The 115,343-nt window shown below is 54.6% G+C and carries 110 protein-coding genes and 3 pseudogenes (1 of these 113 running past the window's edge); 78 read left to right on the top strand and 35 right to left on the bottom strand.

Annotated elements, in window-relative coordinates; translation table 11 throughout:
* The 13 genes and pseudogenes from mutS to glnA form a co-directional block, all read left to right on the top strand.
* Positions 1 to 1,073, top strand: the end of a protein-coding gene (mutS, locus tag ABC336_RS00565; protein WP_413236800.1) for a DNA mismatch repair protein MutS. The gene continues 1,684 nt to the left of window position 1, outside the view; the window shows 1,073 of its 2,757 coding nt (coding positions 1,685-2,757); its start codon lies beyond the left edge, outside the window; its stop codon occupies positions 1,071 to 1,073.
* A gap of 37 nt (positions 1,074 to 1,110) precedes the next feature.
* The gene (gene mutL / locus ABC336_RS00560; RefSeq protein WP_413236799.1) at positions 1,111 to 3,252 is read left to right on the top strand and encodes a DNA mismatch repair endonuclease MutL; all 2,142 of its coding nucleotides are present in this window, start codon (positions 1,111 to 1,113) and stop codon (positions 3,250 to 3,252) included.
* Positions 3,249 to 4,019 carry a class I SAM-dependent methyltransferase gene (locus ABC336_RS00555; protein ID WP_413236798.1) on the top strand — a complete coding sequence of 257 codons (771 nt, stop codon included), beginning with the start codon at positions 3,249 to 3,251 and terminating at the stop codon, positions 4,017 to 4,019. Before mutL ends, ABC336_RS00555 begins: the two co-directional genes overlap by 4 nt.
* Positions 4,016 to 5,014 (top strand): tRNA (adenosine(37)-N6)-dimethylallyltransferase MiaA, encoded by a 999-nt coding sequence (miaA, locus tag ABC336_RS00550; protein WP_413236797.1) that lies wholly within the window; start codon positions 4,016 to 4,018, stop codon positions 5,012 to 5,014. Before ABC336_RS00555 ends, miaA begins: the two co-directional genes overlap by 4 nt.
* Positions 5,011 to 5,256 carry an RNA chaperone Hfq gene (hfq, locus tag ABC336_RS00545; RefSeq protein ID WP_020616334.1) on the top strand — a complete coding sequence of 82 codons (246 nt, stop codon included), beginning with the start codon at positions 5,011 to 5,013 and terminating at the stop codon, positions 5,254 to 5,256. Before miaA ends, hfq begins: the two co-directional genes overlap by 4 nt.
* A gap of 428 nt (positions 5,257 to 5,684) precedes the next feature.
* The gene (locus tag ABC336_RS00540) at positions 5,685 to 8,444 is read left to right on the top strand and encodes a transglycosylase domain-containing protein (RefSeq protein WP_413236796.1); all 2,760 of its coding nucleotides are present in this window, start codon (positions 5,685 to 5,687) and stop codon (positions 8,442 to 8,444) included.
* A 358-nt stretch (positions 8,445 to 8,802) separates the two neighbouring features.
* Positions 8,803 to 9,360 (top strand): ribonuclease FAU-1 family protein, encoded by a 558-nt coding sequence (locus tag ABC336_RS00535; RefSeq protein ID WP_413236795.1) that lies wholly within the window; start codon positions 8,803 to 8,805, stop codon positions 9,358 to 9,360.
* On the top strand, positions 9,357 to 10,181 hold the full coding sequence (locus tag ABC336_RS00530; protein WP_413236794.1) for a YdcF family protein: 825 nt from the start codon (positions 9,357 to 9,359) through the stop codon (positions 10,179 to 10,181). The genes ABC336_RS00535 and ABC336_RS00530 overlap by 4 nt, the downstream gene beginning before the upstream one ends.
* A gap of 189 nt (positions 10,182 to 10,370) precedes the next feature.
* On the top strand, positions 10,371 to 11,363 hold the full coding sequence (locus tag ABC336_RS00525; protein ID WP_413236793.1) for an AAA family ATPase: 993 nt from the start codon (positions 10,371 to 10,373) through the stop codon (positions 11,361 to 11,363).
* A gap of 152 nt (positions 11,364 to 11,515) precedes the next feature.
* A pseudogene (gene hflX, locus ABC336_RS00520) lies at positions 11,516 to 12,816 on the top strand (GTPase HflX).
* A 9-nt stretch (positions 12,817 to 12,825) separates the two neighbouring features.
* Positions 12,826 to 14,082 carry a methionine gamma-lyase family protein gene (locus ABC336_RS00515; RefSeq protein WP_413236792.1) on the top strand — a complete coding sequence of 419 codons (1,257 nt, stop codon included), beginning with the start codon at positions 12,826 to 12,828 and terminating at the stop codon, positions 14,080 to 14,082.
* Between the two features lie 79 nt (positions 14,083 to 14,161).
* Positions 14,162 to 14,575: a MerR family transcriptional regulator gene (locus tag ABC336_RS00510; protein WP_413236791.1), complete on the top strand. Its 414-nt coding sequence runs from the start codon at positions 14,162 to 14,164 to the stop codon at positions 14,573 to 14,575.
* A gap of 27 nt (positions 14,576 to 14,602) precedes the next feature.
* A complete protein-coding gene (gene glnA, locus ABC336_RS00505) occupies positions 14,603 to 15,931 on the top strand; it encodes a type I glutamate--ammonia ligase (RefSeq protein ID WP_413236790.1) in 1,329 nt (442 codons plus the stop codon).
* 67 nt (positions 15,932 to 15,998) lie between these two features.
* On the opposite strand, the gene ABC336_RS00500 is transcribed toward glnA, so the two are convergent.
* Together ABC336_RS00500 and ABC336_RS00495 are read right to left on the bottom strand one after the other, a co-directional pair.
* A complete protein-coding gene (locus ABC336_RS00500) occupies positions 15,999 to 16,298 on the bottom strand; it encodes an alpha-helical endospore appendage domain-containing protein (RefSeq protein WP_413236789.1) in 300 nt (99 codons plus the stop codon).
* Positions 16,299 to 16,485: 187 nt separating this feature from the next.
* Complete coding sequence (locus ABC336_RS00495; RefSeq protein WP_413236788.1) at positions 16,486 to 16,635, bottom strand: lmo0937 family membrane protein; 150 nt, start codon at positions 16,633 to 16,635, stop codon at positions 16,486 to 16,488.
* Between the two features lie 559 nt (positions 16,636 to 17,194).
* On the opposite strand from ABC336_RS00495, the gene ABC336_RS00490 reads away from it, so the two are divergent.
* Both ABC336_RS00490 and ABC336_RS00485 read left to right on the top strand, forming a co-directional pair.
* Positions 17,195 to 17,455: a hypothetical protein gene (locus tag ABC336_RS00490; protein ID WP_413236787.1), complete on the top strand. Its 261-nt coding sequence runs from the start codon at positions 17,195 to 17,197 to the stop codon at positions 17,453 to 17,455.
* Between the two features lies 1 nt (position 17,456).
* The gene (locus tag ABC336_RS00485) at positions 17,457 to 17,894 is read left to right on the top strand and encodes a hypothetical protein (RefSeq protein WP_413236786.1); all 438 of its coding nucleotides are present in this window, start codon (positions 17,457 to 17,459) and stop codon (positions 17,892 to 17,894) included.
* Positions 17,895 to 18,054: 160 nt separating this feature from the next.
* Here the strand turns inward: ABC336_RS00485 and lexA are convergent, their stop codons facing one another.
* The gene (lexA, locus tag ABC336_RS00480; RefSeq protein ID WP_413236785.1) at positions 18,055 to 18,675 is read right to left on the bottom strand and encodes a transcriptional repressor LexA; all 621 of its coding nucleotides are present in this window, start codon (positions 18,673 to 18,675) and stop codon (positions 18,055 to 18,057) included.
* Positions 18,676 to 18,925: 250 nt separating this feature from the next.
* On the opposite strand from lexA, the gene ABC336_RS00475 reads away from it, so the two are divergent.
* The 6 genes from ABC336_RS00475 to ABC336_RS00450 all read left to right on the top strand — a co-directional run bounded on the left by ABC336_RS00475 (position 18,926) and on the right by ABC336_RS00450 (position 22,805).
* A complete protein-coding gene (locus ABC336_RS00475) occupies positions 18,926 to 19,300 on the top strand; it encodes a LysM peptidoglycan-binding domain-containing protein (protein ID WP_413236784.1) in 375 nt (124 codons plus the stop codon).
* A gap of 187 nt (positions 19,301 to 19,487) precedes the next feature.
* Positions 19,488 to 19,703, top strand: coding sequence for a DUF896 domain-containing protein (locus ABC336_RS00470; protein ID WP_413236783.1), 216 nt, complete (start codon positions 19,488 to 19,490; stop codon positions 19,701 to 19,703).
* A gap of 42 nt (positions 19,704 to 19,745) precedes the next feature.
* On the top strand, positions 19,746 to 20,732 hold the full coding sequence (locus ABC336_RS00465; protein ID WP_413236782.1) for an aldo/keto reductase: 987 nt from the start codon (positions 19,746 to 19,748) through the stop codon (positions 20,730 to 20,732).
* A gap of 80 nt (positions 20,733 to 20,812) precedes the next feature.
* Positions 20,813 to 21,337 (top strand): hypothetical protein, encoded by a 525-nt coding sequence (locus ABC336_RS00460; protein WP_413236781.1) that lies wholly within the window; start codon positions 20,813 to 20,815, stop codon positions 21,335 to 21,337.
* A gap of 38 nt (positions 21,338 to 21,375) precedes the next feature.
* Entirely contained in the window at positions 21,376 to 22,182 is an 807-nt protein-coding gene (locus ABC336_RS00455) for an HAD family hydrolase (protein ID WP_413236780.1), read from the top strand.
* A gap of 227 nt (positions 22,183 to 22,409) precedes the next feature.
* Positions 22,410 to 22,805: a hypothetical protein gene (locus ABC336_RS00450; RefSeq protein ID WP_413236779.1), complete on the top strand. Its 396-nt coding sequence runs from the start codon at positions 22,410 to 22,412 to the stop codon at positions 22,803 to 22,805.
* 326 nt (positions 22,806 to 23,131) lie between these two features.
* Here ABC336_RS00450 and ABC336_RS00445 read toward each other — a convergent pair whose 3' ends face one another.
* Positions 23,132 to 23,674, bottom strand: a complete 543-nt coding sequence (locus ABC336_RS00445) for a 1,2-dihydroxy-3-keto-5-methylthiopentene dioxygenase (RefSeq protein WP_413236778.1) — start codon at positions 23,672 to 23,674, stop codon at positions 23,132 to 23,134.
* 150 nt (positions 23,675 to 23,824) lie between these two features.
* Between ABC336_RS00445 and metH the strand changes: the two genes are divergently transcribed.
* The 13 genes from metH to ABC336_RS00380 all read left to right on the top strand — a co-directional run bounded on the left by metH (position 23,825) and on the right by ABC336_RS00380 (position 41,602).
* Positions 23,825 to 27,265, top strand: a complete 3,441-nt coding sequence (gene metH / locus ABC336_RS00440) for a methionine synthase (protein WP_413236777.1) — start codon at positions 23,825 to 23,827, stop codon at positions 27,263 to 27,265.
* A gap of 478 nt (positions 27,266 to 27,743) precedes the next feature.
* Positions 27,744 to 30,032 carry a DEAD/DEAH box helicase gene (locus ABC336_RS00435; protein ID WP_413236776.1) on the top strand — a complete coding sequence of 763 codons (2,289 nt, stop codon included), beginning with the start codon at positions 27,744 to 27,746 and terminating at the stop codon, positions 30,030 to 30,032.
* A complete protein-coding gene (locus ABC336_RS00430; protein ID WP_413236775.1) occupies positions 30,029 to 31,444 on the top strand; it encodes a ribonuclease H-like domain-containing protein in 1,416 nt (471 codons plus the stop codon). Before ABC336_RS00435 ends, ABC336_RS00430 begins: the two co-directional genes overlap by 4 nt.
* A complete protein-coding gene (locus tag ABC336_RS00425) occupies positions 31,441 to 32,553 on the top strand; it encodes a Gfo/Idh/MocA family protein (protein ID WP_413236774.1) in 1,113 nt (370 codons plus the stop codon). Before ABC336_RS00430 ends, ABC336_RS00425 begins: the two co-directional genes overlap by 4 nt.
* Positions 32,550 to 33,368 carry an HAD-IIA family hydrolase gene (locus ABC336_RS00420; protein WP_413236773.1) on the top strand — a complete coding sequence of 273 codons (819 nt, stop codon included), beginning with the start codon at positions 32,550 to 32,552 and terminating at the stop codon, positions 33,366 to 33,368. Before ABC336_RS00425 ends, ABC336_RS00420 begins: the two co-directional genes overlap by 4 nt.
* Positions 33,369 to 33,405: 37 nt before the next feature.
* Entirely contained in the window at positions 33,406 to 34,221 is an 816-nt protein-coding gene (locus tag ABC336_RS00415; RefSeq protein WP_413236772.1) for an Fpg/Nei family DNA glycosylase, read from the top strand.
* A gap of 3 nt (positions 34,222 to 34,224) precedes the next feature.
* Positions 34,225 to 35,058, top strand: coding sequence for a deoxyribonuclease IV (locus ABC336_RS00410; protein WP_413236771.1), 834 nt, complete (start codon positions 34,225 to 34,227; stop codon positions 35,056 to 35,058).
* Between the two features lie 35 nt (positions 35,059 to 35,093).
* Positions 35,094 to 35,438, top strand: a complete 345-nt coding sequence (locus tag ABC336_RS00405; RefSeq protein ID WP_413236770.1) for a cyclic-phosphate processing receiver domain-containing protein — start codon at positions 35,094 to 35,096, stop codon at positions 35,436 to 35,438.
* 288 nt (positions 35,439 to 35,726) lie between these two features.
* Positions 35,727 to 36,509, top strand: coding sequence for an ABC transporter ATP-binding protein (locus ABC336_RS00400; protein ID WP_413236769.1), 783 nt, complete (start codon positions 35,727 to 35,729; stop codon positions 36,507 to 36,509).
* The gene (locus ABC336_RS00395) at positions 36,506 to 37,525 is read left to right on the top strand and encodes an SAM-dependent methyltransferase (protein WP_413236768.1); all 1,020 of its coding nucleotides are present in this window, start codon (positions 36,506 to 36,508) and stop codon (positions 37,523 to 37,525) included. Before ABC336_RS00400 ends, ABC336_RS00395 begins: the two co-directional genes overlap by 4 nt.
* An 80-nt stretch (positions 37,526 to 37,605) precedes the next feature.
* Complete coding sequence (locus ABC336_RS00390) at positions 37,606 to 39,321, top strand: serine/threonine-protein kinase (RefSeq protein ID WP_413236767.1); 1,716 nt, start codon at positions 37,606 to 37,608, stop codon at positions 39,319 to 39,321.
* A 212-nt stretch (positions 39,322 to 39,533) separates the two neighbouring features.
* A complete protein-coding gene (locus tag ABC336_RS00385) occupies positions 39,534 to 40,235 on the top strand; it encodes a response regulator transcription factor (protein ID WP_413236766.1) in 702 nt (233 codons plus the stop codon).
* A complete protein-coding gene (locus ABC336_RS00380; protein ID WP_413236765.1) occupies positions 40,232 to 41,602 on the top strand; it encodes a HAMP domain-containing sensor histidine kinase in 1,371 nt (456 codons plus the stop codon). The genes ABC336_RS00385 and ABC336_RS00380 overlap by 4 nt, the downstream gene beginning before the upstream one ends.
* Before the next feature lie 90 nt (positions 41,603 to 41,692).
* On the opposite strand, the gene ABC336_RS00375 is transcribed toward ABC336_RS00380, so the two are convergent.
* Positions 41,693 to 42,175, bottom strand: a complete 483-nt coding sequence (locus tag ABC336_RS00375; RefSeq protein ID WP_413236764.1) for a C40 family peptidase — start codon at positions 42,173 to 42,175, stop codon at positions 41,693 to 41,695.
* A gap of 212 nt (positions 42,176 to 42,387) precedes the next feature.
* On the opposite strand from ABC336_RS00375, the gene ABC336_RS00370 reads away from it, so the two are divergent.
* From ABC336_RS00370 to ABC336_RS00350, 5 genes are all read left to right on the top strand, one after another.
* A complete protein-coding gene (locus tag ABC336_RS00370) occupies positions 42,388 to 43,245 on the top strand; it encodes a carbon-nitrogen hydrolase family protein (protein ID WP_413236763.1) in 858 nt (285 codons plus the stop codon).
* A 49-nt stretch (positions 43,246 to 43,294) separates the two neighbouring features.
* Positions 43,295 to 43,963, top strand: coding sequence for a GNAT family N-acetyltransferase (locus ABC336_RS00365; protein WP_413236762.1), 669 nt, complete (start codon positions 43,295 to 43,297; stop codon positions 43,961 to 43,963).
* A 63-nt stretch (positions 43,964 to 44,026) separates the two neighbouring features.
* A complete protein-coding gene (locus ABC336_RS00360; RefSeq protein ID WP_413236761.1) occupies positions 44,027 to 44,695 on the top strand; it encodes a GNAT family N-acetyltransferase in 669 nt (222 codons plus the stop codon).
* A 10-nt stretch (positions 44,696 to 44,705) separates the two neighbouring features.
* On the top strand, positions 44,706 to 45,515 hold the full coding sequence (locus ABC336_RS00355; protein ID WP_413236760.1) for an MBL fold metallo-hydrolase: 810 nt from the start codon (positions 44,706 to 44,708) through the stop codon (positions 45,513 to 45,515).
* Positions 45,516 to 45,629: 114 nt separating this feature from the next.
* Positions 45,630 to 46,334, top strand: coding sequence for a class I SAM-dependent methyltransferase (locus ABC336_RS00350; RefSeq protein WP_413236759.1), 705 nt, complete (start codon positions 45,630 to 45,632; stop codon positions 46,332 to 46,334).
* A 597-nt stretch (positions 46,335 to 46,931) separates the two neighbouring features.
* Here ABC336_RS00350 and ABC336_RS00345 read toward each other — a convergent pair.
* The 3 genes from ABC336_RS00345 to ABC336_RS00335 are packed head-to-tail and all read right to left on the bottom strand — an operon-like array spanning position 46,932 to position 48,943.
* The gene (locus ABC336_RS00345; protein ID WP_413236758.1) at positions 46,932 to 47,729 is read right to left on the bottom strand and encodes a PH domain-containing protein; all 798 of its coding nucleotides are present in this window, start codon (positions 47,727 to 47,729) and stop codon (positions 46,932 to 46,934) included.
* Positions 47,730 to 47,787: 58 nt separating this feature from the next.
* On the bottom strand, positions 47,788 to 48,477 hold the full coding sequence (locus tag ABC336_RS00340; RefSeq protein WP_413236757.1) for a PH domain-containing protein: 690 nt from the start codon (positions 48,475 to 48,477) through the stop codon (positions 47,788 to 47,790).
* A complete protein-coding gene (locus tag ABC336_RS00335; RefSeq protein WP_413236756.1) occupies positions 48,464 to 48,943 on the bottom strand; it encodes a PH domain-containing protein in 480 nt (159 codons plus the stop codon). The genes ABC336_RS00340 and ABC336_RS00335 overlap by 14 nt, the downstream gene beginning before the upstream one ends.
* A 542-nt stretch (positions 48,944 to 49,485) precedes the next feature.
* Between ABC336_RS00335 and ABC336_RS00330 the strand changes: the two genes are divergently transcribed.
* Complete coding sequence (locus ABC336_RS00330) at positions 49,486 to 51,432, top strand: endonuclease MutS2 (protein ID WP_413236755.1); 1,947 nt, start codon at positions 49,486 to 49,488, stop codon at positions 51,430 to 51,432.
* A 20-nt stretch (positions 51,433 to 51,452) separates the two neighbouring features.
* On the opposite strand, the gene ABC336_RS00325 is transcribed toward ABC336_RS00330, so the two are convergent.
* The gene (locus ABC336_RS00325; RefSeq protein ID WP_413236754.1) at positions 51,453 to 52,121 is read right to left on the bottom strand and encodes a thiamine diphosphokinase; all 669 of its coding nucleotides are present in this window, start codon (positions 52,119 to 52,121) and stop codon (positions 51,453 to 51,455) included.
* Between the two features lie 235 nt (positions 52,122 to 52,356).
* Here ABC336_RS00325 and ABC336_RS00320 point away from each other — a divergent pair, with 235 nt between their 5' ends.
* The gene (locus ABC336_RS00320) at positions 52,357 to 53,028 is read left to right on the top strand and encodes a trimeric intracellular cation channel family protein (protein WP_413242402.1); all 672 of its coding nucleotides are present in this window, start codon (positions 52,357 to 52,359) and stop codon (positions 53,026 to 53,028) included.
* Entirely contained in the window at positions 53,028 to 53,507 is a 480-nt protein-coding gene (locus ABC336_RS00315) for a low molecular weight protein-tyrosine-phosphatase (RefSeq protein WP_413236753.1), read from the top strand. Before ABC336_RS00320 ends, ABC336_RS00315 begins: the two co-directional genes overlap by 1 nt.
* Here the strand turns inward: ABC336_RS00315 and ABC336_RS00310 are convergent.
* Positions 53,485 to 54,228: an alpha/beta hydrolase gene (locus ABC336_RS00310; protein ID WP_413236752.1), complete on the bottom strand. Its 744-nt coding sequence runs from the start codon at positions 54,226 to 54,228 to the stop codon at positions 53,485 to 53,487. The two genes, ABC336_RS00315 and ABC336_RS00310, sit on opposite strands and share 23 nt — an antisense overlap.
* 287 nt (positions 54,229 to 54,515) lie before the next feature.
* Between ABC336_RS00310 and pdhA the strand changes: the two genes are divergently transcribed.
* From pdhA to ABC336_RS00255, 11 genes are all read left to right on the top strand, one after another.
* Positions 54,516 to 55,583 (top strand): pyruvate dehydrogenase (acetyl-transferring) E1 component subunit alpha, encoded by a 1,068-nt coding sequence (pdhA, locus tag ABC336_RS00305; protein WP_413236751.1) that lies wholly within the window; start codon positions 54,516 to 54,518, stop codon positions 55,581 to 55,583.
* A gap of 15 nt (positions 55,584 to 55,598) precedes the next feature.
* A complete protein-coding gene (locus tag ABC336_RS00300) occupies positions 55,599 to 56,576 on the top strand; it encodes an alpha-ketoacid dehydrogenase subunit beta (RefSeq protein ID WP_413236750.1) in 978 nt (325 codons plus the stop codon).
* 223 nt (positions 56,577 to 56,799) lie between these two features.
* Complete coding sequence (locus ABC336_RS00295; protein WP_413236749.1) at positions 56,800 to 58,122, top strand: dihydrolipoamide acetyltransferase family protein; 1,323 nt, start codon at positions 56,800 to 56,802, stop codon at positions 58,120 to 58,122.
* A 4-nt stretch (positions 58,123 to 58,126) separates the two neighbouring features.
* On the top strand, positions 58,127 to 59,545 hold the full coding sequence (gene lpdA, locus ABC336_RS00290) for a dihydrolipoyl dehydrogenase (protein WP_413236748.1): 1,419 nt from the start codon (positions 58,127 to 58,129) through the stop codon (positions 59,543 to 59,545).
* A gap of 168 nt (positions 59,546 to 59,713) precedes the next feature.
* Entirely contained in the window at positions 59,714 to 60,508 is a 795-nt protein-coding gene (locus tag ABC336_RS00285) for a thymidylate synthase (RefSeq protein ID WP_413236747.1), read from the top strand.
* Positions 60,509 to 60,537: 29 nt separating this feature from the next.
* Entirely contained in the window at positions 60,538 to 61,035 is a 498-nt protein-coding gene (locus ABC336_RS00280) for a dihydrofolate reductase (RefSeq protein WP_413236746.1), read from the top strand.
* Positions 61,036 to 61,185: 150 nt separating this feature from the next.
* Entirely contained in the window at positions 61,186 to 62,673 is a 1,488-nt protein-coding gene (locus tag ABC336_RS00275) for a glutamate synthase subunit beta (RefSeq protein WP_413236745.1), read from the top strand.
* A gap of 84 nt (positions 62,674 to 62,757) precedes the next feature.
* On the top strand, positions 62,758 to 63,075 hold the full coding sequence (locus ABC336_RS00270; RefSeq protein ID WP_413236744.1) for a hypothetical protein: 318 nt from the start codon (positions 62,758 to 62,760) through the stop codon (positions 63,073 to 63,075).
* Positions 63,076 to 63,117: 42 nt separating this feature from the next.
* The gene (locus tag ABC336_RS00265; protein WP_413236743.1) at positions 63,118 to 64,209 is read left to right on the top strand and encodes a hypothetical protein; all 1,092 of its coding nucleotides are present in this window, start codon (positions 63,118 to 63,120) and stop codon (positions 64,207 to 64,209) included.
* A 61-nt stretch (positions 64,210 to 64,270) separates the two neighbouring features.
* Positions 64,271 to 66,580: a type IA DNA topoisomerase gene (locus ABC336_RS00260; RefSeq protein ID WP_413236742.1), complete on the top strand. Its 2,310-nt coding sequence runs from the start codon at positions 64,271 to 64,273 to the stop codon at positions 66,578 to 66,580.
* A gap of 25 nt (positions 66,581 to 66,605) precedes the next feature.
* Positions 66,606 to 67,073 carry a GNAT family N-acetyltransferase gene (locus ABC336_RS00255; protein WP_413236741.1) on the top strand — a complete coding sequence of 156 codons (468 nt, stop codon included), beginning with the start codon at positions 66,606 to 66,608 and terminating at the stop codon, positions 67,071 to 67,073.
* A gap of 121 nt (positions 67,074 to 67,194) precedes the next feature.
* On the opposite strand, the gene ABC336_RS00250 is transcribed toward ABC336_RS00255, so the two are convergent.
* Both ABC336_RS00250 and ABC336_RS00245 read right to left on the bottom strand, forming a co-directional pair.
* Complete coding sequence (locus tag ABC336_RS00250) at positions 67,195 to 67,935, bottom strand: HAD family hydrolase (protein WP_413236740.1); 741 nt, start codon at positions 67,933 to 67,935, stop codon at positions 67,195 to 67,197.
* Positions 67,936 to 68,019: 84 nt separating this feature from the next.
* Positions 68,020 to 68,241, bottom strand: a complete 222-nt coding sequence (locus tag ABC336_RS00245; RefSeq protein ID WP_413236739.1) for a hypothetical protein — start codon at positions 68,239 to 68,241, stop codon at positions 68,020 to 68,022.
* Positions 68,242 to 68,379: 138 nt separating this feature from the next.
* Between ABC336_RS00245 and ABC336_RS00240 the strand changes: the two genes are divergently transcribed.
* From ABC336_RS00240 to ABC336_RS00205, 8 genes and pseudogenes are all read left to right on the top strand, one after another.
* Positions 68,380 to 69,102, top strand: coding sequence for a phosphonate ABC transporter ATP-binding protein (locus ABC336_RS00240; RefSeq protein ID WP_413236738.1), 723 nt, complete (start codon positions 68,380 to 68,382; stop codon positions 69,100 to 69,102).
* 70 nt (positions 69,103 to 69,172) lie between these two features.
* Positions 69,173 to 69,784 (top strand): DUF3298 and DUF4163 domain-containing protein, encoded by a 612-nt coding sequence (locus tag ABC336_RS00235; RefSeq protein ID WP_413236737.1) that lies wholly within the window; start codon positions 69,173 to 69,175, stop codon positions 69,782 to 69,784.
* A gap of 179 nt (positions 69,785 to 69,963) precedes the next feature.
* Positions 69,964 to 70,530, top strand: coding sequence for a response regulator (locus tag ABC336_RS00230; RefSeq protein ID WP_413236736.1), 567 nt, complete (start codon positions 69,964 to 69,966; stop codon positions 70,528 to 70,530).
* A gap of 85 nt (positions 70,531 to 70,615) precedes the next feature.
* Complete coding sequence (locus ABC336_RS00225; protein ID WP_413236735.1) at positions 70,616 to 71,098, top strand: CcdC family protein; 483 nt, start codon at positions 70,616 to 70,618, stop codon at positions 71,096 to 71,098.
* A 77-nt stretch (positions 71,099 to 71,175) separates the two neighbouring features.
* Positions 71,176 to 72,837: an APC family permease gene (locus ABC336_RS00220; protein ID WP_413236734.1), complete on the top strand. Its 1,662-nt coding sequence runs from the start codon at positions 71,176 to 71,178 to the stop codon at positions 72,835 to 72,837.
* A 123-nt stretch (positions 72,838 to 72,960) separates the two neighbouring features.
* On the top strand, positions 72,961 to 73,644 hold the full coding sequence (locus tag ABC336_RS00215) for an MOSC domain-containing protein (protein ID WP_413236733.1): 684 nt from the start codon (positions 72,961 to 72,963) through the stop codon (positions 73,642 to 73,644).
* Between the two features lie 2 nt (positions 73,645 to 73,646).
* A complete protein-coding gene (locus ABC336_RS00210) occupies positions 73,647 to 74,393 on the top strand; it encodes an SDR family NAD(P)-dependent oxidoreductase (RefSeq protein WP_413236732.1) in 747 nt (248 codons plus the stop codon).
* A 128-nt stretch (positions 74,394 to 74,521) separates the two neighbouring features.
* Positions 74,522 to 75,432 (top strand): annotated as a pseudogene (locus ABC336_RS00205) (phosphotransferase).
* Between the two features lie 69 nt (positions 75,433 to 75,501).
* Here the strand turns inward: ABC336_RS00205 and ABC336_RS00200 are convergent.
* Positions 75,502 to 76,482: a YpdA family putative bacillithiol disulfide reductase gene (locus tag ABC336_RS00200; protein ID WP_413236731.1), complete on the bottom strand. Its 981-nt coding sequence runs from the start codon at positions 76,480 to 76,482 to the stop codon at positions 75,502 to 75,504.
* Between the two features lie 218 nt (positions 76,483 to 76,700).
* On the opposite strand from ABC336_RS00200, the gene ABC336_RS00195 reads away from it, so the two are divergent.
* From ABC336_RS00195 to ABC336_RS00170, 6 genes are all read left to right on the top strand, one after another.
* Positions 76,701 to 77,231, top strand: coding sequence for an ADP-heptose synthase (locus tag ABC336_RS00195; RefSeq protein ID WP_413236730.1), 531 nt, complete (start codon positions 76,701 to 76,703; stop codon positions 77,229 to 77,231).
* A 39-nt stretch (positions 77,232 to 77,270) separates the two neighbouring features.
* The gene (locus tag ABC336_RS00190; RefSeq protein ID WP_413236729.1) at positions 77,271 to 77,735 is read left to right on the top strand and encodes a hypothetical protein; all 465 of its coding nucleotides are present in this window, start codon (positions 77,271 to 77,273) and stop codon (positions 77,733 to 77,735) included.
* Between the two features lie 38 nt (positions 77,736 to 77,773).
* The gene (locus tag ABC336_RS00185; protein WP_413236728.1) at positions 77,774 to 78,322 is read left to right on the top strand and encodes a hypothetical protein; all 549 of its coding nucleotides are present in this window, start codon (positions 77,774 to 77,776) and stop codon (positions 78,320 to 78,322) included.
* 190 nt (positions 78,323 to 78,512) lie between these two features.
* Positions 78,513 to 79,466, top strand: coding sequence for an AAA family ATPase (locus ABC336_RS00180; RefSeq protein WP_413236727.1), 954 nt, complete (start codon positions 78,513 to 78,515; stop codon positions 79,464 to 79,466).
* Positions 79,467 to 79,485: 19 nt separating this feature from the next.
* Positions 79,486 to 80,646, top strand: coding sequence for a DUF58 domain-containing protein (locus ABC336_RS00175; protein ID WP_413236726.1), 1,161 nt, complete (start codon positions 79,486 to 79,488; stop codon positions 80,644 to 80,646).
* On the top strand, positions 80,643 to 81,965 hold the full coding sequence (locus ABC336_RS00170) for a DUF4129 domain-containing protein (RefSeq protein ID WP_413236725.1): 1,323 nt from the start codon (positions 80,643 to 80,645) through the stop codon (positions 81,963 to 81,965). The genes ABC336_RS00175 and ABC336_RS00170 overlap by 4 nt, the downstream gene beginning before the upstream one ends.
* A 77-nt stretch (positions 81,966 to 82,042) precedes the next feature.
* On the opposite strand, the gene ABC336_RS00165 is transcribed toward ABC336_RS00170, so the two are convergent.
* Entirely contained in the window at positions 82,043 to 83,119 is a 1,077-nt protein-coding gene (locus tag ABC336_RS00165; protein WP_413242401.1) for a diguanylate cyclase, read from the bottom strand.
* Positions 83,120 to 83,320: 201 nt separating this feature from the next.
* Between ABC336_RS00165 and ABC336_RS00160 the strand changes: the two genes are divergently transcribed.
* The 5 genes from ABC336_RS00160 (at position 83,321) to ABC336_RS00140 (ending at position 91,085) form a co-directional block, all read left to right on the top strand.
* Entirely contained in the window at positions 83,321 to 84,499 is a 1,179-nt protein-coding gene (locus tag ABC336_RS00160; RefSeq protein ID WP_413236724.1) for a GGDEF domain-containing response regulator, read from the top strand.
* A 10-nt stretch (positions 84,500 to 84,509) separates the two neighbouring features.
* Positions 84,510 to 84,875 carry a response regulator transcription factor gene (locus ABC336_RS00155; protein ID WP_413236723.1) on the top strand — a complete coding sequence of 122 codons (366 nt, stop codon included), beginning with the start codon at positions 84,510 to 84,512 and terminating at the stop codon, positions 84,873 to 84,875.
* Positions 84,868 to 87,714 carry an ATP-binding protein gene (locus ABC336_RS00150; RefSeq protein ID WP_413236722.1) on the top strand — a complete coding sequence of 949 codons (2,847 nt, stop codon included), beginning with the start codon at positions 84,868 to 84,870 and terminating at the stop codon, positions 87,712 to 87,714. The genes ABC336_RS00155 and ABC336_RS00150 overlap by 8 nt, the downstream gene beginning before the upstream one ends.
* Positions 87,715 to 87,729: 15 nt before the next feature.
* Entirely contained in the window at positions 87,730 to 88,776 is a 1,047-nt protein-coding gene (locus ABC336_RS00145; protein ID WP_413236721.1) for a type 1 glutamine amidotransferase family protein, read from the top strand.
* Positions 88,777 to 88,859: 83 nt separating this feature from the next.
* The gene (locus ABC336_RS00140; protein ID WP_413236720.1) at positions 88,860 to 91,085 is read left to right on the top strand and encodes an alpha/beta hydrolase; all 2,226 of its coding nucleotides are present in this window, start codon (positions 88,860 to 88,862) and stop codon (positions 91,083 to 91,085) included.
* On the opposite strand, the gene xerS is transcribed toward ABC336_RS00140, so the two are convergent.
* Positions 91,075 to 92,154: a tyrosine recombinase XerS gene (xerS, locus tag ABC336_RS00135; protein WP_413236719.1), complete on the bottom strand. Its 1,080-nt coding sequence runs from the start codon at positions 92,152 to 92,154 to the stop codon at positions 91,075 to 91,077. The two genes, ABC336_RS00140 and xerS, sit on opposite strands and share 11 nt — an antisense overlap.
* A 399-nt stretch (positions 92,155 to 92,553) precedes the next feature.
* Between xerS and ABC336_RS00130 the strand changes: the two genes are divergently transcribed.
* Both ABC336_RS00130 and ABC336_RS00125 read left to right on the top strand, forming a co-directional pair.
* Positions 92,554 to 93,198 carry an SDR family oxidoreductase gene (locus tag ABC336_RS00130; RefSeq protein WP_413236718.1) on the top strand — a complete coding sequence of 215 codons (645 nt, stop codon included), beginning with the start codon at positions 92,554 to 92,556 and terminating at the stop codon, positions 93,196 to 93,198.
* 164 nt (positions 93,199 to 93,362) lie between these two features.
* Positions 93,363 to 93,881, top strand: a complete 519-nt coding sequence (locus tag ABC336_RS00125) for a GNAT family N-acetyltransferase (protein ID WP_413236717.1) — start codon at positions 93,363 to 93,365, stop codon at positions 93,879 to 93,881.
* 81 nt (positions 93,882 to 93,962) lie between these two features.
* On the opposite strand, the gene ABC336_RS00120 is transcribed toward ABC336_RS00125, so the two are convergent.
* Entirely contained in the window at positions 93,963 to 94,904 is a 942-nt protein-coding gene (locus tag ABC336_RS00120; RefSeq protein WP_413236716.1) for a catalase family peroxidase, read from the bottom strand.
* 229 nt (positions 94,905 to 95,133) lie between these two features.
* Positions 95,134 to 95,868 (bottom strand): MerR family DNA-binding transcriptional regulator, encoded by a 735-nt coding sequence (locus ABC336_RS00115; protein ID WP_413236715.1) that lies wholly within the window; start codon positions 95,866 to 95,868, stop codon positions 95,134 to 95,136.
* Between the two features lie 153 nt (positions 95,869 to 96,021).
* On the opposite strand from ABC336_RS00115, the gene ABC336_RS00110 reads away from it, so the two are divergent.
* Both ABC336_RS00110 and ABC336_RS00105 read left to right on the top strand, forming a co-directional pair.
* Positions 96,022 to 96,912, top strand: coding sequence for an alpha/beta fold hydrolase (locus ABC336_RS00110; protein ID WP_413236714.1), 891 nt, complete (start codon positions 96,022 to 96,024; stop codon positions 96,910 to 96,912).
* A 278-nt stretch (positions 96,913 to 97,190) separates the two neighbouring features.
* On the top strand, positions 97,191 to 98,096 hold the full coding sequence (locus ABC336_RS00105) for a Vgb family protein (protein ID WP_413242400.1): 906 nt from the start codon (positions 97,191 to 97,193) through the stop codon (positions 98,094 to 98,096).
* Between the two features lie 325 nt (positions 98,097 to 98,421).
* Here the strand turns inward: ABC336_RS00105 and ABC336_RS00100 are convergent, their stop codons facing one another.
* The 5 genes from ABC336_RS00100 to ABC336_RS00080 all read right to left on the bottom strand — a co-directional run bounded on the left by ABC336_RS00100 (position 98,422) and on the right by ABC336_RS00080 (position 102,489).
* Positions 98,422 to 99,390: a tyrosine-type recombinase/integrase gene (locus tag ABC336_RS00100; RefSeq protein WP_413236713.1), complete on the bottom strand. Its 969-nt coding sequence runs from the start codon at positions 99,388 to 99,390 to the stop codon at positions 98,422 to 98,424.
* A gap of 179 nt (positions 99,391 to 99,569) precedes the next feature.
* Positions 99,570 to 100,532 (bottom strand): DUF4238 domain-containing protein, encoded by a 963-nt coding sequence (locus tag ABC336_RS00095; RefSeq protein WP_413236712.1) that lies wholly within the window; start codon positions 100,530 to 100,532, stop codon positions 99,570 to 99,572.
* 64 nt (positions 100,533 to 100,596) lie between these two features.
* Positions 100,597 to 100,788, bottom strand: a complete 192-nt coding sequence (locus tag ABC336_RS00090) for a hypothetical protein (protein ID WP_413236711.1) — start codon at positions 100,786 to 100,788, stop codon at positions 100,597 to 100,599.
* 104 nt (positions 100,789 to 100,892) lie between these two features.
* The gene (locus ABC336_RS00085; protein WP_413236710.1) at positions 100,893 to 102,263 is read right to left on the bottom strand and encodes a hypothetical protein; all 1,371 of its coding nucleotides are present in this window, start codon (positions 102,261 to 102,263) and stop codon (positions 100,893 to 100,895) included.
* Between the two features lie 7 nt (positions 102,264 to 102,270).
* The gene (locus ABC336_RS00080) at positions 102,271 to 102,489 is read right to left on the bottom strand and encodes a hypothetical protein (protein WP_413236709.1); all 219 of its coding nucleotides are present in this window, start codon (positions 102,487 to 102,489) and stop codon (positions 102,271 to 102,273) included.
* A 939-nt stretch (positions 102,490 to 103,428) separates the two neighbouring features.
* On the opposite strand from ABC336_RS00080, the gene ABC336_RS00075 reads away from it, so the two are divergent.
* Complete coding sequence (locus ABC336_RS00075) at positions 103,429 to 103,773, top strand: hypothetical protein (protein ID WP_413236708.1); 345 nt, start codon at positions 103,429 to 103,431, stop codon at positions 103,771 to 103,773.
* Between the two features lie 114 nt (positions 103,774 to 103,887).
* Here ABC336_RS00075 and ABC336_RS00070 read toward each other — a convergent pair.
* The 11 genes and pseudogenes from ABC336_RS00070 to ABC336_RS00020 form a co-directional block, all read right to left on the bottom strand.
* A pseudogene (locus ABC336_RS00070) lies at positions 103,888 to 105,559 on the bottom strand (TRC40/GET3/ArsA family transport-energizing ATPase).
* Between the two features lies 1 nt (position 105,560).
* Positions 105,561 to 105,923 carry an arsenic metallochaperone ArsD family protein gene (locus ABC336_RS00065; protein ID WP_413236707.1) on the bottom strand — a complete coding sequence of 121 codons (363 nt, stop codon included), beginning with the start codon at positions 105,921 to 105,923 and terminating at the stop codon, positions 105,561 to 105,563.
* 19 nt (positions 105,924 to 105,942) lie between these two features.
* A complete protein-coding gene (locus ABC336_RS00060) occupies positions 105,943 to 107,013 on the bottom strand; it encodes a flavin-containing monooxygenase (RefSeq protein ID WP_413236706.1) in 1,071 nt (356 codons plus the stop codon).
* 159 nt (positions 107,014 to 107,172) lie between these two features.
* Positions 107,173 to 107,622 (bottom strand): MarR family winged helix-turn-helix transcriptional regulator, encoded by a 450-nt coding sequence (locus tag ABC336_RS00055; RefSeq protein WP_413236705.1) that lies wholly within the window; start codon positions 107,620 to 107,622, stop codon positions 107,173 to 107,175.
* A 265-nt stretch (positions 107,623 to 107,887) separates the two neighbouring features.
* On the bottom strand, positions 107,888 to 108,931 hold the full coding sequence (locus ABC336_RS00050) for a serine/threonine protein kinase (protein ID WP_413236704.1): 1,044 nt from the start codon (positions 108,929 to 108,931) through the stop codon (positions 107,888 to 107,890).
* Positions 108,932 to 109,270: 339 nt separating this feature from the next.
* Positions 109,271 to 109,705, bottom strand: a complete 435-nt coding sequence (locus ABC336_RS00045) for a protein-tyrosine phosphatase family protein (protein WP_413236703.1) — start codon at positions 109,703 to 109,705, stop codon at positions 109,271 to 109,273.
* A gap of 13 nt (positions 109,706 to 109,718) precedes the next feature.
* On the bottom strand, positions 109,719 to 110,183 hold the full coding sequence (locus ABC336_RS00040) for an ArsI/CadI family heavy metal resistance metalloenzyme (protein ID WP_413242399.1): 465 nt from the start codon (positions 110,181 to 110,183) through the stop codon (positions 109,719 to 109,721).
* Positions 110,184 to 110,206: 23 nt separating this feature from the next.
* On the bottom strand, positions 110,207 to 111,154 hold the full coding sequence (gene trxB, locus ABC336_RS00035; protein ID WP_413236702.1) for a thioredoxin-disulfide reductase: 948 nt from the start codon (positions 111,152 to 111,154) through the stop codon (positions 110,207 to 110,209).
* A 17-nt stretch (positions 111,155 to 111,171) separates the two neighbouring features.
* Positions 111,172 to 111,591 (bottom strand): arsenate reductase (thioredoxin), encoded by a 420-nt coding sequence (gene arsC, locus ABC336_RS00030; RefSeq protein WP_413236701.1) that lies wholly within the window; start codon positions 111,589 to 111,591, stop codon positions 111,172 to 111,174.
* A gap of 25 nt (positions 111,592 to 111,616) precedes the next feature.
* Positions 111,617 to 112,909: an arsenic transporter gene (locus ABC336_RS00025; protein ID WP_413236700.1), complete on the bottom strand. Its 1,293-nt coding sequence runs from the start codon at positions 112,907 to 112,909 to the stop codon at positions 111,617 to 111,619.
* Positions 112,910 to 112,925: 16 nt separating this feature from the next.
* Positions 112,926 to 113,237 carry an ArsR/SmtB family transcription factor gene (locus tag ABC336_RS00020; protein WP_413236699.1) on the bottom strand — a complete coding sequence of 104 codons (312 nt, stop codon included), beginning with the start codon at positions 113,235 to 113,237 and terminating at the stop codon, positions 112,926 to 112,928.
* Between the two features lie 219 nt (positions 113,238 to 113,456).
* Here ABC336_RS00020 and ABC336_RS00015 point away from each other — a divergent pair, with 219 nt between their 5' ends.
* Positions 113,457 to 114,182 carry a response regulator transcription factor gene (locus ABC336_RS00015; RefSeq protein ID WP_413236698.1) on the top strand — a complete coding sequence of 242 codons (726 nt, stop codon included), beginning with the start codon at positions 113,457 to 113,459 and terminating at the stop codon, positions 114,180 to 114,182.
* Position 114,183: 1 nt separating this feature from the next.
* Here ABC336_RS00015 and ABC336_RS00010 read toward each other — a convergent pair whose 3' ends face one another.
* Positions 114,184 to 114,510 (bottom strand): ArsR/SmtB family transcription factor, encoded by a 327-nt coding sequence (locus ABC336_RS00010; RefSeq protein ID WP_413236697.1) that lies wholly within the window; start codon positions 114,508 to 114,510, stop codon positions 114,184 to 114,186.
* 433 nt (positions 114,511 to 114,943) lie between these two features.
* The coding region (locus tag ABC336_RS00005) for a DUF4238 domain-containing protein (protein ID WP_413236696.1) at positions 114,944 to 115,343 on the bottom strand (400 nt) is incomplete at its 5' end.

Here is a 115,343-nt window from a genome sequence, read left to right as displayed (position 1 = left end):
GCGCGGAGCACCGGTTCGCGCGGCCCGAGGTGACCGAAGGCTATGATCTAGCGATCCGCGAGGGCCGGCATCCAGTTGTCGAAGCCGTGCTGGGCGGGCATACCTTCATTGCCAACGGCACTGAGCTGCGGCAGGACGAGGCGGCGATGCTCCTCATCACCGGGCCCAATATGGCGGGCAAGAGCACATACATGCGCCAGGTGGCACTCATCTGCATCCTGGCTCAGATCGGCTGCTTCGTGCCGGCCCGGTCTGCCACGATCCCGCTGACCGACCGCATCTTTACCCGGATCGGAGCGGCCGACGACCTGATCGGGGGGCAGAGCACCTTTATGGTCGAGATGAAGGACATCCAGGTGATGACTGAGAAAGCGACGGCGCGCAGCCTTATCATCATCGATGAACTCGGGCGCGGCACCTCGACAGCCGAGGGGATGGCGATCGCCCAGGCCGTCATCGAGTATGTGCATCGCGAGATTGGTTGCAAGGCGCTGGTATCGACGCATTTCCATGAGCTGGCGCACCTGGAGCAGTCGCTGCCCTCGCTGGCCAATGCGAGCATGGCCGTCCGGGAGAGCGGCGAGGATGTCACCTTCCTGCGCAAACTGGTGCCTGGTGCGGCATCGACCAGTTATGGCATCTACTGCGCCCGGCTGGCCGGGTTGCCGGATCAGATCATCGGCCGTGCTTATGAGCTGCTGCACACAGCGGCTCCCGCGATGAGCGAAGCAGCCGCCACACGCGAGCTGCAACCTGCGGACGCACCGGCCACCTCGGCAATCAGTACCCGACCCGCAGAAGCAGCGGGCGATCCGGCTAACGTCCAGAACAAACCTGGCGATTCGCCAGTCATCCCGGCATCGCCGCAGCCGCATGCATCCGGCGACGAGGTGATCCAGCTGTCGATGTTCGGTATGGAGCAGACCGTGCCGGCACCCAAGAGCAAGAAGGCAGCGCAAGCCGAGCAGCTGGCCGAGCAGCTGAAGCGGCTTGATCTGTTCAATATGACCCCGCTGCAAGCGATGCAGTGGCTTAATGACATGAAGCAAAAGCTGGGAGACGGCGCGCACTGACCGTACGGCCCCGGACGGAGGAAGGAGGCAATCGCAGATGGCTAAGATACAGATAATGGGTGAACAACTGGCCAACCAGATCGCGGCCGGCGAGGTCGTCGAACGGCCTTCTTCGGTCGTCAAGGAGCTGGTGGAGAATGCGGTCGACGCCGGGAGCACGCGAATCGATGTGACCATCGAAGAGGGCGGGCTGCAGCTGATCCGTGTCACGGACAATGGCAGCGGCATCGAGGAAGAGGATATGGAGACGGCATTCCAGCGGCATGCGACGAGCAAGCTGCTGACCGGCAAGGATCTGTTCCGGATCGCCAGCCTCGGCTTCCGGGGGGAGGCGCTGCCGAGTATCGCAGCCGTTGCGCGCGTCGAGTGCATCTCCTCGACCGAGACCAGCGGCCTGGGCAGACGGCTCGTCATCGAGGGCGGCAAGCAGTTGACCCATGAGCCGTTCAACTGTGAGCAGGGCACAGACATGACGATCCGGGATTTGTTTTATAACACACCTGCACGGTTAAAATATATGAAGTCTGTCCAGACAGAGCTTGGCCATATCTCAGATTATGTGTACCGGCTCTCGCTGGCGCACCCCGGGATCGCCTTCACGCTGAAGCATAACGGCAATACGCTGCTGCGGACGCTGGGCGGCGGCGACCGGCTGCAGGTTATCGCCGCTGTCTACGGCCGGTCGCTGGCCAAAGCGATGCTACCTGTGAACGGCGACCATCCCGACTACCAATTGACCGGTTACATATCCAGGCCGGAGCAGACGCGGGCGAACCGGGGCGGCTTGACGATGATTGTCAACGGCCGGTACATTCGCAGCTTTATCCTGAATCAGGCGATCCAGCAAGCCTACCACACACTGCTGCCGATCAACCGCTTCCCGGTGGCGGTGCTGGAGATCGGCATGCATCCGACGCTGGTGGACGTCAATGTCCATCCGTCCAAGATGGAAGTGCGCTTCAGCAAAGAGCCGGAGCTAAGGGAGTTCGTACAACGCGTTGTCCGCGAAGGACTGGCGGGCGAGGCCCATATCCCGGGACCGTCGTCTTCGACGAGCGGTAGGGGCAAGCCGCTCTATACACAGGGCGTCATCTCTTTCCATCGGGAGGAGGCGGCTCCGGCAGCAGAGCAGCCCCTGCCGTCCTCGCAGGCGCCGCCTGCCGCAGATCTTCCAATGGGCGGCAGGCAGACCGGAGCTGCGTCGTCTGCTGGACACCGAGCCCAGCTGGGGCAGTCGCCACGGGAGACGCCCTATGTGCCAAAGCATGCGGCAGAGCGGCTGTATAAGCCTGCGCCAGCCTGGACCAGCTCCTATCTCGCGAGAGAGCGCGGGGAGGATGCTTCGACCGCAGGCGCAGGCAATGATCCAGGAGCTGAGGCTGCGACGCCTTTCGGCTCGCCAGAGATGAGAGCGCAGACTCCCGGCGCGACTGATGACTATCCCGTTCACACGCCGCTGCCTCAGCCGCCAGCCGATGCGGACGCCGGACATCCGTCAGCTAATGCTCCTTCTCAGGACCTGTTGGCTGCCGAACAGCAGACTGAGAGGCACGGTGAGACGGCCCAGAGTACGGCCAATGCCAACTCATCGGCATTCCCCGAGCTGAGCTGGGTCGGCCAGCTGCATGGGACGTATCTGATCGCCCAGAATGAAGAGGGCATGTATCTGATCGACCAGCATGCTGCGCATGAGCGGATCCATTACGAATACTATGCCGCCAAGTTCGGCCAGCCTGAAGCTGCGAGCCAGCAGCTGCTCGTGCCGATGACTCTCGAGTACACGAGTGCAGAGGCGCAGGCGCTGAGCGAGCGGATGGGCTGGTTCGAGGAGGCGGGAGTCGAGCTGGAGCCGTTCGGTCCCCAGACGTTCCTCGTCCGCTCCCATCCGGCCTGGCTGCCCAAGGGCGAGGAGCAGCAGATCATCGAGGAGATGGCCGAGTGGATCCTGACGGAGAAGAAGGCTGTCGATATCGGCAAGCTCCGCGAGAAGTCAGCGATCCTCTGCTCCTGCAAGGCCTCGATCAAGGCGAACCAGCGGCTCAGCCGGGAAGAGGGAGAAGCGCTGCTGCAGCGTCTCTCCGCCTGCAAGCAACCGTACACCTGTCCGCACGGGCGGCCGATTCTGGTGCATATCTCGGTGTATCAGCTGGAGAAAATGTTCAAGCGGGTGATGTCATGATCGTCACCACCTCCAGCCGGGCTGGCGCCGACGTGACGGCACAGGCGCAGCAGCTCTCGACGGAGCTCGGCGGCCGCTACATCGCTCGGGGCCAGCATTCCCTGCAGCGGATGCGCCGCCGATTCGGGGAGCGGGGCATCCTCGTGCTCTCCGAGCGTGAGCTCCGCTACGAGGACGGCGAGGAATCGCTGTATTTCCATCCGAGCATGGCTAATATCCGGGTAAAGCGATTGATGAAGGGTGAGACCGACCCGATGATCACGGCATCCGGCTGCCAGACCGGGGATGCGATCCTCGACTGCACAGCCGGTCTGGCTTCGGACAGTGTCGTCTTCGCTTACGCAGCTGGCGATCAAGGCTCGGTGACAGCACTGGAGAGCCAGCCGCTGCTCTGCGCGATCATCCGCGACGGGCTGCGCCGCTACGAGTCTGGCGTGCCGGAGCTAGACCAGGCGCTACGCCGTATCGAGGTCCGCTGCGCCGACCATTTGGAGACGCTCAGCTCGCTGCCAGACGACAGTTATGACATCGTCTACTTCGATCCGATGTTCCGGCGGCCGCTCCGTCAGTCGAGCGCGATCGATCCGCTGCGTCAGTTGGCCAACCCTGAGGCGGTCTCGTCGGCGGCAATCCGCGAAGCCTGCAGGGTGGCGCGGCGCTGCGTCGTCCTCAAGGAGCACGAGCGCAGCGGCGAGTTCGAACGCCTGGGCTTCGGGCAGCTCTTCGTCCAAGCCTCCAATCTTGCATATGGAGTGATACACACTTGAGTACCAATCAACGTCCGCGTCTGCTCGTCCTCGTCGGTCCGACTGCGGTAGGCAAGACCCGCTACAGCTTGGAGATAGCCAAGCGGTGGAATGCGGAGATCATCTCCGGCGATTCGATGCAGGTCTACCGCGGGATGGATATCGGGACGGCCAAGATCTCGGAGAAGGAGCAAGAGGGGATCCCGCATCATCTGATCGACATCCATGAGCCTGACCATCCGTTCTCGGTGGCCGAGTTTCAGGAGCGGTGCGCTTTGCTGATCCAGGAGATCACGGCTCGCGGCAGGCTGCCGTTCATCGTCGGCGGCACGGGTCTGTACGTCGAGTCTGTCTGTTACAATTACCAGTTCTCCGAGACCGGCTCCGACGAAGCATATCGCAGCGAGATGGAATCCTACGCTGAGTCGCACGGCAACGAAGCGCTGCATGACAGGCTGCGAGCCGTCGATCCGGTATCGGCCGGACGTCTTCATCCCAACGACCGGCGGCGCGTCATCCGCGCCCTGGAGGTCCATCATGTGACAGGGCAGACCCTTGCCGAGCAGCAGGCCGGCCAGGAGAAGACCTCGCCCTACGAGCTCTGCCTCGTCGGTTTGACTAGACCGCGGGAAGAACTGTACAATCGGGTAGAGCAGCGTATCGATGAGATGATGGCGCTCGGCCTGGTGGAGGAGGTGGAGCGGCTGGTCCGTGCAGGCGTGCCTAGACGGGCGATATCCATGCAGGGACTCGGATACAAGGAGATCATCCCTTACCTGGAGGGGGAGATGACACTGGATGCTGCAGTTACCCTGCTGAAGCGGGACACGCGTCATTTTGCCAAGCGGCAGCTGTCTTGGTTCCGTCATATGAAGGATATCAGGTGGGTGGACGTGGGCCGTGAAGAAAATTTTTATGAAAACCTGCAGTCAATCCATGCTATAATAGCAGGAAAGTTTCAGAACGATCTTGAATATAATTCTAACCAATCTTGTAATGGGGGTAACGGCAAATGAATAAATCTATCAATATCCAGGATACGTTCTTGAACCAGCTGCGCAAAGACAGCGTTCCGGTAACCGTCTATCTGACGAACGGATTTCAGATTCGGGGCGTCATCAAAGCATTTGACAACTTCACGATCGTCATCGACAGCGAAGGACGTCAGCAGATGGTATACAAGCACGCCATCTCCACCTTTACCCCACAACGCAATGTCTCGCTTATGCAGCAACAGGACCAGAATTCCGATTCTTAAGTCTACCGGCAAACGGGGGGATGAATTAAAGAACGGCGGCATTTAGCCAAGTCACCTGGACCAATTCATGAAACTTTTTCATGGCGACATACGTTTAAAAGAATAACGGAATTGCAAGAGCAGCCCGTGCCGGCCCGAAGACGAGGACTTTTTGTGACGAGTCCTAGTCTCGGGTCGGGGTTGCTCTTTTTGTTCCGGGGGTATAATTAGACAAAAATAGAGAATCCGAGTATTTGAAAAGATGCCGAAGAGGGTGGAATCGAATCTGTAGAAGCGAAGCGTTCGCCTTTGTCCCCGGATTTCACCCCATACAGGGGTTAAGCTTATCAAGAAATCTGGGGACAACAGCGATCGGAAGAACGATCCGCTCCGTGCAGGCCTATTTTTCAATAGCTCTGGAATCGCAGCTTTATAAGGAGGGAGTCACCATGACTGACCAGCGATATCCGGGTCGCGACCGTACCCCGGCTGGACGCAGCAGCACGTCAGCAGGACGCAGCAGCACGCCGGCAGGACGCAGCAGCCAGGCCGGCGCCAAAGCGGCAGCCGGTACGGGAGGCCCGACTTCCGGCAAATCCGGCCAGACGGGCAAGTCAGGCAAGCCGAAAGCTAAGGGGAAACGCAGGCTGACAGGGCGCAAGGTATTAATGTTTATGTTCTTCGGGGCAGCCTTCGCTGTCGTATGCGGTATTATCGGGTACTTATTGATTATCTTAAATGGTGAAAATATTTTGTCCGAGAACAAAGACAAACTGGCGCTGTCGGAAGCATCGGTCATCTACGATGCCCAAGGCAACGAGATCGATATGCTCTATGTCGAGAACCGGGAGCTCGTCGAGTTCGCCGAGATCCCCGAGCTGATGCGTCAGGCGTTTATCGCAACCGAGGACAAGCGCTTTGAGAACCACTCGGGCATCGACTTCTGGGCGATCGGCCGAGCCGTCGTCAAGGATGTGATCGCGCGCAGCGCCGTCGAGGGCGGCAGTACGATCACGCAGCAGCTCGCCAAGAATATGTTCCTCAACCATGACAAGACGCTGCTCCGCAAAGCGACCGAAGCGTCGATCGCGGTGGCGCTGGAGAACAATTTTACGAAGGATGAGATTCTGACGATGTATCTCAACCGGATCTTCTTCGGCCAGCGTTCGTTCGGAGTCAAGGCGGCGTCGATCCGCTACTTTGGCAAAGAAGACCTGAACGAGCTGGAGCTGTGGGAGATCGCGACGCTGGCGGGGATGCCCAAGGCGCCGAGCGTATTCAATCCGATCAGCAACCCTGAAGAGTCCAAGAAACGGCGGGCCGTCGTGCTGCAGCTCATGTATGACCAGGGCATCATCACCGAGCAGCAGATGAACGAGGCCAAAGCTGCAGAGTATGATCCGGACAAACAGAAGGAACCGGTCGGCAGCAGCAAATACCTTACCTTCATCGACTACGCGATCAACGAAGCGATCCGCGTAACCGGCAAAACAGAGGAGGAGCTGCGTCTGGGCGGGTTCCGCATTCATACGACGCTGAACAGCAATGCCCAGAGTATCATGGAGACCGAGTTTGCGAACGCGGAGAACTTCGAAGAGAGCTCGGGCGAGCAGATCGTCCAGGGTGCAATGGTGATCATCGACCACCGTACCGGAGAGATCGAATCGATGGTGGGCGGCAGAGACTACGTGAAGAAAGGTCTGAACCGTGTTACTCTCCCCCGTCAGCCGGGCTCCGCGTTCAAGCCGGTGACCTCTTACGGACCGGCGCTCGAGACCGGCGACTGGCTGCCGACATCGACGCTTCGCGACGATGAGATCTGTTACGACAACGGCAAGTATTGTCCGAAGGATTCCAACCGCGTCAAGTATATCGGTCCAGTCAGCATGAAGGATGCGATAAAGGAGTCCCGTAATCAGCCAGCTGTCTGGCTGCTCAACGAGATCGGCGTCCAGAAGGGCGTGGATTTCGCCAATAACCTGGGCTTTAACCTGGATGTGCAAAACGACCGCAACCTGGCCATCGCGCTCGGCGGCTTGACCAACGGCGTATCGCCGCTCCAGATGGCGACAGCCTACAGCGTGTTTGCCAATGGCGGCCGCTCGGTCGATCCGCATACGATCACGAGGATCACGGACAGCTCCGACAAGCTCATCTATGAATACAAAGCTCCTAATCCACAACAGCTCATCAAGCCGGAGACCGCTTGGTATCTGACCGAGATTATGCTGGGCGTGACGGAGCCGGGCGGCACCGGCACCCGGGCCAAGATGGACCGGCCGCTCGCGGGCAAGACGGGCACGACACAGCACGGCGTACCAGGTCTGCGCTCGAGCGCCAACCGCGACGTCTGGTTCGTCGGCTACACGCCGGAGTGGACCGGCGCCGTCTGGATGGGGTACGACCGGACCGACGAGAACCATGTGCTGAAGAACAGCAGCGGCATCTCGGCCGCCTTGTTCGCCAAGATCATGTCTGGCGCGTTGAAGGATGCGCCGCCGAGCGAGTTCATTCGTCCAGGAGCTGTCCAGGAAGTCAAGCCGCCGGCTGGCGTCCAGAATCTCTCGGCCGTCTATGTGCCTGAGCGCGGCGAAGTGCAGCTGTCCTGGAATGCTGCTCCGGGCAACAATGTCACTTACCGTCTCTACCGCAAGGAAGCGTCCGAGGGCCAGTTCACGCGCATCATGGACCGACTGGATGCGATCGCTGCAGAGGATCTGAATGTTCTGCCCGGTTACACGTATGATTATTATGTGGCAGCCTACGATTCGGTTACCCGTCTCGAAGGTGCGGGTTCCGGCCGTGTGTCGGTGACGATCCCCGAGATCGAGCTGGATCCGTTCCCGGATACCGATGATGGAACCGAACAGCCGGATGATACCGACGTACCGGATAATACGGAGCCGCCGGATAACGGCGAGCAGCCGATAAATCCGCCGCCAGGCCAGCCGGATGATGGCACGCAGCCAGGCAACGGCGGCAACAACGGTAACAACGGTAATAACGGTAACAACGGTAATAATGGCAATGGCAATAACGGTACGCCAGGCGGACCGGGTACAGAGCCGCCTTCGACAGATCCGGCGCAGCCGGGTACAGGTTCGCCAGAGGGCAATCCAGACGGCGAGCAGCCCGGCGGCGACAGTAATATGCCGCCGCCGGATACAGACAATTCTGCTGCGCTTCAGCTGCAGTCGCCGTCAGAATAAAACCACACTTAAGCCCCGCGTTTCCAAACGTGGGGCTTTTATTTAATTCTATGAAAGTATAAGTTTCACATTCATACTCAGCTTAGAATTCTATGGAATGAAAACGCGCTGCACCGCCAAAGATGGCGACAGCCGTTTCACCTTGTTGTTCAGGAAATTATGTGCGATCTGGATAAGCGCGTTTACCAGGACTGGCCCCCTTGGCGGCAGCTGGTTGGACAGTTTGGCTTGGTTTATTTCGTGCAGTCGCTGGAGATAGACGTTAAGTTATGGTAAGCTTTTTTTGTAGATGTTGACAACAGATTGGAAGGTGTGCAGGCGTCTGCCTTCCGCATCCTAACGGAGAGGAATGGTCCGTATGAAACGGAAATTTTCAGATCGTGCCAATTGGCGCAGAATTCTTCGGAAAAGCTATTCCTGTCTGTCGATGGACAGTGACGAGTTCAGGGGACTGGTCACCTTTTATCGCATCCATGAATTGCGGGAACCGCTGTGGAAAGAATACAATGGACGCCGTCTCTGCCTGGCCGACAAGGGTTATTTGTGGATGCAGCATTTTCCCAAGGGCGAACAATTCGTCGTGACCACCATGTTCAACGATAAAGGCAAAGTGGTGCAGTGGTACATCGATATCTGCAAGACGCAAGGGCTGACGGACCAGCAGGTGCCCTGGTTTGATGATATGTACCTCGATGTTGTTGTGCTGCCTACGGGCGAGGTATTCCTGATGGATGAAGATGAACTGGAGGAAGCTGTCCGCAGCGGCGATGTCTCGCCCCGCGACGCAGCTTCGGCCCGCAAGACAGCCGGCCGGCTGCTCTCGGCCATCCGGGGCGGCCGGTTCCGCTATTTCACGCTTAGCCTGAAGCATCGCAAGACGCTGGCTGAAGGCGTGAAGGGCAAAAGCGAGGCATGAGTGATCTGAAAGCGGCGAAGTCGTCTGGCGGTTCCAAGCCCGCGGGCTCCCGCAAGGGGAGAGGGTCAGGGATGTCCGGGCGCTCTGGAGGGCGCGGCGATACGGCGCCCTCCTCACAGAAGCCGAAGCGTCCGCCTGCGAAGCGTACCGCTTCCCGCCGCAAGCCCGGCAAGCGCAAGTCCGCACAAGCCGGCTCGGTGACCGGCAGGAGAATCTTGTTCAAGCTGCTGCGGATCGGCGCCTTTGCCGCAGCGTTCGGCGTATTCTGGTGCGGGTACCTGCTGTGGCATATCAGCAACTATGATCATCCGCGCGAGCTGGAGCCGGCTGATGTCGGGATCGTGCTCGGCGCGGCGCTCTGGAACAATGTACCGAGTCCCGGGCTTGGCGAGCGTCTGGATCTGGCGATCCGGCTCTATGAAGAGGAGCGGTTCGATGCGCTGATCGTCAGCGGCGGGCTGGACAATAACGGTTCGACCATCACCGAAGCCCAGGGCATGCGCAATTATCTGGTCGACCACGGTATCCCGCCGGGAGCGATCGTCATGGAGCCTGAAGCGACCAGCACGTATGAGAATCTGCTGCACAGCCGGACGATCATGGAAACTAAGGGTTGGAGCAGCGCGGTGATCATCTCGCATGACTATCACTCCGCCCGTGCGCATAATATCGCCGCTTATCTGCGGATGGAGCCGTTTCAGGTAGCAGGCACCAAGTCCAGATATATCTCATACGCCGAGAGCGAGCTGCGGGAGGTGCTGGCCTACACGAAGTGGCAGATGGACAAGCTGGCAAGGTTGGCCGGCATCAAAGAACATTGATGCTTACTACAGTCGAGGGACTGTGGACAAGCGGACATGACAATATTGGACAAGGCCGGGCAAGGATTCTGTCATATCTTCTAATATGCTTGGTGCAGCTAGCATACATTGGTAATGCGGCGACTGGCCGGGTGTGCCCTCTGGGAGGCTAACCCGGCGCCGACGACGGCCAAGGATGGGGATGCCCGTATGCTAGGAAATGCAGTTCAAGAAGATCAGAAGAAAACTGCCAGACCTTCCCGCCAGATCAATGTCGTCCTGCGGAGCCAGGATGCAGCGGCTCCGTTGTCCAGTGCTGCTGCTGCGGACTTCGGGGAAGTCGCATCGGCGGCCGCCAAGACATCCCCTGTGCCGGAGACTTATGCGGATATCCAGAAGGAAATGGAGCATATGGTCGGGCTGGATCATGTCAAATCGCTCATATTTGAAATCTATGCCCTGCTTCATATCGCCAAGATGCGTTCAGAGGTCGGATTGCACGGCGGCTCGCATGTCTATCATATGATCTTCAAAGGCAATCCCGGCACCGGCAAGACGACGATCGCCCGGATCGTCGCGCGACTGCTGCAGAAGATGGGTGTGCTCAGCAAAGGCCATCTGATCGAAGTGGAGCGCGCGGACCTGGTCGGCGAATATATCGGTCATACGGCCAACAAGACTCGTGATCTTGTGAAGAAAGCGATGGGCGGCGTGCTGTTCGTGGATGAAGCGTACAGTCTGGCCCGGGGCGGCGAGAAGGATTTTGGCAAAGAGGCGATTGACACACTTGTAAAAGCTATGGAGGATCATAAGAATCAATTTGTCCTCATCCTGGCGGGATATCCGATGGAAATCGATGAGTTTCTCATGACCAATCCCGGACTGCCTTCGCGGTTCCCGATCCAGATCGACTTCCCGGACTATACCGTGGATCAATTAATCCAGATCGCCGAGCTGATGGCCAAGGAGCGTGACTATCATCTGCTGCCGCAGGCCGTCTTCAAGCTGCGCCAGCATCTGGTGGAGGAGCGGGCATCTTGCTTGTTCTCCTTCAGCAATGCGCGTTATGTGCGCAATGTCATCGAACGGGCGATCCGGTTCCAGGCGGTCAGACTGCTGGGCCAGTATCCCGGCGGCGTCCCGGGCAGGCAGGAGCTGATGTCGATCCGGCCCGAGGATCTGAAGTGGGAAAAGGGAAGCTGACGGCGCACTTGCTATACTATTAGGGTTTACCGTATTCAATAACTTGGTGAAGAAGTGCCGGAGAGGGCGGAATCGTTCTGTAGAAATGGAATGGTCGCTTTTGTCAGGTGATTTCACCCCTTCAGGGGTTACATTAAAGGAGAACTTAAACGATGCGAGAGACGACCTACGATACCGAACACGAGATCCAAGACAGGGCCTTGCTCGTCAGTCTGGTCACCCCGCAGCTCAAGCGCAGCGCGATCCAGCCGGAGCACTCGATGGCCGAGCTGGAGCGGCTTGCGGAGACGGCAGGCGTGGAAGTGCTGACGACTATGACGCAGAACCGCGACACGCCCGATACCAAATGGTTCATCGGCAAAGGCAAGGTGGAAGAGCTGCGTGCGGCGGCGGAAGAGCTGGAAGCGACGACGGTCATCTTCGACCAGGAGCTCTCCGGCGCCCAGGTGCGCAATCTGGAGGAATCGCTCGATCTGAAGACATCGACCGCACCCAGCTCATCCTCGATATCTTCGCCCAGCGAGCGCATACCCGGGAGGGCATCATCCAAGTCGAGCTGGCTCAGCTCAGTTATCTGCTGCCGCGTCTGTCCGGCCATGGCAAGAATCTGTCACGGCTTGGCGGCGGCATCGGCACAAGGGGGCCCGGCGAATCCAAGCTGGAGATGGATCGCCGGCATATCCGCGACCGGATCTCCGACCTCAAGTCCGCCTTGGCGGAGGTTGTGCGCCATCGCGGTCTCCACCGGGAGCGCCGCCGCAAGAGCGGCGTCATCCAGGTCGCCCTGGTGGGTTACACCAATGCCGGCAAGTCGACGCTGATGCGCCAGCTGACGCAGGCGGACGTCCTTGTCGAGAACCAGCTGTTCGCGACACTGGACCCGACGTCACGCACGCTGGAGCTGCCAAACGGCCGGGAGGTGGTGCTGACGGATACGGTCGGCTTCATCCAAAATCTGCCCACCGACCTCATCGCTGCTTTCCGGGCCACGCTGGAGGAAGTGAACGAGGCGGATCTGATCCTCCATGTGGTCGACAGCTCTTCGCCTGTTCGGGAGGAACAGATGGCTGTCGTGCAGCAGATCCTGGGCGAGCTGAAGGCGTCTGACAAGCCGCAGCTGCTGGTCTTCAACAAGAAGGATCTGTGCGAAGCCGAGCAGCGGGAGCGCGTCCCGGCGACAGAGGATGCGTTGTGGATCAGCGCCTACGATGAAGCGGATCAGGAGCTGCTGCGTGCACGCATCCAGGAGCGCTTGACCGGACAGACCGTTACGTTTGAAGTGCCGGCGGAGCAGGGAGACATCATTTCGCTTGTCTATCGGGTAGGCGAGGTGATCCATCAGGAGGTAGATGGCAGCCAGATAAGGCTGACGGTGGAAGTGGACACGCAGAGCTATGAGGTGCATGGCCATAGGCTGACGCCTTACATAGCAGGCAATAGTAAAGGAGAATAGAATCACATCATGACACATGAAGCATGGGAGCGCCTGGAGAGATTAGCCGATGAGGTCGAAGCGACGGTTGCTCCGCAATTTCATAAGATCGACCGGATTGCCGAGCGCAATCAGTGGCGGGTGATCCGGGCTTTCCAAAAGCATAACGTCAGTGATTATCACTTTGCTGGGTCGACCGGCTATGGTTACAATGACAGGGGCCGGGAAGTGTTGGATCTGGTCTACGCCGATGTGTTCCAGTCGGAGTCGGCACTCGTCCGCCCGCATTTCGCATCGGGTACGCATACGATCAGCTGTGCGTTATTCGGGGTGCTGCGACCCGGAGACGAGCTGCTCTATATTACCGGCAAGCCTTACGATACGCTGCACAAAGTGATCGGCAAGCCGGGCGACGGGACAGGCTCGCTGGCGGATTGGGGCGTCTCCTACCGGGAGGTGCCGCTGACAGCCGGAGGGGGTGTCGATGAGGAAGCCGTAAGGGCGGCGATCTCACCCAAGACGAAGGTAATCGGCATCCAGCGTTCGCGGGGGTATGACTGGAGGCCGTCCTTTACGATCGACGAGATCGCCCGCATGGTCCAACTGGTGCGATCGGTGAAGCCCGAGGTGCTGATATTCGTCGACAACTGCTATGGCGAATTTACGGAGGAGCGCGAGCCTACGGCGGTCGGCGTCGATCTGATGGCAGGCTCGCTGATCAAGAATCCCGGTGGCGGTCTTGCTGCCACGGGAGGATACATCTGCGGTAATACAGCTGCCGTAGAAGCGGCTTCTTATCGGCTGACGGCTCCGGGTATCGGCGGCGAGGTGGGAGCAATGCTGGGCACGACCAGGAGCATCTATCAAGGGTTGTTCCTTGCCCCTCACCTGGTGGGACAAGCTCTGCGCGGCAGCGTGTTCGCCGCAGCTCTGTTCGAGAGACTCGGGTATGAGACAAGTCCGGCCTGGGACGCCAAGCGCACCGATCTTATCCAGGCGATCCGTTTCCGTGACAAAGAGCTGCTTATCTCGTTCGTACAGGGGATCCAGAGAGCCGCTGCTGTTGACGCGCATGTGACGCCCGAACCATGGGACATGCCAGGTTATACCCATCCGGTAATTATGGCGGCAGGCACGTTTATGCAGGGGGGCAGTCTGGAGTTGTCGGCGGATGCACCGATCCGCGAGCCCTACATCGCTTATATGCAAGGCGGATTAACCTACAGCCATGTCAAGCTGGGCGTATTGACGGCATTGTCAGGCATGCAAATTATAAATAAACTGTAATTAAACCTCACACAACTTGACACGTTTTCGGCATAACGTTACAATAGATAGATATCAAGGATGGAGAGGTTGATGCGACATGGCTGATGAAATTCGCAGAAATATGGCCTTGTTTCCCATCGGGATTGTCATGAAGCTTACGGATTTGACGGCCCGTCAGATCCGGTATTACGAGCAGCATGAACTGATCGTCCCGGCCAGGACCAATGGCAATCAGCGCCTGTTCTCGTTTAACGACGTAGAGCGTCTGCTGGAGATCAAGTCCCTCATCGAGAAGGGCGTCAATATCGCTGGGATCAAGCAAGTGATGCATCCGGTCTCCAAAGAGTCCGAGGAAGCGACGGTCATCACCGAACAGACGGAGCACCGCCGCCGCGAGATGAGCGAGACCCAGTTGCATCGCCTGCTTAAGCAGCAGCTTCTGGAGAAGAGACCGGGCAAGGCCTCGATTATACAAGGCCAGCTGTCCCGTTTCTATAGCAATAGACCTTAATTATATGCAGCTAAAGGAGAGGATTCTGTGAGTTTCACGAAAGAAGACATCTTACGCAGCGCACAAGAGCAAAACGTACGATTTATCCGTTTGCAATTTACCGACCTGCTCGGCACGATCAAGAATGTAGAGATTCCTGTGAGTCAGCTCGAAAAGGCGTTGGATAACAAAATGATGTTCGATGGTTCGTCCATCGAGGGTTATGTCCGTATCGAAGAGTCCGATATGTATCTGTATCCGGATCTGAAAACCTGGATGGTCTTCCCGTGGATTACCGAGAACCGTGTCGCTCGTCTGATCTGCGACATCTATATGCCGGATGGCACCCCGTTTGCAGGCGACCCGCGCGGTATCCTCAAGCGCTGTCTGAAGGAAGCCGAAGAAATGGGCTTCACCGCAATGAACGTCGGTCCCGAGCCGGAGTTCTTCCTGTTCAAGACAGATGAGAAGGGCGAAGCGACGATGGAGCTCAACGACCAGGGCGGGTACTTTGACCTGGCGCCTACCGATCTTGGCGAGAACTGCCGCCGCGAGATCGTGCTGACGCTCGAGGAGATGGGCTTTGAGATCGAAGCTTCTCACCACGAGGTGGCCCCGGGCCAGCATGAGATCGACTTCAAGTATGCCAATGCGATCAAAGCGGCTGACCAGATCCAGACATTCAAGCTGGTCGTCAAAACCATTGCTCGTCAGCATGGTCTGCATGCTTCCTTCATGCCGAAGCCGCTGTTCGGTGTCAATGGCTCAGGCATGCACTGTCACCAGTCGCTGTTCCAGGGCAAGACCAATGCTTTCTATGACGAGAGCGACAAGCTTGGCCTCAGTTCGACTGCACGTCATTACATGGCAGGTCTGCTGAAGCACGCCCGCGCCTATGCGGTCATCACCAATCCTACGGTCAATTCGTACAAGCGTCTTGTTCCAGGCTACGAAGCACCGGTCTATGTCGCTTGGTCTGCGAGCAACCGCAGTCCGATGATCCGGATCCCGGCTTCCCGTGGTCTCAGCACTCGCGTCGAAGTGCGCAACCCGGATCCAGCAGCCAATCCTTACTTGGCTCTGGCAGTCATGCTGATGGCCGGTCTGGACGGTATCAAGAACAAGACTCCGCTGCCTGCGCCGACCGACCGCAACATCTACGTCATGACAGAGGAAGAGCGTCTGGACGAGGGTATCCCGAGCCTGCCGGCCAACCTCAAGGAAGGTCTCAATGAGCTGCTCCGCAATGAAGTCATCTGCGATGCGCTCGGCGATCATGCGCTGGCTCACTTCTACGAGCTCAAAGAAATCGAGTGGGATATGTATAGAACGCAAGTGCATCAGTGGGAAAGAGATCAGTATCTGACTCTGTATTAATCCCTATCCACACCACCCTTTCTGACCACCGACGGTTGGAAAGGGTGTTTTTTTGCGCGATGGTGCTCTATTCCTCAAGGGAAATAACACTGTCCAGTTTGTTCAGCAGCAGCCATTCTTTTTTCGTTAATTCCCGGATGGTGTCCCTTACGCTCGCATTAATGGTCAGGATATCACTGATCGTAGCAGGCGGTCCCGTCAATCCTGGCAGCGTACCCAACACATATTGCAGCTTTTCACCTTCGGCATTAATAATATGACTGAGCCCGAGCTCTTCCAATGCGATGGACGATAAAAGCAAGTTTATTGCATTATCTCGAGTAATCGAAATGACAGGTGTAATGTTTGGAATATTGGATTGCGACATGTTCCCGCCTCCTTGAAATGTTAGGATTAGATTATTCATTGTATGCGTAACAACATGTCTCACATACGTGTCTGACGATGAACAATCGCGACAATGAAGTAAGCCCTAAAACGCCTGCCGGCTTATAAGCCGACAGGCGTTTTAGAGGTTGTATGCCACGTCTTGTTGCGCTAGGTTATGCCTGCCGTCAGACGCCGCCCCTTCTACCGCGTACGAGATTGAAGATGAGTGCGATGAGGGCAAAGACAAGCAAGATGTGAATGAGACCGCCCATCAGATCAATTGCAAAGCCCACGCCCCAGAAAATCAGCAGGAGCACGAAAATTGCCCATAACATAGTAACACTTCCTTTCTCTCTTCTTGATATTTTCATTTAAACGCGATGACAGATTCCTAATCATCCAGCAGCCAAACCGAGCGCTGTCAATAATATGCAACTAGTTGGCGGAGAAAGCCGTTTATTCTGTTAGTGAGCCTTAATAGATAACCCTTGGAAAGGAGGGCTGCCGATGGGGAACTGGCAGAAAGTGATCCTGATGGCCGGTTCTGCCGCATGCACACTTGTTCTGTCAAGCTACCAGCAGGAGGTTAATCAGCTGCCCGGAGAGTCTTCAACAATACAAGAAGGATCGGTATCGGCGACAGTCAGTACGCCTACAGGTAAGCTTCTGGGGGCCGTGGGAGCGATTGTTCATCCCGCGTCTGAATATCGTACGCTGGGCATTGGGAGAACCCTCATATACAAGTTTACATGCCATGGATACGGGATGTGAATGAAGCGATGCAGAGGTCTGGCGTTATGAAATGCCAAATGCAGATGAAGCCTACAACGGGCAGAAGCCTGGATAGAGGCCGATCTGGAAGGGCTGGCAGCAGGTGAGGTGAGTGAACAATGATTGCTCGTCTGGAGCCTGGATGGACATCTGCTGGCTGAACATAGCCAGAACTTCTACGTTATCGATCCCGCAGACGGCAAGGCATTATATCGTATGGGCGATGTGTTGGCCGCGGGTATCTTCGAAAGCGCTGCTCCATGGATGCGTCATGCGATCATTCACGTGACAGATCAAGATACATTGTACATTGGCTCCGGCAATGGTTACTTTAGCAAGGTGGAGCGGCTGACAACAGAAACTGGCGCAAAGGCAGGTGAATAAAATGAACCGTGCAACACGACATCTGTGGTTATCGTTGTTATTTGGGCTGCTTGTCGCTGCCGGGATCTATCTGATCGATAAAGTGGAAGGCGGGAAGATCACGATTTCGATGCATACGGATATGGCAGTATACCTGGCATTTCTGGGCGGGGTGTTAGCGATCCCATTTTATTATGCGACGTTATTCCCTGTGACTACATTGCTGGATCGAATGTTCCGGTCGAGCGCCTTGCTCAAGCTCGCTGTTCCAACCGTGCTGATGATGGGGGTCGGATACTGGCTGACTGGTTCGTATGGCGAATATAATATTAATGAGTATGGGATCCGGGTAGAGACCGGATTGGTCGTCTTCGGCGCGATTGGCTTGGTGATCCAGGTGCTGGAACGTGATCTGACCCGTCGGTACCCGGTACAGGGAATGCGTTCTGAACGAGCTTGATTCAGCAAGTTTCATTCCGGAGAAATAAAAGCTAAGTAGATGAGAAGTTTTATTTCAAGAAAAAACTCCACCGCACGGTTCATTGCCCAGGGTGGAGTGCCATATGTACGAGCGTGGAGCCTCGGCGCAGCCGCAGGCTCTTCTCTATGTGGACGAGCAGTTAGGTGATGTCCCGGAAGACGCCGATGACGCGGCCGAGGATCGTGACGCGCTTCAGGAGGAGCGGCGACATCGTAGCGTTCTCGGGCTGCAGGCGGATGTGGTCCTTCTCCTTGTAGAACGTCTTCACGGTTGCTTCGTCATCCTCGGTCATCGCGACGACGATCTCCCCGTTATTGGCAGTCTGCTGTTGGCGGACGATGACATAATCACCATCGTGGATGCCGGCCTCGATCATGCTCTCGCCGACGACATTAAGCATGAACACCTGATTGTCTCCCACGAAGTGGGTAGGGAGCGGGAAATACTCCTCGATGTTCTCCGTGGCGGTGATCGGAATCCCGGCCGTAACCTTGCCGACGACCGGCACCTTAGAGATGGAGAGGGGGAACTGGATCTCTCCCTGTTCCTGATCGAGAATCTCGATCGCGCGGGGCTTGGTAGGGTCGCGGCGGATCAGGCCTTTCTTCTCCAGACGGTCCAGATGACCGTGTACGGTCGAACTGGAGGCGAGACCAACCGCCTCTCCAATCTCTCGGACGGATGGCGGATACCCTTTTTCCTTGACTTCTGTCTTGATGAATTCAAGTATGGATTGCTGGCGGTTCGAAATCTTGGACACAGAAATCACTCCATCTGTTCGGTTTGATGAGTAAAATTATAACATAGAACCGGAGTTCGTACAAACATAAGTTCCGAAAAACATCTGTTCGCAGACGACGGGGAGTGCTATTGAACATTTTGGAATTGGCCGAGTCCTCAACCAAAACAACGCATATAGAGGTAAAGGAACAAATGTTCTTAAAAAGCTTGACTGCAAACAAGTGTTCGTGATATTCTCGTATCAGAACAAACGTTTGGAGTGATGGGGAATGATGATGCAAACGACTACGTACCGCAGCATACATACATCTGATAACGGCAAGGAGCATAAGCAGATTCGCCAAGCGCCTCTTCGCCAATCGAGCGTGTTTTTTTTGCCGAAAGCCGCTGCCGTTATTCTCATTATCGGGTTGTTGATGTCCGGGGTACTGCTGGCTGATTCATATGCATTTCCTGTAGAGCTCCAGCCGCTGGAGCATGAAGAAATTGTCATTGTAACTACCGGCGATACGCTCTGGAAGATCGCTACCACGCACAAGCCGGCAGGGATGGATGTAAGAGAAGCAGTCTATCTCCTCCAGTCGCGCAATGCCCTGCAGGGCTCCTCGTTGGTTGCTGGGCAGAGCCTGATCCTTCCGTTTTGAGCTTTGCCTTCGGGGCTTAGATTTTATAGATATCAACCTGCGCCGAGTGTTGTCCTCTCCTCCTTGGAGAATCGATGACGCTCGGCTTCTTTGGCATAGGCCGCTGTTGTCTTGACAATTTGTCCTGCCTAATGTCAAAGTAGAGAGTGGGAATGAAACGCGGCACCACGTAGGAGGCAATTGACGTATGGAAATGGAACAATTGATCGCACGCATCAATGAACTGTCCCGCAAAAATAAGCAGGGCGGATTAACGGAAGAAGAGACAGCTGAGCGAGCGAGATTGAGACAGCAGTACCTGGAAGTTTTCAAACGCAATTTCCGCAACCAGCTCGATGCGATCGAGATCGTCGACGGTGATGACCACGACCAGCAGAACGGGCCCGGAAAGCTGCGGCACTGAGGGCTTAGCCCTCAGTCTTACATAAGGAGAGTGGTTAACAGGATGAACTTTCGGCTACTGGGAAGAAGCGGTCTGGCGGTCTCGGAGCTGTGCCTGGGCACGATGACCTTCGGCAACACGACATCGGAAGCGGATTCCATCCAGATGATCCACAGCTTTATGGAAAAGGGCGGCAATTTTTTGGACACGGCCAACGTCTATGTGGACGGGCGTTCGGAAGAGGTCGTCGGCAAGGCGATCCGCGGCCGGCGGTCTGAGGTCGTCCTGGCCACCAAGGTCAGGATGAAGACAAGCGAAGACATCAATGGCGCCGGTCTATCTCGCAAACACATTATGGACGGGGTAGAAGCGAGCCTGAAGCGGTTGAATACGGATTATATCGATCTGTATCAGGTCCATGTCTGGGACCACGCGACACCGATCGAAGAGACGCTTCGGACGCTCGATGATCTCGTCACTTCGGGGAAGGTGCGGTACATCGGCTGCTCCAACTTTTTTGCCTGGCAGCTGATGAAGTCGCTGGCTGTCAGCGATATCAACCGTTATGTCCGGTTCGTGTCGATCCAGCCGCAGTACAGTCTCGTAAGCCGCGAGATGGATCGAGAGATGATCTCGCTCTGTCTGGAGGAGCGTATCGGGATCATCCCATGGGCACCGGTCGGCGGCGGCTTCCTGACAGGACGCTACACCCGCGAGAGACCGGACTCCGGACGGTTGACCGCTAAGACCGGGGAGAGCTCGTGGGATCTGCGTGCTACGGAGAAGAACTTTGCGATCCTGGACCAGGTTCGTCAAGCGGCAGATGAACTGGGCCGCACCCCTGCGCAGGTGTCGCTCAACTGGCTGCTGCAGCGCGAGGGCATCACCTCACCGATCTTTGGCGCCAGTACGTTGGAGCAGTTCGAGGACAATATGGGCGCCGTCGGCTGGACGATGCCGGGGGCGGTCTGGGACAAGCTGGATGAGGTGAGCAGGCTGCCTTCGGAGTATCCGAACCGCTTTATCGCCAAATTCCGCCGCCCGATCTAACCGCCACAAGATAGGTACAAGCGATGATCACCCGTGCGGCGGCCGGGATCATGGCGCAATTATGCTGAGGAGGAACAGGAATGTCCCGATCATGGGAGAGGCAGGTTCGCAAGAACACATCTGCCGTAACCAAGTACAACAAAAAGCGTGGCGCTGGCAGCTACGTACCCAAAGAGAGCCGCATTGACCGGTTCCGCGGGCGCAACTACATTTTGCCGATTGCGATTCTGCTGTTCATATCGTTCTATACCTACCTGGGTACGCTGCCTGCCAGCGCTTCTGCTGAAGGGGAAGCCGTATCCGGTCTGTTCTGGGTAACGATCGTCTGTTATATCATCCTGGCGATGCTGTTTTTCTTCCGGCGTCCGTATCTGGCGGTCGCGCATAACTATGTGCAGACGCGCAAGATGACTGGAGACAAACGCATCATGGCTGACGGAATCAAGCGCATCCAGATTTTCTCCGGCCACATCATCATCGAGCAGACAAAGGGAGCGAACTGGATGTTCTCGCGGGCGCTCAACCGATATCCGATTCCGGAAATGGCCGAGCGGCTGCGAGAGTTTGCCAAGGACAATCAGATAGACCTGGTGGAGAACGGTTAGGTAAGCTAACAGAAGGAAAAGGGGACCACAGACGACCAATGAATAAAAAGGCTGTATTATTTGATCTCGATGATACACTGCTCTGGGACGACCGGAGCGTCAAGGAAGCTTTTGAAGCCACCTGCCAAGCTGCTGCAGAGCGCACGGGTGTCAATGCAGAGGAGCTGGAGGCAGCAGTGCGGCGCGAGGCTCGCAGTCTCTATGAGTCTTACGAGACCTATGCTTTCACCTCCATGATCGGCATCAATCCGTTCGAGGGACTGTGGGCCGACTTTCGCGAGGGAGAACAGGCCGAGTTCCGTCAGCTGGAGCAGCTGGCTCCGGGCTACCGCAAAGCGGCATGGACTGCAGGTCTGCTGGCGCTTGGCGTCGACGATGCTGAACTGGGAGCCGAGCTGGCGGAGCGGTTCCCTGCTGAGCGCCGCAAGCGTCCTTACATCTATGATGAGACATTCGAAGTGCTGGATGCCTTGCAGGGGCGTTATCAGCTGCTGCTGCTGACCAACGGTTCGCCAGACCTGCAGCGCGAGAAGCTGGCAGGCGTGCCGAGGATCGCTCCGTACTTCGATCACATCATCATCTCGGGCGAGTTCGGGCAAGGCAAGCCGGCAGGCGCCATCTTCCTGCATGCGCTCGAGCAGCTGGGAATCGATCCCGAAGCGGGCATCATGGTCGGGGACAAGCTGACCACCGATATCAAAGGCGCCAACAGCATCGGCATGACGAGCGTCTGGGTCAATCGGCATGGCATGCAGCGCACGGACGATATCGTGCCGGATCACGAGATCAAAAACTTGCAGGAGCTGCTGGAGCTGCTGGAGCCGGCAGTTGAAGGGAAAGCGTAAGTTAACTGGATATACGAACAGCGAGGCGATGCGTCTGATCTGCAAGATTGGGGCGTCGTCTTTTCGTGTGGGGATCCGTGGAGGCCTCCAACGTCGAATTGCTAACAGAGTGCAGCTACTCACGCCGGCAATTTCGTGGCAATAGCGGCAGCAAAGGGTCGTTGCAGCTACTCACGCCGGCAATTTCGTGGCAATAGCGGCAGCAAAGGGTCGTTGCAGCTACTCACGTGGGCGGTTTCGTAGCAATAGCGGCGGAAAGGGTCGTTGCAGTTGCACACGCCGGCAATTTCGTAGCAATAGCGGCGGAAAGGGTCGTTGCAGTTGCACACGCCGGTGATTTCGTAGCAATAGCGGCGGAAAGGGTCGTTGCAGCTGCACACGCCGGTGATTTCGAAGCAATAGCGGCGGAAAGGGTCGTTGCAGCTGCACACGCCGGTGATTTCGAAGCAATAGCGGCGGAAAGGGTCGTTGCAGCTGCACACGCCGGCGGTTTCGTGGCAATAGCGGCGGAAAGGGTCGTTGCAGCTGCCCATGCCGGCGGTCTCGTCGCAATAGCGGCAGAAAGGGTTGCTGCGGCTCCCCGGGCTGCACTTTATCAGCTATCATTGAGCGTAAGCCTTTGAAGTGTTTTAGATCGTATGCGGATCGCAGTTGGATTAATCCATAACTGGCCAGGGTTTACTAGGACTCTCTATATCTTACTTGCAGGTAAGAGGGGAAGTTAACTAATGCACGTCCCGGGCTCATATCGGCTGCTATAATGCTAAAAATTAGCACTGGAGGCGATTAAGGGGGCATTTGATGAGGTGTAATGCTATTTATTAGCTCTAACGCCAGCTACGAAGCAGCTTGGCGAAGCGCAAGCCCCAAAAGTTATCGCCATTAAAAAGGAGCGTCCCACCGTCATCGAGATGACAGGGAGACAACTCCTTCAGGAAGTGTAATATTATTAGGCCTTCTGGAACGATGGATCATCGAAAGGATGGGCAATCCAGCCCTCGGTCTCGATGAACAGGCGGACCGCGACGATCTGACGGTTGTCCATCAGCGTGAAGAAGTGCGGCTTGTGCTCGGGTACGGAGATGACATCGCCGGCTTCGAGCTCGACATCGAAGTAGCCGACATCATCTGTGCCTTTGATGATGAAGATGCCGCGGCCGGCAGTGATGGCGCGCACTTCATCTTCCGTGTGCGTATGGACTTGCTCGAATTTCTTCAGCAGCGCGTCCAAGTCGGGCGTCGCGTCAGAGAGGGCGACGATATCCCATGTCAGATATCCGCGACGGGCAGCCAGATCTTTGATCTCGGCGTCAAAAGTGGAGAGAATCTGGCTCTTTTCTTCATCGCTCAGTACAAATTTATCTTTCAGTTCGGCCGGCAGCTTGCCTGCATCCCAATGCTCGTACAAGACTTCCTGGCTGGTCAGGAACTCACGGACCTGATCTTCACCTTTGATGCGTTCCTGGGTATTGCGAATTACGATTTCAGCCATTGTAATCCCTCTTTTCCAATCGAAATTAAAATCGAATGCTCTTATTATAGACCAAATAGGCGCAGCTGTCGACCGGATTAGCCTTTTCATGCCGTGTCGATTCTGGTAGACTATTGCTTAACTGATTTGGCGAATGGAGCTAACTGACTGATGACAAAACCAAACTTGCAAGACTTAATGAAAGAGCGCATCCTCATCCTCGACGGCGCAATGGGCACAATGATCCAGCAAGCGGATCTGCAGGCCGACGACTTCGGTGGCGAGGAACTTGACGGCTGCAACGAGATGCTCGTCCTTACTCGGCCTGAGCTGATTCAAGATATCCACGAGGCTTATCTGGAAGCGGGAGCCGATATTTTGGAGACCAATACATTCGGTGCGACCAGCGTCGTCCTGATGGAATATGATATCCCCGAGAAAGCGAGAGAGATCAATCTGGCGGCGGCGGCGCTAGCCAAGGCGGCCGCAGATAAATATTCGACGCCGGATCGTCCCCGCTATGTCGCCGGAGCTCTTGGACCGACGACCAAGACACTGTCCGTGACAGGCGGCGTGACGTTCGACCAGTTGGTGGACAGCTATTACGAACAGACGCTTGCCCTCATCGAAGGCGGTGTCGACGCGATCCTGCTGGAGACTTCCCAAGACACGCTCAACGTGAAAGCCGGCAGCATCGGGATCCGCAAGGCCTTCGAGACTCTCGGCAGAGAGCTGCCGATCATGATCTCCGGGACGATCGAGCCGATGGGTACGACACTGGCGGGACAGAACATCGAAGCGTTCTATATCTCCCTGGAGCATCTGCAGCCGGTGTCGATCGGCTTGAACTGCGCGACAGGTCCGGAGTTCATGCGCGACCATATCCGTACGCTGTCCGGCATCGCGCGCACCGCGGTCAGTTGCTATCCCAATGCCGGTCTGCCGGATGAGAACGGACAGTATCATGAATCGCCGGAATCGCTGGCACGCAAGCTGGCTGGCTTCGCGGAGCAGGGCTGGCTCAATATCGCGGGCGGCTGCTGTGGTACGACGCCCGCTCATATCCGTGCGATGAACGAGACACTGTCTGCTTACGCGCCGCGTGAGGTGGCGGGCGATCATCCGCCGGCAGTATCCGGGATCGAGACGGTCTTCATCGAGGCGGACAACCGGCCGATCATGGTCGGCGAGCGGACCAACATCTCGGGCTCCCGCAAGTTCAAACGGCTGATCAAGGAAGGCAAGTTCGAGGAAGCTTCCGAGGTTGCCAGAGCGCAGGTGAAGAACGGCGCGCATGTCATCGACATCAACCTGCAGGACACCGATGTGGATGAGGCCTATGCGATGGAGACCTTCCTCCAGGAAGTGGTGAAGAAGGTCAAGGTGCCGCTCGTGATCGACTCGACGTACGACCATATTATCGAGCTCGGTCTGAAGTATTCGCAGGGCAAGGCGATTATTAACTCCATTAACCTCGAAGATGGAGAGTCCAAGTTCGAGGCGATCTTGCCGCTCATTCACAAGTACGGGGCGGCAGTCGTATGCATCCTGATCGACGAGCGGGGGCAGGCCGTCTCGCGCGAAGCCAAGATGGAAGTGGCGGAGCGGGCCTATAATCTGCTTGTGCACAAGTACGGTATGGCCGAAGAAGACATAATCTTCGACCCCAACATGTTCCCGGTCGGATCCGGGGATCCGCAGTACATCGGCTCTGCCGTCGAGACGATCGAAGGGATCCGGATGATCAAGGAGAAATATCCGAAGTGTATGACGATCCTCGGTCTCAGCAACATCTCCTTCGGTCTGCCTGACGCCGGCCGCGAGGTGCTGAATTCCGTGTATCTGTATCACTGTACCAAAGCGGGACTCGACTACGCGATCGTCAACACGGAGAAGCTGGAGCGCTACGCATCGATCTCCGATGAAGAGAAGCGCCTGGCTGAGGAGCTTATCTTCAACACCAACGATGAGACGCTGGCTTCTTTCGTAGCTTTCTTCCGTGAGAAGAAGGTCGATAAAAAGGAGAAGATCTCCACGCTGACGCTGGAAGAGCGTCTCGGTTCGTATGTCGTCGAGGGAACCAAGGAAGGGCTGCTGCCCGATCTGACGGAGGCGCTGACGAAATACTCGCCGCTGGAGATCATCAACGGACCTTTGATGAGAGGGATGGAAGAGGTCGGACGTCTGTTCAACAACAATGAATTGATCGTTGCTGAAGTGCTGCAAAGCGCTGAAGTCATGAAGGCTTCGGTCGCGTTCCTCGAGCCGTACATGGAGAAGAACGAAACGTCCGTCAAGGGCAAGATCATCCTGGCGACAGTCAAAGGCGATGTCCATGACATCGGCAAAAACCTCGTCGAGATCATCCTCTCCAACAACGGATACAAGATTATCAATCTCGGCATCAAGGTCCCGCCAGAGCAGCTGATCGAGGCATACCGCAATGAGCCAGCCGATGCAATCGGCCTCTCCGGCCTGTTGGTCAAGTCCGCGCAGCAGATGGTCATCACGGCGCAGGATATGCGCAACTCGGGTATCAGCGCGCCGATCCTGGTCGGCGGTGCAGCACTGACCCGCAAGTTCACCAAGAACCGGATCGGGCCGGAGTATGACGGTCTGGTGCTCTATGCCAAGGACGCCATGGACGGGCTGGACATCGCCAACAAGCTGATGAATCCGGATCTCCGCCGCGTGATGGAAGAGGAGCTAGCCGCCTTCAAGGCTTCCGGCGGGGTCGAGGTGGAGGAGAAAAAAGAGCTGCCGAAGCTGACGCGCGCCGTCCGCTCGAAGATCTCCCAGGACGCGCCGGTGTTCACGCCGCCTGATCTGGAGCGGCATGTGCTTCGCGAGGTTCCGATTAATCAGATCATTCCTTACGTCAACTTGCAAATGCTGCTCGGCCATCACCTTGGCGTCAAGGGCAATGTCGAGCAGTTGATCGCCAAAGGCGATCAAAAAGTGCTCCAGCTCAAAGAAACGGTCGATGAGCTGCTCAAGGAAGCGGCCACCGAAGGCACGCTGCTGGCCAATGCCATGTACCGTTTCTTCCCGGCTCAAGGGTCGGGCAACGACATCATCATCTACGACCCGGCGGATCACACGAAGGAGATCAAGCGTTTCACCTTCCCGCGTCAGCAAGTGGAGCCGCATCTGTGTCTTGCCGACTTCCTGAAGTCGGTGGAGAGCGGCGTCATGGACTATGTCGGTTTCCTGGTCGTCACAGCCGGACAAGGGGTGCGCGAGCGGGCGACGGTGCTCAAGGACAACGGCGATTATCTGCGCTCGCATGCGCTGCAGGCTGTCGCGCTGGAGGTTGCAGAGGGGCTGGCCGAACGGGTCCATCATATGATGCGGGATGTGTGGGGCTATCCGGATCCACCGGATATGACGATGAAGCAACGTCTTGGCGCCCGTTATCAGGGGATCCGCGTATCGTTCGGTTATCCGGCTTGTCCGGATCTGGAGGACCAGCAGCCGCTGTTCGAGCTGATGAAGCCGGAGGATATCGGCGTCGAGCTGACCGAAGGCTTCATGATGGAGCCGGAGGCGTCAGTCTCGGCGATGGTATTTGCCCATCCGGAGGCGCAATACTTCAACGTTGAAAAAGTATAACCAGACAAGCTGGAACGGCTATCGCTTTCCTTTAGTGGCGTAGCGAGTTTCATTCCGAAGAATGGCGTTGACACTGCAAGAGAAGTCATCCACTTGCAGCGTGGCCCCATTCTAAGCTGATCTAAAGGTGAAACATATGCATTCAGCCGTCATGCCCCTCCGTGCAGTGCACGGAGTCCGGTCTTGGCCGGCAGACCCCGCCGGGAGCTGGAAGCCTGGCGGGGTCTTGTTGTCGCGCGGGCGTCCGCACCGCGCTTTGTTTCCCGGGCAATGCCGATCTTCGCTCAGGTAATAGTGACGGGCAATAGCGGTTATTTTCCGGGAAAGCGCAGGAGTCGACAAGTTCGGACGCGGGGGAGGGGGCTTCGACCACGGAATTGCGTCCTTTCGTGGCAGTTCGACAAGAACGGGATTGCAGAGCGAACATGCATTCTGTACAATACATAGTAGGCAAGAACAGACAGGGGGAGAGCATGAGATGAACCGATGGACAGGCAAAGCATCCAGTCTGGAGGACTGGCTTCTCCATGTGCGTACCCAGCGGGAGATCATGGACAATGTCACGCACTGGCACACGATTCCGCCGCGCGAGGCGAAGACGGCGCCGCTGCCTTCCGATCTGGATCCGCGGCTCGCCGCAGCGCTGCGGGACCGCGGGATCGGCCAGCTGTACACGCACCAGAGCGAAGCGTATGCCGCCGTTCGCGCAGGCTCGCATGTCGTTGCTGTGACGCCGACGGCTTCCGGCAAGACGATGTGCTATAACCTGCCGGTGCTGCAGTCGCTGCTTGAGCGCGATAGCGGCCGGGCGCTGTACTTGTTCCCCACCAAGGCGCTGGCTCAGGATCAGGTGGCCGAGCTGCAGGAGCTGGCGGATAGCATGGAAGTCGACATCAAGACGCATACGTATGACGGCGATACGCCGCCTACCGTCCGTACTGCGATTCGGAACGCCGGCCATATCGTCGTCACCAACCCGGATATGCTGCACTCGGCGATTCTGCCCCATCATACGAAGTGGGTCAAGCTGTTCGAGAATGTCCGCTATATCGTCATTGACGAGTTGCACGCCTACAGAGGCGTATTCGGCAGCCACGTTGCCAACGTCATCCGCCGCCTGAAACGGATCTGCCGTTTCTACGGGTCGACGCCGCAGTTCATCTGTGCGTCGGCGACCATTGACAATCCCGGCGAGCATGCCGAGCGTCTGATCGGCGAGCAGGTCACTCTGGTCGACAACAACGGCGCGCCGACCGGCGAGAAGCACTTCGTCTTCTATAATCCGCCGGTGGTCAACAAGCAGCTCGGCATCCGCCGCAGCAGCGTGCTGGAGACGCAGCGGCTGGCCGCCCTGCTGCTGAAGCAGGGCGTGCAGACGATCGTGTTCGCCCGCAGCCGCGTGCGTGTCGAGATCCTGCTGACCTACCTGCAGGAGCTGGTGCGCCGCGAGTTCGGCAACAAGACGATCCGCGGCTACCGAGGCGGCTATCTGCCGAAGCTGCGCCGTGAGATCGAGCGCGGCCTGCGGAGCGGAGAGATCCGCGGCGTCGTCAGTACTAATGCGCTGGAGCTGGGCATCGACATCGGCCAGCTTCAGGCCTGTGTGCTTAACGGCTACCCTGGGACGATCGCCAGCACCTGGCAGCAGTCGGGACGGGCCGGAAGGCGTCAGGGCAGCTCCGTCACTTTCATGGTGGCCAGCAGCAATCCGCTTGACCAGTACATCATTCAGCATCCGGACTTTTTCTTCAACCGTCCCCCTGAGCGCGCGCTGATCCATCCCGACAACCTGCTGATCCTGATCGATCATATCAAGTGCGCTGCGTATGAGCTCCCCTTCGAGGAAGGCGATACGTTCGGCGGCGAGTCGCTGCGCGACATGCTGGAGTATCTAACCGAGTCCCAGGTGTTGACCCGTTCCGGGAACCGCTGGTACTGGATGGAGCAATCTTTCCCGGCGCACGGCATCTCGCTGCGTTCGGCGGCTCAGGAGAACGTCGTCATCATCGATATGACGCTGCCAGAGCATCGTGTGCTAGGCGAGGTCGACCGGTTCAGCGCTCCGACGTTGGTTCACGAAGAAGCGATTTATCTGCACGAGGGCGTGCAATATCAGGTCGAGAAGCTCGATTACCCCGAGAAGAAAGCGTACGTGCGCGAGGTCGACGTCGATTATTTCACCGATGCCAATATGGCCGTCGAGCTCAAGGTGCTGCATGTTGACAAGGAAGCGAAATTCGGCGAGCTGCTGCGCCAGTACGGCGATGTGACCGTCAATGCCAAGGCGACGATCTTCAAGAAGATCCGTCTGCGCACGCATGAGAACATCGGTTCAGGACCGATCCATCTGCCGGAGGAAGAGCTGCACACAAGCTCGTACTGGTTTGCCTTCAATGAGGAGGCGGCTGCGCGCAAGACGACCGATGAGATGCAATCCGCGCTGCTGGGGCTGGCTAATGTGCTCGTCCATATCGCACCACTCTATCTGATGTGCGATCCGCTCGATATCCGGGTCGTCCCGCAGGTCAAAGCCGTACACTCCAAGCTGCCTACTATCTTCTTCTATGACCGGTATCCCGGCGGGATCGGGCTCAGTGAGCGTCTCTACGAGGTTCATGAGGAGCTGATGGAGCAAGCGCGCGAGCTGATCGTCAATTGCACCTGTCTCAGCGGCTGTCCGGCCTGTGTCGGGCCGATCGAGGAAGTCGGGCTGCTCGGCAAGAAGCAGGCGCTGGAGCTGCTGGGCGAGGCAGGTGGCGGGCGATGAGCGGACTGCGTGAGCGGATGAACCGGCTGCTCGGAGCGGCTGCCCCGAGACAGGCGGATCCTTCGCAGGAACTCAAAGAAGCTATTGACGTGACAAGCGCGGCAAGATCTGAAGCATTGAATGAGACAGGCAATCCTGCTGACCGGAGAATGTTGCTCGTGGATACACCGGAGCCTGATGGCCGTTCCGAGTCGGAGCGTAAGGATGCTGGGGGGCTGGTAGCAAGCGACGAGGCCGCGGGACTCGAACCCGGTTGGGCAGAGCTTGGCGTCGAGGCGCTCGCCTATGAAGGCGAGAGTTTCCTGCGGCGGCGTCTGGTCTATCCGCTGCAGCACCGGCACGGCGACCAGCAGCTGTCTGAGTTGCACGATGTGGTGTCGGAGCTGGTCGCTTTTCACCCCAGCCTGCCATCGCCATCGGCGGACGAAATCCTGTTCCTGGATCTGGAGACGACCGGCCTGGGGGCAGGTACAGGCACGATCCCGTTCATGGTCGGGATCGGCTACGCGGAGAAGGAGCGGTTCGTCATCGAGCAGCTGTTCATCCGCCATCCCGCCGAGGAGCGTGCGATGCTCGGATACTTGCACGGCTGGCTGGAGAGCAGGCGCTATCTGGCAACTTACAACGGCAAGACGTTCGACTGGCCGGCGCTTACCGGACGTTATGTGATGCACGGCCACCGCGACGAGCTGCCCGTCCCGCTGCACCTGGACTTCCTGCACCCGTCGCGCAGCATCTGGCGGCATACGTTGGACTCCTGCAAGCTAAGCCGGGTCGAAGAGGCCAGGCTGGGCATCCGCCGCGAGGATGATGTGCCGGGCTCGATGGCTCCGGCACTCTACTATCAATATCTGGCTGACGGGCAGCCGCAGCCGCTGGAGGCCGTGTTCCGGCATAACGAGATCGACATGCTCTCGCTGGCCGCACTGGCGATTCGCTACGGCCGGCTGCTCGGCGGCGGACTCGGATCCGAGCTGCCGTATCCTGAGCAGCCGGAAGAGCTGCTGCGTACCGGACTGTGGCTGGAGCGGATGGGCAGGACGGAAGATGCCGAGTCGATCTATGAGCGGTTGATGGACCAAGGACACCGTCCCGGAGCATGGTGTCTGCCGCTGGCGGCAAGGGACAAGAAGATTGGAAATTGGGGCCGGGCTGTGGTATTGTGGCAGAAGGCCGCACAGGCCGCAGAAGAGGCTTCCAGCCACGTCACGGAAGCGCATATCGAGCTGGCCATGTACCACGAGCACAAGACCAAGGACCTGCCGCAGGCGCTCCACTATGCGAAGCTTGCTTTTGCCATGTCGGGCTCGCGCGGTGACGCCCGCAAAGGGCCGAAGCAGCAGGATCGGGAAGTGATCCGCAAACGCGTCGAGCGGCTGCTCACCAAAGTGGAAAGGAACAAAAAACGATGACATCCATACATTTTGCTTTTACCGGCTTCGGCAATATTGCAAAGACCCATATGACGGCGCTGCGGGCGATGCCGATTATCAAGCCGCTGCCGCTGCTGCCGGTACTGGACACGCTGGTGACCCGCCAGCCTGAGCGATACCGGGCGCAGGCCGAAGCGATCGGCTTCCGGCGCGTGACAGATTCGGCCGCCGAAGCCGCGGCCGACGAACAGGTCCATGTGCTGGATATTTGTACGCCCAACAGCCGCCACTTCGAAGATGTGACGGCTGCGCTGGACCACGGCAAGGCCATCTACTGTGAGAAACCGGTCACCGACAGCTATGAGCGCACGGCACAGCTGCTGGCAGAGACCAAGCGTCACCCCGGACTGCAGGAGCAGCTGGCGTTTACGTTCCGATATCATCCTGCCGTCATGCGCATCCGGGCCATCCTGGCAGAGGGTATTGTAGGCGATATTCTGCAATGCAGTATTTCTTACCGCAGGTCCGGCTACCTTGACCCGCAGCGGCCGATGAGCTGGCGCCTGCAGGGCGGCTTGTCCGGCGGCGGCGCGACCAGCGATCTGGCTGTGCATGCCCTGGATATGATCCGTCACTGGTTCGGAGACTACAAGGAGATCAGCGGCCATGCCCGCGCCCATGTGCGGACCCGGCCCGAGTCCGCCGGATCGGAGACCCGAGTGCCTTCCGAGGTCGATGACTGGGCCATGATGAACTACTCGACCGAATCGGGTATCAGCGGTACAGTCGAAGTGTCCCGGATCGCCCTGGGCTCAGAGGCGTTCGAGATCCGGATCGTCGGCACCCACGGCAGCATCACCGCCGATCTGGAGCGCGATCAGTCGCCGACCGTACACCTGGTCAGAGGTTCCACTCCCGTCCTGCCTGTCCCCGCTACATTGGACCTGCTGCCGGGCGATAAGGCAACAATGGGGATTGCAGTGGATACTCATTTTGCTGCTTTGCACCATTACATACAACGTTATGCCGGAGAGGACCGCTATCCGGGTCTGGCTCCAAGGCTGGCCGATGGCGGTCATGTCGAGTACTGGATCGACCGTGTGCTCCGCAACAGCGGCCAAGCCGCTGACGGAGAGGCTGAGCAATGACAGGTCCACAGGAGCCGGTACGGCCGTCAGGGCTGCTGATCGATCTCGACGGCACCCTCTACCATGGAGGCAGAAGGATCGACGGTGCGGATGAATGGATCGCTTCGCTGGTCGCCTCTGGACTCCCACATCTGTTCGTCACCAATAATTCGACTGCCCGGCCCGATACCGTAGCTGCGCGACTGCAGGAGATGGGCATCCCGGCCGCACCCGAGCAGGTGTGCACCTCGGCGCAGGCGGCCGCATCGTATATAACGGCCGAACTTCCGGGGGCCTCGGTGTTCATCATCGGCGAGAGCGGTCTGCATGAAGCTGTAGCCGAAGCCGGTCTGCGCATCGTCGCTACCGGTGCCGATGTCGTACTGCAAGGTCTCGACCGCGAGCTCAGCTATGAGCGGCTGACTGGCGCTGTCCGGATGATCCACGCAGGTGCCCGCTATGTGCTGACCAATCCGGATCTGCTGCTGCCCATGGAAGACGGCGTCATCCCGGGGTCTGGTTCGATCTCCGCGCTGCTGCAAGCCGCCGGCGGTGTAGAGCCGGTCGTCATCGGCAAGCCTTCCCGGATCCTCGTCCAGTATGCGCTGGACCGGATGGGTCTGACGGCCGAGCAGACGTGGATGATTGGCGACAATATGCTGACGGACATTGCGGCTGGCGCTGTAGCTGGCTGTCCGACAGCACTGGTCCTGACGGGGATTACGACCCGGGACAACCTGGAGTCATATGTCGCCCGGGCGGGTGTCCGGCCCGACCTCATATTTGACAACCTTCACGAGCTGCAGACGTATATTTCGTCCAGGCTCGGGACATAAGAGAAGCTAACGACGAGGACAGGAAGGAAGATGAACAATGCCGGAATGGCCGGAAATGGAACGATACCGCACCTTGCTCGGAGAACGAATCGCCGGAGCTCGGCTGCAGGATGTGGAGGTGACGCGCGAGAAGTCGGTCAATATGCCGGTCGATCAATTCAAGGCGGAGCTGATCGGCAGATCCGTATGGTTCATCGAACGCAGGGGCAAGCATCTGATCTTCCACTTGGACAACGGTAAACGGCTGCTGCTGCATCTCATGCTGGGCGGCTGGATGTTCTACGGCAGCGAAGAAGAGAAGCCGGACCGTACCGTTCAGATTACGCTGACTTTCCCGCAGGGCAACCTGTACTTCATCGGTCTGAGGCTGGGGTACCTGCATCTGCTATCGGTTAAGGAGCTCGATGAGCGTCTCAAGGATCTGGGGCCCGAGCCATTCGATAGTCGGCTGACCGAGGCGCGCTTCCGCGAGCTCTTCAAAGGCAAGCGCGGCGTGCTCAAGAGCGCGCTTGTCGACCAGAAAGTGATCGCCGGCATCGGCAACTGTTATGCTGACGAGATCGCTTTTGCCGCCGGCGTGCGGCCGGGGACACGGATCCCCGCGCTCTCCGATGAGTCGTGGAGCCGTCTGTACGCCAGCATGCATGCCAAGCTGCAGCAGGCGACATCGCTAGGCGGCTATATGGAAGAGCCGTTCACGGCGGATGACCTGCTCACAGGCGGCTACAACGACCACTGCCAGGTCTACGACCGCGGCGGCGAGCCGTGCCTGCGCTGCGGCAGCGAGATCGTCCGCGAAGAGATCAATTCGCGCAAGGTGTTCTACTGTTCCAACTGCCAGCAGGAGGGATAGCAGATGATCTACCCGGGGTGTCATGTCAGCATCGGCAAAGGATATTATGAAGCGGCGAGGTCTGCGGACAAACAGGGGGCGAGAGCGTTTCAATACTTCCCCAAAAACCCGCGCAGCCTGGCCGTCAAATCGTTCGACGCGGCCGATGGCCAGCGGTGCGCCCGGTACTGCCGGGAGCATGGGATGTTGTCCATCGCTCATTCTTCCTATCCGGCCAATCTGGCAGCAAGCGACCCGGATCAGGCCCGGCGGGTTGCGACATCATTGCGTAACGATCTGGAGATCGCAGAGGCCTGCGGCTCTCTGGGCGTCGTCGTCCACTTCGGCATTTACAAAGGCGATGATCCGCTTCAAGGTTACCGCAACATTATTACTGCGCTGGACCGCACCCTGGAGGGCTGGAGCGGAGAGGCAAGGCTGCTCATCGAGAATCAGTCCGGAGAACATGCGAGGATGGGGATGACGGTAGAGGAGCTCTCCCAGGTTCGCAGGCTGGCCCGCTATCCCGAGCGCATCGGTTACTGCCTTGATACCTGCCATCTTTATGCCAGCGGTGAATGGGACGGGCAGAATGAGGTTAGCTGGCTGCAGCGGGCGCAGGAGAGCGGCGTACTGGCAGAGCTGGCAGCGGTCCATCTCAATGATTCGCTCTATCCCAGCGGTTCCTATAAGGATCGTCACGCCAAGCCGGGAGAAGGTCATATCGGACGGGATGCGCTGCGCAGACTGGTCACCTCTGAGGGATTGCGCACACTGCCGCTCGTCCTGGAGACGCCCAAGGATGCAGACGGCACCCACCGCAAGCAGTTGGATCTGGTGCGGAGCTGGCTGCAGTAGATGTTTCAACAACCTCGCACAGAAAGTGGGGATACATGATGATACATGTCTATTTGGATGATTACCGCCAGACGCCGGAGGGGTTCGTAGCTGCGCCGGATGCCGCATCCTGTATCGCGCTCATCGACGGGCACGATATCGACGTCTTGTCGCTGGACTACGACCTTGGCTGGGGGCAGCCGACAGGACTTGAGGTTGTCGCGCATCTGGTGGAGAGTGGACGCTATCCTCAGGAAATCTATCTGCATACGTCCTCCCCCTCGGGTCGGGACCGGATGCACCATCTGCTGGCACAGCATGCGCCGAGCCATGTCCGGATTCATAACCGTTCGATGCCGGATGAGGTGCTGGCCTCGATCGCCGAGCGTTCGCGGAGCTGATCGGGCGATGTCGAGTTCACTTCTCACAGAAACAGCATCGTGATCAAAAGCGGACTTTTTGAACATCCTCCTAATAAATTCAAGTTCAAAAAGTTCGGTTTTCAGCACCGAGAAGGTTGAAGGCAGGAGGAAATGAGGAGCGGAGCGTAGTGGAGACTACGTGAGCACCGGAAGTTAGGACTGCATTCAAGATTCGATGTCGAGTTCACTTCTCACAGAAACAGCATCGTGATCAAAAGCGGACTTTTTGAACATCCTCTACTACGAAATAGACCGGGAGAGAGCGTAATGATACGACTACAGCAACTAACACTGCAGCGTGAAGAAAGGACCATCCTGAGCGGCGTGAGCCTGGAGATGAAGTCCGGGGAACACTGGGTCATCCTGGGCAAGAACGGCTCAGGCAAAACGACGCTGCTGGAGATGATGACCGGTTATATGTTCCCAACCAGCGGTACGGTGGACGTGCTGGGCAACCGGTACGGGCAATGCGATGTGCGAGAGGTGCGCAAGCGGATCGGCTATATCAGTCAATCGCTGATCGAGAAGCTGACGCTGGCCGACACCGTCTGGGAGGTCGTCGCTACCGGCGCCTTTGCGTTCCTGCGGTTCTACCAGACCATCCCCGAGCAGATCAAACGTCAGTCGCTTGATCTGCTGGAGTCGATGGGGGTCGGCCGGCTCGCTTATCAGCCGCTCGGTACGATCTCGCAAGGCGAGCGCAAGAAGGTGCTGCTGGCACGCGCCCTCATGGGCAAGCCGGAGCTGCTCGTACTGGACGAGCCATGTGCCGGTCTGGATCTGTACGAGCGCGAGAAGTTTCTCACAGAGCTGAACCGCCTGAGCGGGGACAAGCTGATGGCGATCTATGTAACCCACCATATCGAGGAGATCACGCCGCTATTCACCCATGTCGCGCTGATCCACGACGGCAAGGTGGCTGCGAGCGGCCCAAAGGCCGAGGTGCTGACAGATGAAGTGCTGAGCGCGGCGTATGATCTGCCAATCGAAGTGGATTGGGCCCACGGCAGGCCGTGGATCCGTGTCGCCGAGCAGAGGTCGCAGCTGTGAGCCGGTGGATCGGCACGGCCAATCGCGGTTTTGCTGCTTACGCGATGGAGGAGCTGCGCCGTCTGTTCCCTCAGGTCCGGTTCACTCAGCTGGCGGCTGGAGAAGTGTTCCTGATGGAGATCCCGGGTTCGCGCGAAGAGGTCCAGGAGGCGCTGCTTGCTTCCGAACCGATCTTTCTGAGGCATGTCCAGCCTGTCGACCGCGAGCTGCCGCTGAGCGGCAATGCAGACGATCTGGATGAGCTCAGCCATATCGTCCGGCTCGCCGAGCCCCTGTTCGAGGGCAAACGGACGGCCGTCCATGTGAGGCGAGCAAGCGGGACGCCCTTCCCTTATTCAGCCGCCGATACCAAGGCGCTCGTCGATGCTGTCCTGCTGGAGCTGGACAGCGAGCCGTCGCTGCAGGAGCCGGATATCATCCTCTCGCTGTACGCTGCGGCGGACCGGCTCCTGATCGGCTGGGGGACGCCGACCGAGCTGTTGTCCGACTGGCCGGGAGGCGCTGTCCGGTTCCAGAAGGAAGAGGGACAGATCTCCCGAGCCAAGTTCAAATTATTGGAGGCGGAGCGCGCCTTTGGGTTGTCGTATGCAGACTACCGGACAGCGGTCGATATCGGCGCCGCACCCGGCGGCTGGACATCGCTGCTGCTGGAGCGCGGGCTTGCGGTGACAGCGATCGATCCGGCTGATCTTCATCCTTCGCTGCAGGCCTATCCGCGTCTGACCTATCTCAAGAAGAACGCCTCCGAAGCCAAGCTGCCTCCGCGCAGCTTTGAGCTGCTCGTATGCGATATGAGCTGGAGTCCGATGCAGATGTGCCGGCTGGTGCTGGACCAGCAAGAGGCGCTTGTCCCGGGAGCGGCAGCGATCATCACCGTCAAGCTGATGCACCGGAAGCCGTTGCAGACGATTCGTGAGGTCATGGAGCGGCTGCAGACCGCCTTTCATGTCCGCAAGGCCAAACAATTATTTCACAATCGTGATGAAATTACGTTATACTTGAAGTACAAACTTTAACGACGGGAAAGCATCCCGATGATTCGCCGCTGGCGAATGGTCGGGGTGCTTTTTTTGTTGTACTGGAGGAGGAGTCAACGATGGAAGACAAGGTGCAGCAACATCAACAAGTGGGGAGCGGCGGTGCTCAGGCAGGAGAACCGATGCTGTCTTGCGGATCTGGAGCGGCAGAGGCTCTGCTCGTCCCGGGCACCCGCATCGCGGATCGGTACCGGATCCTGAGTCTGCTCGGCAGGGGCGGGATGGGGGCCGTCTACGCAGCGGAGGACGAGCGCTTGGATGGCAAGCTGTGCGCTCTCAAGCTCACCCGCTCCCCGCTAGCTGATTGGGAGGTGCAGCAAGCGGAGGCGAAGCATCTGGTGCGGCTAAGCCACCCCAATCTGCCGGCAATCACGGATTACTATCCGCCAGGCAGCAGCGGCTGCTCCGTCCTCGTCATGGACTATATCGAGGGGGAGACCCTTGCGGCATGGCGGGTGCAGCGCAGCAGCGGACCATCCAGCGGTGAGCTGATGCCGATCATTTTGCAGCTCTGCGATGCGCTTTGCTATCTGCACAGTCAGCGTCCGCCCATCATCCATCGCGACCTGAAGCCGGCCAACGTCATGATCAGTCGGAACGGTCATGTCAAGCTGATCGATCTTGGCATCGCCAGAAGCTACAAGACCGGCCAGCTGCAGGATACGATGCTGCTCGGCACCCCCGGCTTCGCAGCGCCCGAACAGTCCGGGACGGCGCAGAGCGATGTCCGTTCCGACGTCTACGGTCTCGGCGCCCTGATCTATTATCTCGCTGCAGGCGCAATGTACGGCGTCTCCTCTGCGGACAGCTCCGATCCGATAGCCAGGCTGCCGATGCCCGAGCGCTTCCAAGGCATCCTGAGCCGGATGCTGGAGCCCTATCCGGAGCGGCGCTATGCCTCGATGGAGCAGGTTAGGGAAGCCTGGCGGAGCTGTGACGGCGCCGGTGCCGGACATGACAGCCGGAGTCCGGCTTCAACCGCACGGCCGAGCGGTAGGGCAGATGGCGCGATAGCAGCCGTCCCGACCTTCGGACCCTCCGTCAGCCGCAGTATCGCTGTTGCTTCTGTGGCCTCCGGGGCGGGATCGACTTTTCTGACATTGACCCTCGCCAGACTCTTGGCCGCCGATGGCGTCGATTGTGCAGCGGTCGAAGGCGCAGGTCCTGTGCCGGAGTGGCACGGACTGCTGCATCTGGATGGGCGGAGCGGCGCCAGGCTGCAGTCCGGGAGTCTGCCTGAGCAGCGGTATGCACACTGGCGGGAAGGCTCGCTGAGCTGGTATGCCCTGTGTGCTGCCGCCGGCAGCCAGCAGACGCCCATCGGCGGGCAACGGTTCGCACTGATGCTGAGCGGGATCCGCGCGCCGCTGCTGCTGTTCGATCTGTCGGAGGTATGGAGCCCCGGTGAGCGGGCGGACCTCGCAGCAGAAGCCGACCTATGCCTGGTCGCCGCAGACCCGTGGCCGGCCAAGTGGCCGGCAGACCGGATCGCCGCAGTGCGGCGGTTGTTCGAACGCCGCGGGAGCGCAGGCAGACCAACGATGATGATCGCCAATAAGGATCTGCCGTTCGCGGGCCGCGATGAGTGGCTGGGGATGCTGCCTGTGCCGCCAGTCACGGCTGTCCCCCAATTGCCCGTGCAGGAATGGGCCGACTGTCTCTGGCGCGGCCGCTGGGCCACTGACGACCGCCGTTGGCGATCCCGTCTGCGCGCAGCGCTTCAGCCAGTACTGGCCGCAGCCGCAAGTTTTGCGTCTGAGCGAGCCGAAATCTGACATGAAGCGCATGGATATAGCTGGCTGCACCGGCAAGATCCGGACAACAGCCTCCCTCAGGAAGGACGGCTGGAAGACGCCTGACTTGCTTTTCGGGACGTGGTTCATTATCATAAAAATCATGCAGAAGCATTCCAACGCCTTATCTAAGGGATGTTCTCCATAATTTTTGGACCTCAACCGGGGTCTTGTGAAATCAGGTGATCATACACATGGAACAACAGGAACGTATTCTTGTTATAGAAGATGAAGACAGCATCGCCCGCATCCTGGAGCTCGAGCTGGAGCACGAAGGCTACACCGCCGGACGAGCCGAAGACGGACGCAAGGGGCTGGAGATGGCCATGTCCGGCGAATGGGATTTGCTGCTGCTGGATGTCATGCTGCCCGAGCTCAACGGGATCGAGGTGCTGCGCCGTTTGCGCAATGCAGGCAACCCGATACCGATTATCCTCCTCACTGCAAGAGATACTGTGCCAGATAAAGTCAGCGGCTTCGAGCATGGAGCCAATGACTACATCACCAAGCCGTTCGCGATGGAAGAGCTGCTGGCCCGTGTCCGCAACCTGCTGCGGATCTTCCATCAGCAAAACAAGGAAAATGAAGGCGCAGACCTGATCCGCGTCGCCGATCTGTCGATCGAGCTGCGCACGCGCAAGGTTTTCCGCAAGGAACTGGCAATCGATCTGACACCGCGCGAGTTCGAGCTGCTGGTCTTCCTGGCAGAGAACAAGAACCAGGAGAAATCCAGAGAGGAGATCCTCTCCGAGGTATGGGGCTACGATTTTATCGGCGAGACCAATCTGGTCGATGTCTATATCCGGTACCTGCGTCAGAAGATTGACAAGGGCTTCCGTTACAAGCTCATCCATACCGTTCGCGGAGTGGGGTATGTGCTGAAGGAGCCCGAATGATGACGCTTCGCAGGAGATTTACATTATTCACTATCTTTTGGTTAATTTTCATCCTTATTTTATTCAACATTTTCGTCTATTTCTTCGTCATAAAGATAACGACCCGCAGCGAGCAGACCGTCCTCGACAATAAGGTCAATCTGATGCTGGAGAACAAGCGCATGCAGGAGCCGGGCAACCTGGACGACCCCGACCTGCTCACCGAGTTCTACAACGTCAATGAGATGATCCGGATCATCACTCCCAATGGTCAGGTCATCAATCAGATCGGCTCTGACGAGGAGCTGCTCACGCTGCCGACGGATTATCGCCTGACTCATAATACGGGGATCAATTCCTATGCCGGTAAACGCGTGCTGTACCAGAAGGAGCCGATCTATGACGAGATGAAGGTCGTGGCGATGCTGGAGATCGTCCGCAAGCTCAATGTGCTGGACAGCTACCTGCAGATACTGGTCGCGGCTCTGGCCGTCACGAGCATGGGGGCTGTGCTGTTCGCCATCTTCGGTACATTCTGGTTCACCTCGCGGCTGACGGCCCCGATCCAGCATATGGTCCAGACGATGCGTGAGATCGACAGGAGCGGCAAGCTCAGGCAGATCGACCTTGGCGGCAGGGAAGAGTCTGCGGAGCTGCAGCAGCTGGTTCGCGCATTCAACCAGATGATCGACCGGCTGGACCGCACCTTCGAGAAGCAGAAGCGCTTCGTCGCTGACGCTTCTCACGAGCTCAAGACGCCGCTGACGGTCATTAGCAGCTACGCCAATATGCTCAAGCGCTGGGGGCGCGATGACGAGAAGGTGCGCGACGAGGCGGTGCTGGCGATCTCCAATGAAGCGATCCGGCTGCAGAACCTGACCAAGTCGATGCTGATGCTGGCCGAAGCGGAACAGGAAGACTGGCTCAAGCTGGAGCGCTTCGACATCGTCAAGATGATCGATGAGCTGGCCCGGATGATGCATACGACATTCCACCGGACGATCCGTGTACATGCAGAGCCGGTCGGGGGCATGATGTATGCCGACAAGGACAAGATCAGGCAGCTGCTGGTCATCTTGCTCGACAACGCGATCAAATACAGCAAGGAGTCGATCGATATCCATATCGCGACGACCAAGAATGCGATCCGGATCGACGTCGAAGACAAAGGCATCGGCATCCCGGAGCAGGAGATTCCTCACCTGTTTGAACGTTTCTACCGCGTCGACGGAGCACGAGCACGCACGACGGGCGGCGTCGGGCTTGGCCTATCGATTGCCAAACGGATCGTCGAGCTGCACGACGGCATGATCGATGTGTTCAGCAAACCGAACCAAGGTACGGCGATTGCGCTTCAGTTCCCCAAAAAAACCATTGACCGGGCCTAGCAGCCGGTCAATGGCAGGGGGAAGGCTGAGACAATCAGCCATATACTATATCCGGTCTTCAACACCGAGAAGGTTGATCAAAAGCGAACCTTAACGAATGACGCGGCGGGCGGTGACGTAGTTTTTCTTCCAGTGGCTGGAGTTCAGGCTGGAGTAACGAACGCCGCCGGCGCCGTACGTATGAAGGATCCTGCTGGCGCCTGCATAGACGGCGACGTGTCCGATGCGCTTGCTGCCGACTTTAAAGAAGACCAGATCGCCTTTCTTCAGGTTGCTTTTGCTGACAAAGGACCCCTTTTGGGCCTGAGCAGCAGACGTTCGAGGCAGCGAGATGCCGTTTTTCTTGAAAATATATTGAGTGAATGAGGAGCAGTCGAAGGCATAGGTTACGCCTGCCGGTGCGCCGAAACGATATTTGACTCCTAAGTACTTATTGCCGGTACTGATAACCCGGTCTGCCTTTGTCGAGGCTTGAGCCGTATTCGTCTGGCCGAGGCCGAAGGCGGTGAAGCTGATGGTTGCGCACAGTGTAACACTGATGACTCGTTTGATAAGTGTTCTGGTTGTCTGCACTGCATGATCCCTCCGTTATGAAAGTGTTGGCTTGATATCATGGTGTTCGATAGGCATTCGCCCATCCACCATGTCCTGTCAAAAACTATAACAGATATCATCTTTCCTAAAACTTAACAAAGAGAGATGAGCCCTAGTCCTGCGTACGTTCGGGCAGGGTTTATTAGATATGCATGAGAATTTTCTAATCTGCGGGAAGGGGTGTTTCAATTATGAAATATCGGGTTGCGGCCGTACAATACCATCTGCAGGACATCACGGTTTGGGACGAGTTTGCCGAGCAAGTGACCCATTACGTGAAGAATGCAACGGAATATGGGGTTCAGTTTCTGCTGTTCCCTGAATTTATGACTACACAGCTCCTCTCGATTGGCGATGAGCACGGCAGGCCGCTGCCGATCACGGGTCTGCCGGCTTTTACATCCGCTTACGAAGCGCTGTTCCGCAAGCTGGCGTCTGCGTACAATCTTTACATTGCTGCAGGGACGCATATCATCGAGGTGGGAGGGAAACTGCGGAATACCGCGCACCTTTTCCATCCGGATGGTCGTATCGACCGCCAGTCGAAGCTGCATCTAACTCCTACGGAAGTGGAGGAATGGCAGATGTCGCCAGGTGAGGGGCTTGAAGTGTTCGATACGCCTTTTGGGACGATCGCTCTGCTCACCTGTTATGACATCGAATTCCCTGAGATTGTCAGAATGGCCAGAGCCAAAGGGGCAGATGTCATCTTCTGTCCATCCTGCACCGATGATCGGCATGGATTCTATCGTGTCCGGTACTGCTGTCATGCCAGGGCCGTCGAAAACCAGGTCTACATCGTGACGACCGGTACGGTCGGCGCCTTGCGTCGTGTAGACTTCATGCGGGCCAATGTCGGGCAGGCTGCGATCATCACGCCCAATGATATTCCGTTTCCGCCGGCCGGCATAATGGCCCAGGGCGAATTGAACAATGATATGCTAGTAGTGGCTGATCTCGACCTGGCACTGCTCGAGGACGTCCGCAAAAGCGGGTCTGTGACAACATGGCGGGATCGCAGAACCGACCTCTATACGGATTTTAATTGACCTTGCTGCGAGCTGGCCAGACTTACAAGAGACAGGAGGCAAGTGACTGATGCACAAGGAACTGCTGCTTTTCAATGAAGGACGTTCACTGCCGGTCACGATTCGCAACTATGGCATGGAGGACACCGAGCAAATGATCGATATCCAGCGCCGCAGCTTTCCGCCGCCATTTCCCGAGGAGTTGTGGTGGAAGCCGGAGCAGCTGCAGGAGCATGTGTCCCGCTTCCCGGAGGGAGCGCTCTGTGCGGAGGTGGACGGCGTGCTGATCGGCTCTATGACCGGTCTGCTCGTGTCAGATCGGGCACTGGAAGGTTCGCACGCCTGGGCGGCAATCACTGACAACGGTTATATCCGCACGCATGATCCGGCCGGCAAGACGCTGTACGTCGTCGATATTTGTGTCGACCCGGGGTATAGAGGCGCCGGGATCGGCCATTGGCTCATGCAGTCGTTGTATGAAACCACGGTTCACCTGGGATTGGACAGGTTGCTGGGAGGGGGGCGGATGCCGGGGTATCACAAGTATGCAGGCGAGATGAGCGCAGAGCAGTATCTTGAGCAGGTGAAGACTGGCAAGCTGCGCGATCCGGTCATCAGTTTCCTGTTGCGTTGCGGACGTCTTCCGGTCGGAGTCGCTGCAGACTATCTTGAAGATGAGGAATCCTGCAATTACGCTGCGTTGATGGAATGGCGCAATCCCTTTAAACATGCTACATAATGCACTTGATTAGCCTGATTAATTATTAATGACGATAAATAATTTGAGGAGGCAGACACCGCTATGGAGTTTTATCGAATTCAATTCATTGAGGACCCGAGATTTACCCAGATGTACAAGCTGATGCAGGAGGTGTTTCCTCCGGAAGAGGTGCTGGCCTTCGATCTGTGGAAAGAACCGCTGCTCGATGAGAGCATCCATGTTTATGTTGCCATCGCAGACGACAACGTTGTAGGGGCTACGGAATACCGCTATTATGCCGACTTTCGAGTGGCGATGACCGACTTTACGATCGTCGGCCAGCCCGGTCTTGGCGTCGGGCGTTTCCTGATGAAGCAGCGTGAGCGAGACATCCGGCGTCTCGCGGAAGCATCGGGTACCGAACCGATCGGCATGTTCGCCGAAATCTATGACCCGTATCAGACGATGCATGATTTCGGCGGCGTGACGCCGATGAATCCGTATGTACGGCGCGAGGTGCTGTCTCATATCGGATACCGCCGTCTGGACTTCCCTTACGTTCATCCTTCCTGGGATCATGAAGGCCAAGCGGTCAGCGGTCTGGATCTGTGCTTCCTGTCCGCAGACGACGGACTGAGCGAATTGCCTTCATCGCTGATTCATGCGTTCCTCTCCCGTTATTACAGCGCGCTGCCTAACAAGCCTGAGGCCTGGCAGACGATGATGGACGATCTGACGCAGCAGCCGTCAGTGAAGCTCCTTCCATTGTAGGGGGACGGCAGTGACCAGATTGACATTTCTCGGCACCTCCGATGCGATGGGGGTGCCGCGCATCTATTGTGAGTGCAGCGTATGCCAGGAGGCCAGGTCGACCGGTTTGAACCGGCGGCTCAGATCATCGGTACTGGTGGAGGATGAGGCGATTGGCAGAACAGTCATCGACTGCGGACCGGATTGGGGAAGACAGATGGCTGCCGCCGGGCTCCGGGGTATGGACCGTCTGCTGTTGACGCATGCGCATTTTGACCACTGCGGCGGGCTGCCGGAGTGGGCGGACGCCTGTCGTTGGACCGGGATCAGAGGTGAGGCTTATGCACCTACAGTCGTAATCGACGAGGTGCTGCAGCGATTCCCCTGGCTGGATAGGCAGATCGACTTCCATAGAATCGACGGCGGGTTGACGATGGGTGGCTGGGAGATCGCCGCCTGGCGGGTGAATCACGGCAAGAACGGCTATGCTTACGCCTTCCGGTTCGATCACCGCTCCAGCGGCTACGCCTGGGCTTACTGTCCGGATGCGATCGCACTCTCAGCTGAGGAGCTTGCGCCGCTGCAGCAGTTGGATCTGATGGTGCTGGGCACAAGCTTCTTCCAGGAGCCCTATCCTTTCGATACCCGGTCGGTCTACGATGTCATGGAAGGGCTGGAGCTGGTCAGGCAGCTGCGCCCCGAGAGAACAGTATTCACTCATCTGTCCCACGACATCGATCTTGCAGTTCGGGCACAGGAGCTGCCAGGTGATTGCTGCTTTGCTGCCACAGGCATGCAGATCGAGCTTGGCAAGCGTAGCGCTCCGCAATCGCGATCGTGAGCAGATATCCAGGGATTCCCAAGCCATAGCTTATGCTTACATTCACCTGACCACTAGGCTTGACCTTGACCCTGGGTCAGGGTTTAGGCTGAGGTAGAAAGGGAGGATGTGACGATGAATCATCATAAAACGATCTATCGGTCGCAGGCTGAGCAATATGAGGAGCTGGTGTCCAGACAACCGGATCTGGATCTGGAGTTGGCGGAGATTCGTCCTGCCGACGGGCTGGATGTGGTGGATCTGGGGGCAGGTACGGGCCGTCTGAGCCGGTATCTGGCCTCCGGGTCGGCGAGTTACATTGCTACCGATCTGTCGCAGTCGATGCTGGACGTGCTGGCAGCCAAAGCGGCTGCCGGGGGCTACGGTCAGCGTATCAGGACGGTGGTGGCTGACCACCGAGAGCTGCCCCTGCCGGATGCATCAGCCGATCTGGTCGTCTCCGGCTGGAGTATCGGCTACATCGCCAGCAGCAAGGAGCCGTCGTGGGAGGCGGGCCTTGAGACTGTCATGGCGCAGCTGCGGCGGATCCTGCGCCCCGACGGCACTGTAGTGATCCTGGAGACGCTTGGAACGGGGGTTGACGAACCGGTACGGCTGGACTTTTTGGCACCCTATTTCGAGCGACTAGAGCGCCGATACGGTTTTGCGCACCGGACGGTGCGGATGGATTATCCGTTCCCAAGTGTGGAGGAGGCAGCCCGAGTATGCGGCTTTTTCTTCGGGGACTGGTTGGCTGAGCGGATATGCAGCCGCGGCTGGTCGGTCGTCCCTGAGCATTGCGGCATTTGGTGGAAGCACGACTTTGGGCAGTTGGGGTAGAGATGGTTGAAGTGGATGAAATCGGCTCCGGAGCTGCAAGTCTAATTTCTAGGTCTGCAGCGATCTGAAGGATGAGTTTCGGTGCTGCAAGTCTAATTTCTAGATCTACAGCCGAGTGGATGACTATTTTTAGAAACTATAGATCTAATTTTTAGATCTCCAATTGGGTTAGTGGCGAATTTTGGAGTCGCAAGTCTATTTTTTAGATCTAAACCTGGGTAAATGTCGGTTTATAGAGCTGTAAGTATAAGTTTTATAATTGGCTGGCGATTTCGCCGATTTCGCCACAGTAGCGGTAGAAAAGGTCGCTGAAATTTTCCAAAAAAACCAAGCTCGCTGCCGGAGCTTGGTTTTTTGGGTACTCTATCAGCCCTCGCCGAGAGTACTCCCACTTCTTCAAATGGAGCCGCCAACAATAGGCGCAAAGTAATCCCAAACGCGGCTGCAAAGCACACGAATGGGATAGAGGGGCCCACTGGTAACCAGTCCGTCAACGTGTCAACTCCCCGGAGGTTAAGCATCCTGCGAACGTCAGGTTGAAACCTCCGAAACCCACACTTCAGTCGAAGCGCCCCCTTTGGCAAGTGGTGGGAGTATTCATAAATCCGTTCCCTGCTCATCAGGCTCCGCTTCTTGCGGTGACTCCTCTTGCATGCGGAAGGACAGCCACCGCGACACCGTCACTGCGCTCTGGTGCGAGGCGTGCCGGACGGAGAAACTGGCCATCGCGCTGCCTGAAGCCAGCGCCAATGTGAGATGCGCCAGCGAACGCCTCCGTTGGAAATAGCTCTGGGAGACTCGATGCCACTGCACACGCCGTCTGGGGATCAGCCCCTGATGTTTATTAAATCCTCCGTACTGAATCGAGATCTGCTCACCTTCCAGCGACCAGGCGGCCTGCTGGAAGGACATGACACACCACAGACAAGCAACGACAGGAACAATCAGCGAAAACCAGCCATAGGGCTCCGGTATCCAGACGATAGCCGGTACGCAGAGCAAGAGGGTGATCGTCACCGGCAGCAGAAGGTAGTGTCTGAGCGCCTTGCGCTCCAGATGCTCCCAAGCGGCAGGGACGGTGAACTGCGGCGCGAACTCCTCCAGGAACCCTTGCAGCTCTCGCTTGCGAATGAAAGGGAAGAGCAGCGCAGACTGCCCCTCTTTGCCGGCATAGCCCGCCGTTACGATGTGTATGGTCACCCACCCGAAGGGACGCCGCAATAGCGGTTCGATCAGATGCACAGCCTGGATCCGACGCAGCGGCACCGTGATCTGGTTGCGTTCAAGCAGTCCGCGTTCGATGACCAGCCTGTCGCCTTGCAGCTTCAGAGTGAATCGATATTCCTTGATGAAGGAGCCGATGAAAGCAAGCAGCCAGGCGAATGCCAGCAGCAATATGACGATGAGAACGACCCACTGCGAGTCGTACCACTGCGAGACGAAGCCCCATACATCAAATGTCGCCTCCAGCCAGTTGCTGAGCTGCGAAAAAGCTGCAACGGCTACCGCGGACGACGCCGATCTTGCCCGAGGTAGCGCTGTACATCGCCAGATCTGCGATGCTTAGTCTGCGCGTTGCGAGCGTGCGGGAGGTATGGGCTGCCGCTTCAGTCCCGGCGGCCGGCGAGCTTGCCGTGCTTGCAGCATTTGAGCTGTCATCCGGCACTGTGTTCACTGTGCTGCTGCGTTCTTCATCGGTCATGCCCAGACCGCGGCTGATGCGCAGCCCCTCCCCAGCAGAGATTCCGTTCAACACCGCTTCGGGCTTCTTGCCGCCTGCCGTCTCCACCTGCAGTTTCTTCAAACCGAATAATCGGTGCAGTACGCCAGCAGACGTATCCACGGACTGGACCCGCTCGCGGCCGATCCAGAGCTTCTTCCTGACGAAGACGCCATGCTCCACACGCAGGCCGCCCGGCTCGATGGCGTAAGTGTACCGCAGCCAGGTGAGCCAACTGATGAGCACCAGCAGAACCAGGAATAGCGCCACCCCGCCGAACAGCCAGAGATAATTGACATTTTCGCGCAAGATCGTGGTCAGGAAGAACACAATCAAGGGATAGAGCAGATCTTTGATCGTCTTCCCGATAAAAAATATGACCGACAGCGGATGCAGACGTTGCATGTCATCAGATTTCTTCATCAGATAACCTCGCCAGGTTTGCGATTTGCCGCCGCACCCGCTCCGCGGATGCTTCGCTCAGCGCCGGGATCTCATGGCTGCCGGCGGCGGTAGAGAAGGTGACCGTGGCAAGCCCGTATTTCCGCAGGATCGGTCCTTGATTGGTGTCCACATGCTGCACGCGGATCATCGGGATCAGCGTCCGGTGACGGATGATGATGCCATATTGCAGCTGGATTTCCTCCTCCAGGATCTCGTAACGCCATTGTCTGTACTTGAGCTTGGGCCAGATGAAGATCTCCAGCGTCGATTGGACCAGAGCCAGGAGCGTCACCGTGATGGCGATCCACACCGGCCAATTGAAGCGCACACTCAGGAAAATAACAACGGCAACGATTGCAGCATAGAACGCAGCGGATATCCATCCCGAGAGTGTCCATGCCTTGAGCGCGCTGGCATCGATTCGTCTTTGCGGTTCGTTGTACATCTAATATTCCTTCCTTCCTGGTGACAGTCTGCAACTCGTCAGTTCTCCTACTATAGCATATTCGCACATGGGCTGACACGACGCCTTGCGTTGCACGAGCGTCAAGACGAATGGCTATAACATACGTTTCACAACGGCCGTCGTTTCATCCAAACAGTCAGCGTTGCAGCGATAAGGGCTGCAGTTGACTTTCCCGGTCGTCTGACCTAAAATAGAAGCATCAAGCCACAAAGGGGAAATTTTGATGCGGGTAGCTGTTCTTAACTCCTAATGGAATAAGAGTCGGTAAGTGATTGCTCCCAATCGTCTTGTCTGGACTAGGCAGGTCTGATTGCGTGTGTATGCTTGCGATGACTCATCCAAGAGTTAAGAACATGAAGATACCGCCTGTGCGTTCCCGGCAGCGGATCACCGTGCTCTTCAGCACGGTGATTTGTTTTTCGGCCGGATCTGACAGGGACGGGACGTTCATCGTTCTGTCCCTGTTTTTTTGTGCGTTTACACCTGCACACATCAAAAACCCCCTTGGAGGCTGAGCAAATATGATGCAACCAAACATACAAGACCAAACCTTTTTGAAACTGGAATATAACACGGTACTGGAGCTGCTCGCTGCAGAGGCAGTATCGCCTGCGGGAGGAGAGCGTGCGAGAGCACTACGCCCATCCTCGGACATCAGACGGGTACGAGCGCTGCTCGAGGAAACGGAAGAGGCCTGCCGGCTGGTGAACAGCGGTGCGAGTGTGCCATTGTCAGCTATGGAAGGGATCGATGCTGTGCTGACCCTCCTGGGCAAAGGAGTGATCTATGCCAAACAGGAGATGGAACAACTGTCCGCCTGGCTGCAAGCGATCAGGCAGATGAAGCGGTATATGTCCGCCAAAACTTCGCTGGTGCCGCGGATCAGCAGCTATGCCGAATCGATGGAGGAGTGCGCTGCACTCCGCGAAGCGCTGGAGCGCAGCATCCGATACGGTGAGATCACAGATGAAGCAAGTCCCGAGCTAGGCCGGATCCGCCGGCAGCTGCGAACGGTCGAGGAACAGATCAGGAAGCGGATCGATCAGGCGATGCATAAGCACCGCGACGCCCTGCAGGAGACTGTCGTGAGCCAGCGCGGCGGCCGGTATGTATTGGCCGTGAAGCGTGGCGCGCGCAAACAGGTGAAAGGAACGGTGCTGGACGAATCAGCGAGCGGACAGACGCTGTTCGTGGAACCGCAGGAGGTGGCTGCCGCCCAGGCAGAGCGGGATGCCTGGCGTGCGGAGGAGGCTCGCGAGGAGACGCGAGTACTGGCTCAGCTCTCTGCATTGGCGGAAGAGCATAAACGCGAGCTGGAGCAAAATGCGGATGCAATGGCAGCCTTCGATTTCATATTTGCCCGCGGCAAGCTGGCTGCGCTGCAGCAAGGACAGGTCGTTAAAGTGACAGAGCAGCCGACCATCCGTCTGCGCGCGGCACGTCATCCGCTGCTTGGGACCAAGGCAGTGCCGCTAGATGTGGACCTGGAGGGGGATATGCGGCAGCTGATCATCACCGGTCCCAACACCGGCGGCAAGACGATCGCGCTGAAGACGATCGGGCTGACAGTGCTGATGGTTCAGTCCGGACTGCTGGTCCCGGCCGACCCGCAGAGCGAGCTGGGGATCTTCGATACGGTCTTCGCCGATGTGGGCGACGGTCAGAGTCTCTCGCAGTCGCTGAGCACCTTCTCGGCGCATATCTCAGCTGTGGCTGACATGCTCGGCAGGGCCGGCAGCGGTTCTCTTGTGCTGCTCGACGAGCTCGCGGCGGGCACCGATCCGGCAGAAGGGATCGCGCTGTCGATCGGCATCCTGGAGGAGCTGCTGGAGCGGCGGACACTCGTGGTGGCGACGACCCACTTTAATGAGATCAAGACCTACGCGTCCGTTACGAGCGGTTGCTGCAATGCGAGAATGGCCTTTGACCCGGTTACGCTGCAGCCCTTGTACCGCCTGGAGATGGGAGCGGCAGGGGACAGCCATGCCTTCGCCATCGCCAGCCGTTATGGACTGCCGGCGCGCGTGCTTGAACGAGCCGGTAAGCGGCTCGCGAGCGGCGCAGGGTCCGGATCGGCCTTCTCTGAGACAACGGATCTCAAAGATCATAAGCAGCCGGCGCCTCCGGCCGATGACGTCGGCGCCGGGACTCGCATATCCCGGCGCGATCCTGCGCCGGAGCTGCCGCTGCTGCAAAAGGGAGACAGTGTGTGGGTACACCCGCTGGCCAGCACCGGAATCGTCTTTCGCGGGCCGGATGAGCGGGGGGAGGTGATCGTCCAGGTGAAGGGAAACAGGCATACGTTCAACCATAAACGGCTTACGCTGCAGATCCCGGCTGCCGAGCTGTATCCAGAGGAGTACGACATGTCGATCGTCTTCGATTCGAAAGCGACAAGGAAGCTGAGACATCAAATGCAGCGGAAGCATGTCGATGGAACGTCGATCATAACGCCGGACGAGGACTAACAGGAGCCAACGCTTACTATTTATGAAGAGGGCATAGCTGGCTGCGGATCGCTGGACTGGATGACGAGCAGCCAGCCGCCCCCGACCTCGATCTCGCCTTGCTTCCCATGGAGCCGGTTGCTGATGCCCAGCGTCGTCCCCATCGTAAGTGTGGCATCTGACAGCGGATACTCAAAGCCGCTGAGATGGATGCCCGACACCTCGGGTGTCAATGGCAGCAGGGAGACATAGCTCTGATCGCCTGCCTCGATGCTGGCATAGCCCGTTACAAGCCGGATCGTCTGGTATTCATCGGCGATGCTAGCCTCGATGTCCGCCTGGTGGGCTTGCACGAGCAGATGCAGATTGGCCAGCGTGTGGTCTAGTCTGCCGCCGAGCGCGCCGACGAGCAGGATCTCGGTTGGCGCCAGCTCGATCGCCCGGAGAAATGCCAGCTCGGTATCCGTATGATCCTTATCGACAGGATCCACGGCTACCGTCTGGTGACTCCCTTCGCGGATGTAGAGAAATTCGGTGTCGCTGACAGAGTCAAAATCTCCAATCGCCAGATTCGGCCTGTAATTGTTGCGCACCAGGAACAGGGCTCCGCTATCGGCGCCGATCAGATAGTCATCTTGTCTCAGCAGCTTGAGCGCCCAGTAACCCAGCTCGCCACCGGTAAAGATAACCGCACGTCGATTCAGGGACACACATTTCATCCTCTCTTATAATAGAAATTATTATTGCGCAGCACTTGTATAAGCCATGATTCAAGTATACTGGCTGTGCGGGCGCATGACCAGTCAGACCGCTCCTGACCCCAGTTCAATGCTTGCACTGTCAGTGACTTATAACTACAATATGAAATGACAGGATTGGACAGGCATGCGCCAATGTCTACTATGGCGTGCGGCCTGCATGCAGGGAAGCGGGGCATTTATCAGTATGGATTTGGATATTTTTAGCTGGTTCAGCATTATTGGCACGATCGCATTTGCAATCAGCGGTGCGTTCGTCGCGATGGAAGAGGAATATGACATCCTCGGTGTCTTCGTGCTTGGCTATGTCACCGCTTTCGGTGGCGGCGTCGTCCGCAACCTGCTGATCGGTGTTCCGATCACCAGTCTGTGGAACCAGGGGCTGTTTCTCAAGACAGCCATTATCGCAATGACGTTGTTTTTTATTATGCCGGCCAAATGGATCCTGCGATGGAAGCGCGGGGAAGTATTCTTCGATGCGATCGGGCTCTCCGCATTTGCTATACAGGGGGCGCTGGCCGCAGTCAGCATGGGCGTACCGCTCAGCGCTGTGATGGTGGCAGCCATGCTCACAGGAATCGGCGGCGGTATGATCCGCGATCTGCTGGCCGGACGCAAACCGCTGGTGCTGAGAGAAGAGATCTATGCGGTGTGGGCGATGCTGGGCGGGCTCGGCATCGGTCTGGGATGGTTTGAGACACCGGTGCAGCTGCTGGTGCTGTTTGTATTTATTATTACGATGCGTATGTTGTCGGTATACTACAAGTGGAAGCTGCCGAAGCGGTCGCTAAGGCTGGAGGCGGGTTCTGCCGAGCCGCAGCGCCCGGCAATACGACGCAGCAAGAAGGAGAAAAACTAATGATCGACGTATTGTTCGTATGCCTCGGCAATATCTGCCGTTCACCGATGGCGGAGGCGGTATTCCGCGAGAAGGTCAAGCAAGCGGGACTGGAGAAGGAGATTGCCGCTGACTCCGCAGGCACGGGGGACTGGCATCTGGGCAAACCTCCCCATATCGGCACACAGTCCCTGCTGAAACAGCATGGAATTGGCTGGGAGGGGATGCTCGCCAGACAGTTCAGGGAGTCGGATTACAATGATTACGATTATATCGTCTGTATGGATAATCGCAATAAATCCGACATCGCCCAGTGGCTGCCTGCCGGTGATCCGCCCAGCCGCCCGGTCGTGCTGACTTTCATGGAACTGCTGCCCGAGCGGGGCGTACCGGATGTACCGGATCCGTATTATAGCGGCAACTTCGAAGAAGTATACGAGATGGTGGAAGCAGGCTGCGTCCGGCTGGTCGAACGGATCAAGTCAGAGCTTGGCCGTTGAACCAGGCCAGCGCGGCCGGGACCTCCTGCTGCCAGAAGCCCCAGACATGCTTGCCGTCCTTCTCGTGATAGACGAGCTCGGCGCCTTTGTCCGCCAGCAGCTTCTTCATGGAACGATTCAGGGTGACGAAGTCGTAGATGCCGCGGTCGGTCTCGTATGCATCCTCCTGCAGGCCAACCAGCATATAAACGCTCATTCCGTCCAGTGCTCCCGGCGCCAAAGCCGAAACGATGCTGCGTGATGCCGGATAGTAGGCGCCTGAGAGCGAGAGCAAGTATTTGAACTTGCCGGGGTTGCTGATGGCGATATGCAAGCTTGCAGTGGCGCCGAGCGAGTCGCCGGCCAGCAGGATCTGATCGGCCTCGGAGCGCACGGCATATTTGGAAGCGATATAGGGCATCATCTCCTCCACGAAGAAACGTACATACGCATCATGACGTTCGCCGTCCGGAGCATACTCCTCGGTGCGAACCGACTTGTCCACGTCGACGCCGACGATGACGAGCGGCTCCAGCTCGCCGTCCAGGATCATCGTATGAGCCTGGGTAGCAATCCGGCCAAAATTAAAAAAGTCTTCGCCGTCTTGGCAGTAGATGACCGGATAGCTGAGGATTTCATTGTAGCCCGGAGGCAAATAAAGCCTTAGGCCGCGCTCTCCTTCGGGAAGGTGTGAGGACGTCACCGAATCTTTGATGATGGTGCGTTTGATTTGTTCGCTCATCTTATCTTACAATCTCCTTTTCTTAATGAATGGTTTGCATGGGCGATGGGTAAACAATAGGGAGGAAACATGCGCCATTCGTGAATTTTTTCTGAAGTTGTACCAATCTGTTATACATGTTTTCATAAGCTGTATTATAAACATTGCTATCCGGACAAACGCAAAAACTTTAGAAAAAACAACGGTTTTTTCGAATTTTGCTTTGACCATTTTCGGTAAACAGGTTTATAATAATTCTATAACAGCGGAGTTAGATATTCAAATATCTTATCGAGGTGAACGTGAAAATGAGCAAACTTCCTTATGAAGTTCAGGTGGAGCCGGTAACCCCGCTTTCCATACTGTCTCCTGAAGGCGAAGTCGTTAATCCGGACTTAATGCCGGAGCTGACCGATGAGCAATTGAAAGAAATGATGTACCGTATGGTATTCACTCGTACATGGGATGAGCGCGCTGTCAATCTGGGTCGTCAAGGACGCCTCGGGTTCTATGCGCCGGTATCCGGACAAGAAGCATCGATGGTCGGCAGTGAATATGCGTTGAATAAAGACGACTTTATCTGCCCCGGCTATCGTGACATGCCGCAGATCGTCTGGCACGGATTGCCGCTGTACCAGGCGTTCCTATACTCCCGCGGTCATCAGCATGGCGGTCAGATCCCTGAGGATGTGCACGTGCTGATGCCGCAGATCATCATCGGCGCGCAGATCCTGCATGCGACCGGCGTTGCCATGGCATTCAAGAAGAAGGGCGAGCAGCGCGTCGCGATTACGTACACCGGCGACGGCGGATCGTCGGAAGGCGATTTCTACGAAGGACTTAACTTCGCTGGCGTCTTCAAGCTGCCGGTTATCTATGCGGTACAGAACAACGGCTATGCCATCACGACCCCTTTCTCCAAGCAAACAGCGGCCGAGTCGATCGCTCACAAGGCTGTAGCTGCAGGCATCAAAGGCGTACAAGTCGACGGCATGGATATCCTGGCTGTGTACAAAGCCGTGAAGGATGCTGCAGAGCGTGGACGCAACGGCGAAGGCGCGACACTGATCGAGATCCTGACTTACCGGTTCCGTCCGCACTCCATGGCCGATGACACTTCCAAATACCGTACCAAGGAAGAAGAGCAGGAATGGAGCCTGAAGGATCCGCTGGTTCGCTTTGGCAAGTACCTGGAGAGCAAAGGCCTCTGGTCCGAGGAAGACACCGCGCGTGTGAAGGAAGAGGCAAAAGCAACGGTCAATGAACAAATCAAAAAAGCTGAAGCTACGGAAAAGATGACGGTGGGCAGTCTGATCGATTCGATGTTCGAGACGACGCCGCAGCATCTCGAAGAGCAAAAAGCCGATTTTGAATAGGAGGAACCAGCGATCATGGCTCAAATGAATATGAAAGAAGCGATCCGCGACGCGATGCGCGTCGAGCTCAAAAAGGATCCTAACGTTTTGGTATTCGGCGAAGACGTAGGCAAAGTCGGCGGCGTATTCCGCGCCACCGAAGGACTGCAGGCCGAGTTTGGCGAAGAGCGCGTATTCGATACGCCGCTGGCTGAATCCGCCATCGGCGGTCTCGCTGTAGGTATGGGCATCCAGGGCTTCCGCCCGGTTGCCGAGATCCAGTTTGTCGGATTTATCTATGAAGCGCTGGACCAGATGTTCGTCCAGGCGGCCCGTATGCGTTACCGCTCCGGCGGACGCTACAACGCGCCGATCGTATTCCGTACGCCGTTTGGCGGCGGCGTCAAAGCTGCCGAGCTTCATACAGACTCCCTTGAAGGACTGGCTGTTCAGACACCAGGCATCAAAGTCGTCATTCCATCCAATCCTTATGACGCCAAAGGTCTCCTGATCTCTGCGATCCGCGACAACGATCCGGTATTCTTCATGGAGCATCTCAATCTGTACCACGCCTTCCGCGCCGATGTACCGGAGGAAGACTACACGGTCGAGATCGGCAAGGCCAATGTCGTACGCGAAGGCAGCGACATCACCATCCTTGCCTACGGCATGATGGTCCACACCGCAGTCAAGGCTGCCGAAGAGCTGGAGAAATCGGGTGTCAAAGCAGAGGTTATCGACCTCCGCACGCTGATGCCTCTTGACATCGACACCATCATCGCTTCGGTCCAAAAGACCAACCGCGCGATCGTCGTCCAGGAAGCCCAGAAGACATCCGGCATCGCTGCCGAAGTTATCGCCCAGATCAATGAGAAGGCGATCCTGCACCTGGAAGCGCCGGTACTGCGTGTTGCCGGACCAGACACCGTCTATCCGTTCGCCCAGGTCGAGGACGCTTGGCTCCCATCGCCGAAGCGGATTATCGCTGCGGTTAACAAAACACTTGAATTTTAAAAATGGTTTAATATTGCTATCATAGTGTAGTGGAGCCGTAGAGGGCGGAATTGTCCTGGAGAAGCGCAGCGCTCGCCTTTGTTCCCGGATTTATCCCGCTGTATGGGTTATCTAATCCAATAATCCGGGAACAACAGCGATCGGAGGGGCGGTCCGACCCGCGCAGGCCGACTGTCTCACTACGCGAACAAAAGTGTCTACATTAAGTAAGGAGGTAATCCATTTGGCCAAATTCGAATACCGGTTCCCCGAACTGGGAGAAGGCCTGCATGAAGGTGAGATCGTCAAGATCCACATCAAGCCGGGCGATAAAGTAACCGACGAAGATATTATCATGGACGTGCAGAACGATAAAGCGATCGTCGAAGTGCCATGTCCTGTAGAGGGCAAAGTGCTGGAAGTCCTCGTGAAGGACGGCCAGGTATGCCACGTCGGCGACGTCGTGGCGATCATCGATGCCGAAGGCGAGGTGCCGGATCAGACGCCAGCATCCGAGTCCGAATCCGCACCTAAGGAAGCGAAAGAACCGGAACCGACCGAGCTCCCCGAGGCCGAGGGATCCAAGACCGCTTCAGCAGACAAGGCAGACGGTTCCTCCGATAAGAGCGAATCCGACGATGCTGACAGCAAGGCGCTTGTCCTGGCTACACCTAGCGTGCGCAAGTACGGGCGCGAGAAGGGCGTAGAGCTGTCCAAAGTAAAAGGCACCGGCAAAAACGGCCGCATCACCCGCGAAGATATCGATCAATTCTCCGCAGGCGGAGCCGCTGAGGAGAAAGCTCCGGAAGCCGCTGCAGAGAGCAAGGGCGCGTCCAAACCGCAAGCGGCCGCTGTCCAAGGCGACCGTCCGGAAGAACGCGTACCGTTCAAAGGCATCCGCAAAGTCATCGCAGGCGCTATGGTCAAATCGGTCTATACGGCCCCCCATGTGACACATATGGATGAAGTCGATGTCACGGCGCTGGTCGAGCTGCGCACCAAAGGCAAGCCATTGGCCGAGAAGAAGGGTGTCAAGCTGACCTACTTGCCGTTTATCGTCAAAGCTCTGGTTGCTGCTCTGCGCGAATTCCCGATCATGAATTCCACGCTTGATGAAGCAAATCAGGAGATCGTATACAAGAAGTACTATAACATCGGCATCGCAGCCGATACCGACAATGGTCTGGTCGTGCCGGTTGTTCACGATGCGGATCGCAAGAGCATCTGGATGATCGCTGCCGATATTATGGATCTGGCTGGCAAGGCGCGTGACGGCAAGCTGTCCCCGAGCGAGATGAAGGGCGGCACGATGACCATTTCCAACATCGGCTCCGCTGGCGGCATGTTCTTCACCCCGGTCATCAACTTCCCTGAAGTGGCGATCCTGGGTACAGGACGGATCTCCGAGAAGCCGGTCGTCAAGAACGGCGAAGTCGTCGTTGCTCCAGTAATGGCCCTGTCTCTCAGCTATGACCATCGTCTCATCGACGGTGCTACGGCTCAAAACTGCATGAACTATATCAAGCAGCTGCTCGCTGATCCCGAGCTGCTCGTAATGGAGGTGTAATATCATGGTAGTAGGCGATGCTTCCCTGGATATTGACACATTAGTAATCGGAGCCGGTCCCGGCGGATACACCGCTGCGATCCGCGCTGCCCAGCTCGGACAAAAAGTGCTTGTCGTCGACAAGGAAAAAGTAGGCGGCGTCTGTCTTAACGTGGGCTGTATCCCGTCCAAAGCGCTGATCTCCGCTGCGCATCAGTACGAATCGATCTCCCATGCATCCGAGATCGGCATCGATGCCGGCAAGGTCAAAGTCGACTTCAGCAAAGTACAGGACTTCAAAAACGGTGTCGTGAAGAAGCTGACTGGCGGCGTAGCTTCCTTGCTGAAAGCCAATAAGGTTGATTTCTTCAACGGTGAAGTGATGTTCATCAACGAAAATGAAGCGCGTGTCTTCAATGACCAGGAATCCCCGCGCTACCGTTTCAAGAACTGCATCATCGCTACCGGATCGCGCCCGATCGAGCTGAAGCCGTTCCCGTTTGGCGGACGGATCATCTCCTCGACCGAAGCGCTGTCGCTGCCCGAAGTGCCGAAGAGCATGATCGTCGTCGGCGGCGGCTACATCGGTATCGAGCTCGGGCAGATGTACTCCAAGTTCGGTACCAAGGTAACTGTGGTGGAAGGACTCGATTCGATCCTGCCGGGCTTCGACGCCGAGATGTCCAAGCTGGTTGAGAAGAAGCTTAAAGGCCAAGGCGTAGAGATCTTCACTGGCGCCAAAGCAAACAGCGCAGAGCAATCCGACAAGGATGTGACGCTCAGCTTCACGGTAGGTGACGAAGAGAAACAATTGACTGCAGACTACCTGCTGGTCACTGTCGGCCGTCGGCCAAACACGGACGGCGAGCTGGGTCTGGACCTGATCGATATCAAAATGAACGAGCGCGGCTTCATCGAAGTCGACGACCAAGGCCGCACCAGCATCCCGCATATCTATGCGATCGGTGATATCGTCGCCGGCCCGGCGCTTGCTCACAAATCTTCGTACGAAGCGAAGGTTGCAGCCGAGTCTATCGCAGGTTTGCCGAGCAAGATTGATTACAAATGCATTCCGCTGGTCGTATTCTCGGATCCAGAGTGTGCCAGCGTAGGCTACAGCGAGAACGAAGCCAAAGAAAAAGGCCATAATGTGAAGATCGGCCGCTTCCCGTTCAACATCAATGGCCGCGCCTTGTCGCTTAACGCGACTGAAGGTTACGTCAAGATCGTCTCCGATGCCGACAACGGTCTTGTGCTGGGTGCGCAGATCGTCGGTCTGGAAGCATCCAACCTGATCGCTGAGCTGGGCTTGGCAATCGAGATGGGCGCTACCGTCGAAGATATCGCCCTGACGATTCACGCGCATCCGACGCTCGGCGAGATTCCGATGGAAGCAGCCGAAGTTGCGCTGGGCCACCCGATTCACACCTTCATTAAGAAATAATATAACGATGCCGATCAAGGCATAATCCGGATCCCCAAGCAGGTGCAGACAGGCTTTATGACGCTGTCTCCACTGCTTGGGGATTGTTGGTTCAAGGGGAAAAATGTCGCCTCTGACGAGCCAAACTATGTTATGATACAACTAGTATGAGAATAGAGAGGTGTCCGTTTGAGATCGTATCTTGATTTGCTCCGTGATATATTGGCGAACGGGGAAGAGCGGGACGACCGCACCGGCACCGGAACGCTGTCCGTATTCGGCCGCCAGCTGCGTTACGACTTGTCTGAGGGGCTCCCTGTCGTAACGACCAAGCGGATCCACATGAAGTCGGTTATCCATGAGCTGTTATGGTTCCTGAGCGGCGATACCAACGTCCGTTACCTGCAGGAGAACGGGGTACGGATCTGGAATGAATGGGCCGACGAGAACGGTGACCTGGGGCCGGTCTACGGCTCGCAGTGGCGCGCATGGCAGACCCCGGAAGGCAAGACGATCGACCAGATCGCGGAAGTGGTGCACAGTATCCGCAACAACCCCAATTCGCGCCGTCATCTGGTAAGTGCGTGGAATGTCAGCGAGATCGAGGGCATGAAGCTGCCGCCCTGCCACTATACTTTCCAGTTCTATGTCTCCAGAGGCAAGCTGTCCTGTCTGTTCAATATGCGCTCCTCCGATACCTTCCTTGGTCTGCCGTTCAATCTGGCACAGTATGCGCTGCTTACCCATATGATTGCTCAGCAATGTGATCTGGAGCCTGGCGAGCTGATCTATTCGGGTGCGGATGTGCACATCTATAAGGATCATCTGGAGCAAGTGAAGCTGCAGTTGACCCGTGAGCCGCTGCCGCTGCCGCGTCTGGTGCTCAAGCGCAAGCCGGACTCGATCTTCGATTATCGCTATGACGATTTCGAGCTAATCGGTTATGAGCATCATCCCGCGATTAAAGCAACTGTATCTGTGTAGCGATCCATATTCCACCAGAGGAGGTCCACATGACGATAACGATGATCGCCGCCATGGCCCGCAACCGGACGATCGGCAGAGACAATGATCTGCCGTGGCGGATCCCTGATGATATGGCTTATTTTAAACGCATGACGACCGGAACGACGGTGGTGATGGGGCGTAAGACGCTGGAGTCATTTGGCGGACCGCTCAAGAACCGGCGCAATGTCGTCCTTACCCGCAGCGACGATTTCCGCCAGGAGGGCTGCGAGATCGTGCATTCCGTCGAAGAGACGCTGGAGCGATTCCGCGGCGAGGATCTGATGATCATCGGCGGCGAGCAGATCTACCGGTTGTTCCTGCCTTATGCGGACCGCCTGCTGCTGACGGAGATCGAGGAGGATTTCGATGGCGATGCCCGTTTTCCCGAGTTCGATTCGAAGCAATGGGAGCAATCGCAGCGTGTGAAGGGCGTCCGCGATGAGAAGAACCCGTACGATTATTACTATACGACGTATATCAGACGTGGCGCGGCCGCCCTCTGATCCGAACAAATAGCGTCCAAGTGCAAATCATTGTGCGTAAAATCCATTCCTTTTCTAAGGACTTTCATGCTAAGATATTGTATTATAGTGTAAACCGGCTCTGATCGGTTTGGCCGTATGGCCCGCATTAACGGATGGAGGAAAGCGATCATGTCTACACCAACTGGATTTATGGAATATAAACGCGAACTCGCTGTAGACCGCGATCCGCTGGAGCGGATCAAGGACTGGGAAGAGTTCCACCTGCATATGTCGGAAGAGCAGCTGCGAACGCAAGGCGCACGCTGTATGGACTGCGGAACGCCGTATTGCCATACCGGCATCGAACTGGGCGGCTCGGTATCGGGCTGTCCAGTCAACAACCTGATCCCCGAATGGAACAATCTGATCTACCGCGGCCGCTGGAAGGAAGCGCTGGACCGTCTGCACATGACGAACAACTTCCCCGAGTTCACCGGCCGGGCATGTCCTGCGCCTTGCGAAGGCTCCTGTACGGTAGGTCTGATCGGCGACCCGGTCACGATCAAATCGATCGAGCAGGCGATCATCGACAAAGGCTTCGAGGAAGGCTGGGTCGTCCCTAGCCCGCCGCAGATGCGCACCGGCAAACGCGTCGCTGTCGTCGGATCCGGTCCGGCTGGACTGGCAGCCGCAGCACAGTTGAACAAAGCGGGTCACACCGTAACCGTATTTGAGCGCGCTGACCGGATCGGCGGACTGCTGATGTATGGCATCCCGACCATGAAGCTGGATAAAGGCATCGTCCAGCGCCGCGTCGACATCCTCGCTGCCGAAGGCATCGAGTTCGTCACGAATACCGAGATCGGCAAAGACATCGAGGCACAGAAGCTGATGTCCGATTTTGACGCTGTCGTCCTGTGCGGCGGCGCCACCAAAGCTCGCGAAGTCGCGATCGAAGGAAGCGAGCTGAACGGCGTTCATAAAGCGATGGATTACCTGAACGGTACCATCAAGAGCTATCTGGACTCCAATCTGGAGGACGGCAATTATATCTCCGCCAAAGACAAAAACGTCATCGTCATCGGCGGCGGCGATACCGGTACGGACTGTGTAGCGACGGCGCTGCGTCACGGCTGCAAATCCGTGACCCAGTTCGGTACAGTCGCCAAAGCGCCCCTGGAGCGCGATCCCATCAACAACCCGTGGCCGCAGTTCCCGCATGTCTATACCCTGGACTATGCACAGGAGGAGGCCAAAGCGTTGTATGGTGCCGATCCGCGTGCGTTCTCGGTGCTGACGAAGAAGTTTGTCGGCGACGAAAATGGCAACCTCAAAGAGCTGCATACCGTGCAGATCGAGCGTTATATCGATGAGGCCGGCCGCAAGATCTACAAGGAACTCCCAGGCACCGACAAAGTATGGCCGGCAGATCTCGTATTGATCGCCATCGGCTTCGAGGGTCCGGAGTCGGCGCTGATCGAACAGTTCGGCCTGGAGCAGGACCGCCGCACCAACGTCAAAGCGGCCTACGGCAAGTATACGACCAATGTGGACAAAGTGTTCGCGGCGGGTGACATGCGCCGTGGTCAAAGCTTGATCGTGTGGGCGATCAACGAAGGCCGGGAAGCCGCCAGAGAAGTAGACAAATATTTGATGGGCTCTACCGTATTGCCTTAACCGGCGGCCTTCTTCGGATCATGATATACATCAAAAGCGCCTCCGGGCGCTTTGTTTTTGTCCTTACAGGAAGGGGGATGTCGCTTGATCAGATACGGGTTGGACCGTGTAACGGAGCTCAAGTTTGCAGCCTTCCAGCCAAAGGTGGAGCGGCGGGACAGGCAATGGGTAGATATCGTCCTTCGGGTCGAGCTTCAGGAAGGAACGGACGAGCTGCCTGCAGACCTAATCGATCTGACCGCGCTTGTCATCTGCACGCATCACGGACAGATCGCCCAGATCGTCCCCCAGGACGAGGAATGCGATTGCGAGTATCAGTTTACTGCCGAAGAGAAGGCGCAGATCGCTTCATATATCGAGTCGCCGGATATGCAAGCGCGTATCCGCCAGGCGGCAGGCTGACAGGTCGCGATTAACTGAGTTGTAGAGAGGTGCGGGCGCCCAGTGAGAAGCGAAGCGAGTATCCTGACACCACAAGAGATGCAGACGATTCGGATGTATGTGCAGTCCAAATATGCAGGCGCGCCGCAGCGGCATCCCGAGATCTTCGCCGATGCGATCCGCCGTGTGCTGATGCGGGAGCTGCCGGAGCTGGCCGAGCCGCAGCGACAGGCGGTGGCAACTGCGCTGATCCGTGAACGTGTTCTTGGCGAACGCCGGGCAGTACGAACAGAAGATATCTGGCGGGCTACTCTGGCGGAGATGCCCGATCCCGGGGAAGAGGAACTGCAGGCGCTGCTGCGCTGGGCCCAGGCACGCGCAGCAGGCGAACTGAGCGAGCAGCAGCTGCGTGCAGCGATTCAAGAGGTGTCTTCTCCGGACCAGTGCAGCTGGTCGCTACTCGTTGGACGCACAGGCTTTCATGCTAGTGATGGTGATGCCGAGGTAACTGCGGCGGCAGGAAGCAACCCAATCTGGATCCCCCGCTGGCGGCAGCTGAAGTATGCAGTACTCAGCCTGCTCGTGATTGCAGCTGCCGCGATATACGCCTACAGTCCGGCTCCGGCGGGACCACTGCCGCCTGCGCTGCCCGATGAGCTCAAGCTGCGCCTGCCGCTGTCATACAGCTATGTTCCGGCACTCCCCGACGGGGTTGTCAATGAGCTGCCAGAGGAGCTGCGTTATGTACGGGTTGAAGAGAACAGGCTGCGGTCTTATCTGGAGAGCAGGAATTCGTTGCTAGCGGAGGAACCCTACTATCGGACGCTGATGGAGACGGCCTGGCGGTATGATATCCATCCGCTGCTGTTCTTCGCCATCACAGGACAAGAGCAAGGCTTTGTGCCGCGGGATCATCCCGAGGCCGCGCGGATCGCCAATAATCCCTTCAATGTGTTCCATAGCTGGCAGACCTATAACACGACGATCGATGACTCGGCTGATATCGCAGCCCGGACGGTGCTGCGCTGGGCCCGCGAGCGTCCTCCCCAGACTGATCCGCTGGAGTGGATCAACCGACGCTATGCGGAGGATCCGGGCTGGGCGGCCGGCGTGCGCCGTCTTTTCGAATCAATGCAGAGCTTTGGTGATTCATAATACATAAGCATTTCTCATTGCACGACTTCTAAGTACTGACTGTTAGCGGGGAGAGTGAGCCATGAAAACACTGATCATCGCCGAGAAACCGGACATGGGCCGGACGATAGCCGCCGTGCTGGAGCCCAAAGCGCGGAACAAGCGTACGCATCTCGAAGGCGATCGCTATATCATTACTTGGGCAATCGGGCATCTGGTCAGCCTGGCGGAGCCGGATCATTATGATCCCCGCTACAAGAAGTGGAAGGCGGAGGATCTGCCGATCATCCCCGACAAGTTCAAGCTGTGGCCGAATCCGCGCACCAAGGACCAGTTGAAGGTGATCGGCGAGCTGGCGAAGGGCTGCAGCGAGCTCGTCAACGCTTGTGATGCCGGGCGGGAGGGCCAGCTGATCTTCCACCTGATCCGCCAGCATCTGAAGCTGCGCCAGCCGGTGCAGCGGCTCTGGATCTCCGATCTCACACCCGAGACGATAAGGCGAGGCTTCGAGAGTCTGCGCAGCGATACGGAATACGATCCGCTCACCAGGGCCGCAAAGGCCCGCAGCGAAGCAGACTGGCTGATCGGGATGAACGCTTCCCGCGCCTTTACGATCAAGCACCGGAACCTGCTGTCGGTAGGCAGGGTGCAGACGCCCGTACTAGCGTTGCTCTACGACCGTCACCGGGAGATCCAGGCGTTCCAATCGGAGACGTACTATACGGTGCATGCCGTCTTCAAGCAGGACAAGCTGAGCTACAACGGGCTCTGGCAGGGTGAGCGGATCACCTCTCCAGAGCAAGCGGAAGCGCTGACTGCCAAGGTGAAGGGCAAACCGGGCGAGATCCTCTCCTATGAAGTGAAGGAGAGCAAGGAATATCCGTACCGGCTCCACGACCTGACCTTGCTGCAGCGTGAGGCCAATGGCCGCTACGGCTTCTCGGCCAAGAAGACGCTGGACATCGCGCAGGGGCTCTACGAGAAGCATAAGGTCATCACGTATCCGCGGACCAACTCCAACTATGTGACAGAGGAAAATCTGCCGGTCATGGCGAATGTGCTGAAGATGCTGGGTACAACAGGCGAATATGGCGAGCTGGCCGCAGGCGCCGACCGAGGCAGGGTGCACAAGGGCAATCGTGCAGTCTGCAATCCGTCCAAGGTAGAGGATCACCATGCGATCCTCCCGACGCCCAAAAAAGCCGGTCAGTTAAGTGCCGACGAGCAAAAGATCTACGATCTGATCGTCCGCCGGTTCTTGTCCCACTACTACCCGCCTGCGGTCTATAACAATCATGAAGTAATGACCAAGGTCGAGGAAGAGCTGTTCCGGACGAAGGTCAAGCAGCAGCTGGAGGCTGGCTGGAAGGTCGTCCAGCAGAGTCAGGAGAACGCCGAGACCTCTGGCAAGAGCAAGCGGAGGAAGCCGGCCAAGGATGACGAAGAGCAGGAAGAGGAGCTCGTGACGGAGGAGTTTCGCGTTGATAAGGACAAGCCCGTCCAGTGTGCGAAGGCAGAAGCGAGAGAGAAAGCGACGCAGCCGCCCAAGTCTTATACGGAGGGCACACTGCTCAAGGCGATGGAAACGGCGGGCAAGGCGATGGAGGACGAAGAGCTCAAAGAAGCGATGAAAGATACCGGACTGGGTACGCCGGCAACCCGGGCGGCGACGATCGAACGACTCAAGCAGGTCGGATATATTACGCTGAGCGGCAAGAAGCTGGATATAACCGTCAAAGGCTGCTCCGCCATCGAGCTGATCCGGGGCGCCGGGGTGGAGCTGCTCGCTTCGCCGGAGATGACGGGCCGTTGGGAGCAGCGGCTGCATCAGATCTCCAAAGATGAGGCTTCAGATGTCCAATTCATGGAGAAGGTGAAGGAATTCGCCGCCATGATCGTCGCCAAAGTGAGCTGCCAGCATCCGGCCCCGCCTTCGATGTTCGAAGGTGCTGAGCAAGGTGCGGGCGGCGGCCGCTCCAAACGGGGGCAGAGCCGCAGCAAAGTCGCCGCTGGTAGAAGCAGTGCGAGAACGCGGACAACGGGCCAGAGCACAGCTGCTTCCGGCTCGGCAAGCCGCGTTGCCCATGCTGCCGCAACAAAACCGGCAGGCGGGGGGCTGACGGCACTGGCCCCCTGTCCTCGCCGAGGCTGCAAAGGGCAGCTGATCGAGGGCAAGCGGGGCTTCGGCTGTACCCAGTATCGCGAAGGATGTACCTTCGTCATCTGGAAAGAGCAGCAGGGCAAGAAAATCTCACCTGCGATGATCAAGTCGCTCGTCCAAAAAGGCGAGACGGGTAAGCTTACCTTCAAACAGCAGAGCGGTGAAACCCGCAAAGGCAAGCTGGTGCTGACCAACCCGGAGAGCGGCGCGATCAGCATCAGATTGGAGTAGTCGGACCAAGGGGAGGAGGGTCACCATGAAGATCCGACAGCTTGGCGAACAGGAGAGAATGCCAATGGATCTTCTGTTGCTTGCAGATCCCTCGGAGAAACTTGTCCGAGACTATACGTGCCGAGGGAGTTGTTATGTCGCTGCAGACGAGCACACCATCATCGGTGTTTATGTGCTGCTGCCTACACGGCCAGATACGGTAGAGCTCGTCAATGTAGCCGTCGATGAAGCTCACCAGGGCCAAGGCATCGGCAAACGGCTCGTCCAGCATGCGGTGGAGCGGGCTCGTGAGTCAGGGTATGCAACAATCGAGGTAGGCACAGGCAATTCGGGCATGCTGCAGCTGGCGCTATATCAAAAATGCGGCTTTCGTATGGTCGGCATCGACCGGGATTTTTTTGTCCGGCATTACGAAGAACCGATCTACGAGAATGGCATCCAGGTCATCGATATGGTCCGTCTGGCACAGGACTTGCATCCCCGGAAGAACTAATGATTGCTCCTCCAGTTCGGGGAAGAGAACCTCAATCCCTAAAATCAACACGATAACGGCAAAAGGCCGGATTGACAGCTGAAGCTGCCAGTCCGGCCTTTTGGTCGTAGTACCGCGCAAGTCACTCGGATGGACGATGAACGTAACCGTGGATCGTATCGGGTACCTCGATGAGATGGTTCAGCGTGAAGAAGGCGCCGCGTGGCTGAACCTGAATCTCGATGACATTGTAAAGCCACTCAATAGCCGTCTTCATGTGTATCGCATGCAGACCGGCGGTCAGGGCGGGGACGACGTCGGTACGAATGGAGTTGCCAATCATCCACGTGTGGTCGCGGTCGAACGGACCACTGCTGATAATCTGCTCCAACGCTTCGTTATTCTTATGGCGGCGTACATAGATGCGGTTGTCGAAGTAACGTTGCAACTGCAGCCGCTCAATCTTGCGGTTCTGGATAAGCAGCTCGCCGCCGGTATACAGATGCAGCTCATGGCCGGAAGAGGCGAGCGCATCCAGTGTCTCCTGCATATGAGGATAAGGCTCGGCTTCCTGATCATACACGCTCTGTCCCAGCTTCCATAGCCAATTCTCCTCGGAGGTGTCATGGCGTCTGCCGGTCAGATCAGTGAAGAAGCGGTAGGTCTCAAGGAACGACTGTGGGAAATGGTCGCTCTTAAAGCCGAGCACATCGATACCTGCGATATCGATCTCCGTCTGCTTCTCGCGGATCGCTTCCTCCGTAACGCCGTCCGGTCCGAACCATAGCATCATGGCCTCTACGAAACGGTCGATGACCTGGTAGAAGTATTTGTTGCAATGAATTAATGTATCGTCGAGATCGAAAAGGATCGTCTGTTTCATAGCGGGTGCTCCTTATGCCAGGGTAGTGTCTCTCCCACCAATGTACCCCAACATCGGGCAGACAGTCAAACACGAGAGGGGAAACTAGGCATGCCTGAGCTTCTGCATGGCAAGGTTGTTCTTAATAAACGCAATCCGTCTGCGGACATAGAAATCATGACTATCGCCCTTGAGCTCGCGCGGAGTGACCACCCCGCCGTTGTCATTGTCGATAATGGTAAGCGTACCGTCCGAATAAAACTTAAACGTCAAATCCCGAAAAGGTCGATGCTTCTCAATAAACCGAAAGTTGTCGCAACTGCGCATGGTGATCCATCCTCCTTCAATATTCCAGTGTAAGAACGTCTGTTCTGTTTTTATTATAGCAAACATCTGTTCGTGTGGAAAGAATTATTTCTTTCGTCTAAACTAAGAAGGAGATTGACTGGCAAAGGAGCACCGGAGATGATCAAGGTAAAGCGAATGACCAAGAAAATACCAGGCGGGCCCAAGGTGCTGTCGGATATCAGCTTTGAGGCGTTCAATGGCGAGTTCATCGCGATCACCGGCACCAGCGGCAGCGGCAAGTCAATGCTGCTCAAATGTCTCGCGATGAGGGAGCAGTGGACGGGCGAGTACGTGGTGGACGGCGTAGACATCATGAGCAACAAATTTACCGGCACTCAAAAAGTGCGGCGTGAGTTCGCCTACCTTGAAGAAAAGCCTTTACTCAACCCGAACAAAACCGCCCTCAAAAATGTTCTCATCGGTTCCCGCTATCAAACCCCGCTATGGCGGATGGTGACCGGGATGGTCCGCAATGACGACCATATGGGCGCGATGGATATGATCGAGAAGGTAGGCCTGCTCGACAAAGCAGGACAAAAAACAGACAAGATGAGCGGCGGCGAGAAGCAGCGTGTGGCGATCGCCCGGGCGCTCGTCCATGGCGCCAAGGTGCTGCTGGCGGACGAACCGGTATCCGGCCTCGATCCCCACGCGGCTGAAGAAATTCTGAAGGATTTGAAAGCGCTGTGCAAGCAGCAGAGGATCATCGTTATCTGCGTCCTGCATCAATCAGACTGGGCCGAAAGATTCGCAGACCGGATATGGGGACTGAGCGGCGGCGAGCTGGTACTGGACGTAAGGGGACGCAGGCTCACGCAGCGCGAGAAAATGATGCTCTGACCTTGCGGAAACCTCCCCCGGTACCCGGGCATATAATAGAACATCCAACCAATAGGCAGGTGTCTATCATATGGCGTTTCAAGTACCGGCGGTTATCGTGCCGTCGCATATCACGTATCCCAAGATCGAGATCTGGCTGCCTGTCGTCCAGGGGCTGCCGGATCACGCGGCACGCAACCGGATCAACGAAGCCATCCGAACGGCAGCAGGCGCTCTGGCGGCTGAGCAGGGCAGTCTGGAGGATCCCAGATCCGAGATGCTCGGCTGGTTCGAGGTTAAGACCAATGAGAAAGGCGTGCTCAGCCTGTCGCTGTTCAATTACGCCTACACCGGCGGAGCGCACGGTCTCACCCTGCAGCGGTCGCTAACCTTCCTCACACACACGGGCGATCTATACACGCTGCCGCAGCTGTTCAAACCGGGCAGCGACTACGTGCGTCAACTTTCAACTATGATCAAGGCTCAGATCGAAGCCCGCCAAGTACCGGTGCTGCAGCCATTCGAGCGCATCCGGCCGGATCAGGACTTCTATATTGCTGACCGATCCCTCGTCATCTATTTTCAGATTTATGAGCTCACACCTTATGTATACGGCTTCCCTTATTTTCCGATCTCGGCCTACGCCCTCCAGGATATAATTGCTGAGGAGGGCCCTCTGGGACCGATGGTTGTCAATGATTGACCACCGCACTCCCCGTGAAGACTGCGTCTTCATGGGGAGTGTTTTTCTATGGACTGAAGTAAATAGAATTAAATTGTTTGAACAAAAGGAAAATTTTATTACATTCCCATTGAAAGAGCAGGAATTTGGGAAAAGTTGTCGAAAGTGATCTTCAACCTTTTTCAAAGGAGTTTTTATCCATGATTTACATATTTGCGTCAGTGCTGTTGCTGCTGCTCATATTGATGGTGCTCATGTACCGGTTTAACCGATTGCACCAATCTCCCGCTGCCGACGAATCAAAGGCCGCAGTGCGAGCGGAAAGGCCGCCTCCGGTGCGGCGGACAGATCCCGAAGCTGCCGAGATTTCGCGGAATGCTAAGGTTGCGCCAAGCAGTCGCGGCTCGGTGCTGATCGTCGATGATCAAGCAAAGATCCGGATGCTGCTGGTAGAGGTACTCTCCGCTTGCGGTTTGGAAGTTTATGAAGCGGCAGACGGTCCTGGTGCGATCCGGCTATTCGCCGACAATCCTGTCGATCTGGTATTGATGGATCTGAAGATGCCGGCGATGGACGGGTTCGAGACGCTGCTGCAGCTGCGGCGCATCAAGCCTGACCTGATGGCGGTGATGATCTCGGCGTACTGCGATCCCGAAGATCTCGAGAATGCAACTCAATTGGGCATCACCCAGTTCTTCAACAAGCCGTTTGATATCGACGACTTGAAGATGCATGTGCTCTGCCAGCTGGGCATGGACGGCCGTTAGGAGCTTGCCGGCTTGCACTGCGGGAATATCTGCAGTACGATAAGAAAAAGCCGGCATTGTTGCCGTTATTGTCCGGGAGGAAATCATGCCGTCCACTACAACGATCCAAGCGCTGTCGATCCTGATCTCCGGGATGGCAGGTGCCGTGATGATCCTGCTGCGTCTGCGGGCAGCCCGACAGCCCACCTCGCTCAAGAAGCTTGTCATCCCGCCGCTCGGCATGATGACGGGATTCATCATGTTTGCATTGCCAATGATGCATATCCCTTGGTTATGGGGGCTGTCCGCGTTTGGCACAGGCCTTCTGATCTTTTCCTTTCCCCTAATCGTGACGACAAGGCTCGCCCTCGTCAAAAGGGATATTTTTGTCATTCGATCCAAGGCGTTCATCCTGATCATGGTTTCGTTGTTCGCCCTGCGGCTATCGCTTCATCCGGTGGTGGAGAAGGTGATGACGATCCCTCAAACAGGGGCTATATTCTACCTGGTTGCCCTGGGGATGATCCTGCCCTGGCGTCTTGCCATGGTGAGCGAATATCTGCGCCTGATCCAACGACGAGCCGAATAAATGGAGCCGCTGCGCGAAGCCGGTGGTACTAGACCCTGCTCCTAACTACATAAAGTAGTGGTGGAGGTGGGGTCATCATGATCATATTTGCCGGGTTGTCCCTGTTCGCTGCAGCCTGTATCCTGGGTGTGCTTCTGGCCGCTGCGGCCCATCGGAGGATGCGCGCATCCGCTGCGCATGCCGTGCCGGCCGTCAATGGTTACCAGCAATACCTGGATGACAAACGGCAGCTTAATGCCGAGGGCTACGCCCAGCAGCTTCGCAGGCATCGGAGCGGCTTCAGCTCCTTTGCACTATCCTTTGCGACATTGTCCGTTATCAGCGGCGCCGTCCTTTATTATGGTCCGATCTACGAGCTGGCCGGTCCGTGGGCTTTTGGCATCGGGTTGCCGGCTGTTGCCATATGCGCAATCCTTACCAGCGCGGTCACAGCCGAGCTGGCTTCAGCTGTGCCCGCTGCGGGGGGTGTCTATCAGTGGGCGCGGAAGCTCGGCGGGCGGCGCTGGGGACGATATACGCTTCTTCTGCGCACGTTCAGCGACCTGTGTCTGTTGCTCCTGCTGGGCGGGGCTGCGGCTGTCATGCTCGACGCGGCGGTCTCCCGCTGGATCGGCTATCCTCCGGGCGTCTGGAGCCTGCTGCTCTGGATGCTCGCTCTCCTGGCGGTGCAAACGCTGCTGGCCGTCAGATCGCTCCGCGGCAGCAGCCTCGCGCTATCAGGCGGAGCCTGGCTGCAGGTAGCGCTGGTAGCGGCGATCGTCACCGGGCTGATCTTCCTGTTCGAACCCGGCCTGCAGCCTGCAGCCTATCTGTTCTCTGCCGGTACCCACGGCAACGGCGATTATAGCTGGCTCCAGCTGGCTGCTGCGCTCATCCTGCTGCAGCGGTTGTTCATTGGCTCAGACTCGGCGTCGTCCGCGACAGAGGAGATCCAGAGCCCTTCTGTTAATGTGCCGTGGGGCATGTATTCCAGCACGGTGTACGGCTTTGTCTTTGCCTATGTGCTCTGTGTGTTCGTGACACTCTCGATTATGGATATCGCCGGGATAAGCGGCAGCGGAAATCTGTTCCTGGCGTTGATCGCCAATCTGTGGGGCTGGCTAAGCCCGGTAATTGCCCCCTTGATATACGTCGGAGCCGTCTTATGCCTTTGGTTAAGCGGTCTGGGGGTATTGACGTCGGCCAGCAGGCAATGGTTCGCTTATCTCAGGGATGGCAGCTCGGCATGGAGCCGTTGGCTGCAGCATATCGACAGCCGTCGCCAGACACCGCAGCGGCTTCTGATATTGCTCGCTGCGGCCGCAGCGGCAATGATGTTTGCGCTTGCCCTTTGGCGACCCTGGGAGGCTGCAGCGACGAGCAGGCTCATCTATGTGAGTGCCATGAGCTCCGTTGCCTTCAACCTCTCGCTGGCGATCCCGATTGGTCTTCGTCTATCACGGCATCGGCGTGTAATACATGGATCCAGGAAGGCGCCAGCAGCGTCGGGGCCGCCGCGCTGGCAGCTTGGCCGGCTAAGCCGGCCGCTGCAGGCCGTAGCGCTGCTGTGGCTGCTCGGATCCGCAGCAGGGGCAGCGCTGCTGCTCGCGCCGCTTGCCGGTCTTCATGCGCTGTTGGCTGTACTGACACTGCTGCTCGTCTGGCCCCTCAGGCGTCTCATCGATCGGAGGGTAAGACTGGTACAGCCCGCCAGCCATCAGGAATTACTGGCGCAGGAACGGAGCTACAGGCAGCTTTAGGGCTGCCTGTTTGCTTGCAGGCAGCAGACAGTCTTATAATACAACTACAAGACACATCAGCCGTTCGGGCTGCGTGTTACATAGGAAGTTGAATGACAGTTGAGACGGAACGGAGGCAGGACGATGTCGGAGACTCTTGGGTTAATCCATGCGGTACAGGTTGGCGAACCTGGGCAGATGAAGCATGGGAGCAAGGCTGTGGCGACGGCCATCGTGAAACGAAAGGTCGCAGGGCCGCGCCGGGTAGGGAAGCTGGGGCTGCCTGGTGATGGCCAGGCGGACCTGGTGAACCACGGCGGCGCCGATAAAGCGGTCTGCGTCTATTTCAGCAAGCATTATCCGTATTGGCGGCACTGGCTGGACAAGCCGCTGGGCGACAGTCCATTCGGCGAGAATCTGACGATCGACGGCGGCGATGAGACGATGATCTGTATCGGGGATGTGCTGCGGATCGGCAGCGCCGCTGGGCCGCTGGTGCAGGTAACACAGCCGAGAGTGCCCTGCTTCAAGCTGGGACTGAGGCATGAGCAACCGCAGCTGCCGGCGCAGGTGCTGCAGACGGGATACAGCGGGTTCTACCTTCGTGTGCTGACCGAAGGCGAGGTCGAAGCGGGGGATGCTGTCGTCTTCGAACGCCGCGATCCTGCGGGTGTCACTGTCGCTGAAGCGCTGCGGATTATGATGATCGAACGGGAGGATTGGGATGGGGCACGGCGCTTGCTGGCGATCGATGCGCTCGCAGAGAGCTGGCGGGAGATGGCGCTCAAGCGGCTGGCCAAGGCGCCGGGACAGGAAAAGGAGAGATAGGGATGGATAGAACAGTGTGGATTACGGGAGCTGCGGGCGGCATCGGCCGTAAGCTTGGCGAGGCATACCTGGATGCCGGATACCGGGCCGTCCTGACCGATCTGGATCATGAAGGATTGACAGCATGGACAGGCCAACTGGCATTGAGGTGGGGGAGCGAGCGGGTTCTGGCAGTCCCGGCTGACCTAAGCGACCCCGAGCAGATCACGGAGTTGGCCAGGCAAGCACTGGATTGGTCGCCTCATGTCGACGTGCTGATCAACAACGCCGGCTTCGGCATCACGAAGCCGCTCTTCGAGTTGACCTGGCAGGAGTGGGACCGGGTGGTCCAGACCAACCTGAGAGGCGCGTTCCTGTGCGCCAAGGAAGCGGCAGGTGTCATGCGCAGCCGCGGCGAAGGCGGCAGCATCGTAAATATCGCCTCGACTCGGGCGCTCATGTCCGAGCCGGATACCGAAGCCTACGCGGCCTCTAAAGGCGGGCTGACGGCGCTGACGCACGCGCTGGCGGCCTCGTTGTCGCCTTACAGGATCACCGTTAACTGCATCAGCCCCGGCTGGATCGAGACAGGCGACCGCTCGCAGCTGCGGGAGCAGGATCACAGCCAGCATCTGTCAGGACGCGTCGGTCACCCTGCGGATATCGCCCGCGCTTGCCTGTATCTCACCGATCCGGGCAATGACTTCGTCACGGGCGTCAATCTGGTCGTGGATGGCGGGATGACGCGCAAAATGATCTATGAACCTTAAGACACAATTATAGGCGACACGATAGGAGGAAGCCTCGCTTGCCAAGCAAAACAGAACCTGCCCTGCCCGCATTCCTGGAGCAGTACGACTGGAACGGACCATGGCAGGCACACATCGCCGAGAGCGGTATGAATAATACGACCCGGATGATTACCTGCGGCAGCGCCCGCTTCGTCCTGAGGATCTATGACAATCACAAGGACAGCCACAAAGTGCTGCTCGAGCATGCGATCCTGGGCGCGCTGGCCCAGAAGCCGCCTGAGGGTATTCTGGTGCCGGTGCCGGTTCGCAACCGCGATGGCGGTACGGTAACGGTCGGCCCGGCGGACAAGCTGGCGGCGCTGTATCATTACATCCCGGGCGAGCGCGCCTCATCTGCTCATCCGCAGCATGTGGCCGGTCTTGGTCACGCCACGGGGCTGATCACCCAGTCGCTGGCGGAGATCGAGTGCCGCTGCAGCCGATCTATCAGCCCTATTACCGGCTGGAGGACGAGTATCGGCAGTTGGATGACAAACGTCTGCACGCACTGCTCCAGCAGGACGAGCAATTGGTGGCCAAGCAGCCGCTAGTGGAACGGCTGCAGCGCGAACGCCTGGCGATATCGGCGTTGACCGGCGAGATGGCCAGTTTGCCGATGCAGTGGATTCACGGCGACCTGGTGTTCAACAACGCGCTAGCCGCCGGCGATGACGTCATCGCCATCCTCGATTTTGAATACTGCACGCAAGATCTGCGGGCCATGGAGCTGGCAGTGGTATTGGCCGAGTTTGTCGGCGCTGACGGCGAGCAGTCGCTGCTCCAGATGGAGCGTTTTATCGGCGGCTATCGCAAGGAAGTCGAGCTGCTTCCCGAGGAGCGGGCCATGCTGCCGGCGCTCATCAAGCTGCGCATGCTGGACGTATGGCTGCATTTTGCCCACAGATATGACGAAGGGCTCGACGAAGCCGGCGTCTGGAGCGGGCAGATCGCCAGGGCGGCCGAGGTCTGTACGTGGGTCGACCGCTGCGAGGAGCGCCTGCTGGGGTTATTGGATTAGGAATCCGGTGAAATACGAGCTAATCGAATAAGAGAATCATACCGTTTCTGATAGTTGAATTGGAACCGCTCATGCGCGCCGGGCCGCAAGATGAGCCGCGATCTTGCGGCCGTGGAACCGTCCGGTCTCGATGAAGATCTCGTTGGCTTCGTGACGCGAAGCGACGACGCCTGCCAGATAGATGCCCGGCACATTGGTCTCCATCGTCTCCTCGTGGAAGAAGGGATAACCCTCAGGTTCGATAGCTACGCCGGCATGAGTTAGGAATTCACGGTCCGGGTGGAAGCCGGTCAGTGCCAGCACGAAGTCGTTGGGCAGCGCCGAGCGGCTGCCGCTCCCGTCCTCGACGATGACTTCCCGCTCGGTGATCGCCACTACCCTGGAAGCGAAGCGAAAGGCGATGCGGCCTTTGGCCACCATGCTCTCGAACGTCGGCAGCACCCAAGGCTTGATGCTCGGCGAGTAGCCTTCACCGCGATAGACGACAGTGACGTGAGCACCGACCCGCTCCAGCTCCAGCGCAGCATCAATCGCCGAGTTGCTGCCGCCGATGATCACTACCTCCATGCCGGTATAAGGATGGGCTTCGCGGAAAAAGTGGCTGACCTTCTCCAGCTCTTCACCAGGAATGCCCAGCATATTGGGCTGGTCAAAATAGCCGGTGGCAACCACGACACTCCCGGTCCGGAAGGTAGACGGTTCACCGAACCGGTTCACCGTGGCCAGCTCGAAGCCGCCGTCTGCGGGCGTGATGCCAAGCACGGTCTCATAGGGACGGATCCGTACATTGCGCCTTAATGCGATCGTACGGTAGTAATTCAGCGCTTCCAGGCGAGAAGGTTTGTCCTGGGCGGTGGTGAACGGAACGCCGCCGATCTCCAGCAGCTCCGGCGAGCTGAAGAACTGCATGTAGACAGGGTATTGGGAAATCGAATGGACGACGTTGCGCTTCTCGATGATGAGCGGCTCCAGGCCGATCTCCTGCAGCTCCAGCGCTGCAGCCAGACCGCAGGGACCCGCACCGATAATGATGACTTGTTCCTGTTGCATGCATGCCTCCTGATATAAAAACGATTGCTTCCATTGTATCCAATCCGCACCCGCCAAGCAATTGTCATCCGCAGAAGACGAGATTGGAGCAGGTCTTATTTTACTTAGGATTAAAGTATCTTTGAGTAAACGATTCATGTATAATGATTGGTAATGATTTTATGAGGCTGGCCGCTATTGGTCATGATCTGATATACCAACAGACAGGGGGAATTGGGATGCGACGGCGCTTTGTCATAGAAGCGGTGATGATTGCGACATACGGACATCTGCTGGTGCCGGTGCGTCCGGTTGACTATGTGGTGCCGTACTCCTCGATCATGGAGCTCTACGATATGCACGAGAGCCCGGAGCAGGTCATGGAGGATCCCATCGAGGACAAGCATGTCAAGGTAAAGATCGGCGAACTGATCGCCTTCTTCCAGGATCCGCTCAACCGCAAAAAAATCGAACGCGCCCTGCAGATGCCATGGCGCGAGAGTCCGCCGCTGCTCTTAAGCGAGATGATCTCCTTTACAGTCGTCTTGGCGGTAGACAATGAACAATACGGGGAGCTGTTCGATCCGATCGAGACAGAGCAGATCCTGACTGCCGCCCGAATGGAGATCCCGATGCTCTCCGATCAGATCGATCTGCAGGATCGGATCATCGAAGCGGCGGTACCTGTGCAGATTTACGATATCGAGGATTTTGACTTTGCCGTGGAAGAAGGCGTCACTGAGGTCGACTGGGAAGTGTCTCGTGATTAGCTGTCTTCCCGCAACATAGATAAAGTTAGGGGGAGAAGCATGACGAGTTCGGCGAATGAACGGGGCGAGATCCTGCTTACCCCGCACCAAGAGCATTTATGGACACGACGGCTCCAGGAGCTGCAAGACTGGATGCAGGCGCCCAAGGAGCGGAAACGGGGCAAGCGGATCGTCCAGCTGGGAGAGGAATGGGTCGATTGGGAGCTCTATCCGGCGCTGCGTCTGCTGAACGACAAGGGCATCGACACCGAATTCTCATGCGCAGGCGTCAGTTGCGCCGACGAGCCGCATGATCATTCTTTGTACGCCTATGTGACGATCCCGTACAGCACGAAGGCTGAATCCTTTATCCGGGCGGTGATCCGGCGGATGCGTCACCGGGTATGCGTCACGTATGAACCGATCCGGCACCGTTACGATCTGTCTTCGATGAGGATTACCCAGAATCGGACGTTCTGCCTGCTGCTGCATGCATGCGCGCGCGATTTTGACCGCAGGGGGTAACGAAGGTTGCGGGCCGCATAGAGTGAGGGGGAACTGGGATGCTGGCAAGCCTATTGAGTATCATAGGTTATCTGATCTTAATCGTTACGACTGTGTTGACGCTCTCGGGTGTATATCCAGCGCTCCTGCCCGGCTTAGTCGGCGGGATGGCGCTGATCGCGCTATCCCGCATTCTCACCCATGTCGAACACATCAGAGATCACTTGCTTGGTATTCCGATGAGCCGCCAGACGGTTCAAATGCTGGAGAGCAAGGCAAGCAGCTATCTGGTAGCGTCCGAGTCTCTGCAGCTGCGGCCGAGCGAAGCGCCCGAGTACAAGCTGCTGCAGCTCAAGGATGAAGCTTACATCCGGGTCGACTTGTTCAAAGCTTATGTCAAAGAGCATGTTAATTATCAGTATACGTTTCAATTTCCCGGAGAGGAACCGCTCGTCCTGGACTGCGCTGAGAGTTATATGCCGGAAGCGGATCTCTTCCAGATGCACCACAAGGTATATGTGAAGCTGTCGTCGCTGCCTGTGCGGTGGAATATCCGCTGGGAGGGCCTCATCATCGAACATGAATCGTTTAACCCGGCGAATAATTAATGACGTGAATTAATAAGAGAAACAGACCTGTCAGGCTACTGCCGGACGGGTCTGTTTTTATGGTAAAGAAGAAACACGGTAATGAGTTGACATAATTATTATTATGATTATCACCAGCAGTCCGCTTTCCATCATCAGGAAAGGTAAGGTATAATAGGGCGGACTATGTAAAGACAGAGGAGTGGATACGATGGAGCTTGCAGCAATCCGCGATCTGGCGGACCGGATCCGGACGAATGTCGGAAGAGTCATCATCGGCAAGGATGAAGTAGTGGACAAGCTGATGATCGCTCTGATCACCTCGGGCCATGTGCTGCTGGAGGACGTGCCGGGCACAGGCAAAACCTTGCTGGCCAAAGCGATGGCCAAATCGCTTGCCTGCGAATTTAAGCGCATTCAATTTACACCTGATCTGCTGCCGACCGACCTCAGCGGCATTCAATTTTATAACCAGAAGACCTCGGAGTTCGAATTCCGTCCGGGTCCGCTATTCTCCCATCTGCTATTGGCGGATGAGATCAACCGGGCGACGCCGCGGACGCAGTCCAGCCTGCTGGAATGTATGGAGGAGCGACAGGTGAGCGCAGACGGTGTCACTAGGGCACTGGAGCAGCCATTTCTCGTCATCGCTACGCAGAATCCGGTCGAGCATCAGGGGACATTTCCGCTCCCGGAAGCGCAGCTGGACCGCTTCCTGTTCAAAGTCAGAATGGGCTACCCGACGACAGAAGAGGGGTTGGATATCTTGAAACGCTTCAAATCCGAGCAGCCGCTGGGAACGATCCAGCCCGTAGCTGCGAGGGAAGAGCTCATCCAGGCTCAGGCGGCCTACAGCAGCGTTTATGCCGGGGATGACCTGCTGCGTTATCTGCTGGAGCTGATCGAGCGGACTCGCAGCCATGCCGATGTGACGGTCGGTGTCAGTCCGCGGGGCAGTCAAGCCTTGCTGCGGGCAGCGCAAGCGCATGCTATCCTGCAGGGAAGGGATTATGTCTCGCCCGACGACGTCAAGGCGATGGCCGTCCCGGTGCTGGCGCACCGGATCGTACCAGCCTCCTCTGTGAGGAGCCGACCGGGGGCGGCCGAGAAGCTGATCGATTCGCTGCTCTCCGAAGTGCCGGTGCCCGCCGAAGAGCAAGTTTGAGAACGGGATGTGATGCGACGTGCAAATCCACTGGCTGATTCTTATCGTAGCCGCCCTCGTCCTAGTACAAGGGCAGATCTTCTACCGGCTGGGGCAAAAGCGGCTGACGTACACGCGGACGTTTAGCGAAACGGCATGCTACCAGGGCGATCGGATCGAGATGGTGGAGCGGATCGCCAATCGCAAGCCGCTGCCGCTGCCGTGGCTGCGCATCGAATCGATGCTGCATGCCGGCATGCGCTTCCAGGCCCAGTACAATCTGGATATCAGCAATGGTCAATTTGTCCAAAATCATAAAAGCTTCTTCAGCCTGCTCCCTTATACGCAGGTCACGCGGCGGCATCAGGTCACCTGCACGAAGCGGGGCGTCTACCGCATCCATGCGGTCTCTCTGACCTGCGGAGATATCTTCGGCGTCTTCAACTCAAGCCGCCGGCTGCAGTTCGACTCGGAGCTCGTCGTCTATCCGGCGCCGCTGCCTGCCGAGGATCTGCGCATCCCGTCCCAGAGCTGGCAGGGGGATATTACAGTGAAGCGTTGGATCGCCGCCGATCCGTTCATGATCGCAGGCGCCCGCGAATACCGCTCCGGCGATTCGCTCAAGGATGTCAACTGGAAAGCGACCGCCCGGGCAGGCGCGCTGCAGGTCCATCAGCACGACTTTACGGCGGATCAGCGGCTGCTGATCCTGATCAATATCGAAGATCATGAGCGAATGTGGGGGACGGTCCGGGAGACGGAGCGCGTGGAGCTGGCGATCCGTTATGCCGCAGGCTTGGCGCAGTATGCGCTGGCCCAGGGCATCGAGACCGGCTTCGGCATCAACGCCCGTCTGGAGGAAGGACCAAGAGAGCCGGTCCGGAGCGAGCCTCGCAGCGGCGCCGATCAATTGGATGCGCTACAGGAGCTGATGGCCCGCCTGGTCATTGAGCCGAGTACGCCGTTTAGCGACATGCTGGAGGCTGAAGCGGTGCAGGCAGGGCGGACCTATGATTATCTGCTGCTCTCCGCCTTCGTCAGCGACAAGATGACGACAGCCATCGAGCGGCTGCGGCGGGGCGGCCACCGGGTAGAGGTGCTGGATATGACCGCGCTGCCGGCGGCAGACGATTCGTTCGAGACGCCGGACCATGCAGCAGCGGCCGTACCTGCCGGCAGCGGAGGAGGGGAAAGCGCATGAAGGAGCGAGTTCTCGCAAAAGCCGGCTTGACGACGCTGCAAGGCATTGTCGAGACGCTGTTGTTCTATCCGTTGATCCTGCTGTTCGCCGTCTACCTGCTGCCCCAGCCGCAAGTCTGGCTGTGGAGCGCCGGGCTGCCGCTGCTGTTCGGCGCCGGTCATGCCGCCTATGTATGGCTGAAGCTGGATAAGGTGTACAAGCTGCTTGCAATCGCTCTGCTTGTCGCTGCGGCGTGGAGTGTGATCTGGTTCGGCAGCAGCTGGCTGGCAGCCGTTTCCCTGTTGTTTGCTATCCTGGCTTTTATCCGTGGAGCCCGTGGCGCGGAGCAGGAGTGGGAGGCGCGCTTCCCGATGTCGGCGATGTTCGCGGGTATGATCCTGCATTTCATCCTATCTGTGGCGACCGTGTTCCGCTCCGAGCTACATGCCTATCTGTGGTTGATCGGCGTATGCGGACTGTTGGCTCTCGCAGCTACGCTGTATTGTCTCAACGCGGAGGCGGTCCGCCAGCAGACACTCTCCGGTCAGCGCAAGAGCGCAGTGCCTGGCTCGGTCAGCGGCTTGAATCGGTTGCTGGTCCTAGTCCTGCTGCTGGCAGCAGTAGCGATCACGATGCTGCGGACGATTCAGGAGGCCTTCGAATGGCTGCGCGGCCGGATCGTCGCGCTGCTGCAGCTGCTGCCCTCCCGAGAGGGTGACGCTCCGGTAGAGCAGCCGACGGCCCCCGAGATGCCCGAGCCGCCGATGCTGGGCGAGGAGCCGTCCGAGCCTTCGGCCCTCATGCAATGGCTGGAGCAGGCGGCCATGATCGCGGTCTATGTGCTTCTCGGGCTCCTCGTGCTTTACGGCTGCTACGCGCTCGGTAAACGTCTGCCCGGTTGGCTTCGCCGCTTGTATCAAGCGCTGACGGCATGGATCAATCGGGGAGAGCGTCAAGGCGAAGAGCTGGGCTATGTCGACACTGTCGAGAGTCTAATCCAGACCAGGGACAGCGGACCGGGCCTCGGCGGACGACTGCGGGACCGGCTGTCGGCATGGAATCGCCGCAAGCCCCGCTGGTCCGATGACATGACGAACGAGGAACGCGTCCGCTTCCTGTACCGCCGCTGGCTGCAGTCGGCCCGCAAAGAAGGCTACGAGCTCAAGCCGCATCTGACGCCGCTGGAGACGGTCGCCGATATCGAGCGGTGGCGCAGCCGCAGCAGCCGGGAGGACCTGCCGCTCACCAGGCTGTACGAGCAGGCGCGTTACGGCAGTCATCCCGTGAAGGACAGTCAGGTCCAGGAGCTCAAACATATGATGGAACAGTATCTGAGCTGATCCGCCTCAACAGCAAACCCGCCGCTGTCTTGGTCAACGGCGGATTTGCCCGCGTTCGGAGATGGGTAGCGGCGGAGTTAGCCGCAGACACGGTTGCGGCCTTGCTGTTTGGCTCGGTAGAGGGCAAGATCCGCCTGCTTGATCAATTCGCTCAGTTCATCCGCATGAGCCGGGTAGCTGGCGATGCCGATCGAGACGGTGATGTGGATTGGTTTGGCATCCGGGAGCAGGAAGGAGTGGCTGGCTATTGCCAGTCGGATGCGCTCGGCAACTGCTGCCGCTTCGGGAAGAGCAAGTCCCGTCAGCAGGATAGAGAACTCTTCGCCGCCATTGCGGGAGACGATATCCCCGGGACCGGCGTGATCATTCAGCAGTGTAACCACTTGTTTGAGTACAGCGTCCCCGGCTATATGGCCATAGGTATCATTGACCTGCTTGAAGTAGTCAATATCGATGCTCAACAGGGAGAATGGCTGTCTCGATTGCCGGGCCTGATCCTCCATCGCATGGAGCTGCGTATCGAAATGTCTGGCATTGCCGGCTCCGGTCAGGAAATCCCGGGTGGCCATGTTCCGCAGCCGACTCATCGCGATATTGGAGCGGCGCAGATGGAAGTAGAAGTGATAAAACACGAATGAGCCAAGGCAGGCGGCGAACCAGAAGGCCGGCATCACTTCCAGCCAGAAAAAATGCTGCTGGTTCGGCATCAGCAGATAGATGACAGCGGACGTCTGCAGATGCGCGTACAGGGTCATCACCGTCAGCTTGAACGGCGATTTGAGCTTCCACGTAGACACCCATCCGCACACAAGCGCGACGAGCAATACATTGCCGCCTGCCGCCAGAGAAGCCGGATTGAGGTCGAAGAACAGGACACGGCCCAGACCAATCATTACGCCGGAGATCAAGGCCGGCAGCGGCCCGAAAAACATCGCAATCAGCACCAGCGGTACCGTTCTGAGGTCGATGATGATCATTTCGTTGATCCGCACCGAATAAATCATCAGCAGAATTCCGAGCAGCCCCCCCGCCAGACCGGCAGTCCAATGGAGGATGAGCGCGGAGCGGGGTGCGAATCTGGGGTGGGTCATGATATAATTAATCACGTATGTAAATGACATAATAATGCAAAGGTTGGCGAAAAAATCTTTCATCAAAGTGATTCCTCTTCCCGATGTTCAATTGACAGCAGCTGTATGGACTACCTATAATATATCATCGTTCGCGGCAAGCTTCTATAGAAAGATCGCCGGCTCAGGCAGGGATGCGCAGCCAGGTGTCGAAGATTTTAAATCATGTTTGTGTCGTAATTTGTCATTGCTTGCACAGTTGCAATGGTTACAAAAGGGGATGCCATGAACAATTATCAGCAGACATTATACAATCATATGAAGCAGCAGTTTGATGCATGGTTCGCCCAGCAGGGCACGCCTATCAGCAGCGAAGAGGTATATCGCTTCCTGCACTCGCTGAGCGGTACGGCCGGCACGATCGGGCTGCTGCAGTTGTCTGCGGCGGCGCGAGGACTGGTGGACTCGCTTCAGGAGGGGGACGCCGACGAGTGGGGACTTGATGAGCTGCAGCTGTTCCTGCAGCCGCTCGCGGACGCGTGCCGGGATGACATGGAACCTGCAGCGAGCAGCGACATGCCGCTGGCGGATGCGGATGAGCTGCCTCCCGTCGTGATCCTCTTGGACAAAGATGAGGATCTGCTGAAGCGCGTCCAGGAAGTGATGGGTAGACGGGGCTACATTATCATCGAGACCGGCAGCGCGGAGCTGGCAGTCCGGCAATATCACACGCTGAAGCCCGACTGTCTGGTACTGGACCATCTGTCCGGCGGATTTGATGTCTTGCTTGCGCTCGAAGAGCAGCTCCAGAAAGAACCTGTCCCGGTGACCATTATCGGCTCGGAGGATCAAGCAACGCTACGAATTCAGGCCTACCGTCTGGGAGCGGATGATTATCTCGTCAAACCGCTGCAGCTCAGCGTGATGGCTGCGGTGCTGGAACGGCAGCTGGCGAAGAAACGTCAGGTCGATAGGCTGCTCATCACCGATGAACGGACTGGGGCGATCCGCCAGTCGAGGCTCGAAGACGTATATGATGCCCAGCTGCTGCAAGCAGGAGCCGCGGGCAGACCGTTTGGAATGGTCTTGATTACAATGGAATGTCTGGAGGGAATTCGTGCAGGATACATTGACTTGCCGGGCGAAGAGACGCTGCAGTCGGTAGCGGCCTGGCTGATAGACAAGACTGTCGGTAGACGCGGCGGCAAGGTCATCCGGTACAGATGGGATTCATTTGTCGTCTTGCTGCCGGATGCGGGAAGCGAGGCGGACACCAGGCTGGCAGCGGATTGGCGGCGCGAGCTGGAGAAGCTGCCGCAAGTCAAGGAAGCGCCACTGCAAGTGCTTGTCGGCGCCGTTGTGGTCGATGAGCCGGACCGTCCTCTGGGTTACTGGATGCTCCGCCTGCACGAAGCCATGGCTCCCGATGGCCTGGCAAATACGGAACGATATCATAAGAAATGAGGCTGACAAGATGAAATCTATCCTGCTCGCAGAGGATGAGCCGGTACTGCGGATGCTCGTTGTGGATTCTCTCGAAGACGAAGGATATGCGATCGAAGAGGCATGCGATGGCGAGGAAGCGATCGAGCTGATCAAGGCCAATCATTACGATCTGATCATCCTGGACTATATGATGCCCAAGATGACCGGAGTGGAAGTGATCGAACAGGCCAGACAGCTGCCAGAGCGGGCAGGAGCGAAGATCCTGATGCTCTCCGCCAAGAACCAGCAGTCTGAGCAGGACAAGGTGATGGCTGCAGGGGCGGACGGATTTATGTCCAAGCCGTTTAGTCCCTTGGATCTGATCGACAAGGTTGAGGAGATGCTGCGTGGATAAGCTGAGCAGTTACTACCGCAAGAGCATCACCCGTCGGTTCATGTCCTTCATGATGCTCGCGCTGCTGTTAATCCTCTGCGGAGCTGTCTTCGTGCTGTGGAGCACGGTGAACATCATCCAGGATTATGAGCAAAAAAGCGACGAAGTCCGCAAGAAGCAAGATCTGGTATCCGAGGTTGCTAATCATGCCAATCAGATCATCCTGCGGACGCGGGGCTACTATGTGTATCAGACTGAATTTGAGTACAATCAGATCTTCTCGGAGAAGCTGGAGCTTGACGCATCGCTGGCAGGTGTTAAAGAGCACACGCTCAGCGATTCGGAGCAGGAGCTGATGCGCAATATTGAGGACTTCTTCACATCCTTCTTCAACGACGTGCTCCCGCAAGGCATCGAATATGCCAATGTGGGGAACTATGAAGCGCTTCGCAGCTTCATCTCGGCAGAGGCAGACAACCCGGTCAACGACCTGCTGTTGTTCTCCCGAGACTTCGAGAAGAAAGTGCAGGAGATTGCGTCCGAAGAAAATAGAAAGCTGATCAATCAATTAACTGTACAAGGCGGAATTTTTCTCGGGTATATTTTACTGATCCTGATTCTATCCATCTTCATCACGCGCAGGATCGCAACTGATATTGGCCATCCGCTCGGTCAGCTGTCCAATCAGGCTTCGCGGTTCGCGTACGGCGAGATGATACAGGTCGACTATGTAAAGCGGGAGGATGAGATCGGAGGTCTCTCCCGCGCCTTCAACGATATGATGCAGCAGATCCAGTCCAAGGAAGAGGAGCTGCTCTCCCAGAACGAAGAGCTGCAGGCGCAGCAGGATGAATTGCAGGCGCAGCAAGAAGAGCTTCAGTCGGCCCTGGAGCAGATGGAGCGCAATGAACAGTACCTGGAGAAGCGCAATATGCTCGTCCAGTCGTTATCCAATACGCTGAACAAGCAAGAGCTGCTGCAGAGCGTCATCCATCATGTCGTGACGATTACAGGATTTGAAAAAGGGTTGATCGTCATGAACAATCCACAGCATGATTATGCGGCCATCGGCGTATCCGCATCCGGCGCGGCCCAGTTCATCCGGACATTGGAGGACGGTCTCGTGATGCGGGCTTCGCAGACGAAGGAACCGTATCAGATCACGCGCGCTTGCTCGGAGTCCGAGCAGGGGTATCATGAGCAGAAACTGTATGCCAGTGAGCTGGTCATCCCGATCCTGAACGCAGACGATGAGATGGTAGCCTGTATGATGCTGACCAAGCTGGGCCAGTCGATCGACAAACAGGAGCAGGCGGAGATCGTTGGCATGGCAAGACAAGTGTCGCTTGCCTTTGACAAGCTGTCGCTCTACGAATCCTCCGAGAGGCAGCGTCAGATGACCTCGGATATGATCAATACGATCCAGGAAGGGGTGCAGTTGCTCGATCTGGATGGCCGTACGCTGCAGATCAACAAGAAGATATCCGAGTTTTTCCGTTTTCTTAAGCCGATGGGGGAGCAGATGGAGCTGCCGTTGGCTGCATTCCTCGATCAGCTGGCGACCAATGTGGTCGACCCGGAGCCGCTTAAAGACTTTATCATGGAGCGTGTAAAGGATGAACACTGCCATGAGACCAACTGGTTGAACTATGAGATCATCGAGCCGAACAGGCGCTACATCCAGATCTACTGCGAGCCGCTCTATCGCGAAGGTGTCAAGTTCGGCACGCTGCTGGTGCACCGCGACATAACCAAAGAATATGAAGTGGACCGCATGAAGTCGGAGTTCGTCAGCACGGTCAGCCATGAGCTCCGCACGCCGCTTGCAAGTGTACTCGGCTTTGCCGAACTGTTGCTGCACCGGGAACTCAAGCCGGAGCGGCAGCGCAAATACGTGTCTACTATCCATCAGGAAGCCAGGCGGTTAACGACGTTAATTAATGATTTCCTTGACCTGCAGCGGATGGAGTCGGGCAAGCAGACCTACGACATGAAGCCGATATCATTAACCTCATTAATTAAAGATGTCATCGAGCTGCAGCGTATCGGCGCATCCAACCATGAGATCGTATGGGAATCGGACAGCAGACAGATGATCATGCTGGCAGACCAGGACAAGATGCAGCAGGTGTTTACCAATCTGCTCAGCAACGCCATCAAGTATTCGCCGGGCGGCGGCCGCATCATGATCCAGACGCAGATCCTGCCCGGGCAGCTCGTCATCCGGATTAGCGACGAAGGATTGGGTATACCTGATAACGCTTTGCCCAAACTGTTTAATAAGTTTTACAGGGTAGATAACTCGGACCGCAGAGAGATCGGGGGCACCGGGCTGGGCCTGGCCATCGTCAAAGAGATCATCACCCGTCATAAGGGAACGATCGAGGTCGAATCCAAGCTCGGCGAAGGGAGCACCTTTACGATCCGTTTTCCGGTGCAGGAGACGCAGTCGCGTATCGAGGATGCCGGCGAAGCAGCCGAAACGCTGTCCGAAACTTCGATCAAGGTGATGTTGATCGAGAACGACTACAACTTGTCGATCATGCTGCGCGATGAGCTGCAGGCCAGCGGGTTCCGCGTTCATCTTTATACTCAAGGTCAAAAGGCGCTGGAAGATATCGAGTCGCTGCAGCCCGATATCGTGGTCATCGACCTGCTGCTGGAGCCCGATACGAGCGGATGGCATGTCATCGAGCAGATGAAAAAATCCGAGTCGCTGCAAAATACGCCGATTATCATTTCCAGCGCATTTGAAGAAAAAGAAAAAGCCGCGCAGTGGGGAATCAGCCATTTCCTGGTGAAGCCTTATCTGCCTGGCCGACTGACCGCAACGATCCATCAGATGTTGCGTAGAAGCTAGAGGGGGATGGTGGTCATGAAAGCATATCGAGGTGCAATGTGGTCGGTACTGCTGCTCGCAGCGATGCTGGCCTCGGCCTGTTCCAACGATCCGCCGCCGGAAGTGAATGAACCGACCGATCCGCCGCCCGGACAGACAGAGACAGAGCCGGAAGAAACACCCGATCCCGAGGCGGAGGACGAGGCAATCATCCGCGCCTTCCGCGAAGAGATCCGTCAGGCGGAAAGCGCTGGCGAGCTGATCGCTTTTCTGGATGAACATCTGTCCCGGGCAAGCGGTGAAGCTGCAGATGTGCTCTTCCTGGAACTGGAAGCCTATTATGCGGAAGATCTGCCAAAAACGCAAGGGCTATTCTTGATGAATGAAGTCCAGGAGAAGTTCTCCATCATGGGAGATCCGACTACGGTGACGGAGATCACGGATCTCGAGCTGCGGGAGATGGCCCGCAGGGCGGAGAGCGGACATTATGTTCTCGTCCAGATGGAAGGTGAAGTGTATCCGATCATTGATTATACAGCCCTGGAGAAGTACAGTCCTTTACTCTCACAGGAATTGCGCGACTATCTGCAACTGATGGCCATGGAGACAGAGCACCAAAAGAAAGGCGAACCCGACTCCGCACATACGCTGGACGGTCTGGCCGAGCGTGCGGTCACTGCTGAGCAATATTTGGAGCGATATCCCGATGGCCTGAAGCGGGAAGACGTGCTGGAAGGTTACGCTGCCCGGATGGAGAGGCTGTTGTTCGGGATGGCTAACGGACCAAGGTTCGATCTGGATAACGGGGTGATCTATGATGATTATCTGCAGGCGTTCCAGCGGATCAGCCAGCGGCATGGAGCCACCTATACAGGGTCGCTTGTGCAGCGGTTCGTGGAGCTGCTGGGCGAGTCCGACCAGAAGATCATCATCGTGAGCGCAGATGACCGGCGGGATGTGCCGGCGATCGCTGAGCTTAGAGACGGACTGGCTGAGGAGATTCGCAAGAAGTACGGTGCGGAAGACGTAGAAGCGATTGACGCTGATGAGCCCGAAGGAGCTGAGGATGCTGAAAACAGTTAAGGCATAGATGGCTTCGAATGACGGAGACTCTCTGAACAGTTCGCGCGAATGGATTAACGTCCTTAATCATAAGGAGACTGGCAATGTTCAAGATCAAGCAACTTCTCAGGCGAATCCCCTCGGATGATTCGCCTGCTTCGATGTCTGCGGCGGCAGGCAGCAGCGCCATGGCGCTGCTCGCCCTGCATGAGCTGGGGAGCAGCATCTATACCGGACTCGGGTGGGCGATTGACAACCTCCTGACTACTCTGGTCATGGCCTTGGGCCTCTCGGCCTTGCTATTATTAGCATACATACCTGCTTTTTTGTTGGCGCTGATCCCGCTGCGGCTGCCCCGGCTATGGCTTGGCATGCTCCTGGTCATGCTGAGCGGACTGTCCTACCTGTTCACATTTGCCAATATGAAATGGGTATGGGGCGGGTTGCTGTTGGCGGGCTTGCTTGCACTTGCCGGTTCATGTACCGGACTATTCTTCTATTGGCTGATTCGGCGTCCAGATACGGTATTCAGCCGCTCGATGGTCGTTTTGAACGGGCTGGTACTTGTCGTCCTGTTCTACATGGCGACAGCAGCTAGCGGGCTGCACGTCTCCTGGCCGCGAGGAGCCATCGCATCCATCCCTGATACACCGCTAGCCGGGCTCGCTTCACCTGCGGAGCATGGTTCTTATGAAGTGACTTCGCTGACATATGGCAGTGGGGAAGACCGATTTCGCCGGGAATTCGGAAGCGGGGTAGATCTTGTGACCGAGCCGGTAGACGCCTCGGCATTCATCACCAAGTGGAAGGGACTGCGCACCTGGTACTGGGGTTTCGACCAGCATGCCCTGCCCATGAACGGTCGCGTGTGGCTGCCCCAGGGCGAGGGACCCTTCCCGGTCGTCCTGATCGTCCATGGCAACCACACGATGGAAGATTTCTCGGACGGCGGTTACGGTTATCTTGGCGAGCTGCTCGCCAGCCGGGGCTTCCTGACCGTCTCGGTCGATCAGAATTTCGTCAATTATTCGGTGCTCTCCGGGCTGCCCAATGACGATTATATCCTGCGGGCCTGGCTGCTGTTGCACCATCTGCGGACGATCGATGAGCTCTCGCAAGCTTCGGGTACCCTGATGAGCGGCAAAGCCGATCTGTCTTCGATCGCGCTGATCGGTCATTCCCGGGGCGGTCAAGCTGCGGCGCTTGCCGCTGGCTACGAGGCCTACTTCACCGTGGCGGACAAGGAAGAGTATCTAACGGGTCTTGAATATGACATTACTGCCGTAGTGGCTATCGCACCAACCGACAAAAAACTTGAAGAGCGCAACTTGAGATTTAATGACCTTAATTACTTGACGATTCATGGCGCTAACGACTCCGATGTGACGTCCTTCGACGGCGAGCGGCAGTACAGCCGGATCGTCTATCCGGCGGGCAGCACGACCTACGCGTTGAAATCAGCACTCTATATCGATGATGCCAATCACGGACAGTTCAATACAGCCTGGGGACGCATGGATATCAAGCTGCCGCTGCGCTGGCTGATGAATCAGCGGGAGATCATGCCGGGCAAGGATCAGCGCCTGATTGCACAGACGTTTATCAGCGGTTTTCTGGAAGTGACGCTTCATGAGGATCGGCGTTATGTGCCGTTATTCCAGGATTACCGGCTGGGCGGCCATTGGCTGCCCGATACGACCTATATCCAGCAATTCCAGGATAGCGAAATGATTAACATCGCTAACTATCAAGAGGATACCGATCGGGCTACCGGGAGCAGGCGCGGGGTTGAGCTGCATGCAGAAGGGGTAACGCGATGGGAGGAAGAAGACCTGAAGAATCGGCAGGGCGGATCCAAGCATAATAAGGTGCTGTTTCTCGCGTGGGAAGAAGCGGAGGGGTATTATGAGCTGAGGCTCCCTTCGGGGTTGAGTTCAGCCGTGTCAGAGACTTCGGAGCTGGTCATGGCGCTTGCTCCGGCTTCACCGGAGCAACCATCGCCGGACTTCACGGTTGTCCTGACAGACAGACACGGGAGCAGCGCTGCGCTGCCGATGAGCAGCCTCCGCGAGGTCAAAGAGCTGCTGCACAACCGCTTCCTGAACGGCGGACCGCTTAACCGCTGGATCAAGAACGGCAGGCTGCAGCCATCATCGGAGATTGTCATGCAGGACTACCGGCTGCCGCTGGCAGCCTTTGTCGAAGCCGTCCCGTCGCTGGATCCATCCCGTCTCGTCAGCATTCGTCTGGTCTTTGACCAGAGCGAGGCCGGCGAGATCGTGCTCGACAATGTCCGCTTCCAGCCGGGAGGGATCGGCGTCACTCCTTGAGATGGTCGATCGCTTCGGACATTGTCTTGTCGGTAAGATGGGCGTAGATCTGCGTCGTCTCCGGTGATGCGTGTCCGAGCTGCTCCTGCGTTTTATAGATATCGTTGCGCAAGTAGTAGTCGGTGGCGAAGGAATGACGCAGCTTATGGACGGAGAGATACGGTTTGCCGAAGCGCTTGGCGTATTTGATCACCATCTCCTGGATCGCCCGCTTCGTCATGCGCGAGCCTTCCTGCCTGCCGTTGGCAATGGCCAGGAACAGCGCTTTTTCGCGCCGCGGCGCTTTGTAATGGCTCTCGCGGATCCGGAGATAGTCTGTCAGATCATCCACCGCCTCCTGGCGGAAGTAGACAGGAGACTTGAACGTGTCGTCGTTGTCGCCCTTGCGGTAGACATAGACGACTTTTTTCTTGAGATCGATATCCTCGAGATTGAGATTGACGAGCTCGGATACGCGGAGCCCCGAGTTCAGGATCAGGATGATGATGCAGGCATCCCGCACATGGTTCTGTTCGTAAGCGTAAAGCGCTTGCTTGTTCTTGACCACATCCAGCGGATACTGGCGTTTTACATAATCGATGAATGCATAGATCTCTTCTTCCTGCAGCAGCTTGCCTTCGAGCTTAGCCGCGGTGTCCTTCGGCTTGTGGGTCCGCTTGATCGCAACCTTGGCCATGACGTTGCGCTTGAGCAGGGGATAGAACTCATCATCCTCGGCGATCTGGCTCAGGTAGTGGAACAGCGAGCGCAGCGAGGAGAGCTTGCGCGAGATCGTTGTCCGGCTGTTAGTCGTATCTTTGAAAGCCGATAGGAACATCTTGTAATTATCAATATTGTCCATATGGAGTTTCTCCAACTCGAGCAGTTGAATATCACGGTTCGTTGTTGCTTCGGATAGCCCTTCGGCCCGCAGCCAGTTGAAGAAGGTCTCGTAATCCCGGACATATTCCAGCAGCGAGGAAGGGGAGAGATCGGGCAGCTTGTAGTTGATGAATTTCTCCACATACCAGGGCATCAGCGGCGTTCGTTTGTCGAGCTCTTGCCGGTCTTTAATTTTAAGTATATTCACGTTCCATCACCTCACTTCCCTTATCTTAGCAGTCTGGGGGTGGGAGTGTAAACTGAGAAAGAGAAGGTTTACATAATTTTAATTACGGAAACTCAAATTTTAATTAACGGAATAAGTTAACATAATATTAATTACGTTTAAATTAGCTTGTTTTTTGATTTTTCTTTTCCAAACCTTTTATTCACTACTTTTGATCGGATTGTCTGAAATAAACATGATATTTCATATTCATTTAAAGCATGAGCCAATAACTACCTCCTCCTGCGTCTGTTGAAGGATTATCCCAGCAATAACGAGTAAAGAGGTGTTAGTGGAGTCCCTCAGAAGTGTATACATATAAAAGGGCAAGCTATTGGGAGGGGGACCCTCTGATCAATTACGCAAAGGAGAGAGCAACTTATGAAAGTACTCATCATCGGAGCAAACGGTAAAATAGGACAGCTCCTGGTCAAACAAATGCTGGCAGATAAACAGCATGTGCCGGTGGCAATGGTGCGCAAAGAGGAGCAGGCAGCGTCCTTCAGAGCGCAAGGTGTAGAAAGTGTATTGGCCGATCTTGAAGCACCGGTCGAAGAGATCGCTGAGGCGGCCCGGACCTGCGATGCCATCGTCTTCACGGCGGGTTCAGGAGGCAGCACCGGCGCGGATAAGACGATCCTTATCGACTTGGATGGGGCGGTCAAAGCAATGGAAGCCGCTGAACAGGCAGGTATATCGAGATTTGTCATCGTCAGCGCTCTGGGTGCGGAATCAAGGGAACGCTGGTCAGACAGTATCCGTCATTATCATGCGGCCAAGCATTACGCCGACCGGATCCTGGAATCCTCCGAGCTGATCTATACCATCCTGCGACCTGGCGGACTGCTGGATGATCCCGGCAGCGGGCGTATCTCGCTCAAGACTCCGGCCCATGAGGGCTCGATCCCTCGGGAAGACGTGGCGGCAGTCATCGCAGCCGTTCTCGACAATCCCGCTACGTATCGTAAGTCCTATGATCTTGTGTCCGGTTCGGATTCGGTCAGCGAGGCGCTCGCACGCTTATAGTGGGGAGCAAAGCATATCAAATCCAAGTCTGTCATATGCGCAGGCTTGGCTTTTTTTGTAAATTTACTGGAAAAATAATGGAATGATGAAAGAATGAATGGATCTTCATGAAACGAGGGATAGTGGATGAACAAAAGAAACCGAAAAATGATCGGACGTGACAAATGAACATTCGTCTGTTGAAGGACTCTGATGCCCAAGTTTATAGAGAGGTAAGGTTGCGTGCATTGAAGAATGACCCCGATGCATTTGGATCAACGTATGAGCATGAAGAAACTAAACCGCTGGGGCACTTTATAGAAAGGATACACCATACAAAGGATCAATTTACATTGGGATGTTTTGACGACAGTAACACATTAGTTGGCATTGTCAATTTTTCACGTCAAAACAGGCTTAAGACCGCACATAAAGGAAATATTTACGGTATGTACGTAGAACCACAATTTCGAGGACGGGGGTTAGGTAAAGCCCTTATATCAGCCTTGATTGAAAGAGCTACAAAAGAATGTGAAGGATTGGAACAGATTCATTTGACGGTGGTGTCTATTAACAAATCAGCAAAACGCTTATATGTCTCGCTGGGGTTTGAAGTTTACGGTATGGAACCACATGCATTAAAGCTTGATGAACAGTATTTTGACGAAGATTTAATGATGTTACGATTGCGACATATAAACTGAAGGGGACAATAGTTGAACGCATTAACCCCCTGAACTCCATCATGGAGACAAGGAGGTTAATGCCGGTGTTGCAGCAATATACTAGCGGCTATTGGTCCGGCGCTGATACGATTCGGCATAAGCGCCGCGGCGGAAATGGAGGATCGGATCGTCCGATAATTCTACGCCGGGGACAACCGCAGTCGGGTCCATCAACAGGTCGTCCGGTTCCTTGATCGTTTCGAGGATATCGAGCCGGCCGGCATGGATCCGTTCACGGGCATCTGGCCAGGCCTGCGTACTATCATCCGTCGGATCTCCTTCTTCACCCAGGACAATGCTAAGCGAAAACGAAGCGGGCCGCTGCTGCAGTCTCTCATGCATCTCTTGCTCCAGATAGTCCGCAGGCTTGGCTGCCGCTTCGTGCAGCGATAGGGTATCCACGCCTGCATCGGGCAGCCACTCGAACTTCACCGGACGACTGCTGCCGTCCGGGGCGATGAGATAATAGACATGGATCGTATAGTACCGGTTAGTGGCATAGCTTGACGGTGGCAGGAGCCGCTTAACGGCGAGCAGGCTTTGCTTGCTCTCGCTAAAATGCTCTGCCACTTCCTTGAAGATGTCGAGCATGGACAGATGACCGGCCCGGCCCTTGTGGACGGCGCGCACCAGATCGAGGAAGGACTCGGGCGTCCGGGCAAAAAACACGGGCAAAGTCACTCCGACCAGGTATGTCTTCCGGCCGCCCGGGATGTGGAATTGCACCGCCATGCCTTTAGCCGGGGAGAGCAGGTCAGCAAGTGCCGGATCGGTCGAGCTGCCGGAGAAGCGGACGGTCGCGTCCAGACTGCCACCCTGCAGATGAGGCGCTGTTGTCAGCGCCGCCGCTTCTCCGCTCGGATGGAAGACGGCACGATAACAGGCGCCTTTGGCATGCGCACGCCGATATCCCGGATGGGTGCCCGACAGACCTTCGATGGCGTCGATAGACTCTGTAGCGAGAGGGTTTATGGAATCGGTTGCATGTTGTGTTGGATTCATCCGTACAATCACCTCATTCATCGAATTATGCAGTATTGGGAAGGGTGTGTATCGTTGTTGTATAGGTCAATGGATATGAATAGTGTGACTTACGTTTGTTTACCCATATCGATGATGAGCTATGCACGAGTGAAGCGGGAAGTTTAAGAAATTGTGTGACAACCCGAGCAATCCGACAGTTTTGCAGTTGGCCGGTTGCTATTAGTTAACATAATTAAAATTATGTAATTTATATCTGAGGTGAAATTGTTGATTGTTGTGAGTCTATCTTTTGGATATAGTTCATCAGTCGCGACATGGCCTGGAATTGCTGCCCGAGCTTGCCATTAAGCTGACTGAGCGCCAGGTGGAAGGCCCGCTCGACGTTGGCCATGCTCTGGGTCTCCAGTTGGTCGAGAAGCTGCTTCATAGGCTCGATAAAATAGACGGTCTTGCGCAAGCTGCTAATGACGATAATCTTGCGCAGCTCCGGCTCTGTAAATACGCGATACCCGTTGTCCGGGTTGCGCTCGGTCCGGATTAATCCTTCCTTCTCCCAGTGCCGAATCGCAGACGGATTGACGCCAGCTATCTCGGCCGCCTCGCCAATCGTTATAGGCAGATGAGCACGCCCCTTGGTGTAGGACGAAAAATCCGACACTTCGATCATGCGTACCACGGACTCCACGCGCCACTTTTCCACCTGCAGGTGATGCTGCTGTTCGTTGACAAGCCATAGCGCATCGGTGCTGCGGCCTTGTTTGACCAGTCTCATGGTCTCGTAGGCAATCGGGATCTCATACCCTCGGAGCAATGCGCGGATGGCCATAAAGGCACACAGATGAAGCGAGGTATATCCTCTGCGGTTGCTGGTAGTCCTCGGTACGTCAGGGATTAGCCCCTGATCCTCATAGCGGCGCAGGGTGGTCGTGCTGACCTGCAGTCGCTCGGCCATCTGCTTCGGTGTGTACAAGTCAGTCTCCATGGCATGTGCTCCAATCTTTAAAGTATAACCTTCAACTGCTACAACAATATTTAATCCAATTGAGCCAACAAAATCAAGGGTCATTACCGATCAAACCGAAAGATTGCATCCATGTTATATGATGGAGATATCTCATAGAGGGAGGTATCACTTATGATCCAATATGTAAAGCTGGCAAACGGTACGGAGATCGAAGCGGGGTTGGCAGGCGATCCGTCCGCGCCGACGGTTATGCTGCCTGTTGCCAAAAAGACCGTCTATGGCAAGGAAGCCGAGGCGTTATCCGGGTGGGGAGTGGACCCGGCGCTTGGGGAGCATCTTATCGATGGGCTGAAGGATACGTTTCAAGTGTTGTTTTTCGACTATGAAGGGCACCTGATGGCCCATCCCAATCCGGATGGTCTGACAGCAGAGCAAGTGGCTGCGGATCTGCTGCAGATTGCGGATACGATGGGTGTAGAGCCTTTCAGCTACTATGGCTACTCCTGGCTTGCACTGGCTGGGCTTCAGCTGGCCATCCGCACGGACCGGTTGGCTGGTCTCGTGATGGGCGGGTTTCCTCCGTATGAAGGGCCTTATAAGGAAATGATGACGGTGACGGAGCATTCGTATCGGCAAGCAGTAGAGCAAACGTCAGTAAGTGAGCCGGCCTCTGAGTATATCGGAGATCCGGATGCATATGACTGGGATCAGGTCTCGGTTGCCCTTCCTCCGGATACGGCAAAGCAGTTTATGACATTGTACCAGAGCCTGACGGCCTTCGATGATCGATTGATTCAGGAGAAGCTGTCGATGCCGAGGCTCGCTTTTGCCGGAGCGCAGGATACGATCGTCTATGGCGCCAATTTTGGAGGTGTGACGGTCGATATCGCCGGTATTCTGCGCAAACATGTGGAACGGCTTCGGCAACTGGGATGGGAGGTAGAGATCGTGAACGGAAGCGGGATGGATCATACGCAAGCGATGCAGCCAGCGGTCGTGCTGCCGATCCTCAAGCCCTGGCTCATCCGGATGCTGAAGAGTTCGGAACGGACAGGATCATAATGGTCAATCTCATCATTTGGTTTGATGTTAAAGCTAGCTTTGTGCTAAGGTAGATGTATCAGAACATGAGAGGGTGACCCAAGCCAATGATCTACTAATCCTGTCCGGTAGCGGTTCGTGCATGAACCATGCGATTATGCGGGATAGGATTAGCTTTGGCTTTTTTGGTGTGCACTGCACGATCTTGCTTAAAGTTAAAGGGCAAGATGTGTCCTTGTGCTGCGATGCCGGCTTCCTGTCCAGTGAAAAGGATGAAGGAGGTTTTTTTTATGCGGTCAATGGAAATAAAAGAATATGACTTGCAGCGAACAGGGGCGATGCCCTATGGCATGACTTCAGGGAAGAACGGGGAGGTCTGGTTCACGGAGCACAAGGGTAACCGGATCAGTCGGATTCATCGTGACGGGACCATCGATTCCTTTCCCATCCCTACTGCACAAGCAGGTGTGATGTGCATCGCCGAAGTTGCTGGGGAAGTGTGGTTTACAGAAAATCATGCCAATGCCATTGGGAGAATGAATACAGTGGGGAAGTATACCAGGTATGAACTGCCGGTACCCCAAGCTGCACCATACGGCATCACAGAAGGACCAGGCGGGACGATCTGGTTCACACTCATGAACGTTGGCCAAATCGGACGGTTGAAAGCAGACGGGGAAATGCAGCTATTCGATCTGCCAGATCCGAAGTCGTATCCGTCTTTTATTACGATAGGTCCGGATGGTAATATGTGGTTTTCAGAAAATCGGAAGAATACGATCGGCTGTATGAACACAACCGGTGAAATCGTCCAACGCTTTAGGATTCCCACAGAAAGCTCAGGTCCTGTAGGAATCACGAGCGGACCGGATAACGCCATATGGTTCGTAGAGATTGTTGGCAATAAGATAGGAAAAATTACGATTAGCGGAAGCATAACGGAATACGAATTGCCAACGGCAAATGCAAAGCCGCATGCCATAGCTGCAGGACATCATGATGATCTGTGGTTCACGGAATGGTCTAACAATGCGATCGGCCGGATCACTACGCAAGGTATCATCACCGAATATCCGATCCCGACAGCCAATGCTGAGCCTCACGGTATCGCTGTCAGTTCCGATGGCGATGTATGGTTTGCTGAAGAATGTGATCAGATCGGAAGATTGATATTGTTGAATGAAGCATCCATAGATAAAGCATAGATTGAAGAAAATTAACTAAGGAAAACCCAGGCAAGCCGAAATCGTGCCTGCCTGGGTTATTCAGATATACTTTTGCACAAAACCCGTATTTTGTACATATGTATTAAGATCGGTTTATAGCCCCTATGATGCGTGTCTAATGACACAAACATACCCTTATTTTTGACACAAACATATACTTAGAGCCCATTTCTGTGACACAAACATTACCTTTGAGAAGTTTAAGCGATGACACAAACATCACCTTTCAAAAGACTGAGCGACACAAACATCACCTTTCAAAAGTCAAAAAACGATGCTTGGTTTACAACAATGATGTCATAAATCAAGTTAACTCTAGAGGGTTTGATGTTACGATTTTACGCATCTTCTCTATATTCACTTTTGTATAAATTGTAGCTGTTTTGGGGTCAGCATGACCCAAAAGATCGGCAATTGCTAACAGATCTGCTCCCTCACCGTCATTATAAAGAACGGTGGCACAGGTATGTCTTAGCTTATGTGGTGTAACTTTATGATTATTTGCTCGAACACCGGCAGCTTTAGCAATCTCCTCAATAATTAGTTCAACCGATCTTCTTGTTAACCGCTGCCCTCGTTTTTCCGAAATGAATAAAGCTGCTTCCTCTTTTCGATTGCGTTTTTGAAGAATCAATTTCCTGGTTGGTTTATAAGCTTCCAGGGCTCTTATAATTTTAGTTGTCAACACAAGTTTTCTTTCCTTATTTCCTTTACCAATGATTGTAAGCGACCCATCGTCCTCGTTGAAATTCTCGAGATCAATACTTACAAGTTCGGAAACACGCAATCCAAGTATTAAAAACAACGTAGTTATCAATGAATCTCTTTCTTTAAATTTACGTTTTGCAGCGAATTGTTCAAATTTCATGGCATCCTGTAGAGATAGACTTTTGGGAAGTCTTTCTCCAAGTTTAGGGTTTTCAATATACTGAGATACGTCATACTGGAGGTATTGTAGTTTAACGGCCCATTTAAAAAACGATTTAATAGCCGAAACGATGCGCGCCCTTGTCGCGGCCGCAAAAACTTTTCCCGATTTTGAGTTAACTTTATCTTTTGTGGATTTAGGATGTCTTAGTGTTCCTAGAAATAACTGAAGGTCATTAGCTGATACGTCTTCAATATATGTAATGTCTTTTGCTTCTTTAAGCCAGGAGGTAAGCCGTACGATCGTATGATTATAAACTTCAACGGTTCCCTTTGCGTAATTTTTGTTGACTTCTAGGTATATTGTAAAGGAATCAATCAGATTATCGATACTGTGTTTATTCATTTGGCTACGCCCCTCTCCCTTTCAATTATAACATCAATTATTTACTTCACGAAATAGTTATTTTGTGAAGTAAAGTTTTCATTTTCAGAGGAGTTTGTAAGGACTGGCTTGGATGGCGTGTTTCGCAATTCGCATACTCGTGGCAACAAATTTATATATTCCCCACAAGAGGGGACATTTTACTTTTCTTTAAGAATCGCACGTCTGAAATCAGCAAGAGTTCCAATTTTATCTTCATTGGTATACCAGACGAAATCTTCTTTGCGCGAAAAGATAAAGCGACTACAGTTCATACTGCTATAACTATTAAGAATAGCGAGATTCAAACGGCTATCAAGTACAATTTTATTTGGCATGTATTTTTCAAAACGTCCCAATAGCATAACTCGACTGCTAAGTGGTACCGTCACTTCAGTTCCAAGAAGACCATGTCCCGGAGAAGAGAAAACACCTCTTTCTTTTTTCTTAATCCAATGGAGGCTAACGGGATGGTCGGAACAAATAAAATCTCCCAATGTATTTGGACAGTAAACTATAGACCAATTCCTAGAGCTTAGAGGTTGAATGATGGCATCCATCGCATGCAATACATTGTGTACGTGATTATTGTTGTTAAAAGAAATAGAATATCTGTCTTCTTGTACAAATTCTTTTATCTTCATGTACGGCGATATTGGCAGTTTATAACCCTCATTTGCCATCCCCTTTCGTGTAGCTTCGAAACGCTCTTCGGTAGCGACCATTTCATGCATGATCGACTTCAGCATGTCTTCCATTAAGCCAGAAAAGCTCTCTCTCATTGTGGGTGTTCGTACTTCAAGAAGCGCTAAGTAATTCATAAGGTAGTTATAATCGCTGTCAACTGGCATCTGATTTGTCTCACATAGATTACGTATTATCGGTGCAGTCTTAGTTTCAAGATCCATGAATGTGTTCTCAATTAAATCTGAGGGGGTATCAGGCAACTCGATACTATAAAGTTTCTTGGAAAATGCTACACTTTTTGGTTTTGAGTCATGCTGATTTCCAGTTAGAGTATCAAACGCATAAAGTGTGCTATCTTTCGTTCCCTTTTTAGTGAAGTTTGCAAGATGAAAAATTGGTATATAGTGATGATTTCTTTTTTCCTTTTGCTCCCGCATTACAATAGTCGCTCCCTTTGTTTACATATAATTAAACGATGGATTACAGAAAGTAATTCTAAAATTACATTAAAAAAAATATTCGTTTCGCATCTGGTCTTAATCGCTCCAGACGCTCAATGTTATCGCGTTTTAGGTCAACTTTTGAATTGGGACCGGTTGTTAACCACAACGTATCATTGTACTGTTCCCCATCTATCATACCAATGAGTTCCTCACCAGTTTTCATCTTTACTTTAAGCATATAGACTTCCATTGCTTACTCCCCCCTTTCAAAATACGATTGATATTTCCAGTCTTTAACTTCATCCGGAGAGGTCTCCGATCTTGATATAAGAATTGATCTGAAATATGATTTGATTATTTAGGTAAAAGCTTATAGGTTTCTTTTACTTCGGAACTCGAGCCAGGCAGCAAACGAAAGTTAACTACATCTCCATCTTCCATATACTGAAGCTTTCTCTTGAGCAGCTCAAGGTTTTCTACTCGTGTACTTTTATATAAAGTTCTTTTCTCCTGAAGTGGGATAGTTGCACCAAGGATTAGAAGTTTTGCTTCATGTTTTTCACTGCTTTCAAAAACTTCAATTCCAGTGACTGACTTTTCCTCATACAGCTTAATGATTTTCTCTAAATCAGATTTCTGTTCAATACGAACACTTATATCCTTATAATTAAATATAATTGGAGTTTTTGAATAAATACTTTCTAGAACTTTTAGCCCTTCTCTATCATTGGCTTCCAACCGATCAGGAACTCTAAAACTAACCGAAAAGAAATCTTCATATATTTTTAGCTTTTTTAACAGTTCAATTGATTCTGTAGTTCCAATCCCATTGGGTTTTAGTTTAAAATTAGACAAATCGACTTCAACAAACGTTTCATGTGAAATAACATTTTTGATAAGGATTATACTATCTTCCTCGGCTATTTTAAAGAAGGTTTGAAAACGTAAAAGTGTATCAACTTCATTTTTGAAATTAGGGTTAATCTCGAAATGTAGTAAAGCATTTGTTTTTACTCGTGAAGTAGCATTTCGAATATCCACCCGGGGCACTTCCAATCGAATAAACAACTTTGCTCCCTCTTGTCGATGATTATTAAAGACATACATATCTTTTTTTAAATTTAGGTCAGCTAAGGTTAATTCGAAGTAAGGAATTATATCGTACCGCTCTCCACTTGTTGCTGCTATAATATGAAGAGATAGTTTTAAAGGAGCAGGTACTTCTAATGGTTTAATAACCCAGTCGAAATCAGTTATCATTTTATCAAGCAACGGTGTTTCAACTTGCTGATCAGCTATTATAGCTTGTAACGCAATTAAATCGATATGTACTACTTCTTGAGTGGCATACGCTTTTTCAAGCACATCGTCAATTGATTTTCCTTCTTGCTGCAATATATTATCCTTTAAACTAAATTGTAGATTATAGGTTAAAGGTAACTGTCTAGATGCCTCACGATTTACAGGTTCATGCTCAAAGTACATAGTGCCATCTGGAGCTTTTTTTACTCTATATCGATAATGCGGATAGCAAGGATGACTTGTTTCGACCCTCTTTTGAAATTCTTTCATAAGGTTAGCTATTTGCTCGTAATCTCCAGCTTGTGTAAGACGAGCTAGGTCTTCATATACTGAATGTTTTACCATCACATTCACTTCTGAATTGATCAAGGCAATGTTATTTTCACCGCGCTGTTTTATCCTGCTTAACCATTTCTTAAACATTTGGTTTTTACTCCTTACCATTATTTATTTCTTTGTCTTTAGTTCTTTCTGTAGCGACATCAATGGACGCATAGTTTCCATTTCCCTTTTGAACAATTTTATTAGTGGATTTATTATTATATCTAATGATTATACCAGCACCTATTATGAGCGACAGTAGTATCCCCCCTAAAACGGTAGCAATGATTCCTGAGCCTACATTGCTGACAAATGCATTCCAATCCATCTTCTCAGCCTCGTTCCTATATTATTTAAAGTCAAGCTAACAATTAATATTTGTCTTCGCTTGGTCCATCTTTCGAATCATGTTATTAAGGCAGCTTATCATGACGACTGAGATGCTGGGCCCATCAAGGTGCCGAACCTCGTCAATTGGGAGCAACGTACGATAAGAACCTTCCTATATTTTACATCAACATCAAGAAAAATTGCTATACTTTGAGTAACCAAATGTCAGCTTTATTCCAAATGTGTGAGGAGGTTATTTGAATTTTCAAAGAACTGTTTTAGCGTCGTAAAGTTTACGTCTTTGATAGATTGTATTAACTTGAAGGTAGCTGTGCCTTGTTATTAGACCTCTTTGGTACCATTACTTACATAAATTTAAATTGAACTGCTTTCTGTTCTTTGCTACCCTCTAATAATAATGATACAGCAATAGTGTATATTGGCCCCACTGTAGATGGGCCGGATGCAGAAGTAGTTAGCGGCAAGGTTGTGAAACGTAAAAAGACGCACTCTGAAATGGAACTCATTGGACACCATCTTACGTCTGACCGGGACTTTCACCAGGGTCCGGTTCGATGCAACATAACGCTTCTATGACACATTGCATTGTGGCAGTTGAAAATGATTCCTCCTCCAAACTATCAACGACCTTCGTCGCCCTCGGTCTCAATTCCCTGATGCCTCTATCAGGTTTCCTGCTGGCTTACGATCAACTACATAATTCCCGTCTCTACAGGAGAAGAAACAACTTCTTACGCCTGCTTGAAAACGTCGATTCTATTATTTTGATAAAATGATCATATGTTTTGTGACTACCAAAGCACTCACGCCTTGTTCCTCTCCTAGATACTCACTTATATTCCTTAACTCTAAGACGGGAAGTTCATTTAGCTTCCAAGCAGGAAACTCAGATTAATCAAGTAAGGAGCTATTGTACATGTTTTATTCAATCATTCGAAACAATCGATTTGTTGTTATTATGGCCGATGGCGTCGCAGAGACAGAAATACTCGAGTTACCAACCGAAACGCTTGCTGATCAGGTCGCATTTCAGTTGCAGATGGCATGGAATGATGGTGAAACGTGGGGGAAAGAAATGCTAAGAAAAGAACTTAATCCTGAGAGTAATCGATCTTACATATTGGAGACTCTATTGAAAAGAAAATCGATGAGTGAGGAGGAAAGAAAAACGGAATCAAAATTAGAAAAATTACGAATGAATGAACAAAATAGGCTTCTTATGGAACAAGTATTATCCTGGAAATCACGAGGAATAGAATAAGCAATGACTTATTTCTAACACATCATACGATAAAGAAGACATAACAGAAAAATTGAAAAGTGTCCACTTATCATTGGACACTTTGTGTTACATGTGATGTTTTGCCCCTCTCCTTTATTGAGAAGAAGCAAATTGTCTAAGCTGAGCATAGCCTGTTATTTCTGACGGATACCATGGAAGGAGCACATATTGATTTGAAGACAACTCCTCTACTCGTCTAATCCAGGAATACTCGCTCTCAGCTCGGGCTCGCAATATGGGATCCTGAGTACCGGAGAGCATCATGCTTTGGTTTACTATCCACCACTTTGTTGTAATCCCTGCTCGTTCTAAATCAGATCTTAAACGTTCTGCCTCAAAGACAGGCGTGGTTTCAGGAAGAGTGACCAGGACAACCGCCGTTTCCTTTTGGTTACGTAAACGTGGCAGTAAGTTTTTGACCGATTCTGGGATGGTTCCTGAAGAGTGAGCAATCTCTTTGTGATATGCTTCTGTTGCATCTAACAATAACAGAGTATGGCCAGACGGCGCCGTATCAATGATGATAATTTCATCTTGGGCACGATCTACTAACCCGGCAAATGCCCGGAAAACAGCAATTTCTTCGGTGCAGGGTGAATTAAGCTCTTCCGCAGCATATGCAACCCCCTGTTCATCCATCGTTTCCCTTGCCTGGCTCATGACTTCTTCCCGGTAGTTCGCGACTATATCCTCGCTCGGCCAATTCTAAAGCAAGTGCGCTGGCAACAGTTGTTTTTCCAACGCCACCTTTGCCCATCGTAAAAATTATTCGCTGTCCCTGTGATTCAACTTCGTCAATGATGGCCCTCAGTTGTGAAGTCTCTATAGTAGCTATGTCATTAACGGCCGGTTGGGCCTCCTGTTTTTGGGCAAATAATCGACGCACATTCTCCAGTCCGGTCACATTAAAGGGCGCCAGTGGTACCGCGTAGGTCGGTATTGCTAATAAACGTTCTGACATGTTAGCTAATGCAGACCGCTGTCTGCTGGCAAATGTTGTGGCCACAGCGTCTCCCTCCAGAGGCTGTAATAGCAGTCCATTCACAATAAGAATCTGATTGTTTAACCCTGTCTCTGACAGTTCACGGGAGGCACGGGCAGCTTCTTTTAAAGGTGCTGCGTCTGGCCGCGTGACCAGAATCAGCGTGGTCTTCAATGCATCGCCTAATACACTGACCGCTTGGTTATACATCTCTTTGCGGGCAGCTAAGCCGGCCAACAAGCCTCCGGTTGTCGTTCCTTCCTTACTGTTATGCAGAAAGTCGTTCCATGCATTAGGCAATTGCAGTAGTCGAAGCGTATGGCCTGTCGGGGCTGTATCGAAAATAATATAATCATAGTCTCCGGTCGACTCTTTATCGGTCAAAAGATGTGAAAACGCATTAAACGATGCGATTTCTACCGTACATGAACCAGATAACTGCTCCTCCATTTGGTTAAGGACAGCTTCCGGCAATTTCCCCCGGTAAGGTCCTATGACGTCTTCTCGGTACCGGGAGGCAGCCTCCTCAGGATCCAGATTAGCCACAAACAGACCCGGAACCCCAGGGATTTTTTTATGATTCATATCCAGGTCTGTCTCAAACACGTCCTGCAGGTTTGATGCGGGATCCGTACTTACGAGCAGGATTCGCTTGCCTTGGTCGGCAAGGACAACAGCAGTCGAACATGCGGTTGACGTTTTACCTACCCCACCTTTGCCGGTGAAGAACATAAACGGAGTCATCGGGATTTGTTCTATTGTAAATTGCGGGAAATAAGTCATGTCATCGCTCCTCTTTCTTAAAAGATTGAAATGTAATCTGCTGTTTTCCCTCCAAATGTTCGTCATCTATCCGGAACCACGTAGCCAACTCTTCGTTGGAAGGAAAAGCATGGGTTTTAACCACCGTTCCATCAAAGATGCATATGGGTAATGCATTCGGAGCTTGGATTAACAGTTGCTGCAGCGCTTGATTCGACTGAAAGTGTGTTGTATCACTTAAGAGGTTGTAGCGGTTCACATCAAACCCGAGACTCGACAACTGGTTTAATGCAACAGCAAATTGAATGGCGTTGCGCTTTTCCTCAGGATTAGTAACACCAGTCGAACAGCATCCAGCAGCTTCAAAAATCTCGAACTTTTTCATGGTAAGTTCCTCCCTCTATTCAGGCTTTTTTAACTGATTTTAGATGTTTGATCAATTTGCTGATGACAAACTTCGCGTCAGGCCCCACCCCCCTTAATGTTGCTGAGGCAAAGGAACGCTGACCTTCTAAACCGACAAAATAAAGCCCAGGGACGGTTAGACTAACTCCTGCTGTCTGTGATGGCTTCCCGTCGTTATCAAGGGCTCCCAGAGGCCTTAAAAAGGGAAGGCTGGGTCGATACCCCGTAGCAAAAATGACGGTATCGACTTTCTCTCGCTTTCCATTGGACCAAACGACGCCTTCATTATCAAAAGATGAGAACATCTGGAGTTGATCCGGCCTACCTGATTCCAGTTTTGTTTTGTATTCTCCTAAATCGGCTGCTGCTGTCGGAGCCGGAGCTTTTTTGCCTAAACGCCAGAACGGGAACGTGTCTAAGCCGGTTCCTCTCAACCAATAATGGAGGTCAATACCCAATACCTTTTGTTTAACAAACGCTACGGGCTTCAGTACAGCCAGTGTCGTATGACTGCTATCAGATAACTCTACGGCAATTTGCACGGCAGAGTTACCTCTCCCCACGACAACTACTCGTTGATCTTTAAAAGGCTCTGTATTACGGTACAGAGAGGAGTGAAGTACCTTCCCTTGGAAAAGGTCCCTGCCTTTAATATCAGGCGTGTAAGGGCTGTGAAACGAGCCGGAAGCATTAATAATTGTTCTTGTCAGATAAACGTCACCGGTGCCCGTGCGGATTTCAAAACCCTCCTTGCTTTTCTCTATAGCCGTCACTTTTTGATTTAGCCGAATGGGTAGATGAAAGCTTTTGGCATAGTCATTTAGGTACTGGATGACCTCATTTCGCAACGGATAGTGCGTGCTCTCTGCAGCTATCTTCATTCCTGGGAGAGAGGATAAGGAGGCCGGAGAGAATAGTTTTAAACTGTCATAATAATAGGGCCAAGATCCCCCCACTTGACCACTAGCCTCCAGGATCAAGAATTGAAGTTCATTTTTCATTAAATAGTAACCGGAAGCCATACCAGCCTGACCTCCGCCAATTACGATAACATCCCATACGTTAGTCATAGTAAGTTCCCTCATTTATTTGTAAAATGCAAGTAATTTCGAAGTAACTTGCTTGTCCAATGGCATACACGCATTATCTTCATAAGCATATGAATCGGATCTTCTTAGGATTCTTCTTAGGATAATAGTTGTAAATTGCAAGTATTAAAGGCGTGCGGTCTACCCTTGTGAGGGCATACAACACAAACGGGATTTCCCCATCGCTTCGTTGAGTAACTGAATGGAACGAATGACGGTCTCCCTTTCAACTTCATTCATATGGGAGAAGATATCGTTTAAATAGGTTTTCATTTGCTCATCGATCGCAGCTGCAACAAATTTGCCTTCGGTTGTTAAGGACAGGATATAGATTCTTCGATCTGTGACGTTTGGGGTTTTCTTAATCAAATTCATCTTTATCAACGACTGAATTTGGCGGCTGAACGTCGTAATATCCGTCCCTAATGTTTCGGCGACATGTTGAATGGATGGTTGATGCTGACGGTCAATTTCATAAAGAATATGGCTCTGAATTAGTGAGATGTCGAACCCACCAGCAGAACAGCAGTTTTTATTTAAAAAGCCGAACCGACGGGTCATAATTTGAATGAGCTCCCGAACGTTTTCCATCGTGAATCACCTCACGTATAGTTATATCGCAAATAGTTGTAATTTGCAAGTATCGTTCTATTGAATCAATTATTCGTGAACTTAAGGTGTTAAACTGTAGTGTTTGATCTAAACCGAATTGAAGAATTCTCATCTTAATGATCCATTAAAAGAATCAGCTTCGGACAAACCTGGATAAATAAAGTCTTTGTCCGAAGTTGATTCCTCCAACTATCTTTCTCAGTTAGTTAAATAAATAACATTTTAGATTTGGCAATGTTAATCCCTAAGATATTTGTGCTTTTTTAAGAGATGGGAAGACAGTTGATAATACTTCTACTCTCATTTCCTCAATAGTTAAGAACCTTTTTTCCTTATCCGGCGATATAGCCTTTAGAATAAATGCTTTCAATGCTTCATTTTTTTCACGGTGATAATTAGTTGATCGTCCAGTAACAATAAAGTAAATCACTTGTCCAAGCGCGTATGTCTCATGCCTAATTTCGTAATTTTCAAATCCAATGGCTGTTAAATCAGTAATGTCATTTAGAGACCCTTTTATTTCGGTACCTTTTCTAGTTAGTGTACTGTCAGGTCGTTTTACTAGGCCGAAGTCAGAGACCTTTAATAAGGTTTGACCGTCATCATAGTTTTTAACTAATATATTTGTATAACTTATGTCCCTGTGAAGCAAACCCTTTGAATGTATATATTCAAAAGCTCTTAATAGTTGTATTACTAAATATCTTCTTGTTTCTAGATTTAAATTGTTATTGTGCCTTTTCAGGATGAAATCCTCTAAGGTATCATCTGCTAGCTCCATAACATATTCATTTTCTTCATCGTCATAGCGGTATGCTTTAATAATAAATGGGGAATCTAGGTTTTTTAAATCATTAAACTCTTCCTTAAACCTTTCAAGCTCGTCAGGACGTAAGTTCTTTAAAGCTCTTTTCACAGCAAAACTACAATTGTAATAAAAGTCATCGTATTTGAAAACTTTAGCGTATGAACCGTTCCCGACTTGTTCCAATTTAACATTTTGATTTATTGGAGTCGTGATGCTTATAGAAGTGGTGAGAATAAAAATTGGTTCAGACTCTATTATTTCAATTTCTGAAAAATCTTCGGGGATCGAAGAACCTCCAGATCGCGACAGAAACAACCTACACCTCTCCATTATCCTCATATAATAGTGGTGTATTTCGAAAGGATATTCACTTTTAAGGTTTGCCTGAAGCATTCTTAAACGCTCAATTATTTCGTAGAGTGATCTGCTTGGGTCGGCATTATAATGTCCACCGTATCCTGAATTGTTCTTATCGTTCATAAACTTAAATAAGCTATTTAATTCGTAATGTGCAATTGAAAAAATATGTTTCAGTTTTTCATTAGCGATATTTTCATAGAAACTTTGATATAATAAAGCATTTTCAGAAGCAATTTTATCAAAAAAAGTGGAACTTTGTATTCTTAAGAAAGTTTCTATATTACTAATATTACTCTCCCCCTGCTTACTGTTGTCGATCCTATTTCCATCTTATCCTAATACTATCACAACATTGCTATTTTCATTGAACTAATTTTCCCGTTAGTCTAATCAAATCTAAGACTCCCCGGATAAAGAAAAGGCTGCGTCTAATGACGACAGCCCTCACACCCTTCAGCCCTAGTGAGATTCAAACAACTTTTTTAATGCTTCCCGTTGAGGTTCGCGAATCTGAATGATAGGCCGAATCTCTTTAGCGATACGTTCAGCTTCTTCAATGGACGAGGCTTTCCCTAACGCAATTAGTGCGCCTATTGAGACGGCACCTGTTCGGCCCTTTCCACCCCCACAATGAAATGCGACCTTCTGGCCTTCCCGATAAGCCGTCACAACCTGATTAATGGCCTCTTGAAACAAGTCTTCTTGCGGTGTTTCCGAGTTGTCTCCAATTCCAACCTTGATCCATGTCGCATCCGTTTCCGGGTAGGCGCATTCGGTTGCTTCTTCACGAAGATCGACAATAACTTCACACTTTTCATCCAAAACCATATCTTTAACGTCGGCCGCGCCACCCATGAAAATCCGATCCTCTATTAGTGCATGATACGTCTTCATCGTAAATACTCCTTTACTTCTTCTGAAATGATGTGAATTCAACCGATACAGGGGCCGCAGGGGGAGCGCAACAAAGGGACAGGTCCCGAGGATCCCCTGCAGACTCAAACTCAGAATCCTCTTTGGTGTAAAAGATCTCCCACGCGTTTCCATCAGGATCATAGACCCACACTTTGTCTTGAACAGCATAACAACACGTTGTGTTCATCTCATCAATAGTCAATAGTTCCGATTGCCGGAGACGTTCTCCCATCGCGAGAACATCTTCGGTAGTATTCACTTGGAAACCCAGGTGGTTTAATACACCATTTTTCTCAAACGGTCGGACATTCAAAGAGAAATGTAAAGCTGGTTCATCCAATTCAAATTTGGCATAGTTATCTTTGATCTTTACAGGTTCTACCCCAAAGAAGTTTCGATAGAAGGTTAGCGACTTTTCCAGATCCGTACAATTCACAGCCACATGCATGCGTTGAATCATAACCGTGTTTCCTCCCTTGTTTAGAGTGTTATACTCCAGTCATGTACACGATTGCCCTCCAGAAATTTCTCGACATCCAGCGCAGCCATACAGCCCGATCCGGCTGCGGTGATCGCTTGGCGATACGTATGATCCTGGACGTCGCCACAAGCAAATACACCGGCTATATTCGTTTCTGTCGTCCCTGGCTTAACGAGGATGTATCCTGTTTCATCTGTCTGTAGCTCATCACCCAGGAAGCCTGTGTTCGGGGTATGGCCAATCGCAACGAATATGCCGTCCGTTTGAATGACTTTCTCTTCACCGGTAGTGGCATCCTGTCCTTTTAAACCAACCACGCCGTGTTCGCCAGCGAGCACTTCGACTGGGATGGTGTTTAATGCCCACTCAATTTTAGGGTTGGCTCGTGCGCGATCTTGCATAATCTTTGAAGCGCGCATCTCATTTCGACGGTGGACGACGGTTACCTTAGCGGCAAACTTTGTTAGAAAGTTGGCTTCCTCCATGGCAGAGTCACCACCGCCAATGACAACAATCTCTTTCCCTCTAAAGAAGAAACCGTCGCAGGTTGCGCATGTGCTAACGCCGCGGCCAATATTTTCTTTCTCTCCCGGAATGCCAAGGAGTTTTGCTGAAGCACCGGTGGAGATGATTAACGATTCTGTTTGCAAATCACCCATGCCGTCTACCGAGAGGGTAAACGGTCGATTCGTAAAGTCAACGCTGGTCACCCATCCCCGATGAAACTCAGCACCGAATCGTTCCGCTTGTTTCCGCATATTATTCATAAGTTCTGGCCCCATGATTCCCTCAGGAAACCCCGGGAAATTCTCGACCTCGGTCGTAAGGGTCAATTGTCCGCCTGGTTCAGGCCCCTCAATCACGATGGGCTCAAGATTGGCACGGGCCAAATAAATGGCAGCCGTCAAACCGGCCGGTCCCGTACCAATTATTACTGTTTTATGCATCGCGACCCCTCCCTACTTTAGTCTCCTTCAGCAGCAAATCGCTGGATACGTGCCTCAATCTGGTCTCGAACTCGTTGAAACACTGCCCATTTCTCCTCGTCCGCGCCGGTTGCTTTAGCGGGGTCATCGAATCCCCAATGATATCGTGTCACATGCGGAGGCGTCATCGGACATTTATCGTTTGCATCGCCACAAAGCGTAATGACGACGTCTGCTTTATTCAAAATCTCTGGATCAATCACATCCGAGGTTTGTTGGCTTATATCGATGCCCTTCTCTGCCATGGCTTTAACCGCCTTGGGGTTTAATCCATGTGCTTCGATACCTGCGCTATAAACGTCATATTCTTCGCCGAGGTGTTGATGTCCAAAACCTTCTGCCATCTGACTGCGGCACGAGTTACCGGTACAAAGGAAGTAAATAATTTTTTTATTCATGTGAACGTCTCCTCTTGAATCGAATTTAGTTGATGATCCAAAGCCATAACGACAAGGCGGTCAAAGTAATGAACAATGTTGGCACGGTTAAGATGATGCCAACTCTAAAGTAATATCCCCATGTTATTTTCACACCTTTACGCGAGAGCACATGCAGCCATAACAAGGTAGCTAATGAACCGATAGGGGTGATTTTAGGTCCAAGATCCGAGCCAATGACATTGGCGTAAATCAAGGCTTCCCGAATGATTCCCTCTGTTCCTGTCCCTTGGATGGCAAGCGCATTGATCATCACGGTCGGCATGTTGTTCATGAAGGAAGAGAGCACGGCGGCAATAAAGCCCATGCCGATCGTAGTCACATACAAGCCTTGGTCGGCGACTTGTTCAATGATCTGACCTAACTGATCGGTGAGACCTACATTGCGCAAACCATAAACAACGACGTACATACCGATGGAGAAAACAACGACAGACCATGGCGCGTCTTTGATGATCTTTGTTGTGGCCACCGCTTTGCTCCCACGAGCTGCGATAATAAAAAGTATCGCGACGACCATGGCAACGATCGAGACGGGGACATGAATAAATTCACTGACGAGATAGGCAACCAATAACACAGCCAAAATGATCCAGGATAAGCGAAAGAGTTGGTGATCTTTAATCGCTTCCCGAGGGGCTCGTAAATGCTTCACATCATAGTTTTTCGGAATGCTTTTTCGGAAGAAAAGATACAAGACGATAATACTAGCCGCTATAGAGAAAAGATTCGGTACAAACATGCGCGTGGCATACTGTACAAAACCGATGCCAAAATAGTCGGCAGAGACAATATTGACCAGGTTACTGACGATGAGCGGCAATGATGCCGTGTCAGCGATAAAACCGCTGGCCATAATAAATGGTAAGATCATCCGCTCATCGAACTTCAGCGCCCTTACCATCGATAATACGATCGGCGTTAGGATAAGAGCTGCACCGTCGTTCGCAAAGAAAGCAGCAACCAATGCGCCAAGCAGAACGACATAAACAAACATTAAGGTGCCATTGCCTCGGGCTAGCCTGGCCATATGTAGGGCAGACCATTCAAAAAAACCAATTTCGTCGAGAATGAGTGAGATGAGAATGATGGCTACAAAGGCCAGTGTCGCATTCCACACAATCAATGTCACATCCTGGACATCACTGAAACTAACGACACCAAAGAGCAGTGCAAGCACGGCACCGCCTGCAGCAGACCAGCCGATGTTCAATCCTTTCGGCTGCCAGATGACGAAAATTAACGTCACAACAAATAATACCGACGCTATGATTAACATAATTCCTCCTTAACAGCTAACAGCTTTCTGACTGAAATTGCATGGCTTGGTGTTTCATCGATGGGACGTCATTTAAAATGTCGGATATATAAGGTTTGTTATCACGGTTTATGGCATAGTAAATCCACTGGCCTCGCCGTTTTTCGCGGACCAGATTGCCGGTTTTTAACTTACGTAAATGCTGGCTAATATTAGGTTGTGTGGACTCTAGTGCAGCTGCAATGTCACAAACGCACATTTCTTTTTCTTTGAGTAGCGCTAGTATCATTAATCGCGTTTTGTCAGATAGCAGCTTCAGTTCTTCAGCCACAGCAGCATAACTAAGCATGGTTACTCCCCTCCTATCCCCTTTATCGCTTCTGATTTCACCTTTATTATACTCATATAATTATATAAGTAAAGGTTTATATATAAATCAGAGATATACGATTTTTAAACGGCATGGAGTCATGAAGAAAAGGCTTAAAAGATAATTAACTTGTCATTCATATAATAACATGTTTATATATTGATATAAAGATTTTCTAGAAAGGCGGTCTGAAACATCATGCTAAAGGTGCTCTTGGTTGAAGGTGATTTGTACTTCTCCTCCTTCGTTCAACAAGGGTTAGAACGTGAAGGCCATTATGATGTTGAGGTTGCTAAAACGGTTGAGGACTCCTTTCAAAAGGTGATTGAAAACAAGTATGATCTTATCATTTTGGATATAACGATTGGCGGAGGGAGAATGGGTCTTGATATGCTAAGGTCTCTTCGTTATCGAAGCTTGATGGTCCCTGTTTTAATCCTTTCCATGTATGACCGGGAACCGGAGGTAATCGAGGGGCTTATTGCGGGAGCAAATGATTATTTAGCGAAGCCTTTTAGCGTGACGGAGTTGCTCGGAAAGATCTCGAACCTCAACACAAGATCCGCTTATGCTAAGAAACCTAATTGGTCATCTAAAGGTGGATTAACCAGTGGGGTAGTTATTCATCCCCAGTTGCCTGCGATTGAAATCAAAGGGGTCACTGCCCCCCTGCCACCGATCGAATACGAACTGTTCATAAACCTCGCGAAGCAACCGGGAATCATCTTATCCAAGGAGCATTTACTACATAGTGTTTGGGGAAGTAATTTTATGGACGGGAACAGAACCTTAGAGATTCATATAAACTCGTTAAGGCGTCGCCTAGCTCGCTTTCAGGAAGCCATTCGTATTGAATCGTTTCGCGGCGGCTATCGCTATTTGTGCTCTGGGCCGTGGTGTCAAATAAGACACAGGAGCAATTAAATTAGTCGCATACAGTTGTAGCGAGTTGTTGATCCAGCCACTCCAGCTTTTCGGCTTGCGAAGGAATGCTTTCAAGTACGTCCTTCACGTAAGGTTTATCTTCAAGGCTTAAGGAGTAATACACCCATTTGCCTCTCCGATATTCGTTTACAAGTCCGCCAGCCTTCATTTTCCTCAAATGCTGGCTTATGCTAGGCTGTGACATTTGCATAATATCGACAAGATTGCAGACGCAAAGCTCTCTTTCCTTCAATAAGCCCAGAATGGTTAATCTTGATTTATCGCCAAGGAGTTTGAATGTCTCAGCCATGGTATCCAATGAATCCATCCGGATCACCTCCATGTAACACATAATTATTTAATTATAATATAATGTGTCCGGAAAATCTAATAACCTTATATTCTTAATTCAGGATTAGATCAGTTGTGACAAGAGCTTGTTTGCTAAAACTAAACCCCATACTAGGCGTGGGGTTTAAAAGAAAAATATAGACCAATGACGAATCGAGATCCCCGGATAGGATTCTTGGTTGCTATTACAGGCTAGCGTTTCGATTGATCATCAGTTAACCATTCCGGCAAAAGAAGTTTAGCAGGATCGCGTCCCATCTCGATTAGTTTTGCGCGCCTTTCTGCTTCTACTTTCTTTACAAAATCGTAATTTCCATCAATCGAATAAACTTGACGATACGATCTTTCTATTTGCATAATATTCAAACTGTGTACACTCTCTAAATTAGAAATTCGAATTCTTTTATTTTTTAATAGGCGTTTATCTCGGTGTTGTTTCTCACCTTGTTTCTTTTAAAAAACATCAATACAATCTCTGGAGTAAGAGGAAACGAGACCTCATCACTAAGATCCCATATACGTAATGAGTTATTTTTCTCAGCTAGACTATCCATGCTCTCTCTTTGAGCCACCGGATGGTCTGAAGTATAAAACTTTTCATCTGTATCATTTATCCCTATTACCCAATAGTATTCTTCAAGCAAGCGCTTTTTCAGTTGTTCTACATAATAATGGTTATGTACTAACACACCTAAGTGCTCTATTTGGGAATTAAGGCCAAATGTAATTGGCTCATATAATTCTACACCTGTACCTGCACGTATATACTCTTCTCGAAATTTACGAGTTCGTATATGTTGGTAAGCAACA

This window comes from Paenibacillus jepli (assembly GCF_047238105.1).
Classification (GTDB): Bacteria; Bacillota; Bacilli; order Paenibacillales; family Paenibacillaceae; genus Paenibacillus_D.
This window is presented reverse-complemented; position numbering and strand designations above follow the sequence as displayed.

Excerpts from the sequence above, each read along its gene's own strand:
- ABC336_RS00195 (WP_413236730.1), top strand. The coding sequence starts at position 76,701 with ATGCGACGGCGCTTTGTCATAGAAGCGGTGATGATTGCGACATACGGA.
- ABC336_RS00180 (WP_413236727.1), top strand. The coding sequence starts at position 78,513 with ATGGAGCTTGCAGCAATCCGCGATCTGGCGGACCGGATCCGGACGAAT.
- ABC336_RS00010 (WP_413236697.1), bottom strand. The coding sequence starts at position 114,510 with ATGGATTCATTGGATACCATGGCTGAGACATTCAAACTCCTTGGCGAT.
- ABC336_RS00500 (WP_413236789.1), bottom strand. The coding sequence starts at position 16,298 with ATGTCGCAATCCAATATTCCAAACATTACACCTGTCATTTCGATTACT.
- ABC336_RS00445 (WP_413236778.1), bottom strand. The coding sequence starts at position 23,674 with ATGGCTGAAATCGTAATTCGCAATACCCAGGAACGCATCAAAGGTGAA.
- ABC336_RS00240 (WP_413236738.1), top strand. The coding sequence starts at position 68,380 with ATGATCAAGGTAAAGCGAATGACCAAGAAAATACCAGGCGGGCCCAAG.
- ABC336_RS00400 (WP_413236769.1), top strand. The coding sequence starts at position 35,727 with ATGATACGACTACAGCAACTAACACTGCAGCGTGAAGAAAGGACCATC.
- ABC336_RS00310 (WP_413236752.1), bottom strand. The coding sequence starts at position 54,228 with ATGAGCGAACAAATCAAACGCACCATCATCAAAGATTCGGTGACGTCC.
- ABC336_RS00485 (WP_413236786.1), top strand. The coding sequence starts at position 17,457 with ATGAACCGTGCAACACGACATCTGTGGTTATCGTTGTTATTTGGGCTG.
- hfq (WP_020616334.1), top strand. The coding sequence starts at position 5,011 with ATGAATAAATCTATCAATATCCAGGATACGTTCTTGAACCAGCTGCGC.
- ABC336_RS00460 (WP_413236781.1), top strand. The coding sequence starts at position 20,813 with ATGTCCCGATCATGGGAGAGGCAGGTTCGCAAGAACACATCTGCCGTA.
- ABC336_RS00525 (WP_413236793.1), top strand. The coding sequence starts at position 10,371 with ATGCTAGGAAATGCAGTTCAAGAAGATCAGAAGAAAACTGCCAGACCT.
- ABC336_RS00100 (WP_413236713.1), bottom strand. The coding sequence starts at position 99,390 with ATGAATAAACACAGTATCGATAATCTGATTGATTCCTTTACAATATAC.
- ABC336_RS00370 (WP_413236763.1), top strand. The coding sequence starts at position 42,388 with ATGAAATATCGGGTTGCGGCCGTACAATACCATCTGCAGGACATCACG.
- ABC336_RS00495 (WP_413236788.1), bottom strand. The coding sequence starts at position 16,635 with ATGTTATGGGCAATTTTCGTGCTCCTGCTGATTTTCTGGGGCGTGGGC.
- ABC336_RS00155 (WP_413236723.1), top strand. The coding sequence starts at position 84,510 with ATGAAATCTATCCTGCTCGCAGAGGATGAGCCGGTACTGCGGATGCTC.
- ABC336_RS00025 (WP_413236700.1), bottom strand. The coding sequence starts at position 112,909 with ATGTTAATCATAGCGTCGGTATTATTTGTTGTGACGTTAATTTTCGTC.
- ABC336_RS00260 (WP_413236742.1), top strand. The coding sequence starts at position 64,271 with ATGAAAACACTGATCATCGCCGAGAAACCGGACATGGGCCGGACGATA.
- ABC336_RS00125 (WP_413236717.1), top strand. The coding sequence starts at position 93,363 with ATGAACATTCGTCTGTTGAAGGACTCTGATGCCCAAGTTTATAGAGAG.
- ABC336_RS00350 (WP_413236759.1), top strand. The coding sequence starts at position 45,630 with ATGAATCATCATAAAACGATCTATCGGTCGCAGGCTGAGCAATATGAG.
- ABC336_RS00430 (WP_413236775.1), top strand. The coding sequence starts at position 30,029 with ATGAGCGGACTGCGTGAGCGGATGAACCGGCTGCTCGGAGCGGCTGCC.
- ABC336_RS00410 (WP_413236771.1), top strand. The coding sequence starts at position 34,225 with ATGATCTACCCGGGGTGTCATGTCAGCATCGGCAAAGGATATTATGAA.
- ABC336_RS00275 (WP_413236745.1), top strand. The coding sequence starts at position 61,186 with ATGTCTACACCAACTGGATTTATGGAATATAAACGCGAACTCGCTGTA.
- ABC336_RS00415 (WP_413236772.1), top strand. The coding sequence starts at position 33,406 with ATGCCGGAATGGCCGGAAATGGAACGATACCGCACCTTGCTCGGAGAA.
- ABC336_RS00475 (WP_413236784.1), top strand. The coding sequence starts at position 18,926 with ATGATGATGCAAACGACTACGTACCGCAGCATACATACATCTGATAAC.
- ABC336_RS00015 (WP_413236698.1), top strand. The coding sequence starts at position 113,457 with ATGCTAAAGGTGCTCTTGGTTGAAGGTGATTTGTACTTCTCCTCCTTC.
- ABC336_RS00140 (WP_413236720.1), top strand. The coding sequence starts at position 88,860 with ATGTTCAAGATCAAGCAACTTCTCAGGCGAATCCCCTCGGATGATTCG.
- ABC336_RS00215 (WP_413236733.1), top strand. The coding sequence starts at position 72,961 with ATGTCGGAGACTCTTGGGTTAATCCATGCGGTACAGGTTGGCGAACCT.
- ABC336_RS00060 (WP_413236706.1), bottom strand. The coding sequence starts at position 107,013 with ATGACTAACGTATGGGATGTTATCGTAATTGGCGGAGGTCAGGCTGGT.
- ABC336_RS00055 (WP_413236705.1), bottom strand. The coding sequence starts at position 107,622 with ATGGAAAACGTTCGGGAGCTCATTCAAATTATGACCCGTCGGTTCGGC.
- ABC336_RS00280 (WP_413236746.1), top strand. The coding sequence starts at position 60,538 with ATGACGATAACGATGATCGCCGCCATGGCCCGCAACCGGACGATCGGC.
- ABC336_RS00120 (WP_413236716.1), bottom strand. The coding sequence starts at position 94,904 with ATGAATCCAACACAACATGCAACCGATTCCATAAACCCTCTCGCTACA.
- ABC336_RS00300 (WP_413236750.1), top strand. The coding sequence starts at position 55,599 with ATGGCTCAAATGAATATGAAAGAAGCGATCCGCGACGCGATGCGCGTC.
- ABC336_RS00390 (WP_413236767.1), top strand. The coding sequence starts at position 37,606 with ATGGAAGACAAGGTGCAGCAACATCAACAAGTGGGGAGCGGCGGTGCT.
- ABC336_RS00210 (WP_413236732.1), top strand. The coding sequence starts at position 73,647 with ATGGATAGAACAGTGTGGATTACGGGAGCTGCGGGCGGCATCGGCCGT.
- ABC336_RS00200 (WP_413236731.1), bottom strand. The coding sequence starts at position 76,482 with ATGCAACAGGAACAAGTCATCATTATCGGTGCGGGTCCCTGCGGTCTG.
- arsC (WP_413236701.1), bottom strand. The coding sequence starts at position 111,591 with ATGAATAAAAAAATTATTTACTTCCTTTGTACCGGTAACTCGTGCCGC.
- ABC336_RS00020 (WP_413236699.1), bottom strand. The coding sequence starts at position 113,237 with ATGCTTAGTTATGCTGCTGTGGCTGAAGAACTGAAGCTGCTATCTGAC.
- ABC336_RS00315 (WP_413236753.1), top strand. The coding sequence starts at position 53,028 with ATGATCGACGTATTGTTCGTATGCCTCGGCAATATCTGCCGTTCACCG.
- trxB (WP_413236702.1), bottom strand. The coding sequence starts at position 111,154 with ATGCATAAAACAGTAATAATTGGTACGGGACCGGCCGGTTTGACGGCT.
- pdhA (WP_413236751.1), top strand. The coding sequence starts at position 54,516 with ATGAGCAAACTTCCTTATGAAGTTCAGGTGGAGCCGGTAACCCCGCTT.
- ABC336_RS00075 (WP_413236708.1), top strand. The coding sequence starts at position 103,429 with ATGTTTTATTCAATCATTCGAAACAATCGATTTGTTGTTATTATGGCC.
- ABC336_RS00330 (WP_413236755.1), top strand. The coding sequence starts at position 49,486 with ATGATGCAACCAAACATACAAGACCAAACCTTTTTGAAACTGGAATAT.
- ABC336_RS00225 (WP_413236735.1), top strand. The coding sequence starts at position 70,616 with ATGCCGTCCACTACAACGATCCAAGCGCTGTCGATCCTGATCTCCGGG.
- ABC336_RS00245 (WP_413236739.1), bottom strand. The coding sequence starts at position 68,241 with ATGCGCAGTTGCGACAACTTTCGGTTTATTGAGAAGCATCGACCTTTT.
- ABC336_RS00045 (WP_413236703.1), bottom strand. The coding sequence starts at position 109,705 with ATGAAGACGTATCATGCACTAATAGAGGATCGGATTTTCATGGGTGGC.
- ABC336_RS00165 (WP_413242401.1), bottom strand. The coding sequence starts at position 83,119 with ATGAAAGATTTTTTCGCCAACCTTTGCATTATTATGTCATTTACATAC.
- mutL (WP_413236799.1), top strand. The coding sequence starts at position 1,111 with ATGGCTAAGATACAGATAATGGGTGAACAACTGGCCAACCAGATCGCG.
- ABC336_RS00540 (WP_413236796.1), top strand. The coding sequence starts at position 5,685 with ATGACTGACCAGCGATATCCGGGTCGCGACCGTACCCCGGCTGGACGC.
- ABC336_RS00130 (WP_413236718.1), top strand. The coding sequence starts at position 92,554 with ATGAAAGTACTCATCATCGGAGCAAACGGTAAAATAGGACAGCTCCTG.
- ABC336_RS00380 (WP_413236765.1), top strand. The coding sequence starts at position 40,232 with ATGATGACGCTTCGCAGGAGATTTACATTATTCACTATCTTTTGGTTA.
- ABC336_RS00230 (WP_413236736.1), top strand. The coding sequence starts at position 69,964 with ATGATTTACATATTTGCGTCAGTGCTGTTGCTGCTGCTCATATTGATG.
- ABC336_RS00110 (WP_413236714.1), top strand. The coding sequence starts at position 96,022 with ATGATCCAATATGTAAAGCTGGCAAACGGTACGGAGATCGAAGCGGGG.
- ABC336_RS00470 (WP_413236783.1), top strand. The coding sequence starts at position 19,488 with ATGGAAATGGAACAATTGATCGCACGCATCAATGAACTGTCCCGCAAA.
- ABC336_RS00335 (WP_413236756.1), bottom strand. The coding sequence starts at position 48,943 with ATGTACAACGAACCGCAAAGACGAATCGATGCCAGCGCGCTCAAGGCA.
- ABC336_RS00465 (WP_413236782.1), top strand. The coding sequence starts at position 19,746 with ATGAACTTTCGGCTACTGGGAAGAAGCGGTCTGGCGGTCTCGGAGCTG.
- ABC336_RS00190 (WP_413236729.1), top strand. The coding sequence starts at position 77,271 with ATGACGAGTTCGGCGAATGAACGGGGCGAGATCCTGCTTACCCCGCAC.
- ABC336_RS00435 (WP_413236776.1), top strand. The coding sequence starts at position 27,744 with ATGAACCGATGGACAGGCAAAGCATCCAGTCTGGAGGACTGGCTTCTC.
- ABC336_RS00555 (WP_413236798.1), top strand. The coding sequence starts at position 3,249 with ATGATCGTCACCACCTCCAGCCGGGCTGGCGCCGACGTGACGGCACAG.
- ABC336_RS00170 (WP_413236725.1), top strand. The coding sequence starts at position 80,643 with ATGAAGGAGCGAGTTCTCGCAAAAGCCGGCTTGACGACGCTGCAAGGC.
- ABC336_RS00095 (WP_413236712.1), bottom strand. The coding sequence starts at position 100,532 with ATGCGGGAGCAAAAGGAAAAAAGAAATCATCACTATATACCAATTTTT.
- ABC336_RS00420 (WP_413236773.1), top strand. The coding sequence starts at position 32,550 with ATGACAGGTCCACAGGAGCCGGTACGGCCGTCAGGGCTGCTGATCGAT.
- ABC336_RS00455 (WP_413236780.1), top strand. The coding sequence starts at position 21,376 with ATGAATAAAAAGGCTGTATTATTTGATCTCGATGATACACTGCTCTGG.
- ABC336_RS00235 (WP_413236737.1), top strand. The coding sequence starts at position 69,173 with ATGGCGTTTCAAGTACCGGCGGTTATCGTGCCGTCGCATATCACGTAT.
- ABC336_RS00360 (WP_413236761.1), top strand. The coding sequence starts at position 44,027 with ATGGAGTTTTATCGAATTCAATTCATTGAGGACCCGAGATTTACCCAG.
- ABC336_RS00515 (WP_413236792.1), top strand. The coding sequence starts at position 12,826 with ATGACACATGAAGCATGGGAGCGCCTGGAGAGATTAGCCGATGAGGTC.
- ABC336_RS00105 (WP_413242400.1), top strand. The coding sequence starts at position 97,191 with ATGGAAATAAAAGAATATGACTTGCAGCGAACAGGGGCGATGCCCTAT.
- ABC336_RS00220 (WP_413236734.1), top strand. The coding sequence starts at position 71,176 with ATGATCATATTTGCCGGGTTGTCCCTGTTCGCTGCAGCCTGTATCCTG.
- ABC336_RS00255 (WP_413236741.1), top strand. The coding sequence starts at position 66,606 with ATGAAGATCCGACAGCTTGGCGAACAGGAGAGAATGCCAATGGATCTT.
- ABC336_RS00385 (WP_413236766.1), top strand. The coding sequence starts at position 39,534 with ATGGAACAACAGGAACGTATTCTTGTTATAGAAGATGAAGACAGCATC.
- ABC336_RS00535 (WP_413236795.1), top strand. The coding sequence starts at position 8,803 with ATGAAACGGAAATTTTCAGATCGTGCCAATTGGCGCAGAATTCTTCGG.
- metH (WP_413236777.1), top strand. The coding sequence starts at position 23,825 with ATGACAAAACCAAACTTGCAAGACTTAATGAAAGAGCGCATCCTCATC.
- ABC336_RS00090 (WP_413236711.1), bottom strand. The coding sequence starts at position 100,788 with ATGGAAGTCTATATGCTTAAAGTAAAGATGAAAACTGGTGAGGAACTC.
- ABC336_RS00080 (WP_413236709.1), bottom strand. The coding sequence starts at position 102,489 with ATGGATTGGAATGCATTTGTCAGCAATGTAGGCTCAGGAATCATTGCT.
- ABC336_RS00050 (WP_413236704.1), bottom strand. The coding sequence starts at position 108,931 with ATGAACGATAAGAACAATTCAGGATACGGTGGACATTATAATGCCGAC.
- ABC336_RS00510 (WP_413236791.1), top strand. The coding sequence starts at position 14,162 with ATGGCTGATGAAATTCGCAGAAATATGGCCTTGTTTCCCATCGGGATT.
- ABC336_RS00145 (WP_413236721.1), top strand. The coding sequence starts at position 87,730 with ATGAAAGCATATCGAGGTGCAATGTGGTCGGTACTGCTGCTCGCAGCG.
- ABC336_RS00405 (WP_413236770.1), top strand. The coding sequence starts at position 35,094 with ATGATGATACATGTCTATTTGGATGATTACCGCCAGACGCCGGAGGGG.
- ABC336_RS00065 (WP_413236707.1), bottom strand. The coding sequence starts at position 105,923 with ATGAAAAAGTTCGAGATTTTTGAAGCTGCTGGATGCTGTTCGACTGGT.
- ABC336_RS00160 (WP_413236724.1), top strand. The coding sequence starts at position 83,321 with ATGAACAATTATCAGCAGACATTATACAATCATATGAAGCAGCAGTTT.
- ABC336_RS00250 (WP_413236740.1), bottom strand. The coding sequence starts at position 67,935 with ATGAAACAGACGATCCTTTTCGATCTCGACGATACATTAATTCATTGC.
- ABC336_RS00115 (WP_413236715.1), bottom strand. The coding sequence starts at position 95,868 with ATGGAGACTGACTTGTACACACCGAAGCAGATGGCCGAGCGACTGCAG.
- ABC336_RS00085 (WP_413236710.1), bottom strand. The coding sequence starts at position 102,263 with ATGTTTAAGAAATGGTTAAGCAGGATAAAACAGCGCGGTGAAAATAAC.
- ABC336_RS00340 (WP_413236757.1), bottom strand. The coding sequence starts at position 48,477 with ATGAAGAAATCTGATGACATGCAACGTCTGCATCCGCTGTCGGTCATA.
- ABC336_RS00530 (WP_413236794.1), top strand. The coding sequence starts at position 9,357 with ATGAGTGATCTGAAAGCGGCGAAGTCGTCTGGCGGTTCCAAGCCCGCG.
- ABC336_RS00365 (WP_413236762.1), top strand. The coding sequence starts at position 43,295 with ATGCACAAGGAACTGCTGCTTTTCAATGAAGGACGTTCACTGCCGGTC.
- ABC336_RS00425 (WP_413236774.1), top strand. The coding sequence starts at position 31,441 with ATGACATCCATACATTTTGCTTTTACCGGCTTCGGCAATATTGCAAAG.
- lpdA (WP_413236748.1), top strand. The coding sequence starts at position 58,127 with ATGGTAGTAGGCGATGCTTCCCTGGATATTGACACATTAGTAATCGGA.
- ABC336_RS00320 (WP_413242402.1), top strand. The coding sequence starts at position 52,357 with ATGGATTTGGATATTTTTAGCTGGTTCAGCATTATTGGCACGATCGCA.
- ABC336_RS00185 (WP_413236728.1), top strand. The coding sequence starts at position 77,774 with ATGCTGGCAAGCCTATTGAGTATCATAGGTTATCTGATCTTAATCGTT.